Here is a 112,705-nt window from a genome sequence, read left to right as displayed (position 1 = left end):
TTCATACAGAGCCTAGGGCAGGCGAGACGATATGCGGGCATTGAACCTGAACCGTGGAACCAGGACTCTTTCCACAGGCTACTTTTTTTCCAAATGTGGTGAGTTCGCCTTCGAAACTGCCTTCGCTGTCTCGGTAGTCTCAATGGCCAAGGCAGACTTGCTGTTGATTGGAATGGTCTATTTCTTCCGTTTCTTGCCCAGCGCACTGTTCTCCCCCATGGGTGGATGGCTGGCCGACCACTGCGACAAGAAGCGCACTCTCGTAACAGTCGAGTTGGCCAAGAGCATTGTGGCCGTGGTGTTCTATTTCATGTTCGCCTGGTCTGCACCCACGCTGGTTGTAGTCATCGCTCTGGCAATGTCGATGACGGCCTTGGACTGTTTGTTCGTACCAACATTTCGCGCCTATTTTCCAGATATTGTCGAGAAGGACGACCTGTCTTTTGTCAACAGCGGCGTACAAGTGGTCGAAGATATTGCCTCGATTCTTGGACCGCTGGTGTTTTCGGTACTTGTCCTATCGCTTTCCAGCGATGCGACATTCGTGTTCTTTGCTTTTTGCCTATCGCTGTCGGCCGCCAGCATCGCCACACTGCCAGCTGGAAAGAAGGGGCCCGGCGTCACGTTCGATGCCCCCGGTTTGATCCGCGATGCGGCGCGTAGCGTGGGCCAGCTTAGGGGCAGCAATGCACCGCTGTTTGCGGTTATCTGCTGCACCACGCTCTGCGCCATGTTCGCCACTTCGGTGATTCGTTTCATCCTCCCGGCCTCGGTGCTCGAGCACTTTGGTTCGGAGGCTGCGGTCGGCTATGTATTTTCCTTGCTGGCAGTGGGCACTGTGCTGGGTGGGATGCTCTATACCCGCTTCAATAAACGAACTACCGCGCGTCTAGTGCTGCGCTATTGGTCCTTGTACGGAGCATTGTTCTTCGCCGCCGCGGTGGCGCTTCAGCTCAATAGCGCATTGTTTCTGCTGCTGTTGTTTTTCGTCGGGTTCATCGGCGCTTTCGTCGATATCGCCATCGTGACCAATATCCAGTGCCTGTCCAACGATCATGAGGTCGGTCGGAACTTCTCGTTGTACTACTTCACCGCTGTCATCGGCGATGCCGTATCAGGCCTGGTTGCCAGCCTGGTCTACGTACTGGCAGGGCCAGCTACCTTCATCTGGATGACGTTCATGCTGTTTGTCGCGCCCTTGCGCTGGAATATCAGGGGAAAACTGGATAAGCGCTAGCGCTGTGCGAGGAGCTGGCTTCGGTGCAGGATCAAGCCCACAGATAGCGCGCTAGCTCGAAACTTGCGCGCTATCTGTGGGAGCGGCCTTGCGTTGCGAAAGGGCCGCAAAGCGGCCCCCATTCAGCTACGAAACCGCGGCAACGGTCGTTCGATCGACAGCGATGTCAGGGTCTTGCGCAGCTGGGCTTCGTCGGCTTCCAGGGCCTTGAGGCTTGCGCGGATCTTGCCAGCGGCGGGCACGTCGCCCTGCCGGTCGATCCAGTCGGCGATCTCCTTGCAGGCGCTGCTCAGGCAGGCTTGGCGCTGGTTCATCAGCGTCAGGAGGGTGGTGAGCTCTCTTTCGGACATGGCAGGATCCTCCATTCAGCCTTGTCAGTGTAGCAGCGGCCGGGCAGCTTGCCTGGGGCCAACTGCCGCACGGTGCCAGCGCCGCTGGCGACTGCCGTCACGGCTGCAGGCAGGCTTGCCGATAGTCCCCCGGCGTCACCCCATAGGCTTGCTTGAACTGCCGGTTCAGGTGGCTCTGGTCGGCGAATCCCAGGGCGAAGGCCACCTCCGAGGCGGGCAGGCCGCTCTTGAGGAACTCCCGGGCGCGGGCCAGGCGTCGCTGCTTGAGCCAGGCATGCGGCGGCAGGCCGGTGGCCTGGCGGAATACCCGGGCGAAATGGAAGGGCGAGAGGTTCACGGCACTGGCCAGGGCTTCCAGCGAGGGCGGGTCGGCCAGTTGGCTTTCCAGCAATTCCCGAGCGCGGGCCACGGCCAAGGGCTCGTTGCCCGGCGCGGGCGCCTCGGCGCAATGGCCGTGGCGCTGCACCAACGCCAGTACGGCATGGCGCCAGGCCGTCTGCTGCTCCAGGGCGCTGGCGCCAGACTCGGAGAGCTGGTGCAAGTGGCTGAAGGCCGCGGCCAGGGCCGGGTCCTGGATCACGCTCTGCTTGAAGTGGGGCATGCCGTGGCGGCCCAGTTCCAGCTCCTTCAGCACGCCAGTGACCCGCTCATGCTCCGGATAGAAGCCGCGATAACGCCAGCCCGCCTCATGGGCGGTGGCCCCGGTGTGCAGTTCATCGGGGTTGATCAGCACCATGCTGCCGACCGGTGCCAGGTGCTCGCTGCCACGGTGCCAGAAGCGCTGGGCGCCGGACTCGATCACGGTGAACACATAGCCTTCATGCACGTGCGGGGCGAAACGCTGCTGGAAATACCGCGCATGCAGCATTTCCACGTCGCCCAGGGCCGGTGCCTGCCAGAGATGGGTCTGTTCGCGCAGGGACGTGCTCATGCCAGCCAACTGCGCAGGAGAAAGAAGATCAGCATGCTCGCCAGCATGCTCAGCAATACGCTGCGGGTCAACAGCACCAGGCCGATAGCGACCAGCGCGCCGAGCAGGTAGGGGTTGCCCGGGCTCAGGTCGAGTTGGTGGCCGGGCAGGAAGATGATCGGCCCGCAGATCGCAGTGAGCATGCCAGGCACGGCAAAGCCGAGGAACTGCCGGGCATTGGAGCTCAGGCGCAGCGGCAGGCGTGGCTCGAGGAAGGCGTAACGATTGAGGAACACCACAGCGCCCATGGCGAAGATCAGCAACCAGGTCATGGGCGGGCTCCCGAGAGTTTCTGGCAGACGAAGCCGGCCGCCATGCCCAGCAGGCCGGCGGCGACCAGGGCGGTTTCCCAGTGCCAGTAGCTGAACAGCACCGAACAGAACAGCGACACTGCCACGCAGACCAGCGTCGGCAGGTTGCGCACCAGCGGGGCGATCAGCGCGACGAAGGTGGCGACGATGGAAAAATCCAGGCCCAACCGATCCAGGTGCGGGATGTTCTGGCCGAGGACGATGCCGGCCAGGGTGAACAGGTTCCAGGCGACGTAGAACGTCAGGCCGACCCCCAGGGCGTACCAGCGGTTGAATTGCTGCTGGTCGTACTGGCTGGTCAGGGCGAAGAATTCGTCGGTGAGCAGGAAGCCCAGCCCCAGCCGCCAGCGCAGCGGCTGGCCGGACAGCACCGGGCGCATGGACAGGCCGTAGAGCAGGTGCTGGGAGGTCAGCAGCAAGGTAGTCAGCAGGATCGACAGCAGGTTGGCGCCGCCCTTGAGCATACCGATCGCCACCAGTTGTGCTGCACCGGCGAAGACGATGGCGGACAGCCCTTGGCCTTCCCAGGGGCTGAGTTTGGCTTCGATGGCCATGGAGCCGGCGAGCAGGCCCCAGGGCGCGACGGCCAGGGACAGGGGAAGGATGGCGACGGCGCCGTGGAGGAAGGCTTGGCGAGCGATGGGCGGACTGCTGGGCATGGTGGCGGCGATGAGTCGACAGGGAAGGGCAGCATGCCAGAGGCGCAAGGGGCGTGGCTTGAATGATCTTGCTCTGCTTGCGGGGGCTGTTCGCTTCGATGCTGTTCAACGCTATTGGGCCGCTTCGCGCCCCATCGCCGGCAAGCCGACTCCCACAGGGTTCGAGTCGGCCATACTTGATGCGGTTTGCAGGGGCTGGAGCCGGCTTGCCGGCGATGGGCTGCAAAGCAACCCCCAATGCAGCTCAACCGACTGACGTCGGGGGCAAGCGAAGCCCCTAGTGGCTGCTGGTCAGCCGCTGCTGGGCCGCGGCGCAGCCGTTGATCTCCACGGCTTTTTGCAGCAGTACCTGGCGATGCTGCGGATCGAGGTCGCCGAGCAGGCGGTAGACTTCGGCCTGGTAGTCGCGCTGGCGCCCCCATTGCATCTCCAGCCCCTGCGGTTGGCTGCGGTTACAGGCCAGGCGCACCGCCGGTTGCGGGTAGTAGGGCGCATACAGGGTGGCCATGCCGGGGATCGCCTCCAAGGCATCGCGATAGGCGGGGCTGGCGTTGTAGGGCGGGCACCAGGTGGCGATCGCCGGCGCCGGCGGCGCGAAGCCCTGCTTGAGACTGGCCTGCAGCAATGGGCAGGCTGCATCGGGAATCTGTGCGGCCGGCAGGTAGGTCATGTAGTACAGGGCCAGGCGGTACTGAGCCACCGGGTGGCCAAGCGCTACTGATTTCTTGAGCAGCGCCACGGCCGTAGGCAGGGTCCTGGCCATGGCCTGGCCTTGGCGGCTGAGCTCCGGATCGCTGTCGACGGCGGTACGCAGGGTGCTGGCGCTGTCGTCCTGGGCGTCGGCCTGTTCGAGCAGGGGCAAGGCCTGGCGATAGAGCAGGTCGGCATGTGGATCGATCTGCACCTCCAGCGCGTGGGCGCCGAGCGGTGCGAGGGCCATGAGCAAGGGCGGCAGGAGCGCGGCACGACTCACGGGCAGACCTCGGTGGCGGACCGTTTACGGCGTGCGGCCAGATGTGGCAGGGCGGCTTCGATGTTCACGGTTACACATGTGCCTCAGGCAAATCAGAACGACAAGCCCGTATTCTAGCCACCGACCGGTACATGCCGGAAGCCCATTTCCCGACCTGTCGGACGAGCCAGACGGGAGGCAGCTTGTAATTCGTACTTTTCCTGGGCCAGCCCCAGCTTGGCGGTGATCACCTTGGCCAGGGCATTGTTGCCCAGGTCGTTGAAGTGCAGGCGATCGACGAACAGGGGCTCGCCGAACACCGGCGAGCTGCTGAGCATGCTGTTCATGTCGTAGCACGGGACTGGCCCGGCCTGGTCCTTGATGCGCCGGAAAAATGCCGTGTGCAACTGGCTGTCGAAAACGTCGGCCAGGAGCCGGTCGAAATTCGTCGGTTGCTGTTGCAGCGCCGTGAGCATGGCCTGTTCGCCGGCCGGCAGGCTCTCCCGGCACCAGGGCAGCAGGGGCTGGAGAATGAAGGTGAGGGTGGCATGGCCGTTGGCCAGGAGCCGGTCCCACTGTTGCAGGGTGCGGCCGATGCAGTCTGCCGCCTGGTTCAGGCGTTTGCCCGGGGCCGGCAGCGTCCAGGCGACCGCTGCGGGCTGGTGGCGGGGCGCGAAGGCCTTGCCCAGGCGCTGCCAGAACGATTCGCGGCGCGGTGCGTCGCAGGCCTGTACCCCTTCGTTGAAACTGTTGAGCACATCCTGGTAGGCGGTGGCCTGCTCGCTCGCCAGGACCTCGCCCAGTGCCTCTTGCGCCAGGGTGTTCAGGCCGCTCAGCACCACGACGTGGCCGATCTGCGCGAAACGGTGCTGATGACTGAGGAAGGTCAGCAGTTCCTGGGTGGCGTTGAGCCCACAGCCGGCCAGGTTCAGCCAGACCTCGCCGGTGAGCCGCGACAGGTAGGACGCCACCGTGTGTTCATCGGAACTGGCGCCAATCCCCAGGGCGGTCGAGCCGCCCACCAGCAGATTGACCCGCTTCGCGCCCTTGTGTTCGGCCACCGAGTAGCGCTTGTCTCCCGCGTGGCTGTAGCGCATCCCGAGGGCGTCGGTATTGATGGTGCCGGATCGATAGCCACGCTCGTGCATGTACAGGGTATGCGGCGCCCGGCGGCTACCCAGCAGCAGGAAGCGCTGGTAGTCCTGGGGCAGAGGAAGGAGGCTGTCCTGGGCGTGCGTGGCGTGATCGATCGGCCTCATGGGCGCTCCTTGTCGAATCGACGGTCTGGTGCGTGCCGGCTTAGCCGGCCAGCGCCTTGATGTTGTAGGCAAGCCCGCCGACGGCGATCAGCAGCAGGGCGACGCCCGATGCCAGGGTGATCAGGCGATTGCTGCGCTGCGAGGTGATCCTGCCGATGGCGAAGATGTACAGGCTGAGCACGGCGAAATCGATGGCGATCCACAGCAGCGACAGCACCACCATGCTTTTTTCGAAGGATTCGGTGATCTGGATGAACTGCGGGAAGAAGGAAATGAAGAAGATGATGTCCTTGGGGTTGGAGATGCCCACCATGAACCCCTGCAACAGCCCGCCGCGCCCGGGCCCGGCGGTGTCGGGCCCGGCCTCGGCGATGGGGGCCTGCAGCGCTTCCCTGAGGGTGCCGATGGCGATGTAGCCGATGAACAGGCAACCCAGCAGGCTCATGCCGCTGAGCCAGGCCTTGTCGACGGCCGCGCTGGTCATGATGATCCAGGCCGCGGCGCCGATCAGTACCAGCGAGGCCCAGTTGGTGCCGACGGCGGTGAACAGGGCCTTGCGCGTGCCGCAGGCCGCGGCGGTGTTGACGATCAGTGCCACCACCGGGCCGGGCGTGGCGATCAGCAGCAGGACGGTGAGGGCGTAGGTGGCGGTCAGTGCGGTATTCACGTTCAGTTCTCGATCAGTGTGTCGGGTGTCGCAAGGGCCTGGAACGGGCAGCGCGGAGGATTCAGCGAGCCCGGTTCCTGGAGTTGGTACTGGCGCCATTCGAAGTTGTCGGCCTGGCCGAAGAAGCCCAGGGTATCGGGCATCACCCCGTCGTTGTAATGGCGCACCCGTTCGCGGATGCGTGCCCGGATGCGTTGGCCGCTTTCGCTGGTGGCGCTGGCCACTTCGTCGAAGCTTTCCCGGGGGTTGATGACGAAGACGATATGCTCGCCCAGGTTGCGGCTCTTCATCTGCTGGTGGGCCGGGAAGTTCATGTTGATGAACAGGGGCATGCCGGCGAAGCAGAACGACCAGCCGCTGTCGTGGGGATCCTTGGGGATGTCCTCCGGCCAGGGCAGCGGGTCGTGCTCATGCAGCTCTTGCAGCACCGACCAGGCCAGCGCCTGCTGCTGCGCCAGGCTGCTGCCGGCATGGGTCTCGAGGAACACCAGCAGTGGGTTGCCGATGCGCTGCTTGAGCGGCACGGGCTCGAGGGCGCGTACGTATTCGGCCAGGCCCCGGGCAATGTCCGCGGCCAGTTGCCCGGCACGGGCGAAGACGATGGAGCAGGTGCCGGCGGCCACCGCCTTGCGGCCGAACAGGCACGGAAAGTCGGGGTTGGCGAGGATGGCGCGAAAGCGTTCGATGGTTTCGTACGCCCAGTGTCGTTGGTTCTGGATATGTTCAGAGGCTAGCTCTAGCGCATCCAGGCGATAGCAGTTCCCATAACCCGTAAACATGATTACCCCAGCAGTTCTTTTGAACTTCCCGCCAGATACAAGCGGTTTCGCTATATATGTTTATTGTTTACCTGCATTTTCTGAGAACACCCCCAGGTTGTAAAACGCCTGGAACTATGACCTACTATTAGCTTCACTCATGCTTCGGACGCTGCGAATGTCGGAACGGATCCAGGCGCTGCATGCCCTGCGTGCCTTTGAAGTGGCATCACGCTACGGCTCTTTCACCCGGGCGGCGCAGGAGCTGGCCCTGACCCAGGGGGCGGTCAGCCACCACATCAAGACCCTCGAGACCCTGTTCGGCTGCGACCTGTTCGAGCGGCGCGGCCCCAAGTTGCGCCTGACCGAGCACGGCCGGCTGCTGGCGCAGGAGCTCAAGGTCGGCTTCAAGATCATCGAGAACGCCTGCGCGCTGTTGCGCCAGGACCGCTACGGCCTGCGCCTGAAGGCCCCCTCGACCCTCACCGTGCGCTGGCTGCTCAAGGCGCTGGATGCCTTCAAGAAGGTCGACAACAGCTGCAGCGTGCAACTCTCGAGCGTGTGGATGGACATCGACACGGTGGATTTCTATTCCGAACCCTACGACTGCGCCATCCTGCTGGGCAGCGGGCGTTTCCCGGCCGACGTCGAGAGCCTCAAGCTGTTCGACGAGTGGCTGATCCCGGTGTGCCATCCCGAGTACCTGGACCAGCCGAAGCCGGACCTGGCGGTGCTGGAGCGCTGCGAGCTTTTGCACCCCTCCGCGGACCGGCGCGACTGGCGGCGCTGGCTGGCGCGCATGGATGCGCTGGACATCAGCATCGACAGGGGGCAGGTGTTCGATACGCTCGACCAGGGCATCTCGGCAGCCCAGCAGGGCCTGGGCATTTCGGTGGTCGACCTGGTGCTGGCCAGCGCCGACCTGGCTGCAGGGCGGCTGGTCATGCCGTTCAAGCATGCGGTGGCCACCGGCGACGGCTACTACATGACCTGGCTCAAGGCCAGCCCCAAGGCGCGGCAGATGCACCGGCTGCGCGACTTCCTGCTCAGCCAGGTGCCGCCATTGGCGCACAAGGACATCGACTACCTGTACGGCTGAGGTTCCTGCTGGCTGCTGCGCAGCCCATCTCTGGCATTCAGCGGTAGAATGCTTCCTTCGCTTGAGCAAAACGATTCGAGGTCGACGCGGTGGAGTTGCAGCAGGGCTTTGTCCTCACCCGGCATTGGCATGACACGCCCGAGGGGACCTGCGTGGAGTTCTGGCTCGCCACCGACCAAGGCCCACGGCAACTGCGCCTGGCACCGCAGGAGTCGGTGGCGTTCGTGCCACTGGCGCATGCCGTGCGCGCCCGTGCCTTGCTGGCCAACGAGCGGGGCGTCGAGCTGCGGCCCCTGCGCCTGCGCGATTTCGAGCAGCGGCCGGTACTGGGCCTGTACTGCCGCCAGCACCGTCAGTTGATCCAGCTCGAACAGCGCCTGCGCAGTGCCGGCATCGACGTCTACGAAGCCGATATCCGTCCCCCGGAGCGCTACCTGATGGAGCGCTTCATCACCGCCCCGGTGCTGTTCAGCGGTCGCCCGGATGCCCAGGGCGTGCTCTGCGATGCCCAGCTCAAGCCCTTGCCGGATTACCGCCCGGCGTTGCGCCTGGTATCGCTGGACATCGAGACCAGCGAGCGCGGCGAGCTCTACAGCATCGCTCTGGAGGGCTGCGGCCAGCGCCAGGTCTACATGCTCGGGCCGGCCAACGGCCAGGCCGATGACCTGGATTTCGACCTGCAGTATTGCGACGACCGTACCCAGTTGCTCGGCTGCCTGAACCAGTGGCTGGCCCGCCATGACCCGGATGCGATCATCGGCTGGAACCTGGTGCAGTTCGACCTGCGCCTGCTGCACGAGCACGCCACGCGCCTGCAGGTACCGCTGGCCCTCGGCCGCAACGGCGCGCCCCTGGGCCTGCGTGCCCACAGCGGGCGCAACCATGTGTTCGCCGATGCGCCGGGGCGCCTGCTGATCGATGGCATCGAGGCACTGCGCGCGGCGACCTGGAGCTTTCCTTCGTTCAGCCTGGAAAGCGTCGCCCAGGCCCTGCTCGGCGAAGGCAAGGCCATCGACACCCCGTACCAGCGCATGGACGAGATCAACCGCATGTTCGCCGAGGACAAGCCGGCCCTGGCCCGCTACAACCTCAAGGACTGCGAGCTGGTCACGCGGATCTTCGCCCATACCCGGCTGCTCGAGTTCCTGCTCGAGCGTTCCACCGTCACCGGCTTGCCAGTGGACCGCAGTGGCGGCTCGGTGGCCGCGTTCTGCCACCTGTACATCCCGTCCATGCACCGCCTGGGCTTCGTCGCCCCCAACCTGGGCAGCCGCCCGGACGAAGCCAGCCCCGGCGGTTTCGTCATGGACTCGCGGCCTGGCCTGTACGACTCGGTGTTGGTGCTCGACTACAAGAGCCTGTACCCCTCGATCATCCGTACCTTCCTGATCGACCCGGTGGGCCTGGTCGAGGGCCTGCGCCAGCCGGATCACGCCGATTCCGTGGAGGGCTTTCGTGGGGCGCGTTTCGCCCGCCGCCAACATTGCCTGCCAGCCATCGTCGAGCGGGTCTGGCAGGGGCGCGAGGCGGCCAAGCGGGCCGGTAACGCGCCGCTGTCCCAGGCGCTGAAAATCATCATGAACGCCTTCTACGGCGTGCTCGGCTCCAGCGGTTGCCGCTTCTTCGACCCGCGCCTGGCCTCGTCCATCACCCTGCGCGGGCACCAGATCATGCGCCAGACCCGCGCCCTGATCGAAGCCCGTGGCTTCGACGTGATCTACGGCGACACCGACTCGACCTTCGTCTGGCTCAAAGAGGCCCATGACGAAGCGGCCGCCGCGCGCATCGGCCAGGCCCTGGTCGCCGAGGTCAACCAGTGGTGGCGGCAACACCTGCGCGAGACGATGGACCTGGACAGCGCCCTGGAGCTGCAGTTCGAGATCCACTACCGGCGCTTTCTCATGCCGACCATCCGTGGTGCCGACGAGGGCAGCAAGAAGCGCTACGCCGGCCTGGTACAGCGCGGCGAGGGGCGCGAGGAACTGGTGTTCAAGGGCTTGGAGTCGGTGCGCACCGACTGGTCGCCCCTGGCCCGGCAGTTCCAGCAGGAGCTCTACGGGCGGATCTTCCGTGGCCAGCCTTACCGCGACTATGTCCGTGACTATGTGCGCCGCACCCTGGCCGGTGAGCAGGACGAGTTGCTGGTGTACCGCAAGCGCCTGCGCAGGCCGCTGGCCGACTACCAGCGCAACGTGCCGCCCCACGTGCGCGCCGCACGGCTGGCCGATGCGTTCAACAGCCGCCTGGGCCGGCCCCGGCAGTACCAGAACGGTGGCTGGATCAGCTACGTCATCACCACCTCGGGCCCCGAACCCCTCGAGAACCTGCAGTCGCCGATCGACCACGAGCATTACCTGAGCCGCCAGTTGCAACCGGTGGCGGACGCCATACTGCCGTTCGTGGGCGATGATTTCGCGGCCCTGACCGATCGCCAGCTACTGCTCTTCTGACCCGCGGGTATTACCCCTCTAACGCCGTCCGCCGCCTCGCACGGCCTAGGGTGCTGCCTTTTCCGCCACCCAGGAGAGACAATCGATGGTCACCCACACTCCACCTTCGGCATACGCGGCAGCCCAGGACGCGCTCATCGGTGCGCGTCTGCCGTACTGGCTGCGCTCGGCGAGCGTCGAGCAACTGGCACCGTTGCAGGATGCCATGGGCCTGAGCCTGTACTTTCGCCAGCGGGTTCGGCAGTTACTTGCAGGCCTGCAGGGCATCGACTGCTTCGCCGAGCCCTTGCTGGTCCAGGCGTTGCGGGCGCGCTTCGGCGCAGCGCTGGACATTCATCGCCTGCGTTTTCGCCTGGGGCACCGGGAACCGGTGATCACCTCGCAGCCGATCGGCTATCCGGTGACGGTGCCGGTCTATACCGAGATCAGCCTGTTCGAGGCCGCGCTGCGCAATTTCACCGCGGCAGAAGCCGAGGCAGGGGGGCAGTTGCCCGGCAACGGCCTGGTGGACCCGCTGGATGCCCAGGCCAAGCTGCCGTGCGCGCAGCAGTTCGCCAGCCTGTGCCGTGAACTCGACCTGGGTGGGCGCTACCAGCGCCATTTGCAGGGTATCCTCGAACCGGCCGACGGCGAGGCGCGCCGCCAGGTGCTGTCGTTGCTGGCGCGGGCACGGCGCTACGGCATGCTGGCCGATGCCCATGTGGCCAGGATCAAGGGTGCGTTGAACGAGGCCGAGCTGCAGCTGTTGGTGCGGCTGTGTGGCCTGCATCGCGCGCCCACGCTCGAGGGCAGCCCGGTCATCGCCAAGCGCTTGAGCCTGCTCGGTTGCACGCTGGAGCAGATCGTCGTGCTCGATGTCCGCGATGAAAGCCTCAGCCCGCTGTACAGCACCAGCCGCCGGGTACTGGTGCATATCCCGGACGATCCGCAGGCACCCTGGCAGGCGTTTCCGGACTTGCGTCATTTCGCCAATGCCTTGGGCAAGCGCCTGCGCACCCCGCAGTACCAAGGCTTCTTCAGCCGCTTCGTGCGGCGGCGCGACAGCCAGCGCTTCTTTGCCAGCGTGGTCCAGGGTTACCAGGGGGTGTCCGAGCTGGCCAACATCGACCTGGAGGCGCGCATGCATGCCTACCCGGAGCCGCTGTTCGATAGCCTGGCTCGGGCGCGCATCGGCCAGATCAAGGACGATGCCGCCATGATCGCGGTGCCGAAGGCCGAGGTCGATCGCCAGGTCCAGCGCGAGCACGCCCAGCGCCTGGCAGCCGAAGGCTGGACCCTGCTCAACCTCGCCGGGTTGTTCGTCCCGGTGATCGGCGCGGCGCTGCTGGCGGTGAGCGCCTGGGCGCTGCTTGGCGAGGTCTACCACGGTATCGAGGCCTGGCACGAGGGGGAAACCAGCGAAGCGCTCGAGCACCTGTTCAATGTCGCCATCGACCTTGCCGTAGTCGCCGCTACCGCTGCGGGCATCACCCTGGTGCGCAACGCCTGGTCCCGCTCCAGCCTTGTCGACAGCCTGTTGCCGGCGCAGTTGGAGGACGGCAGCACACGCTTGTACAAGCTTGACCTGGCGGCCTTTCGCAGCGAGGCGCCACCGCCGCAAGCCGTGCCCGATGCGCAGGGTATCCACCGCCTGGGGGCACAGGCCTGGATCGAGATGGACGGGCATCATTACCCTATCGTCCAGCGCGCCGGTGATGGCCGCTGGCAATTGCGCCCACAGGGCGGCCATGGGCCGCTGCTATGCCACAACGGTGCCGGTGCCTGGCGCCTGTGGTCGGAGCAGCCGGCCCGCTGGGACGATCCTCATCGCCTGTTCCGCCGCCTGGGTGGCCCGTTCGCGCGCCTCGACGACGAACAGATCGACCAGCTCATGACGGCGCATGGCCTGGAGGCCAGTCACCTGCGTGCGCTGCATGTCCAGGGGCAGGCGCCCGAGGCGCAGTTGGTCGACAGCGTCGAGCGGGTATTGCTCGAGCAGCGTATCCGTGAGTTGGTCGGCCGCCTGCGCGGCGGCGAGCCGGTCAGCGACCGCTTCGTGCTGCAGCATGCCCAGGCCTTGCCCGGGGCGGCTGGGCTGCCAGACCAGGGGTTGGCAGAGCTGGCCTGGAACCTGCGCAGGCCATTGTTCCAGCGCCTGTACGAGAGCGCCCAGGGCCGCGACAAGCCCGGTGTCGCGACCCTGCGCCGAGCATTCCCCGGCCTGCATGGCCGGGCTGCCGAAGCGTTGTTGGAGGCGGCCCGGGTCGCGGACCGGCGCCGCTTGCTCGACACTGGTCGGGTTGCGCTGCGCCTGGCCGAGTCGGCGAGGACGAGCGTGGGACAGATACGTGTGGCCAGGGTATTCGAGGCGCTGTACCTGGACACCTTGCAGACGGGCGACCTGGCGCGTGTGGCCCTGGCCATGGCCAGGCAACTGCCGGGCGCGCCGGCGGGGCGCTGGCGCTTGTTCGAGGGTAGCGTGCAGGGGCCATTGCTGCTGGCCCTGGAGCAGGGCGAGGAGGGCGGCGGCTTCGACCTGCTCCACCGCGATGGCCGCTTCCAGTTGCTCGACGAGCAGGGCCAGGTGCTGGCCGGCTGGGGGGAGCTGTTCGAGGTCATCGCCGCCGCCTACGGCGACCGCCAGCGGGATGCCATGGGCATCGGCGAGCCCTTCGCCCATAACCTGCGGGTGCTGGTGGGGCGGCTGGCGGCGCGCCAGCGTGAGGCGGTCGCACGGCTACTGGGGCAGGGCGAGCCCATCGGCTGGTTCCGGCCTCCACGGCGCCTGGACGATGGCCGAGTCGGTTATCCGCTGAGTGGCCGGGGCGCATCGCGGGGTAGGCCGCAGGCGCTGTTCGCCCGGGTGCGGGCGGTGTATCCGACGTTCGACGATGCGCAGATCGATGCCTGGTTGCAGGAGGTGAGGCGCTCGGGCCGGCAGGTGGAGAGCGAACTCGCCCGGCTGGGGCATGAGTTCGAGGCACTGGATGACCACCTGCGGGCCTGGAGCGAGCAGCCCACCAGCGGCATGCAGCGCCGCGAGCGGCGGCATTTCGCCCAGGTCCTGCTCAGTTGCTGGCAGCGCCGGGGGCCGCAGTTGTTCGACCAGCGTGGGCAAGCGACGGGATATCGCCTGAGTATCTGGGCGCTCAGCCTGGAACGCTTGCCCGAGCTGCCCGAGGCTGTGAGTTTCCCCCACATCCATGAGTTATCGCTGATGGGCTTGGGGCTGCGGGAAATGCCACAGCGTTTCCTGGGCGCTTTCCCGAACCTGCAGGTTCTGGAGCTGGCCAGCAACCGCTTGACCCGCCTGCCGCCGGGCCTGGAGGCGCTGACATCGCTGCGTGAGCTGGACCTGTACGACAACCGTGTCGTGCTCGACACCGAGCAGGCCATGACCCTGGCCAACGGCGAAATGCTGGAGTTCATCAACCTGTCGCGCAACCCGCTGGGGCGAACCTTCCCGCTGTACCGGCTGGACCGCTTGCGGCGTCTGTACCTTCGCGCCACCGGGATCAACGAACTCCCGCCCGCCCTGATGGACCGCCTGGAACTGACCATCGCCGACCTGCGCGACAACCAGATCACGACGCTGCCGGAGCGTTTCTATCGTGCGCCGATCTGGGTGGGGCGTACCGTGATGCTGACGGGTAACCCGTTGGACGAACAGGCCGCGCAACGCCTGGAGGCCTTTTCCCAGGCCCATGGCATGCCGGCGCCGCAGGTGGCGGGCCCTTCCTCGATGTCGTTGCGCCGACGCTGGCTCGACGCCGCCGACAGTGTCCAACGGGCCGTGCAGTCCTCGACGTGGGACGAGCTGGAAGCCGAGGACGGTGCGGACGATTTCTTCGCCATGCTCGCGCGGCTGCTGGAAACCGTGGATTTTCGCGATCATCGCCAGGCCCTGGCCAACCGGGTGTTCACCCTGCTGCAGAGCATGTGCCGCTACGGAGGGCTGCGCAGCGAGCTGTTCAACCAAGCGCGCATGCCCCTGACCTGCCAGGACAGCGTGATCCTGAGCTTCAGCGCTCTGGAACTGCGCATGCTGGTCTGGCAGGCGCGGGTCGACGCGGCCGCCGGTGGCCAGGAGCAGGCCCTGGTACGGTTGGGCCGCCAGCTGTGGCGGCTGGACGAGGTCGAACGTATCGCCCTGGAGGACATCCAGGCGCGCCGGGCCGCTGGCAGCGATCCGGACGAGATCGAGGTAAGCCTGGCCTACCGCCTGGCATTGCGTGATGCGCTCGACCTGCCGGGGCAACCTGCCGACATGGCCTACGCCGACGTTGCCGGGCTGGACCGGTCGCGCATCGACCAGGCCCGGGAGCGCGTGCTGGCACTGCAGACGCCGGAACGCCTGGCGCAGTCGCTGGTAGAGCGGGACTTCTGGCAGGAACACCTGCTACGCGCCCACGCCGAGGTCTTCGAGGCCCTCGATGCGCCGTTCCATCGCCGCGTCGAGGCATTGATGGAGAGATCGTCGGCGTTGCCGGAGGGCCAATACCTGGCGCGGATGAATAGCATCGGCAGCGAGCGCCAGGCGGCTCGGCGCGAGCGGATGCTGGCCCTGACCCGCATCGCCCTGGCCGAGGCGCCGCCTGCCAGTGACGACACCCCGGGGGCCTCCTGAGGCGAGGGGTAGGGCGAGCACCTGCCGCGACCCCGGTGGCTTTCGGCTATGCTCAGGTTCGGGTGTCGGCATTTTCCGGAGATGCCGTAGGCCTGGTCTGGAAACCGGAAGTTACCTTTGACCTGACCACCTGCCCAGGCAGGTGGTTTAGGCTCGCAGGCCGGATCTTTCTCCCCGATCTGTAGTCATTTGGTTCATCGAGACAATAAGGAGATGCGCATGCTCGTCCGGTCACTGACCCTCGCCACCTTGCTCGCCGTCGCCGGCCCCTTGCTCGCTGCGGACAGCGATGCACCGTTGGCCAAGGAGCTGGGCAAGGCCAGGCCGCTGATCATCATCGCCCCCAGCACCGCCGACCCCACCTTGCGCGGCCTGAACGAGGCCCTCAAGGACCCGGCCACCCAGGCCGCGTTCAAGGAGCGCAGCCTGGTGCTCTACAGCGTCGCCAACATGATGGGCAAGCGCGAGGACAAGAACCTCGAGCAGCAGACCACCATGGCCTTGATCCGCGAGCTCAAGCTTGGTGCCAGCAAGGGCACCAAGGTGATCCTGGTGGGCAAGGATGGTGAGCGGCACATGCTCAAGGATGACGACAGCGGCGCGCAGCTCGACCCGCAGGTGATCTTCAAGGCGGTGGACGAGCTTCCCGCCAGCGAGAAGGCGGTGACCGCGCCCGAGCCGGTGGCCAGCAGCACCGAGAAGGCCAAGGACAGCAAGCCCGGCAAGCCGACCAAGCCGCTGGCACCGCCCAAGCCGCTGGAAGACTGAAGATGCGCCGCGCGGGGTGGGGCGCCGGCAACGCCTCGCCCCCGACCCTTCGCGGATAGCCGCGAGGCGATGTTCCAGTGGCCTGTATCTGACTGTATCCAGCCACCTGGTCGACCCACTTCCATACAGAAAGCCCACCTGCCTGATACACCGGCGATACACCACTGCGGCGAAATGGCTCCACCTCTCAACCACAGTGGAGCACCAGCATGAAACATTCGAAGAACACCCTTGGCCTGCTCAGCGTCGCACTGCTCGGCGGCATGGCCCTGGGCAACAGCGCGTTCGCTGTCGAGCCCCTGGCCCAGGGCTACCAACTGGCCGCAGCCAAGACCCCAGGCGAAGGCAAATGCGGTGAAGGCAAGTGTGGGGGCAGTGGCAAGGCCACCCAGGGCGAAGGCAAGTGTGGCGAAGGCAAATGCGGCGGTAGCGCCAAGGCCGGCCAGGCCGAGGGCAAGTGCGGGGAGGGCAAGTGTGGCGATGCCTCCTTCGCCCGTACCGACAGCAACCGTGACGGCAAGGTTTCGCGCGAGGAGTTCCTCGCCGTGGCCAAGGACCGCGCCGCCGACTTCGACAAGATCGACAGCAACCACGACGGCGTGATCTCCGAGCAGGAGGCCTACGACCACCTCAAGGCCCTCTACCAGGCCAACGGCAAGCCGATGCCCGAGGGACTGTTCAGCCACCTGGCTGGCGAGTCCTGATCGAGCGGGCTCCCACGGACTGCCTGCGGGCGGTGATGTGGGGGCCTTGTCGCAGCGCCTTGTGGAGAACCGAACATGAACGACCACCCCTTGCGCACCGGCCTCGGCTTGCGCCGTGGCCTGCTGCCCGAGCTGCTGACGATGGCGGACGGCGCGGTGGATTTTCTCGAATGCGCGCCGGAAAACTGGATCGGTGTCGGCGGAGCCTATGGCCAGGGCCTGGAACGCCTGGCCGAACGCTTCGCCATCGCCTGCCACGGCCTGTCACTGTCACTGGGCGGCAGTGCACCGCTGGACCAGGCCTTTCTCGCGCGTACCCGGCAGTTTCTCGAGCGCTACCAGGTACGCCTGTACAGCGAGCACTTGAGCTACTGCAGCGACGATGGTCACCTCTACGACCTGATGCCGATCCCGTTCACCGACGAGGCCGTGGTGCATGTCGCGGCGCGCATCCGCCAGGCCCAGGACCAGCTTGGCCGCCGCATCGCCGTGGAGAACATCAGCTACTACGCCGCGCCCTACCAAGCCATGAGCGAGCTGGCGTTCATTCGCGCCGTGCTCGAGGAGGCCGACTGCGACCTGCTGCTGGACGTCAACAACATCGTCGTCAACGCCTGCAACCACCGTTATGACGCGCTGGCGTTCCTCCAGGGCCTGCCGGTCGAGCGTGTGGTCGGCATGCACGTGGCCGGGCATTACGACGAAGCACCGGACCTGAAGGTCGACACCCATGGGGCGCCGGTGAAAGAAGATGTCTGGTCATTGTTCGCCAGTGCCTGCCAGCGCTTCGGCGTGCAACCGACGGTGCTGGAGCGCGACTTCAATTACCCGCCCCTGGACGCGCTGCTCGACGAGACGGCACGCATCCGCCAGTTGCAGCAGGCGGCAGGGAGTGTGCGCGATGAATGAAACCTTGCGTCAGCAGCAGTTCACCCTGGCCCGCCATCTGCGCGATCCCGCAGCCAATCCACCACCGCCGGGCATCGAGGCGCGGCGCCTGAAGGTCTATCGGGAGCTGTTCTACAACGCCATCGAGGGTTTGCTGGCCGGCAGCTTCCCAGTCATGCGCCAGACCCTCGGCGAGGCCCGCTGGCATGCCCGGGTGCGTGACTTCCATGCCCACTATCGCAGCCAGACGCCGCTGTTCACCGAGGTCGCCGAGGTGTTCATCGACTACCTGCACGGCATCGAGGCGGATGCACCCTGGCAGTTGGAACTGGCCCACTATGAATGGTTGGAGGCGCAGTTGTACCTGAGCGATGCCGAGGACCCAGAGCACCGGCCCGAGGGGGATCTGCTCGAAGGCGAGCCGTTGCTCTCCTGCGTGGCCCGGGTGCTCGCCTACCGCTGGCCGGTGGAGCGCATCGGCCCCGGCTACCAGCCTGCCGAGCCCCCCGATACACCCACCTTGCTGCTGGTGTATCGCGACGCCGACCTGCAGGTGCGCTTCGCCCGCCTGACGCCGCTGGCCTACCAGTTGCTGGCAGGGCTCCAGGGTAGCGGGCGCGAGCGGTTGCAGGCCTTGGGAGGCGAAGAGATCCAGCGTCAGGGGCTGGCTTTGCTCGAGGCTCTGCGCGGGCAGGGGATCATCGTCGGTACGCGATAGGTTGTCCCAAAGCGGCTGTGCGCGAGGCTCAACGCTTGGCCGGCTTCAACCGCGACACCCCGAACAGTACCAGCGCCAGCCCCGCGATCTGGTAGGCCGAGATCGACTCGCCGAGGATCGCCCACGACGCCAGCACCGTCAGCATCGGCCCCAGGTTGCCGACCGCCGCGGTCTGGGTCACGCCCATGCGCTGGATCGCCAGGGCTACCCAGTAGATCGGCAGCACGGTGGAGAACACCGCCATCATCGCCGCATGGGTCCATACCGCCGGCGGCAGTTGCCACAACTGGGCCGTGTCCGCCACCAGCAGGTAGTGCGCCAGCACCATCAGCGACGAGGCCGTGCCACACAGCCCGGCCAGGCGCATGGAGCCCATGCGCTTGAGCATCATGCCGGTGCCGGCGTAGTACAGGGCATAGGTCACCGCGCTGGCGAACACCCACAGCGCGCCGACGAGCACCTGCTGGCCGCCCCCCGACATGCCGAGGTCGTGGACGAAGGCGATGCCCAGGCCGAGGTAGCACAAGCCCATGGCCGACAGGGTGCGCAGGCTGGGCCGTTCACGCAGGGCGACGGCCTGGAACACCAGTACCAGGGTCGGGTAGGTGAACAGGATCAGCCGCTCCAGCCCGGCACTGATGTACTGCAGGCCATAGAAGTCGAACAGGCTGGCCAGGTAATAGCCGAACAGGCCGAGTAGCGCTACGCGCAGGCCATCCCCCAGCCCAAGGGCAGCGCTGGACGAGCCACGGCTGAACCACACCAGCCAGACGAACAAGGGCAGCGCGATGCCCATGCGCATGGCCAGCAGGCTGATAGCGTCCACGGGGCCTGCCGCGTAGGCGAGTTTGACGAAGATGGCCTTGAAGCTGAAACCCAAGGCCGCGAGCACGGCATACAAGGCACCGTTGTGCAGTTGGCGTTGCAAGTGGGCGCGGATGGCGAGCATGGCGTGTCCGAGAAAGGGGAGTGGCGAGGCTTATTCTGGGCAGAAGGCGCTGGCGCTAGAATCGCTTTTTATCGAACATGGTGTTCTGATTTGGAGAAGCCCCATGCATTTCGACCTGCCTGACCTGCGCCTGCTCGCCGCCATCGCCGCCACCGGTAGCCTGAGCAAGGCGGCGGCGACCTTCCCGGTGGCGGTGTCGGCCGCCAGTACCCGCTTGCGGCTGTTCGAGGAACGTTGCGGCCTTGCCCTGTTCGTACGTCGGGTCGACGGCATGCAACTGACCCCGGCCGGCCGCCTGGTGCTCGAAGCCGCCCGCAGTGTGCTGGGCGAGGCGCAGAGGCTGCAGGACACCTTGCAGGAGCTGGCCGGCCAGCGGCGCATCACCTTGCACCTGGCCGCGTCCACCGTGACCAACAGCACCCTGCTGCCGGCGGTGCTTGGGCCGTTTCTGGCCGACTATCCGGAGGTGGACCTGCAACTGGTCGAGCACAAGAGCCTGGACGTGCTGCGCGTGGTGCTGGCCGGTGAGTGCGAGATCGGCGTGTACGACGGCAACCTGGCCAACGAGGGGCTGGTGTCGCTGCCGTTTCGTACCGAGCGCCTGGTCCTGCTGACGCCCGCCGACCACCCGTTGGCGTCCCGCGGGCAACTGCGGCTGGTCGATGCCCTAGGGTTTCCCTTCGTCTGCCTGCCGGCCGAGCGTGCCATGCAGCGCTTCGTCGAGGAGCTGGCGATGAACCTGGCCATGCCCCTGAAGGTCCGGGTGCGTGCGCCGAGCTTCGAGGCCATCGCCCAACTGGTGGCCCAGCGCGCCGGCATCGCCATGTTGCCCGAGACGGCAGCCCTGCGTGCCGAGCAGGAGCTGCCGGTGCGCCGGCTGGCGCTGGAGGAGCGCTGGGCGACGCTGGAGTTGCGGGTGTGTTTTCGTGGTTGGGAGAGCCTCAGCTCCCATGGGCGTCAGTTGGTGGGGTTCCTGTCCGGGCAGTGAGCTGTCAGTGACTCCGCATCCGGGGCTGCAAAGCAGCCCCGCCTGCCTCAGGCGGCTCAGACCTTGAACTGCGCCACCATGCCATTCAACTCCACCGCCAGTCGCGACAGGTCCTGGGCCGCCGCGCTGGTCTGGTTGGCCCCGGCCGAGGTCTGCATGGCCAGGTCGCGGATGTTGACCAGGTTGCGGTCCACCTCGCGGGCCACCTGCGCCTGCTGCTCCGATGCGCTGGCGATCACCAGGTTGCGTTGATTGATCGAGGCGATGGCCTCGGCGATCACCTCCAGAGCCTGGCCGGCCGACTGGGCCACTTCCAGGGTGCCGGTGGCACGCCCCTGGCTGGTGTGCATGGCCGTGACCGCGCGCTCGGTGCCGGACTGGATCCCGACGATCATCTGCTCGATCTCGGCGGTGGACTGCTGGGTACGGTGGGCCAGGGCGCGTACTTCGTCGGCGACCACGGCGAAACCGCGTCCGGCCTCGCCGGCACGGGCCGCTTCGATGGCGGCATTGAGCGCCAGCAGGTTGGTCTGCCCGGCGATCGCGCCGATCACGTCGAGCACGCGGCTGATTTCGTTGGCGTTATTGGCCAGTTGCTCGATTTCCTCGGATGTGCCGGTGACATCGTTGACCAGGTGCTGGATCGAAGCCAGGGCCTGGTTGACCTGGTCGCGACCATCACGGGTGGTCTGATCGGCCCCTTTGGAGGCATCGGCGGTGTTCACCGCGTTGTTGGCCACTTCCTCGACGGCGGCGGTCATCTGGTTGACCGCCGTGGCCGCCTGGTCGATCTCCGCGCTTTGCTGGTGCAGACCGCGGCTGGTGTCTTCGGTGACTGTGTGCAGTTCTTCCGAGGCCGAGGCCAACTGGTCCGAGGAGGCGGCGATCTTGCGGATGGTCTCGCGCAGGCTCTGCTGCATGCGGGCCAGGGCACGCAGCAGCAGGGCCGGCTCGTCGCGGCCGTGGACCTGGATGTCGCGGGTCAGGTCGCCGGTGGCCACGCGCTCGGCCACGGCCACGGCGTCGGCCAGGGGGATGACGATGCTGCGGGTGAGCAGGGTGGCGAAGGCCGCCAAGGCCAGGATGATCACCACCAGGGAGGTGATGATCAGCGAGAAGGCCTGCTCGAACACACTGCTGCTGCGCCGGGAGGCCGTTTCAGCGCCGTCGGCGTTGTACTGGATCAGCGCATTGAGGGCCTGGAGCATGGTGTCGGCGTATTCGGCCAGGGGGCCGTTGATCAGGCGCCGGGCCTCGTCGAGACGGTCGGTGGCGACCGCGTCGCGGATCGACTTCTGCAACCGGTGGTAACGCTCGCTCAGCTTCATGAAGGTGTCGAACAGGGCGCGATCGTCATCGGCGATGATGGTGCGTTCGTAGGCGTTCAGGTCGCTTTCCAACTGCTGGTTGACCTGGACGATCGAGGCCAGTGTCGCCTGCCTGGCGCTGGGCTGTTCCTCCAGCACGCTGCGCAGGGTCAGCGCCCGCGCCCGGCCGAGGTTGTTGCTGACATCGCCCAGCGCGATGACCGCCGGCATCCAAGTCACGCGGATCTCGTCGGTGGCACGGTCCATCTGGCGGGTTTCGTAGAGTGCGAACAACCCCATGGCCAGGACCAACAGGCCCAGTAGGGTGAATACGGCGGCGGCCCGTATGCCGATCTTCATGTTCCGGAGTTGCATTGAATGCTCCTTGGCGTTGGCAGCCCCAAGAGCGCTAGACGGCACAGGAGGGTGATCAGGCTCTCGACGGGCTGCAAATGTGGGTTAAGTCCCTAGAGTTGATGGTGTTTTTGCTGAATGATGCCATATAGCCACTATCGATTGAACAGGTATCCAATAAAATTGTATACAGACAATAGACAGAAGGCCGCCTCCCGCCCCCTCGCGGCATCGAGCCGCAGGGGAGACGCGAAGCGGCCCCGGTGACGATCGGGTCTGTCTACACGATCGGAATCAGTGGATCGGCTGCCGCCAGGGCCTGGGCGCGATCGGCGGCCGGCGGGTAGATCCACACCGAGTTGATCTGGCGCTTGAGGGCCTTGCCCTCCTGGCCCTGCAGCTTGAGCTCACGCTCCCAGCCCTCGCTGAACGCCGCGCCCCAGTCGCCCAGGTCGAGGCAGGTCACGTACTTGGGCTGGCGATACACCACCGGTGCCACGCCCAGCAGGTCGGCCGCCACGTTGTTGCCGCTGTGACGGCCCATGGGAATGGCGTGCTGGCAGGTCATCAGGGCATGGTTGCCTCGCTCGTCCACCGCGGCCCAGGCCACGTCGCCGGTGGCATAGATGTGCGCCTGGCCGATCACTTTGAGGTGCTCGTCGACGCGCAGGCGGCCCAGGGCATCGCGTTCGCCCGGCACTTGGGCGGTCAGCGGGCTGGCCTTGACGCCCACGGTCCAGATCACGGTCTTGCTGGCGATGTAGTCGCCGTTGTCCAGCGTCACGCCGCCGGCGTCGATGCCCATCACCGAGGTACCTGCCAGCCACTCCACGCCGGCCTGCTCGCAGGCTGCGACGATCGCCGGGGTGATGCCCGCGCCCAGCGCTGCGCCGATGCTGACGCCCCGGTCGACGACGATCACCCGTGGTGCTGCGTCGTTACCGAGGATGGTGCGCAGGCGGGCGGGCAGCTCGGTGGCGGTCTCGATGCCAGTGAAGCCGCCGCCGCAGACCACCACGGTATTGCGGGCAGGGGAGGCGGGCAGCGCGGCCAGGTCGACCAGATGCCGCTCCAGGCGCATGGCCGACTCCATCTGGTCGACGTCGAAGGCATGCTCGGCCAGGCCCGGCACGGCCGGGCGTGCCACCTGGCTGCCGGCGGCCAGGACCAGGCGGTCGTAGCCGATCCGCTGACGCTGGCCGTGACTGTCGGTGTAGCCGACGCTGCGGCCGTCCACGTCGATGGTGTCGGCATGGCCCTGGATGAAGGTCACGCCCACCGCCTCGAACAGGGCGCCCAACGGTGCCTTCATGCCGTGTACGTCGCTTTCGTAGAAGCGCGGGCGGATGCGCAGCTCAGGCTGGGGCGCGAGCACGCTGACCGTGACGTCGCCGCGCTGGGCCTGGTCGAGCAGGCGTGCGGCGCTCAGGGCGCTCCAGACACCGGCGAAGCCGGCACCGATGATCAGGATGTGTGGGTTCATGAGGGTGCTCCGCTGGATTGCATGGGGGGTGAAAGGTGTACGGCGTGGATTCGTGTACCTGCCGAATAACTACGACTGTATTGATCGTAGTTTGTGACGGCAAGTCTTTTTTTCGCCGAAGGTCTTCCTGCATGCCCCGCTGGCCCCTTCGATAATGCTGTATTTCCGGGCTTACAGGGCTGTATCGTGAGCCGAGAAAGACGACGGATGGCGCCAAGGCACTTTGCTCGCCGGCAGGAGAAGGCGTAGTATTTACGACAAAATTAGTCGGAGATTGACATGTCGCTATACAGTGCCGGCGTCGAATACGGCCTCCATTGCCTGCTGTTCCTGGTGGACGAGCGTGGCGATACCCGCGAGTCCAGCGTGCGCGACCTGGCCGAGTTGCAGGGGGTGCCCCAGGAGTACCTGGCCAAGGTCTTCACCAAGCTGGCGCGCGCGGGGTTGGTGGCCGCCACCGAAGGCGTGCGCGGGGGCTTTCGTCTGGCGCGGCCGTCCGACGAGATCACCGTGCTCGACATCGTCACCGCCATCGATGGGCCGAAGAAGATCTTCGACTGCCGCGAAATCCGCGAGCGCTGCACGCTGTTCGAAGGCGCGGCGCCAGGTTGGGCGACCGAGGGTACCTGCGCCATCCATGCCGTGATGCTGGGGGCGCAGAAGCGGATGGAAGAGGCGCTCGCGCAGCAGACCATCCTCGACCTGGCCCGGCGTTTCGGGCGCAAGGCCCCGACGGAGTTCGGAGTGAAGGTCAATGAGTGGATGAGTGAGCGGCGGGAAGGCAAGGGGAGCGGGGGGGAGATCGCGGTTACCCAGGTGTAAGGGTAATGGCAGTACCGGCCCTGTGGGGTTGCCTCGAGGTCAGTCAGTCAAGCGGCCCCAGATGTCTTCAGCCCGCCCGGGCCTCATGCCGCTTGCGGTACGCTCCCGGCTGCACCCCCACCGCCTTGGCGAACGCCCGGGTAAACGCCGCCACCGACTGATACCCCACCTGCGCCCCCACCTGCTCCACGGTATTCCCCGCCTTGAGCAACTGGCAGGCATGGCGCATGCGCAAGGCCAGCAGCACCCGGCCGGGCGACTGCCCCGCCAGCTCGTTGAAGCGCTTGAAGAACGCTGAACGCGACAACCCCGTGCAGGCCGCCATGCTTTCCAGGTGCCAGGCCTGACCGGGCTGCGCGATCAACTGCTCCAGCAACGCCGCGAAGGCCGGTTGGCGGGCGAGGGCGACCAACCCACCCAAGGATCGCCCGGCGTGTACCTGCTGGCGCAATACATACAGGAACAACAGGTGGGTCAAGCGCTCCAGCAGCGCCTGCGACGGCGTGGGCGTGCGCCGGCACTCCTCGAGGATCAGCTCGAACAGCGAGCGTGCGGCATGCCCCGCAGGCTCTGCGGCGCGCAACAGGATCCAGTCGGCCAAGCCTTCGACGATCAGCGACGACAACCCCGAGCGAAAATGAAAAAAGCCGCAGACCAGGCCAACGCCGTCGCCGGCTTCGCTGTCCAGTGGCTGCATCGTCTGGCGTGGTTGGGCACAGGCGCTGGCCGGGTCTTCGTCGCCAGACAGCCGATAGGCCAGGTCGCGCAGCAGGAACACCGCATCGCCGCTTTCCAGCCGTATGGGCCCGGGTTGCCCGTCGATGTGCAGCCAGCAGTGCCTCTGCACCACCAGGTGGAAGCTCGCCCGACCCATGCCTTGGGTGCTGGCGTGCCAGCCGCCGCAGTAGCGGCCGACATGGAACAGGCTGGCATCGAGCTCCAGGCTCTCTAATAACCAATCGACAGGGTGGCAGGATGAAATCATCTAATGCAAAGACTCAGGAGCAAGGAAAGGCGACTGATGAATATGGAGGGTAATTCTTATAACCAACAGACTGTACGCACCCCCACCAAAGGAGACCACGCCATGTCCTCGCGCATTACTCTACACACTCTGCAGAGCGCCCCGGAAGCTGCGCGTCCGTTCCTCGAGAACGCCCTGAAGAACTCCGGCTTCATCCCCAACCTGTTGGGTATCCTGGCCAACGCCCCTGCGGCGCTGGAAACCTACGTCACCGTCTCGGCGCTCAACGGCAAGTCGCAGCTGTCCTTGGCCGAGCGCGAGGTGGTACAGCTGATCGCCGCCACCCACCACGGGTGCGACTTCTGCGTGGCCGGCCACACCGCCGTGGCCCTGAACAAGGCCAAGCTGCCTCAGGACGTGGTCGACGCCCTGCGTGCCCGTGGCGAGCTGCCCGATGCCAGGTACGAGGCCCTGGCCGAATTCGCCCGCGAAGTGATCGCCACCCGTGGCAATGTCGGCGAGGCCACCTACGCGGCGTTTCGCGGGGCCGGCTACAGCGAGGGCAACGCCCTGGAAGTGATTCTCGGGGTGAGCCTCGCAACCCTGTGCAACTTTGCTAATGTGTTCGCGCAGACGCCGCTCAACGACGAACTCGGCAAATACCGCTGGCAGCCGTCGGCGTGAGCCGCGCGCGGTGCCGTTCGGGCCGCGTTTCGTAAAGGAGAAGGGACATGCTTGATTCCGCATTTCGGCAATGGCTGGACGCCAATGCCGAGGCTATCGACCTGGGCCAGTGCGACCCGCACCTGGTCCTGGGGCATATCGCCGAGTCGCAGCTGCTGCGCGTGGGCATCGACCCCGCCTTGGGCGGTTCGGGCGGCCAGATCACCGACGCGGTGGAAGCCATCGCCGCCATCGCCAGCCGTTCGCTGGCGGCGGCCTTCGTCTGCTGGGGCCAGCGCGCGTTCATCGAATACCTGCTGCAAAGCCCTAACCTGGCCCTGCGCGAACGCCTGCTGGCGGACCTGCTCAAGGGCGAGCTGGCTGGCGCTACCGGGTTGTCCAATGCCATGAAGTACCTGTCTGGCATCGAGGCCCTGCAGGTGCGAGCCCGCCCCCAAGCCGCCGGCTGGACGCTGGAAGGCCGCCTGCACTGGGTGACCAACCTGCGCAAGAGCGGTTTCGTGGTTGCCGCGGCGGTCGAAGAGGATGCCGGTGCTGCGCCGTTCGTCCTGGCGATCCCGTCCACTCAGGTGGGCGTGGAGCGCTCCGAGGACCTGCGATTGATGGGACTGCAATCGAGCAACACCGCCGCGCTGGCCTTCCACCAGGTCGAGCTGGGCCGTGACTGGCTGCTGCACGAGAACGCCCGCGAGTTCCTGCCCAAGGTGCGGCCGGCCTTCCTGGCGTTGCAGTGCGGCATGGCCATCGGCCTGGCCCGACGTGCCCTGGAAGAGGTGAGTGGGCATCTGCAAGGGCGCGGTTCGTTCCTCGAAGAAGCCCGCCAGGTGCTGGCCAAGCGCCTGGAGAATACCGTGGATGCACTCAAGCAGGGCCTGTTCGATGGCCGCTTCGTCAGCCAGCCGGCGGCGCTGTTCAAGTTGCGCATCATCCTGGCTGAAAGCGCTGCCGATGCCGTGCAGCTGGAGCTGCAGGCCAGCGGCGGCAAGGCCTACCTGGACGCCTATGGCGCCGGCTTCGCCCGCCGCTGGCGCGAGTCGGCGTTCGTGCCGATCGTCACCCCGAGCCTGGTGCAACTGCGTGCCGAACTGCAACGCCAGGCGGCCGCGGCATGAGCCAGGCAGTGCTCGAAGCCCGTGACATCTGCCTGGGCTACCCGCGTGAAGGTGGCTGGCAAGCGGTGCTGGAACAGTTCGACCTGAGCCTGGCGCCGGGCGAGGTGGTGAGCATCCTCGGCCCTAGCGGGGTCGGCAAGTCCAGCCTGTTGCGCGTACTGGCAGGCCTGCAGCAGCCCCAGGGTGGCCGCGTGGCCCTGCACGGCGAGCCCTTGCTGGGCCCGCACCCGCGCCTGGCGGTGGCCTTCCAGGACCCGAGCCTGCTGCCCTGGTTGAGCCTGGAGAAGAACGTCGCCTTCGGCCTGGACTTCGCGCGCCAGCCAAAGCTGGCGGCGGCCGAGCAGCGCGCGCGCATCGACCATGCCATCGAGGCGGTAGGCCTGGCCCATGCGCGCAACCAGTACCCGGCGCAACTGTCTGGCGGCATGGCCCAGCGCACCGCCCTGGCACGCTGCCTGGCGCGCCAGCCGCAGGTGCTGCTGCTCGACGAACCCTTCGGTGCCCTCGACGAGGTGACCCGCGCCGACATGCAGCAATTGCTCCTGCAACTGATCGCCACCCACGGGACGGCGGCGGTGCTGATCACCCACGATATCGACGAAGCCCTACTGTTGTCCGACCGGGTCCTGCTACTGGGCAACCACCCGGCGCACACCCTTGGCCAATGGCACATCGACCTGCCGCAACCGCGTGGGCAGTGGGTCGAGGAACTGGGCGCGCTGCGTATCGAGATCCTCAAGACCCTTCGGCGGGCAAGCCGCATCAGCGAACCTTCTTCTTCCCCCTTGCCATTGCCGTCGGAGGCTGCCCATGTGCATGGATGACTGCTGTTCCTCTACTTCCCGCCGCGATTTCATCAAGCTCGGCGCCATGCTCAGTGCCGCCGGGGCGCTGCCATTGCTGACGAGCCTGCAGGCGCGCGCCGCCGCCGAGCCGGACGCGCCGGTGCGCATCGGCTACCTGCCGATCACCGACGCCACGCCGTTGCTGGTGGCGCACAACAATGGCCTGTTCGAGGCCGAGGGCATCAAGGCCGAGCGCCCGGTGCTGCTGCGTAGCTGGGCGCAGGTGATCGAGGCGTTCATCTCCGGCCAGGTCAACGTCATCCACCTGCTGTCGCCGATGACGGTCTGGGCGCGCTATGGCAGCAAGGTGCCGGCCAAGGTGGTGGCCTGGAACCACGTCGGTGGTTCGGGGCTGACCGTGGCGCCGGACATTACCGACGTGAAACAGCTGGGCGGCAAGACCGTGGCCATTCCGTTCTGGTACTCGATCCACAACGTGGTGCTGCAGCAGATGTTGCGCGACCACGGCCTCACGCCGGTGTCGAAGCCGGCCAGCGCGCAGTTGGCGGGCAGTGAAGTCAACCTGCTGGTGTTGCCGCCGTCGGACATGCCGCCGGCCCTGGCCAGCAAGCGCATCGCTGGCTATATCGTCGCCGAGCCGTTCAATGCGCTGGCCGAGGACCTCAAAGTCGGCCGTGTGCAGCGCTTCACCGGCGACGTCTGGCGCAACCATGCCTGCTGCGTGGTGTTCATGCACGAGCACGACCTGACCAATCGCCCCGAGTGGTCGCAGAAGGTGGTCAACGCCATCGTCAAGGCCCAGCTGTGGACCCGCGACCACCGCGCCGAGGCGGCCGCGTTGCTGTCCAAGGCCGGCCCCAACAAGTACACCCCGCACACCCCGCAGGTGCTCGGCAAGGTGCTGGCGCCTGCCGCCGAGGACCGTGCGGGCTATATCGCCAGCGGTGCGATCCGCCACCAGCAGTGGGATGAGAGGCGCATCGATTTCCAGCCCTATCCGTTCCCCAGCTACACCGAGGAACTGGTCAAGCGCCTGAAGCACACGCTGATCGAGGGCGACAGCAGCTTCCTGGCCGGCCTGGACCCGACCCTGACCGCCCGCGACCTGGTGGACGACCGCTTCGTGCGCAACGCCATCGCCGCGGCGGGCGGCCTGTCGGCCTTCGGCCAGCCCGAGGGGTTCGAGCGTAGCGAGGAGTTTTCGGTCTGATGCGCAAGCACGTCGTACAAGGTGCCCTGGGCCTGGCTGGCCTGGCGGCCCTGCTGTTGCTGTGGTGGGCGGGGGTCGGCGTGTTCGGCGAGGCCGATGGCCTGTCGGCGCGCTTCTCGCCCGAGGCGACCCTGGCCAGCCTGGTCGAGCTGCTCGGTCAGGGTGAGGTCTACGGGCATGTCTGGGTGAGCCTCAAGCGCATCCTGGTCGGCTTGCTGCTGGCGCTGCTGATCGGCGTGCCCCTGGGGCTGCTGGTGGGCAGCTACCGGCACCTGGAGGCGGCGACCACGCCAGCGTTCCAGTTCCTGCGGATGATCTCGCCGCTGTCGTGGATGCCCGTGGTGGTCATGCTGATGGGCGTGGGCGACCAGCCGATCTACTTCCTCCTGGCCTTCGCCGCGCTGTGGCCGATCCTGCTCAACACCGCCGCTGGCGTACGCCAGCTCGACCCGCGTTGGTTGCAGCTCTCGCGCAGCCTCAGCGCCACGCGCTGGGAAACCCTGTGCAAGGTGATAATCCCGGGGGTGATCGGTCATGTGCTGACCGGCGTGCGCCTGGCCATCGGCATTCTGTGGATCGTGCTGGTGCCGTGCGAGATGCTCGGGGTCAGTGCGGGGCTGGGCTACTTCATCCTCGATACCCGTGACCGGCTGGCCTATTCGGAGCTGATGGCCATGGTGCTGCTGATCGGTGTGCTGGGGTTCATGCTCGATGCCTTGGCCCGGAGCCTGCATCGTCGCTGGGTGCATGCCTGAATCTGGGCTGCAAAGCAGCCCCAGGATGAGAATCCTGGGCACCCGCAGGGCATGCGGGCGTAAAATACCCCTTTGCCCACCCCGAGCCCTTCATGCCTGCCCCCATCGAACTGCTCCAGACCCACCCCGACCAGGCCGAGCTGATCCGCAACCTCTACCAGTTCTATGCCTACGAGTCCTCCGACTGGGAACAGGAGGACGTCGAGGCCGATGGCCGCTTCTACATCCACGACGAACACCTGCAGCGCTACTGGCAGTCGCCCGGCTGGAGCGCCAGCCTGGTGCTGGTGGACGGCTTCATCGCTGGCTTCGTGCTGATCGAGCGCAGTGAGCTGCCAGGCCTGGAGGCCAGCGAACTGGCCGACCTGTTCATCCTGAAAAAATATCGCCGCCAGGGCATCGGCCAGACTGTGGCGCAGTCGCTGCTGGGCAGCGGGGAGGGCGACTGGTTGCTGCGCTGCTATCGCCAGGACCCGGTGGCCGTGGCGTTCTGCAAGGCCGTGCTGGCCGGCTTGCCACGCGCCTCGAGGGCGATCGCGCTGGAAGACGAGCCCGATCTGTTGAATTTCCTGGTGAGCGCCTCGCGTCATTGACGGCGCCGGTCAGGGTTCGGGTGGTGCCGCAGCGACGGATTTATGTGAGCTGCTTCACAAAAAAATCCGACAAGCGGCATAATGCCAGCACGTCATCATCCAGGCCCGGCCCTGTCGGGCTGGCGATCCGTTTCCGTGCGTGCCGCAGGTTCAGGTAAAGCCTATGTCGCTAGTCGCAAGTCCCGACATCATGTACCGGTTGTTGATCCAGAGCGTAGCGGACTACGCCATCTGCCTGTTGACCCCCGAGGGGGTGGTGGCCAACTGGAACCCGGGGGCGCAGCGGGCCAAGGGCTACGAGGCGCAGGAAATCATCGGGCGGCACTATTCGCTGTTCTACCCGCAGGCCGAGCGCGACGCCGGGGTGCCCGAGCAGAACCTCGACCAGGCGCGCCGTACCGGTCGCTTCGAGGCCACTGGCTGGCGCCTGCGCAAGGATGGTTCGGCCTTCCAGGCCCATGTGGTGATCGACGCGGTGCACGACGACGATGGGCGCCTGGTGGGGTTCGCCAAGACCACCCGTGACATCTCCGAGCGCCGCCGCTACGAGGAGGCGTTGGTCCAGGCCAAGGAACTGGCCGAGCGATGCAGCCAGGAGACCGGCACCCTGTCGCGCTTCCTCGATTCGGTGATCGCCAACATTCCCGCCAGCGTCATCGCCCAGGACCTCGACAGCCAGCGCATCCTGCTGGCCAACCAGCAGGCCGAGCGCCTGTTCGGCGGACAGCAGACGAGCATGGTCGGCCTTCGCCCCGACGAATGCCTGACACCGGCCATCGCTCAGTACCTGGAGCAGCAACTGGCCCGCGGTGCGCGCAGCACCAAGGGGTACGCCGCCGAGACCCGCGTCGACACCGCTTGCGGCCTGCGGATCCTGCGTAGCCGCGCGCTGCTCAGCCAGAACCGCGAAGGCCAGGCCGACTATGTGCTGTTCATCGCCGAGGACGCCACCGAAGAGCTGGCCGCCCATGCCCAGATCCACCACATGGCCCATCATGATGCCCTGACCGGGCTGCCCAACCGTGTCCTCTTCCACGAGCGGCTCAAGCAAGCCTTGGTGCGTGGCGACGACAGCGGCAAGCTGACCGCAGCGCTGTGCCTGGACCTGGACAACTTCAAGAACATCAACGACTCCCTCGGCCATGCCTTCGGCGACAAGCTGCTGCGTGCCCTGGGCAAGCGCCTGCGCCGTGAGCTGCGTGAGCACGACACCCTGGCACGGCTGGGGGGCGACGAATTCGCCGTGGTCCTGGTCGGGCTGGAGAGCCGCGAGTCCGCCTGCAGCACTGCCCAGCGCCTGATCGATGCGGTCTGCCCACCGTTCCACATCGAGGGCCACCAGTTCTCGGTCGGCGTGAGCATCGGCATCGCCATCGCCCCGGACGATCACGAACAGGCTGAACAGTTGCTCGGCTATGCCGACATGGCCTTGTACGAGGCCAAGCGCAATGGCCGCAACCGCTACGAATGCTTCCAGGTCGAGCTGGATGTCGCCGCGCGTCAGCGTCGCCTGGTGGAAACCGACCTGCGCACCGCCCTGCACATGGGGCAGTTGCAACTGCACTACCAACCCGTGGTGGACCAGCAGAGCCGTAGCGTCACCGGCTACGAGGCGCTGCTGCGCTGGGAGCACCCGACCCGGGGCATGGTCATGCCCATGGACTTCATCCCCATCGCCGAGGAAACCGGGCTGATCCACGAGATCGGTGCCCGCGCCCTGAACCTGGCGTGCCAGGAGGCGGCCACCTGGGACAGCGAGCAGACCGTGTCGGTGAACCTGTCGCCGGTGCAGTTCAAGAGCGCCAACCTGGTGCACAGCGTGGCCCTGGCCTTGGCTGACTCGGGCCTGGCGCCCCATCGGCTGGAGCTGGAGATCACCGAGTCGGTGCTGCTGGGCAACAGCGAGGAGAACGTGCGTACCTTGCGTGCGCTCAAGGACCTGGGGGTGTCGATTTCCTTGGACGATTTCGGCACGGGCTATTCGTCGCTCGGCTACCTGCGTTCGTTCCCCTTCGACCGGATCAAGATCGACAAGTCGTTCGTCCATGACATGTGCGAGAGCCGCGAGGCCATGTCGATCATCCGCGCCATCACCGAGCTGTCCAACAGCCTGATGATCAAGACCACCGCCGAGGGCGTGGAGTCGCGGGAGCAGATGGCGCGCCTGGCCGCCGAAGGCTGCTCGCATTTCCAAGGCTACCTGTATGGCCGACCGGCACCGGCGAGCCAGCGGTTGAAGAGTGTCGCGGCTATGTAGTCAGTCGCCGCCATTGGGGGCGCGAAGCGGCCCCAACATTTGCCAAGGCCCCCAGAATCTGGTCGATCAGCGAACGGAAACCGCTCCCGGACCAGGCCCCACGGCCTGGCGGGTTTCTCATCCCGCTCCATCTCTTCTAGAATCCGTCCCATGCCCCAGGCCCGCACAGGCCAGGGCGCCTCCCAGGCGCAGCATCGGGCCGCGCCGTCGTCGAGAACACCATGAGTTCCAGCACACCGTTGTCCGGGGTCAACCATCCGCTACGTGGCATCGCCCTGGTGGTGATGGCGACCTTCCTGTTCGCCAGCCATGATGCCCTGTCCAAGTTCCTGGGGGGCCTGTACCCGATCATCATGGTGGTCTGGGCGCGCTACCTGGTGCATACCTTGCTGATGGCCGGCATCTTCCTGCCCAAGGCCGGCCTGCGCGTGCTGCGTACCCGTCGGCCAATGCTGCAGACCCTGCGTGCCCTGAGCCTGCTGAGCACCAGCCTGCTGTTCACCGCTGGCCTGCAGTACCTGCCGCTGGCCGAGGCGACGGCGGTCAACTTCCTCGCCCCGGTGCTGGTCACGGCCCTGTCAGCGCCGCTGCTCAAGGAGCGGGTCAGCCTGGGGCAGTGGGTGGCGGTGGTGATGGGCTTCATCGGTGTGCTGGTGGTGGTGCACCCGGGCGGGGCGATGTTCACCCCGGCGATCCTGTTCCCCTTCGGCTCGGCCCTGGGTTTTTGCTTCTACCAGTTGCTCACGCGCAAGCTGGCCGCCCATGACAGCCCGACCACCAGCAACTTCTACGCCGGCCTGTGCAACACCCTGGTGATGACGGCGCTGGTGCCGTTCTTCTGGCAACTGCCGCAGTGGGAGCATGCGCTGCTGATGCTGGCCCTGGGCGGATGCGGCATGACCGCGCACTTGCTGCTCACCCAGGCCTTCCGTCATGCCGCGCCGGCGCTGCTGGCGCCGTTCAGCTATTGCCAGATCGTCTTCGCCGGGCTGCTGGGCCTGCTGATCTTCAGCCAGATGCCGGACAACACCAGCCTGGTGGGCATCGCCATCATCTGCCTCAGCGGCCTGGGCGCCGCCTGGATGCACCGCAAGTAGCGTCGCTCACGCCCTGGGGTGGCTGCGCAGTGCCGCTTCGGGGCGCTGACAGAGTGACGCTATCGCCACTGAATACTGGCTCTATTAGACCTCTGCGCAAGCTCGACTAGTCTTTCCCCTGGCCCCGCGAAAAACGCGCAGGCGGCGTGCCCGTACCTGCCGTCCAACGCCCGCCAGCGCTTCGCAAGCCCGTGTCGGCGCGAGACCGACCAGACCTGATGAGGGGTAGGCATGAGCCACCGTGCTCGGCTGATCGAATACCTGGCATAGACCGGAAATCTGGATAACCGACCCAAAGGTAAACGCAGATGGCGAACGAATCGAAATGCCCGTTCCATCAAACCGCAGGTGGCGGCCCCACCCTCCAAGACTGGTGGCCTGACTACCTGAATCTCAGGATCCTTCACCAGCATTCGTCCAAGTCCGACCCGATGGAGCCGGATTTCGACTATGCCAAGGCGTTCAAGAGCCTCGACTTCCAGGCTCTCAAGCAAGACCTGCACGCCTTGATGACCGACTCCCAGGACTGGTGGCCGGCCGACTTCGGCCACTATGGCCCACTGTTCATCCGTATGGCCTGGCACAGCGCCGGTACCTATCGCATCGGTGACGGCCGTGGCGGTGCGGGTTCTGGCCAGCAGCGCTTCGCCCCGCTCAACAGCTGGCCGGACAACGTCAGCCTCGACAAGGCTCGGCGTTTGCTCTGGCCGATCAAGCAAAAGTACGGCCGCAATATCTCTTGGGCCGACCTGATCGTCCTCACCGGCAACGTCGCCCTCGAGTCCATGGGCTTCAAGACCTTTGGCTTCTCCGGCGGGCGTGTCGATGCCTGGGAGCCGGACGAAGATGTCTACTGGGGCTCGGAAACGACCTGGCTCGGCGGTGACGTGCGCTACGCCAGCAGCGGCGAAGGCCCACTGGTAGCCCAGCCACAACTGCACGGCAGCGAGGAGAGCCGCAACGAGGCACCTGGGCGCAACCTGGAAAACCCCCTGGCCGCCGTGCAGATGGGCCTGATCTACGTCAACCCGGAAGGCCCGGACGGCACCCCCGACCCGGTGGCCTCGGGCAAGGACATCCGCGAGACCTTCGGCCGCATGGCCATGAACGACGAGGAAACCGTGGCGCTGATCGCCGGTGGGCACGCCTTCGGCAAGACCCATGGCGCCGCCTCGGCCGAGAACGTCGGCCCTGAGCCTGAGGCTGCGGGCCTGGAGATGCAGGGCCTGGGCTGGCACAACAAGTACGGTACCGGTAAAGGCGCCGATACCATCACCAGCGGCCTGGAGGTGATCTGGACGTCCACCCCGACCCGCTGGAGCAACGAGTACCTGGAGAACCTGTTCAAGTTCGACTGGGAACTGACCAAGAGCCCGGCCGGTGCCCACCAGTGGCGGCCGAAGAATGGCGAAGGGGCAGGGCAGATCCCCGATGCCCACGACCCGAGCAAGCGCCATGCCCCGGCCATGCTGACCTCCGACCTGGCCCTGCGTTTCGACCCGATCTACGAGCCGATCGCCCGCCGCTTCAAGGACAACCCGGACCAGCTGGCCGACGCCTTCGCCCGCGCCTGGTACAAGTTGATCCACCGTGACATGGGCCCGTTGTCGCGCTACCTGGGCCCGGAAATGCCCCAGGAGGAGCTGCTCTGGCAGGACCCGATCCCGGCGGTCGACCACCCGCTGGTGGGCGAGCAGGACATCGCCGAGCTCAAGACCAAGGTGCTGGCCTCGGGCCTGAGCGTGTCGGAACTGGTGGCCACGGCCTGGGCCGCGGCGTCCACCTTCCGCGGCTCGGACAAGCGCGGTGGCGTCAATGGCGCGCGCCTGCGCCTGGCGCCGCAACGCTTCTGGGCGGCCAACCAGCCCGAACAGTTGGACAAGGTGCTCAAAGTGCTAGAGAAGATCCAGGCTGACTTCAATGCCACGGGCAAGAAGGTCTCCCTGGCCGACCTGATCGTCCTGGCCGGCAACGCAGCGGTGGAAAAGGCCGCCAAGGATGCCGGGCACGATGTCCGCGTCCCGTTCAGGCCAGGGCGCATGGACGCCTCCCAGGAGCAGACCGACGTCGAGTCGTTCAGCGTGCTGGAGCCGTTGGCCGATGGGTTCCGCAACTTCTCCAAGGCCCGCTACAGTGTCAAGGCCGAGCGGCTGCTGGTGGACAAGGCCCAACTGCTGACCCTCACCGCGCCGCAGATGACCGTGCTGGTCGGTGGCCTGCGGGTGCTGGGGGCCAATACCGGCGGCAGCAAGCATGGCGTGTTCACCGACCGGCCGGGCGTGCTCAGCAACGACTTCTTCACCAACCTGCTGGACATGGGCGTGGAGTGGAAACCGACCTCCGAGGACAACGAGACCTTCGAAGGCCGCGACCGCAAGACCGGCCAGGTGAAGTGGACCGGTACCCGCGTCGACTTGGTGTTCGGCTCCCATGCCCAGCTGCGGGCCCTGTGCGAGGTGTATGGCAGCGGTGACGGCAAGGACAAGTTCGTCAAAGACTTCGTCGCGGCCTGGAACAAGGTCATGGAGCTGGATCGGTTCGACCTGGCGTAATCGTTGTCATGGGGGCGCTTCGCGCCCCCAAGCCGTTAGTCGCTGCCGACAGGCACATCAAGCCGGCAGATGGCCGGCCTGCACCTCGGGCAGGGGCGAGCGCTGCCAGCCGCGCCCGGAATCCACCCAGAAATTCACCGACAACGAGGTGGAGCGCGACTCCACCTGGTGGAACCACCCCTCCGGCAGGAACAGCAGGTCGCCAGCCTGCAGGATCACCTCGATGAAATGCACTGCTCTGCACCCTGGGAAGCGCGCGAAGTCCGGCGCTCTGGGGTCGACGTCGCAGCCTTCCAGGCCGCCGTTGGGCGAGGTCGCCCAGCAGCCCAGGGCATCGCGGTGATGGGGCGCGGCGAGGATGAAGGACTTCTCCCCCCACACCTGGGCGAACAGGTTGTCGCTGTCGTCCCGGTGCAGCGGGGTCAGGGTGCCTTTCGGACCGATCCAGATGCGCGGCGGGATGAACTGGTCGGGCTCGAAGTAGGCGGGGTAGCGGATATGTTCGAGCAACTGCGTGGGCAAGATGTTGTTGCCCATGTAGGCCGGCGGTTGGCCGTCGCGGGTCGCGGGTGCCGGCGCGTCCAGGCTGGCGATGAACTCGGCCATGGAGGTGGAGCGGAAGTCGCGCTCGGTGGAGAAGGTCTTCTTCACGTAGTCGCCATGGCGCGTGATGCCCTGCAGGTTGGCGAACAGCTCCAGCGAGGCCTGGCGGCCGATGCTGAACAACGGCCAGTCGTGCAGGGCGTCGCTGATCACCACAGGGATGCCATGGCGCATGTAGCGTTCGCGGAACTCCTCCACCGACAGGCCGCTGCGTGGCCGGCGTTGTATGGCGAGCAGGGGCGCCTGGCTTGCCGAGAGCCGGTCGCTGGCGCGTGGCCGCGCCGGGTAGCGTCGATTGGCCTCGACCGCAGGAGCACGGGTACCGCGTAGCGCCGTGTGAATCGCCTGGGGCAGCAGCGTGGCCAGCCCCAGGTTGCCCCCGATCTTCAGCCGGCCGTTGGCGAACAGCTCCTCGACATTGGCCTTGCCGGCCATGATGTTCATGAAGTCGCCGCTGGCCACCTCGATGGTCACATCCGCCGCCGGGTGTCGGCCCTGGCCGCTGCCCCCTTGGCCGCCGGCCTTGAACCAGAGCGCGGTATGGCCGTCGAAGACGAACTGGAAGAGGCCCTTGAGGCCGACGCTGTCGGCGCTGGCAAACAGTTTGCCCAGAATGGTCTGCAGGTCCACGGCACGCTCTCTCGTTGGTTGTTCTGAACAGAAGACGAGGCGTGCGTAGGGAAATTTATCCGTCAGCGCCGCTGGCCATTTCGCCAATTCCAGGTCGGATAGGTACAAAAGCTCCCTTGGGCGTTCTGCTGCAATGCATCTCAGGCGACCGGCCTGAAACAGCGTGCTCACAACGACAAGGAATACCCGACCATGCAAATGCCCAAGACCCTGAACATCCGCAATGGCCAGAAGGTCCAGCCGACCTTTTCCGAGCAGGAATATGCCGCCCGCCAGGCCAGGCTGCGTGCCTACATGGCCGAGCAGGACATCGAGGCGGCGATCTTCACCTCGTACCACAACGTCAACTACTACAGCGACTTCCTCTACTGTTCCTTCGGTCGGCCCTACGCGCTGGTGGTGACCCAGGACAAGGTGGTGTCGATCAGTGCCAACATCGACGGCGGCCAGCCCTGGCGGCGCACGGTCGGCACCGACAACATCGTCTACACCGACTGGCAGCGCGACAACTTCTTCGTCGCCATCCAGCAGGCCCTGCCGCTGGCCTCGCGCATCGGCGTGGAGTTCGACCATCTCAACCTGCAGAACCACGGCAAGCTCGCCGCCTGCTATCCCAAGGCCGAACTGGTGGACATCGCTGCACCCTGCATGCGCATGCGCATGATCAAGTCGCGCGAGGAGCAGGCGCTGATCCGTCATGGCGCACGCATCGCCGACATCGGTGGTGCGGCGGTGGTGGAGGCGCTGCGCGACCAGGTGCCCGAGTACGAAGTGGCGCTGCACGCCACCCAGGCGATGGTCCGCGAGATCGCCCGCAGCTTCCCCGAGGCCGAACTGATGGACACCTGGACCTGGTTCCAGTCCGGGATCAACACCGATGGCGCGCACAACCCGGTCACCAGCCGCCGGGTGAACAAGGGCGATATCCTCAGCCTCAACTGTTTCCCGATGATCGCTGGCTACTACACCGCCCTGGAGCGCACGCTGTTCCTCGACCACTGCCCGGATGAGCACCTGCGCCTGTGGCAGGCCAATGTCGAGGTTCACGAGGCGGGCCTGAAACTGGTCAAGCCCGGCATGCGTTGCTGCGACATCGCCCGTGAGCTGAACGAGATCTTCCTGCGCCACGACCTGCTGCAGTACCGCACCTTCGGCTACGGCCACTCCTTCGGCACCCTTAGCCACTACTACGGCCGCGAGGCAGGCCTGGAGCTGCGCGAGGACATCGATACGGTGCTGGAACCGGGCATGGTGGTGTCGATCGAGCCGATGATCATGCTGCCAGAGGGGCGGCCGGGCGCGGGTGGCTATCGTGAGCACGACATCCTGATCGTCAACGAGAGCGGCGCCGAGAACATCACCCAGTTCCCCTACGGCCCGGAGCACAACATCATCCGCAAGTGATCGCGTTGCCCCTTGGCGGGCCGGTCGGTTGCCGACCGGCCCGCCAAGGGCGCGGTACTGGCGCCAGCGGCGCTTGCGGCCAGGAGGTGGCCGCGTTCTTCCAAGAAAAAACACCTCCAGTGTGACCGTTAGACCCTGCCACCAACTACAAGAACAGAGGGTACCCGTCATGTCCCAGCGTCACGATTGCTGTGTCTCGAGCCGTATTTCGCACGCCGTCCGCGGAGGTGCGCGATGAGTCTCCCTGGCACTACCACCATGAGCACACCAGATCTCGGCGTCCAGGCCCGTGATGCCGAACGCCAGGCCTTGCGCAAGGCCGCGCGGGCCAGCTTCATGGGTAACTTCGTCGAGTGGTTCGACTACGCCGCCTACGGTTACCTGGCCACCATCATCGCCGTCACCTTCTTCCCCGAGGCGGACAAGACCACCGGCCTGCTGGCCACCTTCGCGGTATTCGCCCTGTCGTTCATCGTGCGCCCCCTGGGCGGTGTCGTATGGGGGCATTTCGGCGACCGGCATGGTCGGCGCAACGCATTGTCCTGGTCGATCCTGATCATGTCGGTGTCGACCTTCTGTATCGGTATCCTGCCGGGGCATGCGCAGATCGGCTTGTGGGCACCGTGCCTGCTGTTGCTGATCCGCCTGGTGCAGGGCTTCTCCGCCTCGGGCGAGTACGCCGGTGCCGCGGCCTTCCTCGCCGAGTACGCACCGCCCGGCCGGCGAGGTTTCTATACCAGCATCGTGCCCGCCAGCACGGCGGCCGGCCTGCTGTTCGGCGCGGCCTTCGTCGCCACCCTGCACGCGCTGCTCAGCACCGAGGACCTGCACAGCTGGGGCTGGCGCCTGCCATTCCTGCTGGCCGCGCCATTCGGCCTGGTGGGCCGCTACATCCGCATGAGCCTGCAGGACACGCCGAAGTTCCTGGAGATGGAGCAGCGTCTGGAAAGCAAGGCCTGCGCGACGCCATCACCGATCCGCGAACTGCTGACCCAGCACTGGCGTGCCGTGCTCATCGGCATCGGCGTGACCTGCCTGAACGCGGTGGCCTTCTACCTGCTGCTGAGCTACATGCCCACCTACCTGTCCAACGAGATGGGCATGAGCGAGCGGGATTCGTTCATCGCCTCGACGGTGTCGCTGGCCACCTACATCGGCCTGATCTTCCTCATGGGCCGGCTGTCCGACCACTTTGGCCGCAAGGCCATGCTGGTGGTCGCCTCGCTGCTGTTCCTGGGCCTGACCGTGCCGCTGTTCAGCCTGCTCGACCACCAGCCGCTGTTGGTGATCCTGGCGATCCAGATCCTCTTCGGCGCGATGCTGGCGATGAACGACGGCACCTTGCCGTGCCTGCTGGCCGAGATCTTCCCGACCCGGGTGCGCTTCAGTGGCTTCGCCCTGAGCTTCAACATCGCCAATGCGTTGTTCGGGGGGACCGCGCCGTTCATCGCTACCTGGCTGATCCAGCTGACGGGCAACAAGCTGGCGCCGGCCGGGTACCTGCTGGCGGCGGCCGCGGTGGCCCTGGTGGCGATGCTGACCTGTCGGGAGACGGCGCACCGGGCGTTGAAGGACTGAAACCTGGGGATGAAGGGCAAGCCTCATACCCTTCAATGCAACGAAGCCTGCCGCCGCTCACCCAGCGGCGACAGGCCGAAGAAGCGGCTGTAGCTCTTGGAGAAATGCGCAGGCGAGGTGAAGCCGCAGGCCAGGGCGATCTCGCGAACCTGCGCATCGCTGCGCAGCAGCAGCTCCCGGGCCCGTGACAGGCGCAGCTCCAGGTAGTACTGGCTGGGCGTGCGCTGCAGGTACTTGTGGAACAGCCGCTCCAACTGGCGCACGGTCACGTCGTTGAGGCTGGCCAGCTCCTCCAGGCCCAGCGGCTCCTCCAGGTTGGCCTCCATGATCGCCACCACCTGGCTGAGCTTGGGCTGGGCCGTACCCAGGAGGGTACGCAGGGGTACCCGCTGGCGCTCGCGCTCGCCACGTACACGATCGCACAGCAGCAGTTCGGCGGCCTTGGCGGCGATGGCCAGGCCGTCATCTTGGCGCGCCACCAGCTGCAGCATCATGTCCATGGCAGCCACGCCACCGGAGCAGGTGTAGCGGTCGCGGTCCAGCTCGAACAGCTGGTTGGAGATGATGATGCCGGGAAAGCGCTCCTTCAGCGCCTCGATGTCTTCCCAATGGATGGTGCAACGGTAGCCCTTGAGCAGGTCGGCCCGCGCCAGCAGATGGCTGCCGGTGCAGATGCCGCCCAGCGGCACGCGCTGGCGCGCCAGTTGGCGCAGCCAGTCGATCAGTGGCCGGGTGCTGCGGTCGTTGCTGATCGGGTTGGCGCCCACCACGAACAGGGCGTCGAGCGCCGGGGCATCGGCGATGCCGTGGTCGGGCAGGATGCGCATGCCGTTGCTGGCGGTGACCGGGTCGGGGGTGGCGGCGATGAGCACACTGCGAAACAGGGTGCGCCGGGCGGCCAGATTGGCCATGCGCAGGGTCTCCACCGCCGAGGCCAGGCCGATGGTGGTGAAGTTGGGTAGCACCAGGAAACCGTAGGTCCTGGGGGCGGTTGGGGAGGGCTGGAGCATGTCCGATCTTCCTGTGCAGGCTGAGGTATCGTTCGTCAGGGCAGAGAAAATCGAGCCTCGAGGTGTTTGTTGTCGTGGGTCGTGGCGGCCTGATAGTACACCTGTATGGCAGGCGCCGGAATGCACCGCTGAGCGGGTGCAGCCATGCCCGGGAAGAGCAGCGCTACAGCGCTGCGCCCCGGCGCCTGGCCCACAGCCAGTGGTCCAGGCTCAGGCGACCGGCACCCTTGAGCAGCAGCGGCAGCAAGGCCACCAGGTAGATCAGCGGCAGCTTGAAGTTGCCGTGGCCCTGGTCGGTGATCGCATAGCCTTGCGCCAGCTCTGCCAGGCTCGACCAGTGTGCCGGCCAGTGCACGGCGGCGATCGCCACCAGGGTCACCACCATCAGTACCGCCGAGGCCAGGCGGGTGCCCAGGCCGAGCAACAGCAGCAGCGGGCAGAGCAGCTCGGCCCACAACGACAGTTGCCAGTTCAGGTCTGGCGGCAACAGGTCGAAGGGGAAGGGAAAGCTCGCTTGCAGGTCGGCGAACCAGTTGCTGCCGTTGAATTTTTCCCAGCCGGATTCGAAGAACTCCCAGGCCAGGAACAGCCGTAGCGGCAGGTCGGCGCTCCATTGGCCGAAACGCTCGAGGGTGGCGAAGGTGCGGGTCAGGGTGGTCATGGTGGGCATCTCGCAATCAGCAGGAAGGGACGGCTACGGCGCGACGCTTGCGCTGGGCCAGCTTGGCGGTGAACTTGAGGGCGATGGCGGCGAACATCAGGGCGAAGGCCAGCGGGTACCAGCCGCCCATGGGGATGCGCTTGTAGAACGACAGGCAGAACACTGCCGCCAGGGCCCAGCTGCCGGTGCTGTGCAGGGCCTTCCACGGGCCGGCGCCGAGCAGGCGCATGGGGGCCTTGAACGAGGTCAGGGTCAGCAGCAGGAGGAACAGGTAGCCGACCGTGCCCGGCAGGCTGGAGGTGACCGTGCGACCTGCCCAGAACAGTTCGGGGTACTGCCGGGCATAGAGGTAGATGAGTACGGCGTGCACGCTGTGCGAGAAGGCGAAGGCCAGCCCCAGGTAGCGCCGCTCACGCAGCAGGCGTCGGCTGCTGGTCCCGGGCAGCAGGGTGACCAGCGACGAGGCGAGGAAGGCCAGCAGGAACAGCGCGAAGGAGCTGCGCGCCGTGGCGCGGATGGCGCTGCGCAGGCCGTCCGAGCCCAGTGGGTGGGCGGCCAGTACCACGGCGGTCATCAGCAGGGTGAGGCCGGCCAGGGCGGCGAACAGCCTCCAACCGGAGGGTAGGGCGGAAGGTTTCATGCGTGAGGCTCCCAGGGTGTCCGGCGACGGCGGGGGCTGTCGCCTTGATGTGTCCGGGAGTGTGCGGGGGCGGGGTATCTGCAGTGTGTCGGTGGGCTGGGGGTTGTGTATCGTTGTGTAGAGGTTGGTGCCTAGGTGGCCGTGCATTGGGGCTGCAAAGCAGCCCCAGGTGCTGTAGCGGTGGCTTTGCTCGCGAAGGGGAAGGTCGCTTTCACCTCAACTCGACCTGGGCACAGAGCCCGCCACCTGCCCGGTTGCTCAGGGTCAGTTGCCCGCCCATGGCCTGGGTCAGTTGCTGGGCGATGGCCAGCCCCAGGCCGGTACCGCCGGTACTGCGGTTGCGCGAACCCTCGACCCGGTAGAACGGCTTGAGCACCTCGTCCAGCTCGTCGGCGGGAATACCGGGTCCGTCGTCGAGTACGCATATCCGCGTGACACCATCTCGATGGCTGACCTCCAGCTGCGCCGCCCCGGCGAACTTCAGGGCATTGTCCACCAGGTTCACCAGCACCCTGCGCAAGGCATGGGGGCGGGTATGCAGGGTGACATCGGTACTGCCGAGGCGCTCGACCTGCGCGCCGCTGTCCTGGTAGTCGAACACCAGGCTGTCGAGCAAGGCATCGAGGTTGACCCGGCAGGGCGCCTCGGTACTGCTGTCCATGCTGCGGGCATAGGCCACGCCTTCGCGCACCAGATGCTCCATGGCCGTCAGGTCGCTCCACAGCTTGTCCTTCTCCAGGCCGTCGTCCATCACCTCGACCCGCAGCTTCATCCGCGTGATCGGCGTCTGCAGGTCGTGGGAGATGGCCGCCAGCAGTTGCATGCGCTCCTTGAGGTAGGCGCTGATACGCGCCTGCAGGGCATTGAAGGCCACGGCGGCGTAGCGCACCTCGCGAGGGCCGCTTTCGTCCAGCTGTGGGCCTGGCCGGTCCGGGTCGAGGTCGTCCACCGCCCTGGCCAGGCGGGTCAGCGGGCGGATCGCCAGGCGTACCGCTAGCCAGGTGCAGAGCAACAGCAGCACCAGTTGAACCAGCAGCACCACCGGCAACCACGACGCCAATGGCACGCCCGCCGGGGTGACGTCGATGGTCAGCGGCGCGCCGTCGGCCAGGCGCAGGTGTACCTGGAAATGCGCATGCGGGCCGGGAATCTCCTGGAAGGTCAGGGCATAGTCCTGGCCGATCGCCTTGACGATCGACTCGGCAGCCATGGGGGGCGCCTCGCTGGGCATGGCTTGGCCGGCTTCGCCCTGGTCCAGCCGGTAGCGATAGCTGTGGCGCGCCAGGCGCGGCAGCCAGGTGGCGCGCTCGGCAGCCGGCAAGCGGTCGAGGATGGCCACCGAGGTGGCCACGTCCAGTTCCAGGTTGCTCAGCATCATCGAGCGGCTGCTGATGTAGCGCTCGTAGAACTGCAGGCTGAACGACAGCCCGTAGGCCAGTACCAGCCCGGTGAGGAAGATCAGGGCCAGGCGCGAGGCCAGGGTACGTGGCCACCTCATGACGGCGACTCGAGCAACTGCACCGGCAGGGAGAACACGTAGCCCTCGCTGCGCACGGTCTTGATGCAGGTCGGCTCGCGGGCATCGTCGCCCAGGCGCTGGCGCAGGCGGCTGACCAGCAGGTCGATGGAGCGGTCGAAGATGTCCGCCTCGCGGCCCTGGGTCAGGTTGAGCAGTTGCTCGCGGCTGAGTACCCGCTGCGGATGGTCGAGAAACACCCGCAACAGGCGGTATTCGGCGCCGCTCAGGGCTACCAGCGTGCCTTGGGTGTCGAGCAGGTGGCGGGCGGTGGTGTCCAGGCGCCAGTGGCCGAAGCCGATCAGTCGGCTGCTTTCGCTGATGGTCAGGTTGGGCGGCAGCATCCGCGTGCGGCGCAGCACGGCGTTGATCCGCGCCAGCAGCTCGCGGGCGGAGAACGGCTTGGTCAGGTAGTCGTCGGCGCCCATCTCCAGGCCGATGATGCGGTCGGTTTCGTCGTTGCGGGCGGTGAGCATCAGCACCGGCGTATTGCGATGCTTGCCGGCGCGCAGTTCGCGGCACAGCAGTAGGCCGTCGTCGCCGGGCATCATGATGTCGAGGACGATCAGGTCGACGCTGTTGGCCTCGAGGAACGTACGCATCTGCCGGCCATCGGCGACGATGCTGGTGCGCAGGCCGTTCTTCTTCAGGTAGTTGCCGACCAACTCGCGGATTTCCCGGTCGTCGTCGACGATCAGGATGTGATCGACGTGTTCCATCGGAGGGTTCCTGTCTGGGTGGGATGGGCGCAGTGTACCGGGGGCGGGGGCGCTTGCCTGCGGGGTTTTGTATTGCAGTGTATCCCGCGCCGCCAGGGATACAGGAAGAAGCACGTCGCCCGCTGCTTGGACACATCCGCGATACCTGGCGAGCGTGAAATGGCTCTCGACCGGGGAGATTCCACTCCCCACCTGCAAACCTTGCACAGGAGAGATGCCATGAACTTCAAGACCTTCGCCAGCGCCAGCCTGTTCGCCGTGCTCGGCCTCGGTGCCATCGCCGCCCAGGCTGCGACCAGCCCGACGGAAGACAGCCGGGTGATGCAGTACCGCTATGGCGACCGGCTGGACGTACAAAAAGTCCTGTCGGTGATGGACGACCAGAGCAATGCCTGCGGGGTGGTCAACACCCGCATGGACTACCTGGACTCCCAGGGCCGGCACCAGAGCGTGGAATACCGCACCTACGCCACTGGCGGTTGCCATGAAAGCTGATCGACGCTTGTTGCTGAAGGCCGGCGGCGTGCTGCTGGCGCTGACGGGGCTGGGCCTGGCCGGCCAGTTGTTGGCCCGCGACAGCTACGGCGCCATGCCGTCGCTGTCTGGCGCCAGCGCCTGGCTCAACTCGCCGCCGCTGGACACCGAGGCGCTCAAGGGCAAGGTGGTGCTGGTGGACTTCTGGACCTGGGACTGCATCAACTGCCAGCGCAGCCTGCCGCATGTCGACGACTGGGCACGGCGCTATGCCGACCAGGGGCTGGTGGTGGTCGGTGTGCACACGCCGGAGTACGACTACGAGCACGACATCGGCCAGTTGCGCCGACAGGTGGCCAGGCTCGGCATCGGCTATCCGGTGGCGGTGGACAACGACTACCGGGTCTGGAACGCCTGGGGTAACCAGGCCTGGCCGGCCCATTACTTCGTCGATCGCCAGGGGCAGGTGCGCCATGTGCATTTCGGGGAGGGTGACTATGGCGGGCAGGAGAAGGTGATCCAGGCGTTGTTGGATGAGCGATTACCCAGCCCTTCGGACCGAGTCGGCCACGAATGATGCCCATTGCAAGGGCCGGGTTGAAGCTTGTTCTGATGCTGGGGCGCGAAGCGCCCCCGCTTTCACAGGAAACTGGCGAAGTGCGCCTGCATCCGACCGGCATCCGCCACCCGCCCGCTGAACAGCTCGAACGCCTTCACCGCCTGGAACACCGCCATGCTCCCGCCGTCCAGCGTGCGGCAGCCCAGGGCCCGGGCATGGCGCAGCAGTTCGGTCTCCAGGGGGAAGTAGATGATTTCCGCCACCCATAGCCGGGCGTGCAGCAGCTCTACTGGCACCGGTGTGCCAGGCAGCTTGGCCATGCCCACCGGCGTGGTGTTGACCAGGCCGTCGGCGGTCGCCAGTGCATCGGCCAGGTCCGTGCCCAGCACGGCGCGATCGTTGCCGAAGCGGGCTTGGAGATTGTCCACCAGCGCCTGGGCACGGGCGCTGTCCACATCGAACAGCACCAGCCGCCGAACCCCTTCGCCGAGCAAGGCATGGGCCACCGCCGAGCCCGCGCCACCGGCGCCCATCTGTACCACCTGGTGTCGCGCCACGTCCGCCAGGCCACGCCGGAAGCCTTCGGCGAAGCCCAGGCAATCGGTATTGTGGCCGACCCGCTTGCCATCCTTGAGCACCACGGTATTCACCGCACCGATGCCGCGGGCCTCCTCCGACAGTTCGTCGAGCAGCGGCAGGATCGCCTGCTTGAAGGGGTAGGTGATGTTCAGCCCGGTGAAGCCGGTGTGCTGGGCGGCCTCGAGCAGGCCGGGCAGGGCGCTGTCGTCCAGGCCCAGTTGGTCGGCATCGATCAGCCGGTAGAGGTAGCGCAGGGCCTGGGCATCGCCTTCGCGTTCGTGCAGCGCCGGGGTGCGTGAGGCCTGGATGCCGCGGCCGATCAGCCCGGCGAGGATGCTCGGGCGGTTCATGCGGCCTGCTCCCCGAGCAACCGGGCGAAGTGTGCCAGAGCCAGGCGGTAGCCGTGGCTACCCAGGCCGCAGATGACCCCGATGGCGATCGACGACACGAACGAGATGTGCCGGAACGGCTCGCGTTTGTGCACATTGGACAGATGCACCTCGATCACCGGCAGTTCGCTGGCCACCAGGGCGTCACGGATCGCCACCGAGGTGTGGGTCCAGGCACCGGGGTTGATCAGGATTCCGGCACAACGGCCGCGGGCAGCGTGGATCCAGTCGATCAGCTCGCCTTCGTGGTTGGTCTGGCGGAACTCGATCTGCAGGCCCAGCGCGTGCGCGCTGTCGGCGCAGCCGTGGGCCAGGTCGGCAAGGGTTTCATGGCCGTAGTTGGCCGGCTCGCGGGTGCCGAGCAGGTTCAGGTTGGGGCCGTTGAGCACGAGGATCAAGGGTGTCATGGCGGGCATCGCTTTGTTGTTGTTGGATGCCTGATAATTGTACTACCTGGTTAGTTTCGTCAATTGAAGGGCACCGTTGGCGAATGAAAGTGGGCGATTATCGAACGCGGCGGGGTTGCCTGAACCAACCCCGCCGCGAAGAGCACGCCGGGTACAGCGCCTAACCGAGCTCCTTGACCGCCTGGGGCTGCTGGCTGCCGCAGCTTTCGTCATGCAGCGAGATCCGCGAGGTTTCCGGCAGGGCCAGCCCTCCCACCAGCGCTACCAGGGCGATGACCACCAGGTAGAACGCCGGCGCCAGGCTGCTGCCGGTCTGGCTGATCAGCCAGGTGGCCACCAGCGGTGCGGTGCCGCCGAACAGGGTGTAGGCCACGTTGTAGGTGATTGCCGAGGCGGTGTAGCGGGTGCGGGTCGGGAAGCTCTCCGAGAGCAGCGCGGCGGTGACCACACCGCTGAGCAGGGCGCCGATCGCCAGCAGGATCACCCCCAGCAGCGCCCCGGACAGCGACCCGGAACTGGCCAGCCAGTAGGCCGGGAACACCGCCACCATCACCCACAGGCAGGTGAAGCCGATGGTCCGGCGCCGGCCGACCCGGTCGGAAAAGGCCCCGGCCAGCGGGCAGCCGACGGCAGCGAACAGCAGGGCCACGGTGGACACCAGCAGCGACTGGGCGCGGGTCAGGTTGCCGACCATCTGCAGGTAGGTGGAGAAGTAGGTGGTGAACATGTAGAACGACAGCGCCGTCAGCGAGATGAACGCTCCGAGGTTGCGGATCGCCCGGCCATGGTGGCGCAGGGTTTCCTTGAGCGGCGAATGGGCGTGCTCTTTACCCTGCTTGCCCTGCGCCATGGCTTCGCGGAACGCCGGCGTTTCCTCCATGCGCCAACGCAGGTAGAGGCCGACCAGCCCCAGGGGCGCGGCCACCAGGAAGGGAATGCGCCAACCCCAGGCGTTCATCGCCTCGGGCGACAGGCTGGCTTCCAGGGCGTAGGCGATCACGGCCGCGCAGGCGAAGGCGGAGAAGGTCGAGACAGGGACGAAGCTGCCATAGAAGGCGCGCTTGTCGTTGGGGGCATGTTCCATCAGGTAGGCACAGGCGCCGGCGTATTCGCCGCCGGCGGAAAAGCCTTGCAGGCAGCGGGCCAGGGTCAGCAGCGCCGGGGCGGCCAGGCCGATGCTGGCGTAGGTCGGCAGCAGGCCGATCAGGGTGGTGGAGCCAGCCATCAGCAGGATCGTCAGCGACAGGATGCGCTTGCGCCCCAGGCGGTCGCCCAGCGCGCCGAAGACGATGCCACCCAGCGGACGCAGGGCGAAGGCCACGGCGAACACGGCGAAGGTCTTGAGCAGGGCGACACTGGCATCGCCGCTGGCGAAGAATTGGCTGGCGATCAGGGTGGCGAGGAAACCATAGACGGCGAAGTCGAACCATTCGACGAAGTTGCCGATGGCCGAGGCGGCGATCACCCGGCGCAGGGTGGCGGGGGATACCTCATGGGGTGCGGGCATGCGGATGCTCTCCGGTCTGGGTAGGCAGCCTGGACGGAAGTGGCGCGGTCAGGCCGCGCCATCGTTGTTGTCTGGCCCAGTAGACCGGCAGCGGGGGGCGGGTGCTTCTTCATGGGCGACATCGGGATGCCTGTTTCGACCGCCGTACCGGTCTTCCGTGGCGCGAAGCGGCCCCAAGGCAGGGGCCTCAGCCAGCCCTCGCCTGGCCCCTCAGAAGCGCAGGTCCATGGCCACCTCGAACGTCCGCGGCGCGCCCATGTAGTACTGCCCGCCATAGGCCTGCTTGGCATACAGCTCATCGGTCAGGTTGCGCACCCGTGCGGTGAGCGCGGTGTGTTCGTCCAACCGGTAGCGGGCGAAGGCGCCCAGCAGGGTGTAGGCCGGTGCCTTGAGGGTGTTGGCATTATCGGCGTACACCGAGTCGACATAGCGCGCATCCATCCCCACCGCCCAGGCCGGGCCGAAGCTGTAGGTCAGCCACAGGTTGCCGACGTTGGCCGGCACGTTCACCGGGGCATTGCCCTTGCGCGACACCGACACGCCATTGACTGCCTCGTTGAATTCGTCGTACTGCGCGTCGACATAGGCATAGTTGGCCTCGGCCAGCAGTTGCGGCGTGACCTGCAGGCGCGCGGACAGCTCGATGCCGCGAGAGGTCTGCTGGCCGGCCTGGACGGTCAGGTTGGGATCGCGGGAATCGCGCACGGCGAAATCCTTGCGCACGATCTGGTACACCGCCACGGTCGCCGCGCCACGCCCGTCGAGGAAGTCGAACTTGCTGCCGGCCTCCCACTGCTCGCCCTTGGACAGGTCGAACAGGCCCACGTTGGAGTAGGTCGCCGAGGCCAGCGAGCCGGCAGGCAGGTCGGCGGAGGTGCTGTACTGCAGGTAGACGCTGGCCGAAGGTGTCAGCTCGTAGGTCAGCCCCACACGGCCGCTCAGCGGCTCCCAGCGCCGTTCGAAGAACGCCGGGCTGGTGGGCGTGACCGTGCCATAGTTGGTCACCTCCATGTCCAGGTAGTCGTAGCGCAGGCCGGTGAGCAGGGCCAGGCGTTCGGTCAGCTGCAAGCGGTTCTCGGCGAACAGGGCACGGTTGGTCACCTCGTGGCGGCGTTGCTTGGTGAGGCCCGCGTTCACCCCGGGGATGTCATCGAAGCTGCCCGGATCGAAATGCTCCGGGTCGACCACGTCGCTCCAGCTGCCGGAGGTCGGGTACAGGGTCTGGCGCATGCGCGAGTAGTCCAGGCCCAGCGACCACTGGCTGGCCAGGCCCAGCACCTGGTTGTCGTGGCGCAGCTCTACTCGGTCGCCCAGCACGTTCTGCTGGTGGCGCTGCAGGTAGGGGCTGGCGCGCACGACCTTGCCGTCGTTGTCGTAGCGGTAGCTTTCGAGGTTGCGATAGTCGCGCTCGGCGTTGTTGTGGTACAGGGTGTTCTGCACGCTGGTGCTGTCGCCGAGCTGGTAATCGAGGATCGAGCGCACCCAGCGCACCCGCTGTTCGTAGCGGCCGTCGCCGACGTTGTAGTTCTCGAAGCGGCGGCTCTTGTCGATCTTCATGGTGCTGCGGCCCGGCAGGATCGGCGAGCCCCAGTAGGGGCTGTCTTCCTTGTCCTCCTGGTACTCCAGTGCCAGGGTATGGGTGAGGTTGGGCGACAGGTCGCTGAGCACGGAGAAGGCCAGGCTGTCGGTCCAGCGTTCGTTGCGGTCGACATAGCCGTTGCCATGCCCGTGGCTGAAGTCCAGGCGGGCGAAATGCCGGGCATCGGCGGGGTTGTCGGCCAGGGCCTGGTTGATGCCGAAGGCGATCTCGGAATCATCGTAGCTGCCGTAGCGCAGCCGGCCGTCGAAGGTCTGTGCGTCGCGGCTGGCCAGCTTGCTGATGTAGTTGATCGAGCCGCCCACGGCGCCGGCGCCATGCAGGAACGACGACGGCCCGCCGATCAGCTCGACGCGGTCGATCACCCAGGCGTCCAGCGGGCGGGTGGCGCTGCTGTAGCCAAGGTTGATGCCGTTGAACAGCTGGGTGACCTGGTTCTGGGTGAAGCCCCGGTAGGACACGAAGCCGCCATAGCCTGGGTTGGCCGAGGCGTTCACTCCGGTCATGGCATTGATCACGTCCTGGGTGTCCTTGGCGCCGCGCGCCTCGATCACGTTGCGGTCCGAGACGCTCACCGAGGCGGGTGTCTGCCGTGCCGTCAGGCCAAGCCGCGAGCCGGTGCGGATCGGTTCGTCCAGTTGCACGCCCGAGGGGGCTTCGCGTTCGCCATCGACGGTGGTGGCGGTCAGTTCGATGGGCGCAGGGGCCGCCCAGGCAGAGGTGCAGGTGCCCAACAGGAGCACCAGGGAGGTGTTGCGAATCATGTTGTTGTGTCTTCCACGCAAAGGTCATGGCTGACCGGCCGCGCACGCCAGTGCGCCCGGCCAAGGTCAGGCGTAGGTTGCTGCTGTGGGAAGGACGGCGGGGGAGGCGCGAGGATTGAGGGCCGGGCGCAGGTCGCGCGGCGGCGGCTGCGCCCAACTGCGTACGACGATAGGTGAGGGGGCGTTGCCCTGGCGCGCGGCGAAGGACCAGCCGGCAGTGGACAGCGGGACAGCCAGGGCGAAGGACGAGCACACCGGGCAGTCGAGCTGGGCCATGTGCGCATCGCCGCCAGCACCGGCCAGGTCGATGGCCGGGCCATGGTCGCTGGACACCGAGCAGAAACCACCTTCCAGCCCGGCCAGGCGCAGGCCGTTCATCTGGCCGTGGTGCAGGCCGCACAGCAATAGGCTGAACAGGACGCTGGCGTAGAGCGTCCAGGCGGTCAGCGAGCGTGTCCGGCGGGAGGTTTTCATGGCGGCGAATCTATCATTCGGATGGATCGCCGGGATAGAGGGCCGGTGTGGTGGATTGTCGCAATGCCGGTTGGGGGCGGCCGTAAAGCCGGCCCTGCTTCAGGCCGAACGCCGCGCCGGCTCGGTTTGGGCCTCCGCGGTGGGCTGTTCGCGTGCGGCATCCTCGAGGATCAGGTCCGCCCCTTTCTCCGCCACCATCATCACCGCCGCATTGGTATTGCCCGAGGTCACGTTGGGGAACACCGAGGCGTCGACGATGCGCAGCCCTTGCAGCCCGTGTACCGCCAGGCGGCTGTCCACCACCGTGGTGGCCGTGTCGCTCCCCATGGCACAACTGCCGCACAGGTGGTAGATCGACCCGCAGTTCTCGCGAAAGTACTGGAGCATGGCTTGGTCGTCGTCCACCGTCGGGCCGGGCAGCACTTCCTCCAGGGTGATCGCCTCGAGCGCCGGTGCCTGCATGATGCGGCGTACCAGTCGGCTGCCTTGGATAGCTTCGTCGATGTCCTTCTGCGTGCTCAGGTAGTTCGGGTCGATCAGCGCCGGGGCGGCCGGGTCGCGCGAGGCGATGCGGATCTCGCCACGGCTGGTTGGGCGGCATGGGTTGAAGCACAGCAGGAAGCCGGAATAAGGCTCTGGCTCCAGGCTGGCCTTGTTGCTCTTGGGGATTCGGTACGACAGCGGGTTGAAATACAGCTGCAGGTTGGGGTACGGCTGGTGCTCGTCGCTGCGAAAGAAACCGCCGGCCTGGTTGACGCTGAGCGCCAGCGGGCCTTTGCGGGTCAGCAGGTACTGCAGGCCGAGCCTGAGCTTGCCGAGCAGCGAGCCGAATGCATCGTTGAGTGTCGGCACGCTGGCCTTGTAGTAATAGCTCACGCACAGGTGATCCTGCAGGTTCTTGCCCACCGCCGGCAGGTGATGCAGGGTCTCGATACCGTGCTGCGATAGCAGCGCACGGTCGCCGATGCCGGACAACTGGAGAATCTTCGGGGTATCCACCGCGCCAGCGGCGAGGATCACCTCATGCCTGGCGTGGAACGTGCGCTGTACCCCGCGCTGGGAAATGCGCACGCCGCTGGCGCGCGAACCCTCGAACAGCACGCATTCGACCAGCGCATGGTGCTCCACGCTGAGGTTGCGCCGGCCCAGGGCCGGGTGCAGGTAGGCGAAGCTGCTGGAGCAACGGCGGCCGTCGCGCACATTGACGTCGTAGATACCAGCACCTTCGAAGCGCTTGCCGTTGAAGTCCTCGCTGCGCGGGTAGCCGAGCTGGCCGCAGGCCTCGAGGAAGGCGTCGCAGATCGGGTGTGCCTGGCCCTTCATCGGCGTGATGCCGATCGGCCCGCTGGCGCCGTGGTACTCGCTGTCGCCGGCCGGGTGGGACTCGAGCTTGCGAAAATATGGCAGCACGTCCTTGAACGACCAGCCTTCGGCGCCGTTGGCCGCCCAGTCGTCGAAGTCATGGGCCTGGCCGCGCACGTAGATCATTGCGTTGATCGAGCCGGAGCCGCCCTGGACCTTGCCCCGTGGTGCATACAGGCTGCGCCCGGCCAACTGGGCCTGGGGCTGGCTGTAGTACATCCAGTTGAAGGTGGGGTTGTAGTAGAGCTTGGCAAAACCCACCGGCAGCTTGAACCACGGCGAGCTGTCCTTGCCGCCGGCCTCGAGCAGCAACACGTTGTAGCGGCCACACGCGCTCAAGCGTGCGGCGAGGATGCAGCCGGCCGATCCGGCGCCGACGATGATGTAGTCGAAATCTTTCATGTATAGCTAACCCTGTGAATGGAGGGCCGCTCCCTGGGAGCGGCACGGCGCTCAGCCCTTGGCTGGCGAGACGTCCTTGACGTCGACCGGGTCCGGCGCCATCTGCAGGTGCAGGCGCTCGCCCTCGTAGCCGCTGTGGCGACGCACCACCGCCATGTCCAGCTCGACCCCCAGGCCCGGTTCGCGGGAGGGGATGATGTAGCCGTCCTCCCACTGCAACGGTTTCTTCAGGATCTCGGCGTGGAAGCCGTCCCAGGTACCGATGCTTTCCTGGATCAGGAAGTTCGGCGTGCAGGCGGCCAGCTGGAAGCTCGCCGCTGCGCCGATCGGGCCGTTGTACAGGTGCGGGGCGATCTGCGCGTAGTAGGCCTCGGCCATGCTGGCGATCTTCTTGCCTTCGAGCAGGCCACCGCAGCGCCCGACGTTCATCTGCAGGATCGAGGCGCCGCCGGCCTGCATGAGCCTGAAGAACTCGTACTTGGTGGTCAGCCGCTCACCGGTGGCGATGGGGATGCTGGTCTTCGCCGCGACCTGGCCCATGGCCTCTTCCTGGCCCGGCGGGATCGGCTCTTCGAACCACAACGGGTCGTACTTCTCCAGGCGCCTGGCCAGGCGGATGGCCGAGGACGGCACCATCTGCCCATGGGTACCGAACAGCAGGTCGCAGTGGTTGCCGACCGCCTCGCGGATGCGTCGGCAGAAGGCCTCGCAACGCTCCAGCACCTCCAGCGATAGTTGGTGGCCGGAGAACGCTGTGTAGGGGCCGGCCGGGTCGAACTTCAGTGCGGTGAAGCCCAGTTGCATGTTCTGTACGGCGCACTCGGCGGCCAGGTCCGGGTCGCTGTAGTCGTATTCGCCGCGTGCGTTCAGCGGATACAGATAGGTGTAGGCGCGCAGGCGTTCGTGCACCTGGCCGCCGAGCAATTCGTACACCGGCTTGTTCGCCGCCTTGCCGATGATGTCCCAGCAGGCCATCTCCAGGCCGCTGACAACGCCCATCATGGTCAGGTCCGGGCGCTGGGTGAAACCGCTGGAATAGGCGCGGCGGAAGAAACGCTCGATATGGTGCGGGTCTTGGTCGAGCAGGTAGCGGGCGAACACGTCCTCGATCACCGGTACCATGGCACGGGGGTGAAAGGTCGCCGCGTAGATCTCGCCGACGCCTTCGATGCCGCAGTCGGTCTTGAGCGTCACGAACAGCCAGTACATGCCGCCGATGTGCGGTGGCGGTACCGCCACCACGTGGGTCTGGAGGGATACGATCTTCATGCTTTGCCTGCCTTTGCTTGAATGCGTCTGTTCAGGACCAGGGTGGCGACGACACCGAGCAGGCCCATCGCCACGACGTAGGAGAAATAGATCTGGTAGCCGAGAAAACCGGGGAAGCGGTCGATGATCCAGCCATTGAGCAGAGGCAGGAACACGTCCGGCGAGTAGCCGACCAGAGAGATGATGCCGATGGCCAGGCCGGTGACCCGCAGCGGTACCTGGCAGTCGTCGAGGATCGCCCAGTACAGGCCGCGGATGGCGTAGGTCATCAGGCCGATGAAGATCACCAGGAATACCAGTACGCCCAATGCGCGCAGGCTCGGCAGCACGATCAGGCCGATCATGCCCAGCGCCGCCAGGACCATCGCCCAGGCCAGCACGCCAACCTTCGAGTAGCGGTCACCCAGCCAGCCGCCACCGATGCCGCCCAGCGGCCGCATCCACAGCTTGAGGGTGGTGATCAGGCCGGCGGCGGTGGCGCTCAGGCCGAAACCGCCTTCCTGCAGGTAGGCCGAGAAGCTGTAGGTGGCCCAGAAGAAGTGATAGCCACAGAAGACGATGGCGGTGACCAACCACAGTTCGGGGATCGCCGCCAGGGTGCGCAGGTCGTGCAGCAGGTTGGCCTTCTCCCGGGGGGAGCCGTCGCGGGCCTTGCCCTGCGGGTCGCGCACCAGCACCAATAGCAGGCCGAGCACTACGCAGCAGGCAGCGTAGAAGTGGATCACCCGGGTCAAGCCGAGGGCGCTGCCGGCATTGTCGTCGGCAACCTGGGCGAACAGGGCGATGGCGACGGTCGCCAGCAGCGCCTCGACCAACCCGCGGCCACCGTCCAGTACGCCGAAGAAGCGGCCCTGCTCGGCCTCACCGGCGATCATCTTGACCCGCTTGATCAGCGATGCCCAGAAGGTCAGCCCGGTGGTGATGCCGAAACCGCAGAAGATCGCCAGCAGCGATTCGAAGCCCGGCAACTGGGCGTACCACACACCGAGCAGGCCGGTGGCGACCAGCGAGAAGCTGATCAGCAAGCGCGGCGACAGGCGATCGGCCAGCCAGCCGCTGGGCAGGTAGCTGACCAGGAAGGCGGTGCCGAGGATCGAGTACAGGTAGCCCAGCTCGCTGTTGCTGATGGCCAGGGCCTCGAGCATGGTGCTTTGGTACACCTGGCGCAGGTACAGCATCGGATAGATGCCCCCGGCGGCCAGCACCAGCAACGCCAACTGCAGGTAGCGGGACAGGTTGGCGGCAGCTGCGGGCACGGCAAGTGCCTCGGTATTTATTGTTTTTTTCATTGTGGTTCTCGCGGGCGGGGCTGTCGCCCCAAGGGTTGCGAAGGGCGCACGGGCCGCGCGCCGGTGTCGGTCAATGCTTGAGCACCACCAGGCGCGTCTGGGTGAACTCGAGCATGCCGTGCTTGCCGTCGTCACCGCCGAGCCCCGAGCGCTTCCAGCCGGCGTGGTAGCCCTGGTACGGGTCGGCAGGGGTGCGGTTGACGTACAGCTCGCCGGCCTCGATGGCACTGGCCACCTTCATGGCGCTGCGGTAGTGCTCGCTGTAGAGCACCGACGACAGGCCGAACTGGTGGTCGTTGGCCATGGCCAGGGCGTCGTCCAGAGTGTCGTAGGACAGCACCGGCAACACCGGGCCGAAGGTCTCTTCCTGGACGATCTCCATGTCCTGGCGGCAATGGCTGAGCAAGGTGGCGGGGTAGAAGTTGCCCGCGCCGGCCGGCCAGTAGCCACCGGCTTCCAGGTGGGCACCGGCGGCGATGGCGCGCTGGACCTTGGCGTGGATCTCCTCGCGGGCGGCGGCGCTGACCAGCGGGCCCATGCAGGCCGGGTCGATGGCCCGGTCGCCGCAGCGTACGGCGGCGAATCGCTCGCGCAGCAGGGCGAGGAAACGGTCATGCACGCTGGCCTGTACATAGACCCGTTCGATGGCGGTGCACAACTGGCCGCAGTGAGTGGTCTTGGACGCCACGATGGCCGTTGCCGCAGCCTCGAGGTCGGCATCGGCCTCGATGATCGCCGGGGTCTTGCCGCCCAGCTCCAGCGATGGCTTGGCAATGTTGGCCTTGCAGTACTCCAGCACTGTGCGCCCGGCACGCACGCTGCCGGTCAGGGTGATCATGCCCACGGTGGGCTGGGTGCACAGGGTGGCGGCCACTTCGTGTTGCATGGCCAGGATGTTCACCACGCCATTCGGCAGCTGTGCCCGGCGCACGGCGCGGGCGATGGCGAAGGCCGACAGCGGTGTGTTGTTGCTCGGCCGCACCACCACCGTGTTGCCGGCGATGAGGGCTGGGGCGACCTTGCGTAGCAAGGTGTAGACCGGGTAGTTGAACGGGATCAGGCAGGCGACCACGCCGATGGGCTCGCGCTTGAGCAGAATCGTCTCGTCGCGGCTGTCGCTGGGGATCACCTCGCCCTCGATGCGCCGTGCCCACTCGGCGTGGTAGCGGGTGATCTCGGCAGCGTACAGCGCTTCGTTGCGGGCTTCATCGGGGGCCTTGCCGGATTCGGCGGCCAGCGCTGCGCCGATGTCGTCGGCGCAGGCCTCCAGGGCATCGGCCAGGCGGCGCAGGTGCTGGCCGCGCTCGATTGCCGGCAGCGCCGCCCAGGCGCGCTGAGCGCGCGTGGCGGCCGCGACGGCGTGGATGGCTTGTTCATGGCTGGCGGCAGCCACGCTGCCGGCGACCTGGCCGGTGGCGGGGTTAAGCACGGTCAGCCGTTGATTGGCGATCGGCTCGACGAAGCGTCCGTCGATGAAGTTCTGCTCTGTACGCATGGAGGGTTCCGCTTGCGGGTTGAACGGGCCCACGAAGGCTGGCCAGCGGGCGCGGGGCCGGTGCGGGAGGCCGTCGTTTCTTGTGGGTTATGGCGGACAATTTGTCGCAGGTGGGGGCGGGGGACAAACGATTAATAGGTGGGGGTAACGTGCGCAAAACGCATGTTACCCAGTGGCTGCTGCGCAGCCCATCGCCGGCAGGCCTCACATGGCCCTGCAAGCCGCATCATTCGCGGTCGACTCGGCCCCTGGACTACCGGCTTGCCGGCGACGGGGCGCGAAGCGGCCCCAATACAACGGCGCACTCACTCGCAGCCCGCCACCTCCGACGGCCCGCCCAGGTTGCGTTCGGCCAGCCACACCTCCTGCATCAGCCAGTCGCGAAAGCGTTCCACATGGGGCGGCAACTCCTGCTCCGGGCGGGTCACCCACCAGTACGACTGGTGCCCGTCGACCTGTACGTCGAGCACCTGCACCAACTGCCCGGCAGCCAGCTCGCGGGCGACCATCTGGCGATCGGCGATAGTGATGCCCAGGCCATCGATGGCCGCGCGAATGGCCAGGTCCAGCAGGTCGAACTCATAGCCGCCACGCAGGTCGACGCCCTGGATCCGCGCCGCATCCAGCCAGTGGCGCCAGGTCAGGTAGCGCTGGTCCTCGCGGGCCAGCACATGCAGCAGGGTCATGTTGCGCACGTCAGCCCTGCGCTCTTCCTGCTGGGCCAGCAACGACGGCGAACATACCGCGATGTGCCGCTCGTGCATCAGCAGCGAACTGTCCAGGCCATCCCATTCGCCGTTGCCGAAGCGGATCGCGCAGTCCAGGGTGGCGATTTCCGCCAGGTTGTCCTGCAAGTGGGTGGTGAGGGTCACTTCCAGCTCCGGATGCGTTTCGCGCAGGCGCCCCAGGCGCGGCAGCAGCCAGCGGCTGGCGAAGGTCGGCGGGGCGTTGAGGCGAATGCGCGTGAGGTGTTGGCGCTGCTGGATGCCGCGCACCGTCAGTTCGATGCGGTCGAACGACTGCTGCAAGGCGTGCAGCAGCGTGCGCCCGGCATCGGTCAGTTGCAGGTGGTGGTGACGGCGCTGCAGCAAGGGCTCGCCCAGTTGCTCCTCCAACTGGCGGACCTGGCGGCTGACGGCGCTCTGGGTGACGTTGAGCAGTTCCGCCGCGCGGGTGAAGCTGCCGGTGCTACCGGCCACCTCGAAGGCCTTGAGGGCGTTGAGTGCCGGGATCTTGCGTTTCACTCGCCGGTTTCTCCTGCAGCGTACGGGTCAGAAGTAATAGCCGATGTTGGCGTACAGCTGGTTTTCCCAATGGTCGGTACCACCCCGGGCCAGGCTCTCGGTGTAGCTGCTGCCGCCGATGTAGGGGTCGTTGCGGCCGTTGAGCCATTCCACCGCGATGTAGAAGCTGCGCACCGAGAACGACGTGCCGAGGATGAAGCGCTCGGAGGTGTCGAAGCCCTGGGCCGACTTGTCGAAGCGGCTGTAGTTACCGTACACCTTGACTGCGCTGACCCAGTCGCCGAGGAAGGTGCCGGGGAAGCTGTAGGCCAGGTCGCCGACATACAGGTTACCGCGGCTGGCGACATTGTAGGTGCCGTCGTAGCCGCCGAAGGTCACCCGTTCGCCGTTGTCCGGGTTGCGTGGCGACATCTGTTGCCGCGCCGCCAGCAGCTGCACGCCCCAGGGGCCGTCGTTGCCCAGGTAGTGCAGGGCCACGGCATTGCGCCGGCCGGCGTCGTGGGTGTCACGGTTCTCCAGGCGCGAGGTCAGCCCCGAGACGCCTACCTCCGATTGCCAGTCGCCCAGGGCGAAGGTGCGCGCCAGGCGCGCCACGGCGATCTGCCGCTCCTGGTTGCGATTGCCGTCTGCAACGTAGTCGTCCGCGGCAGTGACCACGCTGGAGTAAGTACTGCCATTGCTGGTGCCGCGCCCGGGCCAGGCCGGGCGGCCATACAGGCCCAGTTGCAGGTTCCAGTCGCCTTGCTGGTGGATGTACTTGGCCCCTACTGCCTCGACGTCCTCGAGGCCGATGACGTTGCCCAGGGTTTCATAGAAGGTGCTGCCGAAGTAGGGCTGCAGGCCGAACGGGATCTGGTTGAGGCCGACCTGCACCTGGCGATCGGGGTCGAACCTGTAGCCGATCCAGGCGTACTCGGCGAAGGCGATGTCACCGACCTGGTCGGTGTACTGGTAGGGGTAGGCCTTGCCATAGAAGCGGTAGCGCACGGCACCGATCCAGCTGTCGGAGGTGTAGGTGGCACGCAACATGATGGTGTCCAGGCCGGCCTTGTCGAGCTTGCGGTCCGGGTCGTGGTCGAAGCGTGCACGGATGGCGCCGCCGACGTCGAGATGGTCGTTGATCGGCACGGCCTGGGCGAGAGGCGCCAGGGTCAGCAGGGCAGGGAACAGCAGGTGGCTGGGACGCAGGTGGAGTGGGGACACAGTGGGACCTCGGGTGGTTTCTTGTCGTTATCCGGGGTTGGGGGAGCAAGGGATCGCCGCGTGGCCCGTATCGCGGGCAGCGGCCCTATGCCACCTCCGGCTGTCAGCGACCCTATCCAAGGTCCTTGCCCCGGCACAAACGACCAATACGCAGCAGTAACCCGAGAAAAACGCATGTTTGCGGCGCGCGGCATACCTGTAGAATCGTCCTACAAAAACAACGACCAGCGACTCCGCCATGCGTACCCTGCCACCCCTGAACATGCTCAAGGTCTTCGAGGAAGTCGCGCGGCATCGCAGCTTCAACCGCGCCGCCGATGCGCTCAACGTCACCCAGGGCGCGGTCAGCCGGCAGATCAAGCACCTGGAGGACTACCTGGGCGTGATCCTCTTCGTGCGTGGCCCGCGCGGGCTGGCCCTGACCGAGGCGGGCAACGCCCTGGCGCCGCACCTGGGCGAGGCCTTCGACCGCATCGAGCGAGCCCTGGAGGCCGTACGGGTGCCCAACTTGCGGCAGCGCCTGCGAATCCTCGCTCCGCCGACCTGGGCCACTCGTTGGCTGTCGCCGCGTCTGCGCGGTTTCATGCAGCGCTATCCCGACATCAGCCTGAGCGTCACCAGTCAGCGTGATGACGAGCATCCCGGCGAGCTCGACTGCCGCATCCTGTTCAGCCGCGAGCAAGCGCTGGCCGGCAGTCGTCAGTTGCTGGTGATGGAGCGTCACATCGCCGTGGCTAGCCCGGAACTGTTCGAGGACGGCCGCGAGCCCTGCCTGAGCCATCACCCGTTGCTGCACATCCTCCACGAGGGGCGGCGCCTGAAGGTCTGGGAGAACTGGCTGGCGGCCACCGGTCGCGACGACATCGATGCGGGCAGCGGCATCGAGTTCAGTACCCTCGACCAGGTGATCCACACCGCCCTGGCTGGGGGTGGCCTGGCGGTGATCGACCGGCAGATGATCGAGCGCGAGCTGGCCAGCGGCAGCCTGCTGCCGATCACCCCGGTAGAGGTGATCGGGCCCTATGGCTACTGGCTGGAGGTGCCGGCGGACAAGCGCGGGCTGTCGAAGGTCGAGCGGTTCGCCGAGTGGCTGGCGACAGTGAGCAATCCCTGAGGCGATCGGGCCGGTTCTGCAGGTGCTGTTCACCTCAAGACGCTCAGGGCCGCTGCGCTCCTTGCTACACAACGGCCGCCTTGCGCACGTCCCCGTTACCTGCCGCATCCCCCCGACACGCCTCGTTCAGCGACAAGCTCTTGGTCTCCGGCGCCCAGGCCATCGACACCAGGGCGCCGAACAACAGGATCCCGCCGAGTATCGCCATGGTCGGGTTCAGTCCGATGCCGGCCACGCTCACCGGCAGCAGGAAGGTACTCACCGCCGACCCCAGTCGGCTGGCTGCAGTGGCCAGGCCGATGCCGCTGGCGCGCACCTCGGTGGGGAAGCTTTCGGCCGGGTACACGCCGACTAGGTTGCTCACCGCCGACAGCACCAGGGTGAACAGGCCGAACAGCGCGACCATCGCCCAGGCCATGCTGCCGGGCATCAGCACCAGCAGGAACAGCGCTGCCGCCAGGACCAGGAAGCTGTTGATGAGAAATCCGCGGCGGCTGAACTTCACCGTGCACCAGATTCCCAGCAGTGCGCCGACGATCAGCAGGGCGTTGAGCATCATCTCGGTGCCCAAACCCTCGGCCAACCCCATCTTGCGCAGGATCGACGGCAGGAAGGTATAGATGGCGAAGTAGGGCATGACGATGCAGATGAAGAACAGGCAGTTGAACGCCGTACGCTTGCGGTATTCGCGGCTGAACAGTGCGCCGAAGCCGGCCTGGCTCGGCCGGGCGATCTCGTCGTCGAGCACCACGTGCGGCCCCAGGTGCTTGTGCACGATGGCGCGGGCCTCCTCGGCCCGGCCCTGATGCACCAGCCAGCGTGGCGACTCGGGGGTGCCGATGCGGGCGATGAGGATCAACGCCGCCGGGATCGCCGAGGAGGCCAGCATCCAGCGCCAGGCGTCGTCGCCCATTGGCAGCAGAGCGGTACCGACGAAGGTTGCGGCGACGTAGCCGAAGGTCCAGATCACGCTGAACGAGCCGAGCAGCACGCCGCGGTGCTTGCGTGGCGAGAACTCGGCGAGCATGGCGTGGCCGACGCTGAAGTCGCCGCCCAGGCCGATGCCGATCAGCACCCGGCAAAGAAACAGTTGCATCGCGCTCTCGACGAAGAACTGCATCACCGAGGCCAGGGTGATCAGCACGAAGCTGATCAGGAAGATCTTCTGCCGCCCCAGGCGGTCGGAGATCCAGCCGAAGAACAGGCTGCCGAAGAACAGCCCGAACAGCGCCGAGGCACCGATCAGGCCTTGCCAGAACGGGTTGAGCTGCATCTGCGGGTTGATCAGGGTGAAGGCGATACCGATCAGGCCCAGGATGTAGCCGTCGGTGAAGTGGGCGCCGAAGGTCAGGCCGGCGATCTTGATATGGAAGCGACCGATCGGTAGGTCATCGATCTTGACTGTCTGTCCCGTCATGTTGACACCTCGTTGTTCTTGTTGGGTCAGGGCCTTGCGGGGGCACCGCGCCCCGAGCGGGGCACGGTACGTGGGGGGACGTGTCGGGTCAGGTGTGCAGGCCGCCCATCAGCACGTACTTGATTTGCAGGTAGTCGTCCAGGCCGTACTTCGAGCCTTCGCGGCCCATGCCCGATGCCTTGATGCCGCCGAAGGGCGCGACCTCGGTGGAGATGATCCCTTCGTTGACGCCGACGATGCCGGCTTCCAGGCCTTCGGCCATGCGCCAGACGCGGCCAATGTCGCGGCTGTAGAAGTATGCCGACAGGCCGTAGGGCGTATCGTTGGCCAGGCGCAGTACCTCGGCTTCGTCCTTGAAGCGGAAGCACGCGGCCACCGGGCCGAACGTCTCCTCGCCGGCGATCAGCATGCCTGGCTGTGCATCGGCCAGCACGGTCGGCTCGTAGAAAGTGCCGCCCAGGGCGTGCCGGCGGCCGCCGCAGAGCAACCGCGCACCTTGCTCCAGAGCATCGCCCACGTGCTGCTCGACCTTGGCCAGCGCCGCCTGGTTGATCAGCGGGCCCTGATCGCTCTCGCCCTGCAATGCGTCGCCCACGCGCAGGGCCTGCACGGCTTCGACGAGCTTGGCGGTGAAGGCCTCGTAGACACCATCCTGCACGTAGAAGCGGTTCACGCACACGCAGGTTTGCCCGGTGTTGCGGAATTTCGAGGCCATGGCCCCGCGTACCGCAGCGTCCAGGTCGGCATCGTCGAAGACGATGAACGGGGCGTTGCCGCCCAGCTCCAGCGAGACTTTCTTCAAGGTGTCGGCGGCCTGGCGCATCAGCAGCTTGCCGGTGGCAGTGGAACCGGTGAACGACAGCTTGCGCACCACGCTCGAGGCCTGCAGCGCACCACCGATGGCTGGGGCGTCGCCGGAGACGATGTTGAACACGCCCGCCGGTACGCCGGCCCGTTCGGCCAGAACCGCCAGGGCGAAGGCCGACAGTGGGGTTTCCTCGGAGGGCTTGAGGATCATCGTGCAGCCAGCGGCCAGGGCTGGGCCGACCTTGCGGGTGACCATGGCCAGGGGGAAGTTCCATGGGGTGATCGCTGCCACTACGCCGATCGGCTCCTTGGCCACCAGTACCCGGGCGTCGGCCTTGGGCGAGGGGATCATGTCGCCATAGACGCGCCGGGCTTCCTCGGCGAACCATTCGAGAAAGCTTGCCGCGTAGGCCACTTCGCCCTTGGCCTCGGCCAGCGGCTTGCCTTGCTCGCGGCTGAGCAGGGTAGCCAGCGCGTCGCGTTGCTCGAGCATCAGTTCGGACCAGCGCCGCAGGATCACCGCGCGCTCCTTGGCCAGCTTGCCACGCCAGGCCGGCAGGGCACGTTCGGCGGCAGCGATGGCGGCATTGGTCTGCTCGGCACCACCACGCGCTACCTCGACGATGACCTGGCCGCTGGCGGGGTTGAACACCGGGTAGGTGGGGCCGCTTTCCAGCCACTGGCCGTCGATGTAGTGGCCGCTTTTGAGCAGTGCATTCATGCCACCGCCTCCTGGATCGCGAAAGCGCCACGCGGCGGACGTGTCACGCGCAGGATGCGCTTGCCAGCGGTGTAGTCGTTGATCAGGTCGCAGGGGGTGTAGTTACGTTCCAGCTCGTACAGGTCCTCGTCGTCCAGGTGCATTTCCAGGGCCGCCAGGGCGCTGTCGAACTGTGCGGTGGAGTCGGCACCGACCAGCATGCTGTCGACGCCTGGGTGGCGCAGCACCCAGGCCTGGGCCACCTGGGCGTTGGACACGCCGTGGCGCTGGGCGACGCGCTGTACCGAACGGGCGATCTCGAACGACACCTCGTCGCTGTACATCTGCTGGGTGAAGAAGTCGGTCTGGTTGCGGGTGGACTGCGCGTCGCCGGTCAGCAGGCCGCGTGCCAGCGGGCTGAACACCGACACGCCCAGGCCCTGGTCGCGGCAGAACGGGATCATCTCGCGCTCTTCCTCGCGGTAGGCGCAGTTGAGCTGCAACTGCATGTTGATCGGTTTGGCCCAGCCGTGGCGCTCGCAGGCCAGAAGGATCTTCGCCAACTGCCCGGTGAGCATGGTCGAGACGCCGATGTAGCGGGCCTTGCCGGCGCGCACGATGTCATTGAGCGCTTCCATGGTCTCTTCGACCGGGGTGTTGATGTCGAAGAAGTGCAGCATGTACACGTCGAAGTAGTCCATGCCCGCGCGCTTGAGCGAGGCATCGATGCCGTCGAAGATGTGCTTGCGCGAATGGCCGCTGGCGTTGATGCCGCTGCGGGTGCCGTAGCCCACCTTGGTGGTGACCACGACGTCGTCGCGGCGCACCAGGCGCTTGAGGATGCGACCGACCACTTCCTCGCCGACGCCGGCGGAGTAGAAGTCGGCCAGGTCGATGAAATTGACCCCTTTGTCCAGGGCATGGCGGACGATCGGCTCGCTGGCCGCTTCATCGAAGATCCAGGGCTTCCACTGCGGGGTGCCCATGTTCATGGTGCCGAGGCACAGCTTGGAGACCTGCAGGCCCGAGTGGCCCAGACGGATGTATTGCATGGCGGGCACCTCAGGCTTTCGGGGTGTAGAAGGGGTTGGTGATCCGATCGACCACATCGGCCAGTTGCGCGCGCGCCGGCAGGCCCTGGAGGGCGGCGCGGATCGCGGTGCGGCAGGCGTTGTAGTTGTTCAGGTAGACGGCATCGAGGTCATCGCAGGCGGGGTTGACCCAGTTGGCGGTAACGATGGCCCACTCGTCCTCGGCCTCGGCCGGCAGGGTGCCGTCGAGCAGCGCCTCGGTCACGGCCTTGGCGATGCCGGCCTGGGATGCGCCCCAGGTGGCGTTGCCGTGCAGCTCGCCGTTGATCTCGGCCTTGTTCACGTACAGGGTCATCGGCTTGACCGGGATGTTCGGTTGGGCGATCACCATGAACGGGCAGTGACCCTGGCTGGGCGAGGCGAGGCTGTTGGCGAAGGCCTGGCCGGCCGGGCCGTTGCGCGGACCGAGCAGGATGTTGATGTGCGCGGCGTTGACGCCTGGGCCTTCGAAACCTTCACCGATATATAGGGCGAGTGGCTGCATGGGATACCTCGATCAATGGATGGAATGAACGAAACCTGGGGCAACGACGCAGCGTGCTGGCGCAAGGAGGGGCATGCGAGAACGTGGGGATGCAGGCATGGCGCGACGCTCGTTGTTGTTCTTGGGCGATGTCGCGGCCAGTTGTATCAGGCGGGGGAGAAGGAGCAGTAGGGAGAAGAAGTCAACGGGTTATGCGTGCAAGTCATAGGTCGGGAGGTCGCGTGCGCGCCATCGTCTGCAAAGCCTTGACTGATGCTCCGTTGACGTATCAGGCCGCCCGCTCCAGCACATCCAGCAAGTCGGCGAACGCCAGCGACAGCATGTGCCGCGGTGCCAGGTGCACCAACGGTATCGCGGCCTCGTGGGACTCTCGCATCTTGATCGAGCTGCCCAGGTACACCGGCAGCACCGGCAAGCCTTCGGCGCGCAACTGATCGACCAGGGTCTGGTGCAGGGCGGTGCGTCCGGCGAACTGGTTGACCACCACGCCCTCGACCTGGAGCGCCGTATTGTGGTCCTGGCGCAGCTCCTCCACCTCAGCCATGACGCTGCGCAGCGCCTGGTACGAAAAACGGTCGCAATCGAACGGGATCAACAGGCGTTCGGCCGCCACCAGGGCGCTGAAGGTGTAGAAATTCAACGCCGGCGGGGTATCGATGTAGATCCGTTCGTAGTCCTCGGCGAGCGCCACCAGCAGCTTGCGCAGCTTGTTGATCTTGAACTTGCTCTGCAGGCGTGTCTGCAGGTCGGTCAGGTCCGGGCTGGCGGTGATCAGGTGCAGGTTGTCGTAGCGGGTCTCGGTGATCGCCACGCGGTTCTTCTTGCCGGCCGCCGTGGCGCAGAGGGTCTGGCGGAAGAAGTCGGCGATGCCCGAGGGGATCGCGTCGCCGGCAAGCCCCGTGAGGTAGTAGGTGGCGTTGGCCTGGGGATCGAGGTCGACCAGCAGTGTCCGGTAACCTTCGGCGGCGCTGGCGGCGGCGAGGTTGCAGGCGATGCTGGACTTGCCGACGCCACCTTTCTGATTGAATACGACACGACGCATGGACAGTTCATCCCTGAATGGAAAATGTCAGAACAGGGACAATCCTATGAAGCAAAGATGACAGTATTAAGACAAGGCTTGTTACATCTACCGCGCGTCACACCGGCCTCTACGCCTCGCCAGGCGCGACCTTCACTCGGTTGCGTCCATCCTGCTTGGCCGCATACAGCGCCCGGTCCGCCCGGCTGAGCGTATCGGCCGGTGTATCCATGCCCGTCGCTTGCCAGTGGGCGATGCCCAGGGAAACGGTCACCGCACCTACCGGCTCGATGGGCGTGTCCTGCACGCACAGGCGCAGGCGCTGCGCCACGCTGGTGGCGACCTCCAGGCTGGCCCCCGGCAGCAGCATGAGGAACTCCTCGCCACCGGTGCGGCACAGGACGTCGCCCTCCCGGCAACAGCCGCGCATCAGCTCCGCCAAGCGGCGCAATACCTGGTCGCCGATATCGTGGCCGTGGCCATCGTTGATGCGCTTGAAATGATCGACATCCAGCACCACTGCGCAGAAGTCGCGTCCTTCGGCCTCCAACTGTGCCAGGCTGAGCTCCAGGCTGCGGCGGTTGCCCAGCCCTGTGAGCGGGTCGGTCTGGGCGTCCTGGCGCAGCCTGCCTATGCGCTCTTGCAGCAGGTTCAGGCCGAACAGCAAGGCGCGCTTGAGTTCGGCGGCCTCGAAATACCAGGCCCTGACCTGGTGCAGGTGCGCCGCGGTTCCGACCCTGTCCAGTGCCCGTGCGCCGGCGGCCAGTTGCCAGAGCGGGCGGGTGATGGCCAGGGCCAGCCACCACAGGGCCAGGCTGCCGGCCAGGGCGAGCGGCACGGAAATGTCGATGACATCGAGGATCAGCTGGCGCAGCGGGACCACGGTCTGTGCCAGGGGCTGTTGGGCCACCACGCCCCAACCGGTGCTTGGCACCGTGGCGAAGCCTGCGAGCATTTCCACGCCATCGCTGTTGACCACCTGCTGGGTGCCACTGTTTAGGGTGGCGAGCTGGTCGACCAGGATGTTGCCCTTGACCAGCGTACCGACGCGCTGGGCGTTTGGGTGATAGAGCAGGCGCCGGTTGCGATCGACCACATAGAGGTAGGAGCCGTCCTTGTAGAAGTGTTCGCCGAGCAGGCTGTTGAAGATGTTCTGTTCACGCAGGTACAGGCTGCCGCCCACATAGCCCAGGTACTTGCCGTGGCTGTCGAAGATCGGCTGCGACAAGGCCACCACCAGGTTGTCGGCCACCGAGAGGAAGGGCATGGACACCAGCGTCTGTCGCTCCCGCAGCGCCTCCAGTGCGCCGGGCGTCTGCAGGCGGGTGCCGAGCATCTTGCGCAGCGGTGCTGGCGAGATCGCCCGCAGCACACCCTGGGCATCGACCACGAATACCGAGTTGAAGACATTGCCCTGCTGCATCAGGCGTTCGGTTTCTGCCTGCAGCGCCATGGGTTCATCCAGTCGCTGCCCTTGCAGCTGGGCGCTGACGGCCAACTGCTGCAGCGTGCTGCCGAGGAAGGTCTCGGTGATCGACGCCAGTTTCGCCGCATAGACACGGTTGGCCTCCAGGGCGTGGTCGATCAGTAACTGGCGTTGTACCCGGTAGCTGGCGAAGTAGCTGGTCAGCAGCATCACCACGGCGGTGAGTGCGCAGAGAACGAGGATCAGCGTGCGCAGATCCAGGCGCAGGCCTTTCTTGGCGTGTGGCAATCCTGACCTCATCGATGGGGGAAGGGGATAACCTTACCTGTTATGAGGGATGGCGGCTATCGGTACAGCGCAGGGCTGCGCGCAGTGTCGTATCAGTCGCCGGTTGTCTCCAGCCCGGCCAGGTCTTCCTCTATCTGCTGCATGCGTTCCTGGGCCCGTGCCTGGGCCTTTTCATCGTTGGCGCTTTCACGCATCAGGCGGGTCAGTTTCTCGCTGAGCCGCTGGCCTTCCTCGGTTTCGTTCAGCGCCCTGGCCTTCACGGGGTCGCGGGTCGCTGCGACGATGGTGTCGAACTCGGCATCGTCGAAGTGCTTCTCGCTGTAGAGCTTGAACAGGTCCTGGCGCTGGTCCTGCACCGTCAGGTGCTTGCGCAGCACGCCCTCGATGGCCTCCTTGGAGAGTTGCGGGTGGGTCTTGGTCAGCAACGTGGCCATCCTGTCGATATTGTGATCGTAGGCCTCCTGCAAGGGCAGGTTGGCCAGGATCTGCTCTTCACGGGTGGGCTTCTGGTCGCAGGCGGCGAGAACGCCGAGCAAGAGCAAGGGCAGCAGTGTGCGAAGGCGTGGCATCGGGTGGCCTTGGGCGCGTGGTGGGAGGGGACCGCCTGGCACCATACCATCAATCGGGCGGCTCGTTCAGGCGATGGGCCTTGTGGCCTGCTGTCAGAATCCACCTGTCAGTGGATACTCGACGGCCAGGCGAATCTGGTCGGCATCCAACTCCGCCTGCGCGGTGTTGCCCCGGTGCACGTTGTGCCGCAACGAGAACGCCGTGCCCTTGGCCTTGCCGCCCTGTACCACGTATCGCGCCTCCAGGTCGCGCTCCCAGTGCTTGCCGCCCTTGCCGTAGCCCAGGTAGGCATAGCCTCCGTTGGGGTCGGCATGGCTGCCGTCGATGTCGAAGCCACGCACGTACAGGGCGCTCAGGTTCAGCCCTGGTATTCCGTAGGCGGCCATGTCCAGGTCGTACCGCGCCTGCCAGGACTTTTCATTGGGGGCGTTGAAATCGGACAGCTGCACGGCGTTGCCGATGAAGATCGCGCCACGGGTTACGTAGTCGAACGGGGTATCGCCATCCACCTGCTGCCAACCGAGGCTGAAGGTATGCGGCCCTTGGCGGTAGCGCGAGACCAGGCTCCAGGTGGTGTTGTCGATGCGCCCGGAGAGGGCCTTGCCGGTGTCGGTGGTGCGGTACAGGTTCAGGTCCAGGCTCAGGCTGCGTCGGTCATCCAGGGCATGGCTGAGGGTGCTGCCGAGGTAGTGCTGGTTCCAAGTGTCTGCGTAGCGCGAGGTGTAGAGGCTGGCACTGAATGCGGCGTCAGGGTTCCACACCGCGCCTGCGAGGTCGACGCTGTCGCCCTGGCGGGCATTGGAGTAGTTCACCACGAAGCCTTGGTCGTGGCTCGACGCATGGCGGTCGGTGCTTTCGTTGAAGTGTCCGGCCACCAGCTTGAGCGTGTCGATGTCGTTGCTGCTGAGGAAGAAACCGGTGGCGGTCTCGGGCAGCAGGCGGCTGTCGGAGGAACTGAACACCGGGGTCTTCACCCGTTGCTCGCCATAGGCCAGCACGGTGTTGGCTACGCGCAGCTTCACCGCTGCGCCACCGCGGCTGTATTCGTTCTTGGGGTGACCTTGGTTGTCCACGCCCAGCAGCCGGGCCTTGCCGGCGCGGCCGCCACCGCTGTCGAGTTGCACGCCGAAGTAGGCGTGGGCATCGACGCCGACTCCGACCAAGCCTTGGGTGAAGCCAGATTGAAAGGTGCCCATCAGGCCGTAGGCCCATTCCTCGGCCTTGCCGTTGCGTTCGGTGCGAGGTTTGTAGGCGTTGCGTGCGCTGCTGTTGCGTGCGCCATGGCGATAGTCGCGCTGGTCGAACACGCTGCGGTTGAGCAGGTGCCAGCTGCTGTCTTCGACAAAGCCTTTGGATTGGTATTGGGCGGAGTCGGCCAAGGCCAGCGGCGCACACAGGGCGCTGGCCAGAAGCGCAGGGACGGTGCGTCGCGGCATGGAGTGCTGCGAAAACAGGTGGATCGAGGCGTCGGGCATTCAGAAGTACTTGAGCCAGGCGATGTCGCGGCGACGGGATTTCAGGCGCGCGAACCCGCGCACTGGCAGGTACAGTGCCACGGCCAGCAGGATCGCGGTAAGCCATACCGCACCGATGCCGTCGAAGCCGAAGTAGTCGCCCTGGTTCAGGCCGAACAGGGCGACGCAGGCCAGGTACAGGAGCTTCAGCACATACAGGTGCAGCAGGTAGAAGAACATCGGCGCAGCACCGAACACCGCCAGCACACCGATCCAGCGCGCCTGGCCTGCGCGCTCGAAACCGCGCAGCAGGAGCAGCCCGAAGCCCAGGGTCAGGGCCAGGAACAGCAGCGACGGTGGGTACTTGGTGATGTTGAAGAAGCTCATCAGGGTCTGCACCAGGGTCGGGTAGACGCTCCAGGGCGCTTCGCCGTAGCCGTTGAGCAGGCGCAGCGCGATGAAACCGAGCAGGGCGAGGGCGCCGGCCAGCAGCAGGCGGTGCTGGCGCGTGCCGGCATCGCTGCCGCGGGCGAACCACGGGCCCAGGCCATAGCCCAGGGCGATCACGCCGATCCACGGCAGCACCGGGTAGGAAGTGCGCAGGCGAAGGGTTTCGGAGAACGCCAGCCAGCCACGGTCATGCAGGATGGCCCAGGGCACGTGCATCATCGACCCTTCGGCGACGTGCAGCCCATCGAGCAGGTTGTGCCCGGCGACGATGAGCGCGCCGATGGCGATCAACGCCGCGCGCGGCAGCCAGACCAGCAGCGACAGGGCGATCATGCTCAGGCCGATGGCCCAGATCACCTGCAGGTAGATCACGCTTGGCGGCAGTTGGAAGGTCCAGGCGAAGTTGACCAAGGTGAATTCCAGCGCCACGAGGAACAGGCCACGCTTGAACAGGAACGCCGAGACGTCGCCACGGCCCTGGTGCTTCTCGCCGTAGAGCCAGGCACTGAGGCCGGTCAACAGCACGAACACCGGCGCACACAGGTGGGCCAGGGTACGGCTGGCGAACAGGGCCGGCTCGGTGGCGTCGATGGCCATCGGATCGCTGACTTGGCGATGCAGGAAGAAGGTTTCGCGCACGTGGTCCAGCAGCATGAACAGGATGACCAGGCCGCGCAGGGCGTCGATGCTTTGCAGGCGCTGGGTGAGCAGGGTTGGGGTGGGGGAGGCGCTTGTCATGGGGGCAGGCAAGAGGGATTGTGAGATGAAATGTTATCTTATAACTATTTGTTGAGGTTCGATAGCGCTTTTTCAGGTGGGGGGCTGTGCGATGGGCTGCAAAGCAGCCCCAGTACCGCTCAATTGGAGAAAGCCGCTCAGGTCAGAAGCTGTAGTCGACCGTCGCGAAGTACGACCGTGGCGCGCCGAGCAGCCATTGCTCACCACTGTGGGCGGCCACCACATAGTCACGGTTGAACAGGTTGTTCAACTGCAGCCCCAGGCGCACGTCCGGCAGCACCTGCCAGCCGAGGTTGGCATCGACCACGGTGTAGCCGGGGACGCTCTGGCTGTTGGCGGTGTTGGCGTAGCGCTCGTCGACGTAGCGCAGGCCGATGCCGGCATCCACGGTCTGGCCGAAACCCTTGCTCAGCCACAGGTTGGCGGTACGGCGCGGCACGTTGGCCGGGCGGTTGCCGGCGCGGTCCTGGGGAACGCCGCCGACCCTTTCATCGAAGTCATCGTACTTGGCGCGTACCACGGCGGCGTTGGCCGATACCTGCCACTGGTTAGCCAGGGCCAGCTCCAGGGTCGCCTCCAGGCCGTCGGAGGTCTGTTGGCCGGCTTGCTGCTTCTCGTGGGTGACCGGGTCGTCCACCAGCAGCTTCTTCTTGACGATGTGGTAGGCCGCCAGAGTCCACTCGCCACGGCCGTCCCAGAAGCGTTGCTTGAGGCCCAGTTCGGTCTGCTTCGACTCGGTCAGGTCATAGTTCATCTGCGTCGGGTTGAGGCTGATGAGGTTGTTGACCCCGTCCTCGCTGGTGGAGTACTGGCCGTACAGCGACAGCTCGTCGGTCACCGCGAAGAGCAGGCCCGCGCGCCAGTTGCCGCCCTGCAGGCTGCGGTCGCTGCGGGTGTCGCTGACCAGGTTGTCCCGATCGATGTGGTTCTGGTCACGGCGTACACCGGTGACCAGCGACAGGCGATCGGTGAGCTGGGTGCGGTTCTCGGCGAACAGCGCGAAGGTGCGGGTGGTGGACAGGGTCTGTGGGCGCAGCGCCGATCGGCTGTGGAACCCGCCCGGTGCCGGCTGCCAGGGGTCGATGTAGTCGCCGCCCACGTCTTCGTACGGCGAGTTGTTGTCGACGTTGAAACGGATCCTGTTGTACTCGGCACCCACCACGGTCTTGCTGGCCAGGCCGAACAGACTGTGGTCGAAGGTGAAGCTCTGGCGGTCGCCGATCTGCTCCTGGTTGTGCTTGATCTCCAGGTAACTGCCGCGTTCGAGCTGGCCGCGGTCGGCATCCCAGGTGTAGTCCTCGGCGTTGCGCCAGTGCCGGCGGCTCTTGATGTAGTACAGCTGGTTGCTGGCGCTGAGGTGGTCGTTGATCGTCCAGTCGGTGTCGAGGCGGGTCCACTCGTCGTGATAGCGTTGGACGTCGTCGCGAATGTTGTAGTTCTTCTTGCGCAGGCTGTCGCGGTAGTGGCCGTCGATCAGCGGGGTGCCGAAGTAGTTCATCGGCTCGGCATCGCCGCGCTCGTGGGCGAGGGTGAAGCTCAGGTCGTCGCTGGCGTCGAAGCGCAGAGCGGCGCTGAGGGCCAGGTTGCGCGAGTCGCCGCGATCGACCCAGACGTTGCCTTGCTGCGTGTTCAGGGTGACCCGGTAGCTCAGGCGCTCGCTCAGGCTGCCACCGCTGTCCAGGCCGAGCTGTTGGCGGTCCCAGGAGCCGTAGCCCAGGCGCAGGTGGTTGCGGATTTCGCCGGCGAAGGGTTTTTTCGGGATGACGTTGATCACCGCGCCCGTGGCGCCTTCGCCATAGAGTACCGAGGCCGGGCCACGGATCACGTCGATGCGCTCGACCATCCACGGATCGACCGGGAAGCTCTGGGTACCGGCGCCGGTGTACAGGCGCGAGCCGTCGAACAGCGTCATCACCGAGCTGTGGCCGGTGAAGCCGCGGGCGGAGAGGGCGGTGCCGCCGTTGCCTGGGGTGCCGACCGAGGTGATGCCTGGCGAGCGGGTCACCGCGTCTTGCACGGTGAGGTTGTTACGCTGCTGGATCTGCCCGGCGCTGATGCTGCTGGTGCTGGCCGGGGTCTCCAGGGCGCTCAGGTTCAGGCGCGAACCGGCCCGGGTCGGCGTGGCCAGGTCGACGACCTGTTCGTCGCGGGTGTCGGTGATGGCCGTGGAGGGCAGGGCCAGTACTGGCCCGTCGTGTTCATCGGCCAGGGCCGGAAGGGAAACGGCCAGGCAGGCCGCCAGAGTATGAAGCTTGGAGATACGGGACATGTCGTTCCACTGTCGCAGGAATGAATGGATCCCGGTGGAAACAACGCATAGACGACCAAGCACGTACGCAGGCGCGCACGCGAAAACCGGCCTGCGCCCGCCCACCGCGGGTTGCCAACGAAAAGCTCCAGGCCGGTCTCCGGGCTTGCGAGGATCATGAACCGTTCACCTTCCCATGCATGCGCACAGTGGTATGTCGAAGGGTTCGCTCGCCTACCGTTGCGGGGGCAGCGCCGGACTTGTCGTGGCAACGACGCACCGGCTTCCCGTTTCACCCTGCGCGCGGCGGCGCAGGACACCTGAAACTGGCGCGCATCTGACCACCGAACGGGTGGGGAGTCAATCGTTCGGATGCAGCTTGCGCTGGTCCAGGAGGGCGATCAGCGTCCGCGCCGACGCGATACCCTGGCCTCGATGTTCTTGCGCCCGATCAGCAGGGCGGGCTTCTCCACCACCGGCTCGTCCGCCAGCCACTTGTACATCACCAGGCAGTCCACCAGCCCCAGGCGAGCGTGCCGGTAGGCCTTGGGCAGGCGGCCGACGGTCTCGAAGCCGAGCTTGTGCCACAGCGCCACGGCCACCTCGTTGGTCGCCACCACCGAGTTGAACTGCAGGGCCAGGAAGCCCTCCTGGCGTGCCAGCTTTTGCGAGTGCTCGCACATCAGCCGCGCCACGCCACGGCCGCGGGCGGCCGGCGCGACCATGTAGCCGCAATTGCCCACGTGGGCGCCGGGGCCGGCGGCGTTGGCCTTGAGGTAGTACGAGCCGAGCAACTCGCCATGCGCCTCGGCCACCAGGGTTCGCAGGGGCAGCTCCAGCCAGAGCTGGCGGGCCTGCTCGACGCTGAGCCCGGGGTCGAAGGCATAGGTTTCGCGGGCCTGGACGATGGCCTGGAAGGTGGGCCAGAAGCGTTCGAAGTCTTCCGGGGTCATGGGACGGATGTGGATCATGGCGGCTCCTGCACGGGCTTGGCCGCCAAGTCTGGGTGGCCCGGCGCCGCCGCGCAAGGGCTGCGGCGCCGGAGGCGTTCAGTCGCTCGCCTTGCCGACCGCATCCAGGGCGCGGGCCGAGTAGACCAGCGCGGCACCGGCGTTCATCGCCACCGCCACGCCCAGCGCCTCGGCGATTTCCTCACGGGTGGCGCCGTGCCTGACGGCCTGCTGGGAGTGCACGGCGATGCAGCCGTCGCAGCGGGTAGTCACCGCCACGGCCAGGGAGATCAGCTCGCGGGTCTTGGCATCCAGGTGGTTGGTCTTGGCCCCGGCACCGCTGGCAGTCATGTAGCCGGCCACGGTATCGGGGGACAATTGCTTGAGATCGCCGATGCCGGCCATCAACTGCCTACGGTAGGCGTCCCAGTCCATCATGCTCATGGTTTTCACCTTGTTCGGTGGTGACAGGAGCTTTCAGGCTAGTCGAAGAACGAGGCTCTGGAGGGGCTGTGATGGCCAGGGCAGCGTCTTCGCTTCAGATGTAGATGAACACCAGCACCAGCGCCGCGACCACCGCCCACTTTTCCAGGTAGTAGCGGGTGCGGTTGCGCTTCTTCAGGGCCTTGCCGCGCTCGCGGATGCGGTAGATGCGGGTGAACAGGCGATTGATGCCGCCGGTCTTGTCGTTGGCGTCGTTGGGGGCCGCCGCGGCGGCCATGACGTTGCGGCTGAACCAGCGGTTGAAGGCGGTCGCCCAGCGGTACTTGAGCGGGCGCTCGACGTCGCAGAACAGGATGATGCGGTTGTGCTCGGTGGTGTTGGCGGCGTAGTGGATGTAGGTCTCGTCGAACACCACTGCCTCGCCGTCGCGCCAGGCGTACTTCTGGCCATCGACATCGATGTAGCAGCCGTCGTCGTTGGGCGTGTCCAGGCCCAGGTGGTAGCGGTAGGAGCCGGCATAGGGGTCACGGTGGCGCACCAGCTTGGCGCCTGGCGGCAGGGTGGCGAACATGGCCGCCTTGACCGAGCCGATACCCTGCAGCAACTCGGTGGTGCGTGGGCACAGCTTCATCGCCGAGGGGTGGCTCTCGCCATACCACTTCAGGTAGAAACGCTTCCAGCCGGTCTTGAAGAACGAATTGAATCCGACGTCGTCGTAGTTGTCGGATTTCTTGATCTCGCCCACGTGCAGCAGTTGCTGGGCCTCCTCGCGGATTTCCCGCCAGTGGTCCTTGAGCGGCTGCAGTTCGGGGAAGGACTCGACCGGCAGGTAGGGCTTGGCCGGGTGCTGGGAGAACAGGTACAGGAAGCTGTTGACCGGAGCCAGGAAGCTGGAGTGATCGCCCAGTTGGCGGGTCAGCTTGTGGCGAACCCGACCGCGCAAGTGAACATAGGCGATCGAGAGTGCGAAGATCAGGACGAGTGCGATTTTCATGAACGGATACTTGTCGAAATGGCCATGCGCCATGGCTTGAGCCCGCCAGCATAAACAATCGTGCCAGGCCTGTGCACCCGTCTTAAGTGGAAGGCGCAAACGTTTCATCCTGGTTCATCTGCCAGGTATCGAGGTGAGCGTACACTCGGGGCTGGCGCCCCACAGATCGAGGAGCATGCATGGCCCAGGATTCACGCCCCAGCGGCGCACCCTTCAAGCGCCTGTTCTTCGCCTTGCCGGTCAGCGATGCCCAGCGCCGTGCCATCGCCCAGTGGCGGCGCAGCCTGGGGCTGCGCAGCGGCAGGCCCGTACCGGCCGAGAACTTCCACCTGACCCTGCTGTTTCTGGGCGATGTGGATGCCGCGCGGTTGCCGGCCCTATGCGCTGCGGTCGACAATCTCACGCGCCCGGACGCGCCTTTGCGCCTGCTGCTCGACCGCTTGCAGGTGTGGCAGCGCGCCGGTGTGCTGGTGCTCGAACCTGGGGAGACGCCACCGGCGCTGCGGCAACTGGTCTATGCCCTGCAACAGGCGGCGCTGCCGCTGGGCATTGCCGAGCAGGTCCGCGAGTACCGGCCACACCTGACGCTGTCGAGGGACTTCCGTGGCCAGCCGCCGGAAGCCGCGGCGGCACCGGCGTTCTTCCTCGCTGTCCGGCACTTCACCCTCTACGAGTCACGCAAGGGTCGCTACTGGCCGTTGGCCGAATGGTCGCTGACGGGCTAAGGCATGGGCAAGCAAGGTCGGGTTCCTATGCTGTTTGGTTGCGGGCCGGCTCGAACAACTGCTGGCCCAGTTGCCAGGCGGTGCGCAGGTGGCCCTTGGGATCCTGGCCCTCGCTGTCGGTGAGCACGTTCGAACTCAGTACCTGAGCACCGCAGTAGTCGAAGATGCCGTGTTCGATTTGCACGCGCATCGCCTCGCCGTAGCCATGCCGCTCGAAGGTACCGGCATCGGCACCTGCGACGCCGACCAGGTGCACGGTAAGGCCCTGGAGTTTCTTGATGGTCGGGCCGTTGACCTGGTAGTCGAAGGCCCAGCCATTGCTGAACACACGCTCGACCCAGCCCTTGAGCAGCGCTGGCAGCGACCACCAGTAGACCGGGTAAACCAGCACCAGCGCATCGGCGCGCTCGATGCGCGCCTGCTCGGCGAGCACATCCGCCGGTGGTGGGGCCAGGCGACGATGCACGGCATGGTCGGCCAGGCCGAAGCGGGGGTCGAAGCCTTCTCGGGCCAAGTCGGCGATTTCGGCCGTGTGGCCGGCGCTGACCAGGCCGTCGGCGATGCGTTGGGCGAGGGCATGGGTCAATGATTCTGGGTCGTGGTGGCCGATGACGATCAGGGCATGCATGGCGGTTCTCCAGATGAAAGGGTGCGTGAGTGGGGGCGGCGTTATATACTCGTAGTAAGTTACTGTTGGTAAGTTACTTTTGGTAGGTAATCGATGTCAAGCGATGACAAACCGCTGCCGCGCAAACGCCTGTCCCGTGAGGCGAGGCGCCGCCAATTGCTCGACGTGGCCTGGCAACTGATCCGCGACGAGGGCACCGACGCCTTGAGCCTGGGGCGCCTGGCAGAGCAGGCTGGGGTGACCAAGCCGGTGGTGTATGACCATTTCGAAACCCGCACGGGATTGCTGGTAGCGCTGTACGAGGAGTACGACGCGCGTCAGACGAGCATGCTCGAGGCGGCGTTGGCGGTCAGCGAAGCCAGCCTGCAGGTACGTGCCGGGGTGATCGCCGCGGCCTACGTGGAGTGCGTGATGACCCAGGGGCGCGAGATACCTGGTGTGTCCGCGGCGCTGGCCGGGTCGCCGGAGCTGGAGGCGCTCAAGCGGAGCTACGAGGGGCCGTTCCTGGAGAAGTGCCGGCAGGCCTTGGCGCCGTTCGCGCCGAGGGGGGATATCGGCGCTGCTGGGTTGCGGGTGCTGGTGGGGGCGGCAGAGGCGCTGTCGCAGGCTGCGGCGGCGGGGGAGTTGGAGGCCGGGCGGGCGAAGGATGAGTTACAGGCGACCATCGTGGCCATGGTGCTGCGCCAGTAGATAGGGGAAGTTGTGGTTGAGGCCGCTGTGCGGCCCATCCGGTAATCCGGCTTCCATGGACCCCTGATAAATCAATGGGTGACGATCTTTTCTATTAGAGCTGGCTTGCCCTCGAATAGGCTGCCCTGACAGTCCAGGGCACTGATGGTCGAGCCCAGGTAATGCTGCCAGTACTCGCGACGTTCCGCGGTGTGTCCAGGCTGAGCGGGCATGGTACTGCGCTTGCTGTCATGGTTGTGAGACCCTGGTTGGACGCGTACCATGCCGGGCATTCCTTCCAATAACAAACCGTGCGTCACCTGCCTTTTACCCGGGCAGGTGGCGAGCGTCCTGTCGCCTTGTCTGCGGAGAACAGATTTCCATCCATGAACGGACCCATTCCCACCACCCTGCCGCCGACCGCAGGTGGCGGCAGCTGGCTGAGCGTCATCGCCCTGGCCCTGGCGGCCTTCATCTTCAATACCACCGAGTTCGTCCCGGTGGCGCTGCTCAGCGACATCGGCCGTAGCTTCGACATGAGTACCGCCCAGGTCGGCCTGATGCTGACCATCTACGCCTGGGTGGTGGCCCTGGCGTCGCTGCCGATGATGCTGCTGACGCGCAACATCGAGCGGCGCCGCCTGCTGCTGTTCGTGTTCCTGGTGTTCATCCTCAGCCACCTGCTGTCGTGGCTGTCGCAGAGTTTCGCCATGTTGCTGGTCAGCCGTATCGGGATCGCCCTGGCCCATGCCGTGTTCTGGGCCATCACCGCCTCGCTGGCGGTGCGCGTGGCGCCGCCCGGCCAGCAGGCCAAGGCCCTGGGCCTGCTGGCCACCGGCACTACCTTGGCGATGGTCATGGGCATCCCCCTGGGGCGTGTGGTGGGCGAAGCCCTGGGCTGGCGTATCACCTTCCTCAGCATCGCTGGGGTGGCCCTGGCTACCATGCTCTGCCTGATGAAGTCGCTGCCCTTGCTGCCGAGCCAGAACTCCGGCTCGCTGCGCAGCCTGCCGATCCTGTTCAAGCGGCCGGCGCTGGTGATCACCTATGTCCTGGTGACGCTGGTGATCACTGCGCAGTTCACCGCCTACAGCTACATCGAGCCGTTCGCCCTGCATGTGGCGCAGATCGGCGGCGAGCGCACCACGCTGTTGCTGCTGCTGTTCGGTGGCGCCGGGGTGTTCGGCTCGGTGCTGTTCAGCCGCTACAGCGACCGTTTTCCGCAGGGCTTCCTGGTGGCGGCCATCGCGTCCCTGGCGGCCTGCCTGCTGTTGCTGCTGCCGTTGTCGGGCAATTTCTACCTGTTCGCCGCCCTGAGCATGGTCTGGGGCGTGGCGATCCTGAGTTTCAGCCTGTCGCTGCAGTCCAAGACCCTGAAACTCGCTTCGGACGCCACCGACGTGGCCATGGCGCTGTTCTCCGGGATCTACAACATCGGTATCGGCGGCGGCGCGTTGCTGGGCAGCATCGTCAGCAGCCAACTGGGCGTGGCCCATATCGGCTTGGTTGGCGGTGGCGTGGCGCTGGCTGGCCTGGTGCTGGCGGTGGCTAGCGTGCAGCGCTACCGTGCGGCGGCCGCAATGCCGTTTGACTGACTAATGGAACAGCGGCTTCAGGGCTCGAGCGCGGCGAAACGCTCACGCAGCCATAGATGCAACTGCGACACCGCCGGCGACAGTTGCTTGCGGTGTGGGCACACCAAGGTCACCGGCGTCAGTTCGCCGGGATGATCCGGCAGCAGGACCTCCAGTTCGCCAGCGGCGACGTTGGCGCTGACGTCCAGCCAGGACTTGTAGACGATGCCTTCCCCCTCCAGTGCCCAGCGCCGTACCACATCGGCATCGTCGCTGAACAGTGGGCCCCGCACCTGCACGGTAAGGCTGCCCAGGCGCCATTTGTCGTAGATCCGCCCCTGCTGCAGGTACAACAGGCAGGCATGCTGCTGCAGCTCCTCGGGCGTGCGCGGCCGCCCGTGACGGGCCAGGTATCCGGGCGAGGCCACCAGCACCCGACGGTTCCACGGGGCCAGGGGCAGGGCGATGTAGTTGGCTTCCTGGTTCAGGCCATAGCGAATGGCGACGTCCACCGGGTCGCGGTACAGGTCGGCCACCTGGTCGGAGAGAAAGAAACGCAGGCTCAGGTCCGGGTGCTCGCGGCGAAAGGCGCTGAGCCAGGGCAGCAGAATGTTGCGCCCCAGGTCCGAGGGGGCCGAGACCTGCAGTACGCCGCGTAGGGTGCTGTGGGCGCCGTGCAGGTTGTCGCGGCCCTGGCGCAGGGTGTCGAGCACGCCCTGGGCGGTGGGCAGGTACAGCTCGCCCTCGGCGGTCAGGCGCAGGCTGCGGGTGGTGCGGGCGAACAGCCGTACATCCAGTTCGCGCTCCAGGCGCTTGATCGCCGCCGCGACCTGGCCGGGGAGCAGGCCGGCCTCATGGGCGGCGGCGGTGAAGCTGCCCAGGGCGCTGCTGCGGACGAACAACGCCAGATCGGTGATACGCAGCATTTTCACTCCAGGGGTGAAAGTGTTGCTGCATTGTGCCAGTTTTTCTTTTTCAAAAGAAAGATAAGATGCCCGGCAACGTCATTCTCCCCAAGGAGCCGCTTCGATGGATACCGTTACGCTCGCCAAACGTCGCTACACCACCAAGGCCTACGATGCCAGCCGCAAGATCCCCCAGGCCACCGTCGACGCGCTGCTCGAGCAACTGCGCCACAGCCCGTCCTCGGTCAACTCGCAGCCCTGGCACTTCGTGGTGGCCGACAGCGCCGAAGGCAAGGCGCGCATCGCCAGGAGCACCGAAGCCTTCGCCTACAACACGCCGAAGATCCTCGACGCCTCCCATGTGATCGTCTTCGCCGCCCGTACCGAGATGCCCGAGTCGCACCTGCAGGCGGTACTGGAGCAGGAAGCCGCCGATGGCCGTTTCCGCACCGAGCAGGCTCGCGCCGGGCAGGCGCAGACACGTCTTGGCTATGTCGACCTGCACCGTTTCGACCAGAAGGACTTGCAGCACTGGATGGAGAAGCAGGTCTACCTGGCCCTGGGCACCGCGCTGCTCGGCGCCGCCGCCCATGGGCTGGACGCTACCCCCATCGAAGGCTTCGACAGCAAGGTGCTGGATGCCGAACTGGGTCTGCGCGAGCGTGGCTTCACCAGCGTGGTGCTGCTGAGCCTGGGTTACCGCAGCGAGGAGGACTTCAACGCCGGTCTGAACAAGTCGCGCCTGCCAGCGCCGGCCGTGTTCACCTTCCTTTGAAACCTGGCTGATCGGGGCCGCCCGCGCCCCAGAATCAGTCACCTGCGACCTATCGCCGGTCACGCACCTGCGATAGGGGCCTGGCCACCTGTTCCAGTGGCTGGCGTTCGGCCGCCGCGCCCCAGCGTGCCTGCACCCAGGCCGCGGCGATCATCAGCCCGGCGCCGACCAGGTAACCGTACAGCACGTTGCTGCGCTCGCCAGTCTCGATCAATGCACCGAACAGGGTCGGCCCGAGCAACCCGCCGAGGCCGGTGCCGAAGGCGTAGAACACGGCGATGGCCAGGGCGCGGATCTCCAGGGGAAAGGTCTCGGCCACGGTCAGGTAGGCGGAGCTGGCGGCGGCGGAGGCGAAAAAGAAGATCACCATCCAGGCGATGGTCTGTTGCGTGACATCGATCAGTTGCTGCTGGAACAGGTAGCCGCTGAGGGTCAGCAGCACGCCGGAAACCAGGTAGGTGCCGCTGATCATGATGCGTCGGCCGACCACATCGAACAGCCTGCCGAGTAGCAGCGGCCCGCAGAAATTACCCAGGGCGAAGGGCAGCACGTACCAGCCGACGTCTTCGGAGGGCACCGCGTAGAAATCGGTCAGTACCAGCGCATAGGTGAAGAAGATGGCGTTGTAGAAGAACGCCTGGGCGCTGAGCAGGGTCAGGCCCACCAGCGCACGGCGACGATGATCGACGAACAGGCTGTGGAACACTTCGCGCAGCGGCGTGTGGTCGCGGGCGTGCAGGTGTAGGGGAGGGCGGTCGATGGGCGGCAGTTCGATACCACGCTCACGGTAGCGACGCTCGATGTCGGCGACGATGCGCTCAGCCTTCTGCGGCTGGTTGTGGATCATCAGCCAGCGCGGGCTTTCCGGGATCCACAGGCGCATCAGCACGATGAACAGGCCCAGCAGCGCACCGATGCCGAAGCACAGGCGCCAGCCCAGTTCGCCGCCGACCAGCGCCGGGTCGAGCAGCACCACCGAGCCCAGTGCGCCCAGGGCGGCGCCTAGCCAGAAGGTGCCGTTGATGGTCAGGTCGACCCAGCCCCGAAAACGCGCCGGAGTGAACTCCTGGATGGTCGAGTTGATCGCGGTGTACTCGCCGCCGATACCGGCGCCGGTCAGGAAGCGGAACAGCAGGAAACTCTCCAGGTTCCACGAGAAGGCCGTCGCCGCCGTGGCACCGATATACAAGGCCAGTGTGACGAAGAACAGCCTGCGCCGGCCGAGGCGGTCGGTCAGCCAGCCGAACAACAGGGCGCCGAGCAGGGCACCCGCGATGTAGGCGCCGCCGGCCAGGCCGACCTCGGTGTTGCTCATCCGCAGCACCGGGCTGTCCTTGAGCGCGCCGGACACCGAGCCGGCCAGGGTCACCTCCAGGCCGTCGAGCAGCCAGGTGATGCCCAGGGCGAGCACCAGCAATGTGTGGAAGCGGGTCCAGGGCAGACGATCGAGGCGCGCGGGGATATCGGTGGCGTAAAGGTGCTGGTCCGTGGTGCTGGGCTCGCGCAGGGCTCGGGTGGTCATGGCAGGTCCTTCGCTGGCGAAGAGTGGTTACCCGATGGAGCCACCTGCCGTGCCGGAGTTCAAACATCGAGACGCTGCCGCCTGGGAGCCGGCGACAGCGCCTCCCTCCCTCACCACAACGACGCGCTGGCTGCCGTCAGCACCCGTGTGAAGACCTCGATCGCCTTGTCCACCTCGGCCTCGGTCGTATAGCGCCCGAGGCTCAGGCGCACGCTGTTGCGTGCCTGTCTTTCATCCAGCCCCAGGGCCAGCAGCACATGGGAGGCGGCGTTGCTGGCCGAGTTGCATGCCGAGGTCGAGGACAGCGCCAGCTCGCTGGCCAGGGCGGCACTGTTGAAACCCTGGGTATCGATGCACAGGTTCAGGGTATGCGCAATGCGCTGGGTAGGGCAGCCGTTGAGGCTCACCCCCGGCAGGGCCAGCAGGCCCTCGCGCAGGCGCTGGCTCAAGCGCTCGATGCGCTGGTGCTCGCTGTCGCCGGGCTGGCCGGCGAGGGCGAAGGCGCTGCCCATGCCGACGATCTGGTGGGTGGCCAGGGTGCCGGAGCGCAGGCCGCGCTCGTGCCCGCCGCCATGCATCTGCGCGCGCAGTGTTGCCCGTGCCCGAGGCCCGACATGGAGCGCGCCGATGCCCTTGGGGCCATAAACCTTGTGGGCCGAGAACGACATCAGGTCGACCGCTACCCGGGCCAGGTCGATGGCCACCTTGCCCACGGCCTGGGCCGCATCCACATGGAACAGGGCGCCATGGGCACGCACCAGGTCGCCGATGGCGGCGAAGTCGGTGACGGTGCCCAGCTCGTTGTTGACTGCCATCAGCGAGACCAGCCGGGTATCCTCGCGCAGCGCCGAGTGCACCGCCTGCGGTCGTATCAGGCCGGCCTGGTCAGGTGCCAGGCGGGTGACCGTCCAGCCCAGGCCTTCCAGCTCGGCCACGGTATCCAGCACGGCCTTGTGCTCCAGCTGGCTGGTGATCAGGTGGCCCGGTCGCTCGACGCCCTGGGCGATGCCCTTGAGCGCGAGGTTGTTGGACTCGGTGGCGCCGGAGGTCCAGACCAGGTCGGCTGGGTCGGCGCCGACCTGTTCGGCCACCTGGCGGCGTGCCTGCTCCACGGCCTCGCTGGCAGCCTGGCCATAGTGATGGCCGCGGGAGGCGGGGTTGCCGAAATTGGCCTCGCGGCCGAGGCAGGCGAGCATGGTTTCGATGACCCGGTCGTCGACCGGGGTCGTGGCGGCATAGTCGAAGTAGAGCGGGGCGCTAGGCATGATGGGCGAGTCCGTGCTTGTCGCCTTGGGATGGCGATCGATGGAGCCATCGTACGCGGCGCAGCGGGATGCATTTTGCCTTCTGTTCGCTCTTTTTCTGGAGGCTAATAAAATATTTCCATTTTTGGTCTTGTTTGTAGGAAATATTTCTCTTGTTTGAAGGTGCTCATCTCTAACCGTTCGCCAGGTCAGGTCGGTTCCGAGGTTTTTTCCTCTTGCGCCACCACACGTTCGCACAGCTCGATGATCTGCTCGCGCATCCAGCGGTTGGCCGGGTCCTGGTCGGTGCTCTCGTGCCAGTACAGGTGGGTTTCCAGCGGCGGCACTTCCACCGGCAAGGGCAGGTGGCGCAATTGGTGGCGGCGCGCGAAGCGCTCGGGGACGGTCATCACCATGTCGGTCTGCTGCAGCACCTGGGAGGCCATCAGGTAGTGCTGCGAGCGCAGGGCGATCTTGCGTTGCACACCCATCTTGCCCAGGGCCAGGTCGACGTAGCCCAGGCCATTGCGGCGGCTGGAGATATGGATGTGGGTCATGCCCAGGTAGCTGTCGAGGGTCAGCTTGCCGTCGGCCAGCGGGTGGCCCGGGCGCAGGGCGCAGACATAACGGTCGTGCATGAGCTTGACGTGGCGCACCTGCGGATCGATGTTCAGCGGCGCATCGACGGCGAAGTCCAGGCGCCCGGCGGCCAGCTCCTTGGTGGTCTCGCGGCGCTTGCACAGGAAGCTCTCGATCACCAGCGAAGGCGCCAGGCGGCGCAGGCGCTGGAACAGCGCTGGCAGGATCACCGCCTCGGTGAGGTCGGTCATGCTGATGCGGAAGGTCTTGTTGGCTTGCTGCGGGTTGAAGATGCGGCTTTCCTGCACCGAGGTGCGCAGCAGGGCGAGGGCGTTGCGCACCGGGCCGATGATGTTCTGCGCCATGGGCGTGGGCACCATGCCCTGGGCGGTGCGCACGAACAGCGGGTCGTTGAAGGTCTCGCGCAGACGCGACAGGGCATTGGACACTGCCGGCTGGGTGATGCCGACGATCTGCCCGGCACGGGTCAGGTTGGCTTCGGTGTAGATGGCATCGAAGACGATGAACAGGTTGAGGTCGACCTTGCTGAGGTTCATGGGCGCCGCTCTTTGTTGGAATTATTGGCCGATCATATATCGGTTATGAATGTTTATACACATAGAAAATAGACTAGGTGGATGGAGCGCCGGTGCTCTAGGCTCTGCTGCATGTTCTTCATCGACTGAAGGTAACCCCTCATGGATTTCGCCTATTCGCCCAAGGTCCAGGCGCTGCGCGAGCGCGTCACCGCGTTCATGGACACCTACGTCTATCCTGCCGAGCCGGTGTTCGAGCGCCAGGTCGCCGAGGGCGACCGCTGGCAGCCCACCGCGATCATGGAGGAGCTCAAGGCCAAGGCCCGTGCCGAAGGCCTGTGGAACCTGTTCCTGCCCGAGTCGGAGTACGGTGCGGGCCTGAGCAACCTTGAGTACGCGCCGTTGGCCGAGATCATGGGGCGTTCGCTGCTGGGGCCGGAGCCGTTCAATTGCTCGGCGCCGGACACCGGCAACATGGAGGTGCTGGTGCGCTACGGCAGCGAGGCGCAGAAGCGCCAGTGGCTCGAGCCATTGCTGCGTGGCGAGATCCGTTCGGCGTTCGCCATGACCGAGCCGGACGTGGCCTCCTCGGACGCCACCAACATGGCCGCCACCGCCGTGCGCGACGGCGATGCGTGGGTGATCAATGGCCGCAAGTGGTGGACCTCCGGCGCCTGTGACCCGCGCTGCAAGGTCATGATCTTCATGGGCCTGTCCAACCCGCAAGGGCCGCGCCACCAGCAGCATTCGATGATCCTGGTGCCGACCGATGCGCCCGGGGTGAAGATTGTACGGCCCTTGCCGGTGTTCGGTTATGACGACGCTCCCCATGGCCATGCCGAGGTGCTGTTCGAGAACGTGCGGGTGCCCTACGAGAACGTGCTGCTCGGCGAGGGACGTGGTTTCGAGATTGCCCAGGGGCGCCTGGGCCCGGGCCGCATCCACCACTGCATGCGCTCGATCGGCATGGCCGAGCGCGCCCTGGAGCTGATGTGCAAGCGCGCGGTGAGCCGCACCGCCTTCGGTCGCCCCCTGGCGCGGCTGGGCGGCAACGTCGACAAGATCGCCGACTCGCGCATGGAGATCGACATGGCGCGCCTGCTGACCCTGAAGGCTGCCTACATGATGGACACCGTCGGCAACAAGGTGGCACGCAGCGAGATCGCCCAGATCAAGGTGGTGGCGCCGAACGTGGCGTTGAAGGTGATCGACCGGGCGATCCAGATGCATGGCGGGGCAGGGGTCAGCGGCGACTTCCCGTTGGCCTACATGTATGCCATGCAGCGCACCCTGCGCCTGGCTGACGGTCCGGACGAAGTGCACCGAGCGGCCATTGGCAAGTACGAGATCGGCAAGTACGTGCCGCGGGAGATGTTGCGCGGCGGGCATTGATTGGAGCCTGTCTTTGGCATCTTGGGGCTGCCTTGCAGCCCATCGCCGAGGTCTGCGGTGCTCACAAATCGTGTGTCATGCAGAGCAACGTGGGCTTGCTGGCGATGGGGCGAGCGCTTGCCTGAGATAGACGAAGGGGCATCGATCGTCTATTGGCGTAAGTCGCTAGCGGAGTCCGCGTCGCCATTAAAGTGGTGCAGGTTGACCGTAAATTCTGTGTTGTCTGTAGGAAACGTCTATAACGCCGCAAGCAGGGAAAAAGCCCCTTCCTAAGCTGCTAGGTTCCTTGGCTTGACCAAGCACAAGGAGCTGGCACATGCGTGTGAGTCTGGATGGCAAAGGGCAGGCGGTCGATGGCGACCTCACCACCACGGGCGCAACCTGTATCGGTACGGGCGCGGGTTATTTCTCCGGCGGACGCATGGTCCTTCGAGAGGGCGACGCCACGACACCCTGTCCGTTGTGTGGCGAGGTTGGCCGGGTACCCCTTCTTCATTTCCGATGGCCGACCCGTGGTGATGGACGGGGCATTGGTGGCCTGCGGGTGCCCTAGCGGGAGCAACCGTGTGGTAGCGCCGCTCTTCAGCCCGCCGCCGTCTCCGCAGGCCTCGCAGCAGGCCACGGCGCGAGCCAGTACACCCTCTGCCCAGGCCTGGAACCCTGCGCTCGACGGCGCTTCGCGGCATTACGCCAGCGCGCTGCCCGGCACCCTCGAGCCCGGTTTCTACATCGTGCCGCGCAGCATGTCCTTTTCCCAGCTGCTGCTTGAGCTGGCCGAGCATGACAACACCTTGCCGATCTCTCGGCTGCAAATGCTCAACCCCACGTTCGAGGAGGGGTTCAAGGCGGGAGAGATCTTCGTCATCGGCGACCCAGACAAGGGTGATGTCTGCACCCGTGAGGAAGCCCAACTGATGGAGGCTGCGGAGCGTGCGCGGCGCGCCTTGGTTGCGCTTGATTTCGCTGAGGCAGATTTCATGATGCAGCACCAAGCCGAGATCGCGGGTTTGCTCAGCGGGGCGAGCCAGTCGATGGGCGTAGGCAAGGACATGCTGGACCAAGGGTTGAAGCAAGTTAGCAGGACGTTGACGCAGATCGAGCAACTGCATCAGCGTGAGTTCGTGCAGCATGGACATTTGAACAGCCCGCAGTTCTTCGCTTCGCGGCGTCAACTCTTGCAACAGCTGGACGGTCAGTTGAAAGCAGCATTTCTCAACAAGCAACTGAACCTTGGAAGCTATGAGCGGTTAAGAAAGGATTTGAATATTTCAACCAAGAGCCTTGTTCATCACTGGTCGAAAGCGGGTGGGCCGGGGCAGATTCCAGGGTATGCGACGCATCTGGAAAGGGTGGCCAAGGCTGGTAAATACCTTAAGTACGGTGGACATATTGCGGTTGGGTTGGGTGGTGCTTCGTCCTATTTGAAAGTGCAAGAGGTATGTCGTGCCGGCGAGACGGAGGCTTGCAAGAAAGTTCGTTTGACCGAAGCTGGAAGCTTTACCGGTGGCCTTGCAGGAGGCACAGCAGGTGGTCAACTCGCAGGGCTGGCGGCCCTTTCGGTCTGTGGTGTTTTTTCCGTAGGGACGGCAGGTATTGGGGCGCCGGTGTGCGGCATTGCACTCGTGGGGGCTGGCTCGGTTGTCGGTGGTCTTGCTGGCGAAGGCTTTGGCGAGCTTGTAGGGGAGAAGATTTATGAGGGGCAGCATGATTGATATAAACAGCTGGCCACTGAAAGTGCAGCTTGCCTTTACGGTTACACCACTCATTTTCATGATGATGGGAGTGGCCATCAGCGCATACGTTGCTTGGTCGCATGAGTTCGAGATCGTGAAGTCGTCGATACGCAGTAGTCCTTACTTGGAACAAATGAAGAATTTTTTGGGTGCCACCAGTTATCGGGCACGCTGGATAGTAGTTTGCCTAGCGGGTGGGCTTCTCTCTTTTCCTAGATATCATGCACGTAGAAGGCTTGTTAGTTTGGAGGAGTTAAAGGCGTTCCCTAAGGCCCTCAAGCGCAAGCTGGTGCTCTCAACTTGGCTGGTAATCGTTGGCTTTAGTTGGATGATGGTCGGGTATGCGTTGATACAGTTTGCAAAGACGAAGTGAGCGTTCAAGTTTGCACTACCTGGTCGCGTGCTCTGCCATCGCCAGTGATCCCCATTTAGAGCAGGTGAAACGTGCGTGGGGACTGGAAGTTTCAAATGTCGATGATTATTTGTGCAAAAATAATATTGCGAAAAAATTAAGTGATTTTATTTTTTGGCCGTATCTGTAGATCTTTTTCTTTTGTTGTTGCGTTCTCGCATGAGTCATGCTTCGCTTGACTGGCCTCCACAGGTTCCTGCCCAACGAATCACAGATCAAAAACGAGGGGAGACACCCAGGATGTGGGTCACCGTTAAATAAGATAGCGAAGGCGGCAAAATATTTAAAGTATGGTTATTGGGGCGGAGGGTCAGGCGAGCGGATGGCCGGGAAGGTTTATGAGGACGACAATGATTGATATAAATGGATGGCCAGTGAAACTACAGATAATTCTAATCATGATACCTTTTGTTATTGGAATGTCTGGAGTGGCAATCAGCGCGTGCATTGCGGGTTCTGCTAGTTTTTATATTGCTATCTCTGCTATTAAGAGTAATCCGTATCTTGAACAGATGAAAGGTTTCTGGGGGATGGGGAGTTTCAAGTCCCGCTGGTTGCTCATATGCTCGGTATGCGGACTGGTGACCTTTCCAGGGCCGCATTTGCGCAGGGGGCTACTAAGCCCAGAGGAGCTTGATAATTTTCCTGTAAAGCTGAGAAGGAGAATGGTCATATCAGTATGGCTAACGATCGTTGGGTTGGTATGGTTGGCGATTTTTGCAGGCTTGGTTGAATTGACGGAATATTTTTCCATGAGTTAGGACCTGGTTTTCGCTGCGAGTCATCACTTTGGGTAAATGCGCACGTGGAATTTGTTGCCTTGACGTTCGACGGAGCCAGCGGCCTTGAGTCGCATCGGTAATGGTCAAGCCCAGAGTCAGACCCGCATATGCGGGTCTTTCTTTTCTTCATTCCTTGATTCGTTGTCAACCGCTGACGACGGCGCTTCTGGCTTTGCATCTTCGACAGTGGCTGCTACCGGACTGGCATGCCCATCCCGCGTCCTGACCAACGACAACACCACCCCACCCAGCAGCAACCCGAACGTCACCCCCAGCGACAACAGCGCCGGCACCTTGCCCACCAGCCCATGGTAGAAGATCTTGCAGCCAATGAAGATCAGCACCAGGGCCAGTGCGTACTTGAGATAGACGAAACGGTGCATCAGCGCCGCGAGGGCGAAGTACAGCGAGCGCAGGCCGAGGATGGCGAAGATGTTCGAGGTATAGACGATGAACGGGTCCTGGGTGATGGCGAAGATCGCCGGCACGCTGTCGACGGCGAACACCAGGTCGGCCAGCTCGATCAGCACCAGGGCCAGGAACAGCGGGGTGGCATAGCGCAAGGCCTTGTGCGTTCCTGGTGGGGTGAGGCGGACGAAGAAGTGCGCGCCGTGGAGTTGGTCGGTCACCCGCATGTGTCGGCGCACGAAGCGCAGTACCGGGTTGTTGGCCAGGTCCGGATGGCTCTCCTGGCGCGAGAAGGCCATCTTCACCCCGGTGAACAGCAGGAAGGCGCCGAACAGGTACAGCACCCAGGCGAAGTTCTGCACCAGCGCCGCCCCCACGCCGATCATGATCGCCCGCAGGAACACCACCCCGAGGATGCCCCAGAACAGCACCCGGTGCTGGTAGCGGCGAGGGATGGCGAAGAAGCCGAAGATCATCGCCATGACGAACACATTGTCCATCGACAACGATTGTTCCACCAGGAACCCGGTATAGAACTCCAGGGCCGACTGGGCGCCCAGTTCGTACCAGACCCATGCGCCGAACAGCACGCCGACGCTGAAATAGCCTGAGTACAACAGCAGGCTTTCACGCATCTCGATCTCGCGGTTCTCACGGTGCAGCACGCCCAGGTCCAGGACCAGCAGGCCGACGACGATAGCGATGAACACCAGCCACAACCAGGTGCTGGTGCCGAGGAAAGAAGTCGTGAGGAATGTCTGTAGAGCCGCCATAGCCCCTCCTTGATTGTCGACGTTGCATGGCAACAGTGATTCCGACATGGCGGCTCGGCAGCCGTCAGAGGGGCCCGGCATCACATGGGCTTGAGCCTAGACCTGTTTTGCCAGGAATGCCGACCGATGTGCTGTTACATTTTTTTGCCTGGATCCAATATTTGAGATTAATTCCCAATTGTAAATAAATCGTGAAAAACATTAAGATTCGTTCCGGCCTGCCGCAGAGCGGGCATGCCGTTCGGCAATGCATTCAAAACCAAGAATAAATCCCGTGATGAGCCCCCAAACGTATCGAGCAAACAGATCAACTAGGGGTCAACAAGCGTGCAACAGCACCACTCTCTGAACGCGGTCCACCTGGCAGGGAATGCCGTCACCGTTCGCTTGCGGCGCCAGCCGCTGGCATTGGCCGTTCTTGCGGCAAGCCTGGCCGCACCGAGCAGCATGGCCTGGGCCGAGGACGCCAGCAGCAAGGGCCCTCTGGAGCTGGGCGCCACCGCCATCACCGACACTCGCCTGGGCGAGATTACCGAGGGCAGCCGCTCCTACACCACCGGCGCTACCCGTACCGCCACGCGCATGGCCCTGTCGCCGCGGGAAACGCCACAGTCAGTGAGCGTGATCACCCGCCAGCAAATGGACGACCAGAACCTCACCAGCATCAGTGACGTACTCGGCAAGACGCCCGGTGTGACCGTCACCAAGCTCGACAGCAACCGCACCAGCTTCCAGGCCCGTGGCTTCGAGATCGATAACTTCCAGATCGATGGCGTTCCGGCGGCGTTTCGCTTCGGCAACGGCATCGACCAGACCGACATGGTCATCTACGACCGCGTCGAGGTGCTGCGTGGCGCCACCGGCCTGCTCAGCGGCTTCGGCAGCCCTTCGGCCACCGTCAACCTGGTGCGCAAGCGGCCGACCCGCGAGCTCTCCGGCTATGCCTCCCTCGGTGCCGGCAGTTGGGACACCTACCGTGGCGAGTTCGACATCGGTGGCGCACTGACGCCGGGCGGCAACGTGCGCGGACGCTTCGTCACCGCCTATGAGGACAGCCAGTCGTTCATGGACAACCTGTCCGAGAAGAAGCAGGTGATGTACGGCATCGTCGAGGCCGACCTGTCGGAAGACACCCTGCTCAGCGTCGGGCTCAGCCGTCAGACCAATCGCCCGGAAGGTTCTTCGTGGGGGCCGTCGACGCCGCTGCTGGATAACAATGGTAACGACTTCGCCATGTCGCGCTCGTTCAACCCCGCCGCCAAGTGGAGCCAGTGGGACAACACCGCCGACAACCTGTTCGTCACCCTCGAGCAGCGCCTGGCCAACGACTGGACGATCAAGGCCTCGGCCAGCCGTACCGAAACCGATTCGCCGGCCACCCTGGGCTCGGCGGCCAGTGGCTTTCCCGATGCGGCCACCGGTGGTGGCATGGGCGTATGGCTGGGGCGCTACCGCTACAAGACCGACCAGAACGCCTACGACCTGTATGCCAGCGGCCCGTTCCAGTTGCTGGGCCGCGAGCACGAGTTGGTGGCCGGGATTTCCCACCGTGATATCCGCGCCCACGAGGACAATTGGCCGTTCTTTTTCGGCAGCGCCAATATCTACCAGTGGGCCGGCGATTTCCCTGAGCCGGACTGGGGGCGCCCGCTCACCAAGGTCGATACTCGACTGCGTGAAGAGGCTGCCTACCTGACCGCCCGTTTCAAGCCAACCGACAAGCTCTCGGTGATCGTCGGTAGCCGCCTGTCCAACTGGGAACTGGACAGCACGCGCCTGACCACCGCGACCGACCAGCGCGAGAAGGTCCAGGACCTGGAGGAGAATGGCGTGGTCGTGCCCTATGCCGGGGTGGTCTACGACCTGAACGACACCTGGTCGGTCTACGGCAGCTACACCAGCATCTTCAAGCCCCATGAAAGCGAACAGGACGCCAGCGGCAAGATGATCGAGCCGGAGGAGGGCGATGCCTACGAGTTGGGGATCAAGAGCGAGTTCTTCGACGGCCGCCTGAATGCCAGCCTGGCGCTGTTCGAGGTGCAGCAGGACAACCTCGCGGAGTTCGCGGCGACCGACCCTGTGACCAACCGTGGCATCTACCGCTCGATCCAGGGCGCCAAGACCCGTGGCTTCGAACTGGAAGTGGCCGGCGAGCTGACCCCGGACTGGCACGTGCAAGGGGGCTTCACCCATCGCATCACCCGGGATGGCGACGACCACAAGATCTCCACCATCGAGCCGGAGAACCTGCTGCGCCTGTCCACCACCTACCGCCTGCCGGGCGTATGGAACAAGCTGACCGTCGGCGGTTCGGCCAACTGGCAGAGCAAGGTGTGGAAGGACCTGGACAGCCCGGCAGGCAACGGCGAAACCGAACGCTACACCCAGTCGAGCTACCTGATCCTCGATGCCATGGCCAGGTACCAGGTGACCGACCAGCTGTCGGTGACCCTGAACGGCAACAACCTGACCGACAAGAAGTACTTCAACAACCTGGGCTTCTACAACGGTGGCTACTACGGTGACCCGCGCAATTTCATGTTGACCACGCGGTACGACTTCTAAAGGCCCAGCGCTTTTCGGGGCCGCTGTGCGGCCCCGTTCGCAACGTTCAGTACACCCACACCTCGACCCGACGGTTGCGCAGGCGTCCCTGCTCGACGTCGTTGTCGGCCACCGGCAGCTCATCCCCCATGCCGGTCACCTCCCTGGTTTCCACCCCATCCCGGGCCAGTTCCCGGCGTACCGCCATCGCCCGCAGGCGCGAGAGCAGGGCAGCGCGCCCCGGGGTGTCCTTGGGGTCGCCAAAGCCCACCAGCACCACCTTGCGCTGCAGCTTGCCGGCCTGGCGCAGGTAATCGGCGACCCGCTGTACATCGCGCTGGGCCTTGCTGTCGAGGCTGGCGCTGCCCTCCTGGAAGCGAAAGTTGACGCTCAGGCGTTGTGCCTCGCCGGCCAGGGCCTGGTAGCGGGGCGGCATGTTGGCCTGGATCGGCACGGGCAGGGCCTTGACCTGTTGGGAGACGAATCCCTGGTCGGCGACGATGGCCTGGCCGGCGGGGCCTTGGGTGAATTCGACCAGGGCTTGGGCCAGGGGGCGGGCATTGGTGGGCAGGTAGAAGTACAGCCGTCGTGTCAGCGGATAGTCTTCGCTGGCCACCAGGGCGCGTCTGGGCAGCATGGCCGGCGCGTCGCCTTCGGCGATGGCCAGGACCTTGGCCCCATGCACCGTGGCCAGGCTGCTGAAGCCGATGCCCTGGCGGTCGGCCCTGACCCGCTCGGCCAGCGTTTCGCTGGATTCGAAGCGTTGCACCTGGGCGGCCAGTTCGCTGTGGTGCGGGTCGAGCACCAGCGCCTTGAAGGTCTCGAAGGTGCCGGAGCGGTCGTCGCGCGCGTACAGGCGGATCGCTCCGCCGGGTACGCCCAGCTGTTCCCAGCGTTGTACCTGGCCGGAGAACACCTGTGCCAGTTGCGTGATGGTCAGTTGTGCCAGCGGGTTGTCGGGGTGGACGATCACCGCCACGCCGTCCAGGCCAATGACGTGCTCCGACCGGCTGCTGCGCAGGTTGCCCAGGCTCCGTAGGCGCTGCGCCTCGTCGTCGCTGATCGAGCGCGAGGCGGCAGCCAGGTCCGCCTCGCCACTCGCCAAGGCAGTGAAGCCGGTGCTGGAGCCGTGGGCGGCGATCGTGATGCGCACGGGGTGGCCTTGGCTGTCACGGGCGCGAATCTCGCTTTCATTGGCCACGGCCCCAGGCGTCTGCTCGATGGCCATGGCACCTTGGGCACGCAGCAAGCCTTGCACGAGCGCCGGTGCCAGGCCCGCGCCGATGGTGTTGGAGCCCTGGATGCGCAGCTGCGCCGGCTCGGCCAGGGCCAGCAGGGGGAACAGGTAGAGCAACAGGGCGAGGAAGCGGGGCATGCCGGAGGCCTTTGGCATGGAGTTGTCCCGCAGATTACGACAGTGGCGTGAACGTTGGGTGACAGTGGCAGCCATGAGGGCGGTGGTTCGATGACTCGACTTACCCCGCGAATAGGCCAGCACTTCCAGGTGATTGAAGCACTGTGCCAATTGGGGCAGCTTTGCAGCCCTTTCGCGGCACAAGGCCGCTCCCACAGACTGAGGGTTGTTCTGCAAATCACCGCCGTGACTAACATGGGAGCGGCCTTGCCAGGGCGCCGGAACAGTCGGAAAAGGGATGCGTAACGACCCCAGCTTTGTGCGCCCTGCACAAACCAGAAGGGGCGCCTTCATGGCGCCCCTTCGTCTTGCCGCTTAGGCTTCGGCGTCCCAGGGACGATCGCCTTTCTCATCCTTGACCCGGGTCGGCAGGCCCATCACGTCCAGCGCCTTGAGGAACGGCTCGGCCGACAGCTCCTCGACGTTGACCATGCGCTTGGCGTCCCAGTCGCCGCGGGCGACCAGCAGGGCGGCGGCCACCGGCGGTACGCCGGCGGTGTAGGAGATGCCCTGGCTGTCGGTCTCGGCGTAGGCTTGCTCGTGGTCGGCCACGTTGTAGATGAACACTTCGCGTGGCTGGCCGTCCTTGGTGCCCTTGACCAGGTCACCGATGCAGGTCTTGCCGGTGTAGCCCGGGGCCAGGGAGGCCGGGTCTGGCAGGACGGCCTTGACCACCTTCAGTGGCACCACTTCCAGGCCTTCGGCGGTCTTGACCGGCTGCTCGGAGAGCAGGCCCAGGTTCTTCAGCACGGTGAACACATTGATGTAGTGCTCGCCGAAGCTCATCCAGAAGCGGATGTTCGGCACATCGAGGTTCTTCGACAGCGAATGGACTTCGTCGTGGCCGGTCAGGTAGAGGTTCTGCGAGCCCACGACCGGCAGGTCGTCGGTGCGCTTGACCTCGAACATCTTGTTGCTGGTCCACTGGCTGTTCTGCCAGCTCCAGACTTGCCCGGTGAACTCGCGGAAGTTGATCTCCGGGTCGAAATTGGTGGCGAAATACTTGCCATGGGAGCCCGCATTGACATCCAGGATGTCGATCGAATCAATGCGGTCGAAATACTGTTGTTGCGCAAGGGCGGCGTAGCTGTTCACCACACCCGGGTCGAAACCGACGCCGAGAATGGCGGTGATGTTCTTTTGTTGGCACTCTTCGAGGTGTTTCCACTCGTAGTTGCCGTACCAGGGCGGCGTCTCGCAGATCTTGCCCGGTTCTTCGTGGATGGCGGTGTCCAGGTAGGCGGCACCGGTATCGATGCAGGCACGCAGCACCGACATGTTGAGGAAGGCGGAACCGACGTTGATCACGATCTGCGATTCGGTCTCGCGGATCAGCGCCTTGGTCGCCTCGACATCGAGGGCATTGAGCGCGAAGGCCTGGATGTCGGCGGGTACCTTGAGGCTACCCTTGGCCTTGACGCTGTCGATGATGGCCTGGCATTTGGAGATGTTCCGCGACGCAATCGCAATACGACCGAGTTCGTCGTTATGCTGCGCGCACTTGTGGGCCACCACCTTGGCGACACCTCCTGCACCAATGATAAGAACGTTCTTCTTCAATTTAACCCTTTCTCCTTACTGAAGGCCTGTCGTCAGGACAGGCTGGACACGTAGTCTTCGAAACCGAACTCGCGAACCACCTCGACGCTGCCGTCGAGCTGCTTGACCACGATGGCCGGCATCTTCAGACCGTTGAACCAGTTTTTCTTGACCATGGTGTAGCCCGCCGCGTCGATGAACGACAGGCGATCGCCGATGGCCAGCGGACGATCGAACTGGTACTCGCCGAAGATGTCACCGGCCAGGCACGACTTGCCGCAGACCATGTAAGTGTGCTCGCCGTCGTTGGGAGCCATCTTGGCGTTGAGGCGGTAGATCAGCAGGTCGAGCATGTGCGCTTCGATGGAGCTGTCGACCACGGCGAGGTGCTTGCCGTTGTACAGGGTGTCGAGCACGGTGACTTCCAGCGAGGCGCTCTGGGTGATGGCCGCTTCGCCCGGCTCCAGGTACACCTGCACGCCGTACGTCTCGGAGAACGCCTTCAGGCGCGCGCAGAAGGCGTCCAGGGCGTAGTCCTCGCCGGTGAAGTGGATACCACCGCCTAGGCTGACCCACTCGACCTTGTGCAGCAGGTGGCCGAAGCGTTCCTCGATGTGCGAGAGCATCTTGTCGAACAGGCCGAAATCACCGTTCTCGCAGTTGTTGTGGAACATGAAGCCGGAGATCTGCCCGATGACCTTCTCGATCTTGTCCGGGTCCCACTCGCCCAGGCGGCTGAACGGGCGCGCCGGGTCGGCCAGCAGGTAGTCGGAGCTGCTCACCTGTGGGTTGACCCGCAGGCCGCGGACCTTGCCTTCGGACTGCTCGGCGAAGCGCTGCAACTGGCCGATGGAGTTGAAGATGATCTTGTCGCAGTTGGCGAGCATTTCCTCGATCTCGTCGTCGGCCCAGGCCACGCTGTAGGCGTGGGTTTCGCCGGCGAACTTCTGGCGACCGAGCTTGAGCTCGTAGAGCGACGAAGAGGTGGTGCCATCCATGTACTGCTGCATCAGGTCGAACACCGACCAGGTGGCGAAGCACTTCAGTGCCAGCAGGGCCTTGGCCCCGGACTGCTCGCGCACGTAGGCAATCTTCTGCATGTTGCCCAGCAGCTTCTGTTTGTCGATGAGGTAATACGGCGTCTTGATCATTTAAAGGCCCCCGGCCAGGCCGGCCAAAAAAAGGACACGCATTGTGCCTTCACTTGCCGCATATCGAAAGGGCGCAAGGCGCATTTCGTCCGAGTTCTGTTGCAGGTTGCTACCACGGTGCCACCGCGTCTGTGCATGCGCCATCCCCAGGGCCCAGTTGAACAGGGCAATATGACACCGATATAACCGAGCCGAGGCGTTGCGAGGCCCATCGCAGGGTATGATTGCCGGGTCAATCCTCGATACCGGGAGCCTGTGCATGAAGGTCGGCGTCATCTCCGATACCCATGGCCTGCTGCGACCTGAAGCGCTCGCGGCGCTGCAAGGCTGCGAGCTGATCGTCCATGCCGGCGACATCGGCAAAGCGCAGATACTCGATGCCCTGGCGGCACTGGCCCCCCTGCAGGTGGTGCGGGGCAACAACGATCTCGGGTTGCCCTGGGCCGAGGCGCTGGAGGACGTGCGCCAGTTCGACATGGGGGGATGGACGACCCTGCTGGTGCACGACAAGGCCGACGTGCCCGACACGCTCGCCAGGGACGTGCGGGTGGTGATCACCGGGCATTCCCATAAGCCGTGCATCGACTGGCGCGAAGGGCGGCTTTATCTCAACCCGGGCAGTGCCGGGCCCAGGCGCTTCAAGTTGCCGGTGAGCGTTGCGTTGCTCGAGATGAGTGCACGCGAGGTGGCGCCGAGGATCGTCAATTTGCTGGAGTGAAAGGGCCGTGGCTCCAACACGGTGTGGGGATTACGCCGGCAACCGGGCAACCACCTTGATCTCGAAATCGAACCCATACAGCCAGGTGACCCCGATCGCCGTCACGGTCGGGTAGGGCGCAGGCCCCCAGAACTCCGCGCGCACCAGGTTCCAGATGGTGTCGAACTTGTCCTGTGGATCGACGATGAACAGTGTCACGTCCTGCACATCGTCGAAGCTGCAGCCGGCTTCGGCAAGGATCGCGTTGAGGTTGCCGAATGCCCTGCGCACCTGGTTTTCCAGGCCAGGCTCGGGCGAGCCATCCTCGCGGCTGCCGACCTGTCCGGAAACGAAGAGCAAGCCATTGGTGCGGATCGCCGGGGAGTAGTGGTTGATGTCATACAAGGCCTGACGGCCTGGCAGGAACACGACGTCACGCTGAGTCATGGCATATCTCCATCGGGTGGGTGATGACGCTACTCTACGAAGCCCGGCTCGCGCGATAAATGCGCAAGTCTGGTTATCATTGTTTGTTCATCCCAAATAATCGGGGCCGCTGATGGACCGTTTCGATGCAATGCGTGCGTTTGCCCGAGTGGTGGAGGCCGGCAGCTTCACCAAGGCCGCCGATACCTTGCACATGAGTCGCACCAGCGTCACCCAGCTGGTGCAGCAGTTGGAGACGCGACTGCGGGTGCGCCTGCTCAACCGCACCACACGCAAGGTGCGGCTGACCAATGATGGCGCGCTGTTCTACGAGCGGGTGGTGCGCCTGCTGGCGGACCTGGAGGATGCCGAGGCCAGCCTGAGCGGTGCGGCTAGCCAGCCCCGGGGCAAGCTGCGGGTGGATGTACCCAGCCCTTTGGCGAGCATGGTGCTGATACCGGCGCTGGCGCAATTCCACACGCGCTATCCGGACATCCAGATCGACATGGGGGTGAGCGACCGCATCGTCGACATCATCGGCGAGCACGTCGATTGCGTGGTGCGCGGCGGCGAACTGCTGGACCAGTCGCTGATGGCGCGCAAGGTCGCCGACCTGCAGTTGGGCGTCTATGCCTCACCGGCCTATCTGGAGCGGCTGGGGAGACCCCTGCATCCGCTGGAGCTGGAAGGGCCGGTGCAGCGTGTCGTCGGGTTTCTCTGGGCACGCACCGGCAAGCCGGTGCCCTATGCCCTGAGCCGGGGAGAGGAGCGCTTGCAGGTGCAAGGGCGGCCGGTGCTGGCGGTGGATGACGGCAGTGCCTATCTTGCCGCGGGGCTCGCCGGGTTGGGTGTGCTCTGGTTGCCGGACTACATGGCCCGGCCGCACCTGGCCACCGGCGCGCTGGTGCGGTTGTTCGAAGACTGGGCCCTGGAGCCTATGCCGCTGTATGTAGCCTACCCACCCAATCGCCATGTGGGCGCGAAGTTGCGGGTATTCATCGATTGGGTGGTCGAGGTGATGGCGAGGCCTTGATGCTCATCGGTCGCCCACCTGTTCCAGCCAGCTGCGAATCTGCTCCAGGGTCGCCGTGGCCCCGCCACAGACGATCACCAGCACATTGCGGTACTCCCCCAGGCGTCCAGGTGTGTAGGCCAGGGCCAGCGCCGCGCCGCAGGCCGGCTCGACCAGCACGCGGTGATCGAGCAAAAACCGCTCGCACGCCAGCAGGGCTTCGCGGTCGCTGACCAATTCGCTGTGAACGGGATGCTGGCGCACACAGTCCATCGCCCGGTCGGCCACACGCTTGGCCCCCAGGGAGGTGGCCACCGATGCGATACGTTCCAGCGCCACCGGGTGCCCGGCCTCGATGGCCGCATGCAGCGAGGCGGCGCCTTCGGTTTCCACTGCCAGCACCGGCACATCGTGCCAGTCGTTGCGTTGCAGGCCCTCGACCACACCGCTGAGCAGCCCGCCACCGCCGACCGACAGCACCACCGCGTCGGGCTTGTGGCCTTCCCGGGCCACTTCGTCGATCAGGCTGGCATGGCCGGTCCAGAGCAGCGGGTCGTCGAACGGGTGGATGAAGGCATCGCCCGGTCCCACCAGGCTCTGCGCCAGTTCGTTGGCCTCCTGCCAGGAGCTGCCGTGCACCACCACCTTGGCCTGCTCCAGGCGCAGCAGTTCCTGGGCCCGCTCGGTGGTCGTCTGCGGCACGACCACGGTCACTGGCACGCCGAGCCGGCGACCGGCATAGGCCACCGCCAGGCCGGCGTTGCCGCCGGAGGAGCAGACGAAGTGCCGGGCGCCACGGGCATGGTGGACCTCACAGGCATGGCCCACCCCGCGCAGCTTGAACGAGCCGCAGGGTTGCAGGGCTTCGAGCTTGAGCCAGACCGAGCGCTGGGTGGCCAGGGAGAGGGGGCGGGATTCGATCAGGGGTGTCTGGATGTGCAGGGGCATGGCAGTTTCCAACGAGTCGTTTTACGACCCAAGCATGCACCATTCGGGGCGGGGAGTGCACAAGCTCATTGGCGGGCGAGCCGCAATGTTGGCCAGCCGGCATTGGGGCTGCAAAGCAGCCCCGATGCTAGCTGAAAGCCTTACCTGCTCGGACTCAGCCCAGCGGTGGCGTACGCGGCGGGACCAGGCGGCGCGAGCCGGTGGACTCGAACGCCGCGCCAAAGCGCAGCAGCGCCGAGTCGTCGTAGGCGCGGCCAGCGAACGTCAGGCCGACCGGCATGCCGATGTCGGCCATCACGCCCATGGGCACGGTGACGGTGGGCACGCCCAGGTGACGGATCGCCAGGTTGCCATTGGCCACCCACACGCCGTTGCTCCAGGCGATATCCGCCGATGCCGGGTTGACGTCGGCGTCCGCCGGGCCGACGTCGGCCACGGTGGGGAACAGCACGGCGTCCAGGCCGAGGTCGTCCATCCAGTCCTCGAGGTCGAGCTTGCGCGTCTTCTCCAGGCCACGCAGGCCGTCCGGCACGGTCTCGATCTGGTCCCACGACTTGAGGCCGCGCTTGGCCATGTTCACGTACTCGTCCATGCCGGCAGCCAGGTCGTCCTCGCGGTTCGGCAGGGTGCCTGGGTCATGGGGGAAGATCTGCATGCCGTCGACATCGGCCAGACGATTGAGTTTCGGGTCGCCGTTGGCCCGCAGGAAGTCGTCGAAGGCCCAGCCGGACAGCTCCCAGAGCTCGTCGTGCAGGAACTCCTTGGAAACGATGCCGCGGTTGAACACGGTCGGCGCACCGGGGCGGTCGCCCTCGCAGTTGGAGACCAGCGGGAAATCCACCTCGATCACCTCGGCACCGGCCGCTTCCAGGGCCTGGCGGGCCTGGTTCCACAGATCGATGACGCTGGCGCGGGTATTGATGCGCTGGCCGGTCGGGCCGCCGATACCTGGCTTCTGCGAGGTGCCGGCCTCGGGGTCGGCATTGATGTACATGCGTGGCACGCCGAAACGCTTGCCCTTGAGCGCGCTGGCGTCGGCGGCCAGGTCCAGGTACGAGGCCGGGCGCACCTGCGAGGCGGCCGGGATCGGTACCCAGGGTTGCAGGCGCCACAGGTCGCCGCGGGTATCGGCGTCGTCGGCGACCACCACGTCGAGGATCTCCAGCAGGTCGGCCATGGTCCGGGCATAGGGCACCACCACGTCCATGGTCGGGGTCAGCGGCCAGTTGCCACGCACCGAGATCACCCCGCGCGAGGGGGTGTAGGCGCACAGGCCATTGTTGGACGCCGGGCCGCGACCGCTGGACCAGGTTTCCTCGGCCAGGCCGAAGGCCGAGAAGCTGGCGGCGGTGGCGGTACCGGCACCGTTGGAGGAGCCGGACGCGAACGGCGCGGTCAGGTAGGCGGCGTTGTACGGGCTTTCGGCACGGCCGTAGACGCCACGCTGCATGCCGCCGTTGGCCATGGGCGGCATGTTGGTCTTGCCCAGGCAGATGGCGCCAGCGGCACGCAGGCGCTCGATGGTGAAGGCGTCACGCTGGGCCACCAGGTCCTTGAACGCCGGGCTGCCGGAGGCGGCCGTGAGGCCCTTGACCAGGTAGCTGTCCTTGGCGGTGTAGGGGATGCCATCCAGCGGGCCGAGGGTTTCGCCCCGGGCCCGGCGGGCATCGGAGGCCTCGGCCTCCTTGAGTGCGTCAGGGTTGCGTACCACCACGGCATTCAGGGCAGTGGCGGTGTCGGCTCCGTCATAGGCGTCGATGCGGGCCAGGTAGGCCTTGACCAGCTCGACCGCCGTCGTGCGGCCGGTCTCGAGCGCGTCGCGCAGCTCGGCAATGGAAACCTCGGTTACCTCGATCATGCTGTCACCAGTTGTGCAGGTGGAAAATCATGGCCGCGAGTGTAGCAAGAAGCCCTTGCCGGGCGCAGGCATGCAGCGTGGCAATGGTTTGTTGCAGCGCGGCACGATGGAGGGAACGCAGGCGAAGTTGACGGGTCGCAGTCTAGTCTTAGGCTTTGCATGAAAAGCCGTCGAGCGCTGCTCAGGCGCTTTTCGTACCAAGCCCAGGCCCATGTCGCCCGCGTTGGGGCTGGCAAGATCAACGATCCGGAGCCACCGATACATGCCCAATACGCCAGAATCTGCCTCCACCTCCACCGTCAACCCGCCAGTCTTCTGGATTTCCGCTGCCTTGCTGCTGGTGCTGGTGCTCTATGCCAGCGTCTTCCAGTCCCATGCCCAGGCCTTGTTCGCGCACATCCAGGGCTGGATCATCGGCAACGTCAGCTGGTTCTATATCCTGGCGGTGGCGATCATCCTCGGCACCGTGGTGTTCCTCGGTGTCAGCCGCTATGGCGACATCAAGCTTGGCCCCGACCACAGCACGCCGGACTACAGCAGCACCACTTGGTTCGCCATGCTGTTCTCCGCCGGCATGGGCATCGGTTTGATGTTCTTCGGCGTCGCCGAGCCGGTGATGCACTTCGTCAAGCCGCCGGTGGGCGAGGGCGGCACGGTGATGGCGGCCTCCGACGCGATGCGCATCACCTTCTTCCACTGGGGCCTGCATGCCTGGGCGATCTACGCCATCGTCGCCCTGATCCTGGCCTACTTCAGCTTCCGCCACGGCCTGCCGCTGACCTTGCGCTCGGCGCTCTATCCGTTGATCGGCGAGCGTATCCATGGGCCGATCGGTCATGCGGTGGACATCTTCGCCATCATCGGCACGGTGTTCGGGGTGGCCACCTCGCTGGGCTTCGGTGTCGCGCAGATCAATACCGGCCTCAACGCGCTGTTCGGCGTGCCGGTGTCGATACCGGTGCAGATCGTGCTGATCATCGGCACCACCTTCCTCGCCACCCTGTCGGTGGTTTCCGGCCTGGACAAGGGCATCCGCCGCCTGTCGGAGCTGAACCTGGGCCTGGCGGTGCTGCTGTTGCTGATGGTGGTGCTGCTCGGGCCGACGGTGCTGATCCTGCAGACGTTCGTGCAGAACACCGGCGGCTACCTGGGCGAAATCGTCAGCCGTACCCTCAACCTCTATGCCTACCAACCCACCGACTGGATCGGCGGCTGGACGCTGTTCTACTGGGGCTGGTGGCTGGCTTGGTCGCCCTTCGTCGGGCTGTTCATCGCACGCATCTCCCGGGGCAGGACGATCCGCGAGTTCGTCACCGGCGTGCTGCTGGTGCCGACCGGCTTCACCTTGCTGTGGATGACCGTGTTCGGCAACACGGCGATCCACATGATCCTCGACGAGGGCTTGACCGACTTGGCCCGGGCGGTGGACCAGGACACTTCGCTGGCGTTGTTCGCCTTCCTCGAGCACTTCCCGTTCGCCGGCGCCATCAGCACCTTGGCGATCGTCATGGTGCTGGTGTTCTTCGTCACCTCGGCAGACTCCGGCGCCATGGTCGTGGACATGCTCGCCTCGGGTGGGCAGGAGCACACGCCGGTCCGCCAGCGTATCTTCTGGGCCGCGAGCATGGGCGTGGTGGCCATCGCCTTGTTGCTGGCCGACGGCCTCAAGGCCCTGCAGACGGCGACCATCGCCAGTGCGCTACCGTTCACCATCGCCTTGCTGTGCAGCATGCGCGGGCTGCTCAAGGCGCTCAAGCTCGACGCCACCAAGCGCGGCCTGCGCTACCAGGCCCTGGCGATCTCGCCGACCGCCTCCCGCGCCGCCGGCAACTGGCAGCGGCGTTTGCGCACCCTGGCCATGTTCCCGCGCCGGGCGCATGTGCTGCGGTTCATCGCCGAAGTGGGGTTGCCGGCCTGCCAGTCGGTGGCCGAGGAGTGGCGCCGGCAGGGCTATGAATGCAGCGTGGAGGAGGGTGAGGGCGGCAGTGTCACGCTCAAGGTGGGGCCGAGCGACCATCCCTTCGTCTACGAGATCAGGCCCCATGCCTACACCATGCCCAGCTTCGTCATGAGCGATACGCCGGGTGAGGAGCGCAAGTACTTCCGCGCCGAGGTGCACCTGCGTGAAGGCGGGCAGGACCATGATGTGATGGGGTGGTCGAAGGAGGAGGTGATCGGCGACATTCTCGATCACTTCGAGCGGCACATGCACTTCCTGCACCTGGTGGGCTGAGGTGGCAGCGGGGCCGCTCTTGCCGGAGCGGCCCGTGCGGTCAATCCAGGTCTGCCGCCGAGTGGCGTTCCGGCACTTGGCTTTGCTCGTCGCCCCAGGTCCGGTTGACCCGCGTGCCACGCTGCACTGCCGGCCGCTGGGCGATCTCCTCGGCCCAGCGGCGCACATGGGTGTACTCGTGCACGGCGAGGAACTCGGCCGCGTCGTAGAGGTTGCCGCGCACCAGTTGGCCGTACCAGGGCCAGACGGCGATGTCGGCGATGCTGTATTCGTCCCCGCCCAGGTAGCGGCTTTCGGCCAGGCGCCGATCGAGCACATCCAACTGGCGCTTGGCTTCCATGGTGAAGCGGTTGATGGCGTATTCGAACTTCTCTGGCGCATACACGTAGAAGTGGCCGAAGCCGCCGCCCAGGTAGGGTGCCGCGCCCATCTGCCAGAACAGCCAGTTCAGGCTCTCGGTACGCGCCGCCGGGGTGGTTGGCAGGAACGCGCCGAACTTCTCGGCCAGGTACAGCAGGATCGAGCCAGACTCGAACACCCGCACCGGCGGCTCGGCACTGCGATCGAGCAGGGCGGGGATCTTGGAGTTGGGGTTGACCTGGACGAAGCCGCTGGAGAACTGGTCGCCCTCGCCGATACGGATCAGCCAGGCGTCGTACTCGGCGCCGCGGTGGCCCAGGGCGAGGAGCTCCTCCAGCAGGATGGTCACCTTGACCCCGTTGGGCGTGGCCAGGGAGTAGAGCTGCAGCGGGTGCTTGCCGACGGGCAGATCCTGCTCATGGGTGGGGCCGGCGATGGGGCGGTTGATGCTGGCGAACTGGCCGCCGGAGGCTGTGTCGTTGGTCCAGACCTTGGGCGGGACGTAGGGGGACTTGCTCATGCACGGAATCTCCTGATGGCTCGAAGCGGTCACGTAAAGACGTGGACCTGCATCTATGCCACGGGTTCGGAGCAAAGGGCAAATACGGTGGGGCCTTTCCTGGGCGTTCAGCGCTAGTCAAGACGCTCTATTGGCATTCGGGGGCGCGGTGCGCCCCATCGCCGGCAAGGTACAGCGCAACTCTGGAGTCCGGCGCCACCCTGTGGGAGCCGGCTTGCCGGCGATGGGCTGCAAAGCAGCCCCAGGATCGCCAAGCGCTGCTCAACTGGGCGCCGAGGCGACGTGATCGGTCAGGCCACGGGGATCAGCGGGTCCGCTGCCGCCAGCGCCGCGGCGCGTTCCGCAGCCGGCGGGTAGATCCACACGGTATTGATCTGCGCCTTGAGCTTCTTGGCCTCGGCCCTGTCCTCGGGCGGCATGACCTTGCGCTCCCAGCCCTCGGTGTACACCGCGCCCCAGGCGCCGAGGTCGAGGCAGGTGACGTACTTGGGCTGGCTGTAGGTCATCGGGGCCACGCCGATCAGCTCGGCGGCGGCGTTGTTGCCCGCGTAGCGGCCCAGAGGAATGGCATGTTGGCAGGACATCACCGCATGGTTGCCAACCTCGTCGCAGGCGGCGTAGGCGACGTCGCCTGCGGCGTACACCGCATCGTTGCCCTTGACCTTGAGGTGGCCGTCCACGTGCAGGCGGCCCTGGCGGTCGCGCTCGCCGCTGATCTGCCCGGTGAGCGGGTTGGCCTTGAAACCGACGGTCCAGACCACGGTATTGGCGGCGATGCGCTGGCCGTTGTCGAGCAATACTCCATCGGCATCCACCGAGGCCACGGTGGCTGCGCAGATCCATTCGATGCCCAGTGCCGCGGATGCCTCCACGATGGCCGGGCTGATGCCGTCGCCCAGGGCGGCGCCAATCCTCGCGCCGCGGTCGACCACGACGATACGCGGCTTGACCTGCTCGCCCAGGATCGCCCGCAGGCGGCCGGGCAGCTCGGTGGCGGTCTCGATGCCGGTGAAACCGCCGCCGGCGATCACCACGGTGTTGCGTGCCGCGCTGTCCGGTTGCGAGGCCAGGGACTTGAGGTGCTCTTCCAGGCGCACCGCCGACTCGATCTTGTCGACGTCGAAGGCATGCTGGTCGAAACCAGCGAGGTCCGGGCGATTGAGCAGGCTGCCACAGGCCATGATCAGGCGGTCGTAGCCCACGCTCGCCTCCTGGCCGGAGGGATCACGATAGGCCACCGTACGGGCCGACTCGTCGATGCGTTGGGCCGTGCCCCTGACGAAACGTACGTTGACCGCGTCGAACAGCGCCTGCAGGGGCGCTGCCATGTTGTGCACGTCGGGTTCGTAGAAGCGCGGGCGGACATGCAGTTCGGCCTGGGGGGCGAGCACGGTCACCTCGACATCGTCCCGGCCATGCTGGTCCAGCAGGCGTACAGCGCTCAGGGCGCTCCACAGGCCAGCGAATCCTGCACCGATAATCAGAATCTGTCGTTTCATGTTGTGCTCCTGGAGAAAGTGACGGGCAGATGCATCCCCGAGGGCGTTCTCCAGAGGCCTGGAGAGGATACCGCTCAGTGGATGCGTGGCTGGCGGGCACGCGGTGTCAGCGTGTCGCCGGACACGGTCTGGCCTGTTGTCGTTCTTGGGGTCATGCGTTTGTTGGCGGATGGGCTGGAATCGATGCTAAGCGCAACGGCGTGCGCCACATAGGCCAAAAAACCCTGACTTTCGGCCAGCCCGGCCGAACGCCCTAGAGCGGGTTGGCGGGGAGGGCGTCGCCGGCAAGGTTGAACGGGCGGGTGAAGCGGCTGCGGTAGTCCCGTGGCGACACCGCCAGGTGACGCTGGAAGGCATGGCGCATGCGCTCCTCGGTGCCGAAGCCGCAGTGGCGGGCGATCTGGTCGATGTTGCTGGTGGAGTTCTCCAGCAAGCGGCGTGCGGCCTCCAGGCGGAACACCTCGATGGCCTTGGCCGGCGTGCGGCCGGTTTTGGCCTTGTAGACGCGCGAGAAGTTGCGCACGCTCATGCGCACCTGCTGGGCCATGCTTTCCACGCTCAGGCGTGGGTCGTCCAGGCGCTGGCTCAGCCACAGGTGCAGCGCCTCGAACTCGGCGCAGTCCTGGCCCTGGGACTTGAGCAGCTCGCTGAACTGCGCCTGCCCGCCGGGGCGCTTGAGGAACACCACCAGCTCCCGCGCCACCTGCATCGCCACCTCACGGCCACAGTCGGCCTCCACCAGTGCCAGGGCCATGTCGATGCCGGCGCTGACGCCGGCAGAAGTCCAGACCTTGTCCTGCTGGACGAAGATCGATTCGTTGTCCACCTCCACCGCCGGAAAGTCCCGGCGCAGGACATCGCACATGGCCCAGTGGGTGGCCGCGCGACGGCCGTCGAGCAGGCCGGCGCTGGCCAGCAGGAAGGTGCCGCTGCACACCGAGGCGGTGCGCCTCACGCCTTTGGCCGCCTCGCGCAACCAGGCCACCAGGGGGGCATGATCGGGGAGGGTACGGATGATGTCCGGTGCGCCGGGCACGATCAGCGTATCGACGGGCTGGTGCATCAGGGGCGCGAGGCGCTCGGTGGCTACTGCCAGGCCTTCGGCGGTCGGCTGCAGGCCGCCTTCGAGGCTGGCGGTATGCATCTGGTAGCCGGGCAGGCCACGTTCGCCCATGGCCTTGGTGGCGGCCCAGAACACCGTCTGGGCGCCGGTCAGGTCGAGCAGGCCCATCTGGGGGTAGGCGAGGAACACCAGCCGGCGCGGCTGGCCGACGGGTTGCAGGGCAGGGGACTGCGGGATGTGGGCGATATCGTTCATGGTGGCGCAATCGTTCGGCTGTCATGGGAGGCGCATGGACTGAGGTCGGCCCTGACCTTGGCCCATGGTAGTACATGCCGGGGGAGCGGGGTAAGGCGCCTTGCGTTCTATGAGTTCCCTGTGGGGTTGTTGTCGTGCAGAAAGCTCACAGGGGCCGCGAAAGCGGCCCCCAAGATTACACCCAGGCTGGCTCAGTGCGCGCCCGCCGCCTTGCTCAGGTCGCTTTCGGCCCAGGCGGTATACACACAGGCATCGGCCACCGCCCAGCGCACCTTGACGGTATCCCCGGGCAGCATCGGCATGCCCGCGGCGGACAGCGCCTTCACGGTCATCTCGGTCCCTCCGGCGGTGACTACATGGCAGGTCTGGCTCTCGCCCAGGAACAGCACCTCGCCCACGCGGGCACTGACCTCGTTCCACCCCGCCGGCAACGGCTCGCGCAGGGCCTGCTCGGCCGTCAGCGCCAGGGCCTTCTCCGGTCGCACCATGACCAGCGCATCCTGTTCGGCAGCCAGCCCCGGGGTCAGGCGGATCGCCAGCGACTGTCCCTCGAAACCCGCCGCGCCATTGCTGCTGGCCTTGACCCGGAGGAAATTGGAGTTGCCCAGGAACGAGGCGACGAAGGCGTTCGGTGGGTTCTGGTAGAGGTCGTAGCCGCTGCCCAGGCCGACGATCTTGCCGTGGCTGAAGATGGCGATACGTTGGGACAGGCGCATGGCCTCTTCCTGGTCATGGGTCACGTAGACGATGGTGATGCCCAGGCGCCGATGCAACTGGCGCAATTCGTCCTGCAGGTCCTCGCGCAGCTTCTTGTCCAGGGCGCCGAGGGGTTCGTCCATCAGCAGGATGCGCGGTTCGTACACCAGTGCCCGGGCGATCGCCACGCGCTGCTGCTGGCCGCCGGACAGCTGCGCCGGGCGGCGGTGGGCGAACTTCTCCAGTTGCACCAGCTTGAGCATGGCATCGACCTGCTTGGCTGTTTGTGCGGCGTTTTGCTTGCGAATCGCCAGGGGGAAGGCGATGTTGTCGCGCACCGACAGGTGCGGGAACAGCGAGTAGCGCTGGAACACCATGCCGATGTCGCGCTTGTGCGGCGGCACCTTCACCAGCGACTGGCCCTGGACCAGGATCTCGCCGCTGCTGGGCGTCTCGAAGCCGGCCAGCATCGACAGCGTGGTCGACTTGCCCGAGCCGCTGGAGCCGAGGAAGGTGAGGAACTCGCCGTCCTGGATGTCCAGGCTGATGTTGTCCACGGCGGCGAAGTCGCCGTAGTGCTTGTTCAGGTTGCGCAGGCTGACCAGGGTCTTGTCGTGCGCGGAATCGTTCATGACTGCACTCATTGTCGTTGTCTCCGGGCGCTCAGGCGCTGACTTCGTTGCGCCGGCGCAGGGCGGCGGCGATGACCATGACCAGTACCGACAGGCCGATCAGCAGCGTCGAGGCGACGGCGATCACCGGGGTCAGGTCCTGGCGCAGGGTGGTCCACATCTTCACGGGCAGGGTCTGCAGGGTCGGGCTGGCCATCATCACGCTGAGCACCACCTCGTCCCACGACACCAGGAAGGCGAACAGCCCGCCGGCGATCATCCCCGGGCGGATCGCCGGGAAGGTCACCTTGAAGATCGCCTGCAGGCGCGAGGCGCCGCAGATCACCGCGGCATCCTCGATCGACTGGTCGAACAGCTTGAGCGAGTTGATGATCGAGATGATGGTGAAGGGCAGGGCGACGATCACGTGGCTGACCACGAAGGAAAACAGCGTGCCGGTGTAGCCGAGCTTGAGGAACAGTGCGTACACCGCCACGGCGATGATCACCAGCGGCACGATCATCGGCAGGGTGAACAGGCCATAGAGGAACTCGCGGCCCGGGAAGCGCCCGCGCACCAGGGCGAAGGCCGTGGGCAGGCCCAGCAGCACCGCGCATAGGGTGGTCAGCACGGCGACCTTGAGGCTGGCCAGGGCCGCGTCCATCCATTCGGGGTTGGAGAAGAACTGGCCGTACCACTTGAAGGTCCAGCCCGGCGGCGGGAACACCAGCCACTGGGATGAGCCGAACGACAGCAGCACGATGAACAGGATCGGCAGCAGCAGGAAGGCCGCGATCACGCCGGTGGTCAGGTACAGGCCCACCCGCAGCGGGCGGCCCATGGCGTTGGGAGTCAGGAGCATGGCGGCTTACCTCGCGTTGCCGACCGGCGATTCCGGCTGCAGCTTCAGGTAGAAGTAGAAGAGCACCAGGGTGATCAGCACCAGCAACGCGGCGGCGGCGCTGGCCAGCCCCCAGTTGAGGAACGACTGCACCTGCTGGACGATGAACTCAGGCAGCATCATGTTCTGCGCGCCACCGAGCAGGGCCGGGGTGACGTAGTAGCCCAGGGACATGACGAACACCATCAGCGCGCCGGAGAACAGGCCCGAGCGGCACAGCGGCAGGAACACCCGCCAGAAGTTGGTCCAGGGGCTGGCGCCGCAGATCGAGCCGGCCTGCAGCACCATCGGGTCGATCGCCTGCATGGTCGCCTGCAGCGGCAGGACGATGAACGGGATCATGATGTAGCTCATGCCGATCACCACGCCGGTGAGGTTGTGCACCAGCTCCAGCGGCGCATCGATGATGCCGACGGCCATCAACACCTTGTTCACCACCCCGGAGGCTTGCAGCAATACCAGCCACGAGTAGGTGCGCGCCAGCAGGCTGGTCCACATCGACAGCAGCACGATGTTCAGCAGCCAGCGGCCCCAGCCGCGTGGCACCAGGGTGATCGCCCAAGCCAGGGGAAAGCCCAGCAGCACGCTGATCAGGGTGACCAGGCCAGCGACCGAGAAGGTGTTGAACAGCACCCGCGCATAGGCCGAGTTGGCGAACAACTGCTCGTAGTTGCCCAGCCCTGGCACCGGCTCCAGCACCCCGCGCAGCAACAGGCCGATCAGCGGGGCGAAGAAGAACAGGCCGAGAAACAGCAGGGCCGGCAACAGGTTGCGGCTGCCGCGCCAGCGTTGGCTCAGGGATGGGCGGCCCACGGCCGCCCCTGGTGCGCCGGTGCCGCTGGGGGCGCCTTGCGTGTCGTGCAGGGCGTTGATGGCGACTTTCATTTGACCAGCCACTCATTCCAGCGGGCCGCGATGGCCTGGCCGTTCTTCGCCCAGTAGGCGAAGTCCAGGGTCACCTGGTCCTGGGCGTAGGCGGTCGGCAGATTCGGCGCCAGGTCGGGCTTGAGTTGGGCGATGCTGTCCAGGTTGACCGGGGCGTAGGCGGTGAGGTTGGCGAAGTCGGCCTGGCCCTTGGCGCTGCTGGCGTTGGCCAGGAACTTCATGGCCGCGTCCTTGTTCTTGGCACCCTTGGGGATGACCAGGAAGTCGGCCATGACCAGGTTCTGCTTCCAGCTCACGCCGACCGGCGCGCCGTCCTGCTGCAGGGCATAGACCCGACCGTTCCAGAACTGCCCCAGCGAGGCCTCGCCGGAGGCCAGCAGTTGCTGGGACTGGGCGCCGCCGCCCCACCAGACGATGTTCTTCTTGATGGTGTCGAGCTTCTTGAAGGCGCGGTCCAGGTCCAGCGGGTAGAGCTTGTCGGCCGGCACGCCGTCGGCCAGTAGGGCCAGCTCCAGCACGCCGGGGCTTGGCCACTTGTACAGGGCGCGTTTGCCTGGGTAAGTCTGGGTGTCGAACAGGGCCGACCAGTCCACCGGCTTGTTGGCGCCGAGTTTGCCTTCGTTGTAGCCGAGCACGAAGGAGAAGAAGAACGAGCCGACACCGTGGTCGGAGACGAAGCGCGGGTCGATGCGGTCGCGCTGGATGGTGGAGAAGTCCAGGGGCTCGAGCAGGCCTTCGCTGGCGGCACGCAGGGCGAAATCGGCTTCGACGTCGACCACGTCCCACTGCACGTTGCCGCTCTCGACCATGGCCTTGAGCTTGCCGTAGTCGGTGGGGCCGTCCTGCACGACCTTGATCTTGCTGCTCTGGCTGAAGGGTTCGGCCCATGCCTGTTTCTGGGCGTCCTGGGTGGTACCGCCCCAGCTGACGAAGTTCAGGCTGTCTGCGGCCAGGGTGGCCTGGCAGGCCAGGGTCAGCAGGCTGGCGGACAGCACTGCGGTTACACGTTTGCTCAACAGCATGGTTAACGCCCTCGTTGCTTTTGTTATTTCAGCGGGCTTCCTGTCGCCCGCCATGTATTCGGGGAGCAGCTTTGCAAAGGATGTCGCGTGGCCGTGTTGTGCTTGTGAAGTCGG

98 protein-coding genes and 1 riboswitch are annotated in these 112,705 nt (G+C 65.8%); of the genes, 36 read left to right on the top strand and 62 right to left on the bottom strand.

Annotated features, from left to right (window positions below; all coding sequences use genetic code 11):
* Window positions 1-31 precede the first annotated feature (31 nt).
* Window positions 32-1,237 carry an MFS transporter gene (locus tag ACDI39_RS06870; protein WP_225789720.1) on the top strand — a complete coding sequence of 402 codons (1,206 nt, stop codon included), beginning with the start codon at window positions 32-34 and terminating at the stop codon, window positions 1,235-1,237.
* 122 nt (window positions 1,238-1,359) lie between these two features.
* On the opposite strand, the gene ACDI39_RS06865 is transcribed toward ACDI39_RS06870, so the two are convergent.
* The 8 genes from ACDI39_RS06865 to ACDI39_RS06830 form a co-directional block, all read right to left on the bottom strand.
* Entirely contained in the window at window positions 1,360-1,587 is a 228-nt protein-coding gene (locus tag ACDI39_RS06865) for a hypothetical protein (RefSeq protein WP_225789719.1), read from the bottom strand.
* Window positions 1,588-1,684: 97 nt separating this feature from the next.
* The gene (locus ACDI39_RS06860; protein ID WP_253080339.1) at window positions 1,685-2,518 is read right to left on the bottom strand and encodes an AraC family transcriptional regulator; all 834 of its coding nucleotides are present in this window, start codon (window positions 2,516-2,518) and stop codon (window positions 1,685-1,687) included.
* The gene (locus tag ACDI39_RS06855; RefSeq protein WP_225789717.1) at window positions 2,515-2,829 is read right to left on the bottom strand and encodes an AzlD domain-containing protein; all 315 of its coding nucleotides are present in this window, start codon (window positions 2,827-2,829) and stop codon (window positions 2,515-2,517) included. Before ACDI39_RS06855 ends, ACDI39_RS06860 begins: the two co-directional genes overlap by 4 nt.
* Entirely contained in the window at window positions 2,826-3,527 is a 702-nt protein-coding gene (locus ACDI39_RS06850) for an AzlC family ABC transporter permease (RefSeq protein WP_225789716.1), read from the bottom strand. The genes ACDI39_RS06855 and ACDI39_RS06850 overlap by 4 nt, the downstream gene beginning before the upstream one ends.
* Before the next feature lie 277 nt (window positions 3,528-3,804).
* Window positions 3,805-4,467 carry an SEL1-like repeat protein gene (locus ACDI39_RS06845; protein ID WP_368815320.1) on the bottom strand — a complete coding sequence of 221 codons (663 nt, stop codon included), beginning with the start codon at window positions 4,465-4,467 and terminating at the stop codon, window positions 3,805-3,807.
* A 146-nt stretch (window positions 4,468-4,613) separates the two neighbouring features.
* Window positions 4,614-5,738, bottom strand: coding sequence for a hypothetical protein (locus ACDI39_RS06840; RefSeq protein ID WP_225789715.1), 1,125 nt, complete (start codon window positions 5,736-5,738; stop codon window positions 4,614-4,616).
* A gap of 40 nt (window positions 5,739-5,778) precedes the next feature.
* Window positions 5,779-6,405 carry a LysE family translocator gene (locus ACDI39_RS06835; protein WP_253080338.1) on the bottom strand — a complete coding sequence of 209 codons (627 nt, stop codon included), beginning with the start codon at window positions 6,403-6,405 and terminating at the stop codon, window positions 5,779-5,781.
* A gap of 2 nt (window positions 6,406-6,407) precedes the next feature.
* A complete protein-coding gene (locus ACDI39_RS06830) occupies window positions 6,408-7,184 on the bottom strand; it encodes a YqcI/YcgG family protein (RefSeq protein WP_225789713.1) in 777 nt (258 codons plus the stop codon).
* Between the two features lie 157 nt (window positions 7,185-7,341).
* On the opposite strand from ACDI39_RS06830, the gene ACDI39_RS06825 reads away from it, so the two are divergent.
* From ACDI39_RS06825 to ACDI39_RS06795, 7 genes are all read left to right on the top strand, one after another.
* Window positions 7,342-8,262, top strand: a complete 921-nt coding sequence (locus ACDI39_RS06825) for a LysR substrate-binding domain-containing protein (RefSeq protein ID WP_225789712.1) — start codon at window positions 7,342-7,344, stop codon at window positions 8,260-8,262.
* Between the two features lie 89 nt (window positions 8,263-8,351).
* The gene (locus tag ACDI39_RS06820) at window positions 8,352-10,712 is read left to right on the top strand and encodes a DNA polymerase II (protein WP_253080337.1); all 2,361 of its coding nucleotides are present in this window, start codon (window positions 8,352-8,354) and stop codon (window positions 10,710-10,712) included.
* Window positions 10,713-10,797: 85 nt separating this feature from the next.
* Window positions 10,798-15,318 (top strand): NEL-type E3 ubiquitin ligase domain-containing protein, encoded by a 4,521-nt coding sequence (locus tag ACDI39_RS06815; RefSeq protein WP_486538112.1) that lies wholly within the window; start codon window positions 10,798-10,800, stop codon window positions 15,316-15,318.
* A gap of 219 nt (window positions 15,319-15,537) precedes the next feature.
* The gene (locus ACDI39_RS06810; RefSeq protein ID WP_253102793.1) at window positions 15,538-16,086 is read left to right on the top strand and encodes a DUF4174 domain-containing protein; all 549 of its coding nucleotides are present in this window, start codon (window positions 15,538-15,540) and stop codon (window positions 16,084-16,086) included.
* 209 nt (window positions 16,087-16,295) lie between these two features.
* Window positions 16,296-16,790 carry an HvfA family oxazolone/thioamide-modified RiPP metallophore gene (locus ACDI39_RS06805; RefSeq protein ID WP_486538110.1) on the top strand — a complete coding sequence of 165 codons (495 nt, stop codon included), beginning with the start codon at window positions 16,296-16,298 and terminating at the stop codon, window positions 16,788-16,790.
* Between the two features lie 75 nt (window positions 16,791-16,865).
* Complete coding sequence (locus ACDI39_RS06800; protein WP_225789707.1) at window positions 16,866-17,699, top strand: HvfB family MNIO-type RiPP peptide maturase; 834 nt, start codon at window positions 16,866-16,868, stop codon at window positions 17,697-17,699.
* Entirely contained in the window at window positions 17,692-18,396 is a 705-nt protein-coding gene (locus ACDI39_RS06795; protein ID WP_225789706.1) for an HvfC family RiPP maturation protein, read from the top strand. The genes ACDI39_RS06800 and ACDI39_RS06795 overlap by 8 nt, the downstream gene beginning before the upstream one ends.
* Before the next feature lie 28 nt (window positions 18,397-18,424).
* Here the strand turns inward: ACDI39_RS06795 and ACDI39_RS06790 are convergent, their stop codons facing one another.
* A complete protein-coding gene (locus tag ACDI39_RS06790) occupies window positions 18,425-19,345 on the bottom strand; it encodes a DMT family transporter (RefSeq protein WP_225789705.1) in 921 nt (306 codons plus the stop codon).
* A 103-nt stretch (window positions 19,346-19,448) separates the two neighbouring features.
* Between ACDI39_RS06790 and ACDI39_RS06785 the strand changes: the two genes are divergently transcribed.
* Window positions 19,449-20,333: a LysR substrate-binding domain-containing protein gene (locus tag ACDI39_RS06785; RefSeq protein WP_225789704.1), complete on the top strand. Its 885-nt coding sequence runs from the start codon at window positions 19,449-19,451 to the stop codon at window positions 20,331-20,333.
* Between the two features lie 56 nt (window positions 20,334-20,389).
* On the opposite strand, the gene ACDI39_RS06780 is transcribed toward ACDI39_RS06785, so the two are convergent.
* Together ACDI39_RS06780 and ACDI39_RS06775 are read right to left on the bottom strand one after the other, a co-directional pair.
* A complete protein-coding gene (locus ACDI39_RS06780; protein WP_410897083.1) occupies window positions 20,390-22,000 on the bottom strand; it encodes a methyl-accepting chemotaxis protein in 1,611 nt (536 codons plus the stop codon).
* Between the two features lie 274 nt (window positions 22,001-22,274).
* Entirely contained in the window at window positions 22,275-23,477 is a 1,203-nt protein-coding gene (locus ACDI39_RS06775; RefSeq protein ID WP_486538106.1) for an NAD(P)/FAD-dependent oxidoreductase, read from the bottom strand.
* A gap of 279 nt (window positions 23,478-23,756) precedes the next feature.
* Between ACDI39_RS06775 and ACDI39_RS06770 the strand changes: the two genes are divergently transcribed.
* Window positions 23,757-24,299, top strand: coding sequence for an RrF2 family transcriptional regulator (locus tag ACDI39_RS06770; RefSeq protein WP_225789701.1), 543 nt, complete (start codon window positions 23,757-23,759; stop codon window positions 24,297-24,299).
* Window positions 24,300-24,366: 67 nt separating this feature from the next.
* Here ACDI39_RS06770 and ACDI39_RS06765 read toward each other — a convergent pair whose 3' ends face one another.
* Window positions 24,367-25,284, bottom strand: a complete 918-nt coding sequence (locus ACDI39_RS06765; RefSeq protein WP_486538104.1) for a cupin domain-containing protein — start codon at window positions 25,282-25,284, stop codon at window positions 24,367-24,369.
* Window positions 25,285-25,386: 102 nt separating this feature from the next.
* On the opposite strand from ACDI39_RS06765, the gene ACDI39_RS06760 reads away from it, so the two are divergent.
* From ACDI39_RS06760 to katG, 9 genes are all read left to right on the top strand, one after another.
* Window positions 25,387-25,947 (top strand): carboxymuconolactone decarboxylase family protein, encoded by a 561-nt coding sequence (locus tag ACDI39_RS06760; RefSeq protein WP_225789699.1) that lies wholly within the window; start codon window positions 25,387-25,389, stop codon window positions 25,945-25,947.
* 47 nt (window positions 25,948-25,994) lie between these two features.
* On the top strand, window positions 25,995-27,059 hold the full coding sequence (locus ACDI39_RS06755) for an acyl-CoA dehydrogenase (protein WP_368815236.1): 1,065 nt from the start codon (window positions 25,995-25,997) through the stop codon (window positions 27,057-27,059).
* Entirely contained in the window at window positions 27,056-27,883 is an 828-nt protein-coding gene (locus ACDI39_RS06750) for an ABC transporter ATP-binding protein (RefSeq protein WP_225789697.1), read from the top strand. Before ACDI39_RS06755 ends, ACDI39_RS06750 begins: the two co-directional genes overlap by 4 nt.
* Complete coding sequence (locus tag ACDI39_RS06745) at window positions 27,870-29,075, top strand: ABC transporter substrate-binding protein (RefSeq protein ID WP_225789696.1); 1,206 nt, start codon at window positions 27,870-27,872, stop codon at window positions 29,073-29,075. The genes ACDI39_RS06750 and ACDI39_RS06745 overlap by 14 nt, the downstream gene beginning before the upstream one ends.
* The gene (locus ACDI39_RS06740; protein WP_253102797.1) at window positions 29,075-29,830 is read left to right on the top strand and encodes an ABC transporter permease; all 756 of its coding nucleotides are present in this window, start codon (window positions 29,075-29,077) and stop codon (window positions 29,828-29,830) included. Before ACDI39_RS06745 ends, ACDI39_RS06740 begins: the two co-directional genes overlap by 1 nt.
* Window positions 29,831-29,922: 92 nt before the next feature.
* The gene (locus tag ACDI39_RS06735; protein WP_253102798.1) at window positions 29,923-30,423 is read left to right on the top strand and encodes a GNAT family N-acetyltransferase; all 501 of its coding nucleotides are present in this window, start codon (window positions 29,923-29,925) and stop codon (window positions 30,421-30,423) included.
* A gap of 163 nt (window positions 30,424-30,586) precedes the next feature.
* Window positions 30,587-32,680, top strand: a complete 2,094-nt coding sequence (locus ACDI39_RS06730) for a sensor domain-containing protein (protein WP_225789693.1) — start codon at window positions 30,587-30,589, stop codon at window positions 32,678-32,680.
* 221 nt (window positions 32,681-32,901) lie between these two features.
* The gene (locus ACDI39_RS06725) at window positions 32,902-33,777 is read left to right on the top strand and encodes a DMT family transporter (protein ID WP_225789692.1); all 876 of its coding nucleotides are present in this window, start codon (window positions 32,902-32,904) and stop codon (window positions 33,775-33,777) included.
* 308 nt (window positions 33,778-34,085) lie between these two features.
* Window positions 34,086-36,329, top strand: coding sequence for a catalase/peroxidase HPI (gene katG / locus ACDI39_RS06720; protein ID WP_225789691.1), 2,244 nt, complete (start codon window positions 34,086-34,088; stop codon window positions 36,327-36,329).
* A gap of 57 nt (window positions 36,330-36,386) precedes the next feature.
* Here the strand turns inward: katG and ACDI39_RS06715 are convergent, their stop codons facing one another.
* On the bottom strand, window positions 36,387-37,562 hold the full coding sequence (locus ACDI39_RS06715; RefSeq protein ID WP_253080328.1) for a cupin-like domain-containing protein: 1,176 nt from the start codon (window positions 37,560-37,562) through the stop codon (window positions 36,387-36,389).
* A gap of 192 nt (window positions 37,563-37,754) precedes the next feature.
* Between ACDI39_RS06715 and ACDI39_RS06710 the strand changes: the two genes are divergently transcribed.
* Both ACDI39_RS06710 and ACDI39_RS06705 read left to right on the top strand, forming a co-directional pair.
* On the top strand, window positions 37,755-38,966 hold the full coding sequence (locus ACDI39_RS06710) for a M24 family metallopeptidase (protein WP_225789689.1): 1,212 nt from the start codon (window positions 37,755-37,757) through the stop codon (window positions 38,964-38,966).
* 258 nt (window positions 38,967-39,224) lie between these two features.
* Window positions 39,225-40,544, top strand: coding sequence for an MFS transporter (locus ACDI39_RS06705; RefSeq protein WP_486538098.1), 1,320 nt, complete (start codon window positions 39,225-39,227; stop codon window positions 40,542-40,544).
* Window positions 40,545-40,576: 32 nt separating this feature from the next.
* Here the strand turns inward: ACDI39_RS06705 and ACDI39_RS06700 are convergent, their stop codons facing one another.
* The 5 genes from ACDI39_RS06700 to ACDI39_RS06680 form a co-directional block, all read right to left on the bottom strand.
* The gene (locus ACDI39_RS06700) at window positions 40,577-41,554 is read right to left on the bottom strand and encodes a GlxA family transcriptional regulator (RefSeq protein WP_225789687.1); all 978 of its coding nucleotides are present in this window, start codon (window positions 41,552-41,554) and stop codon (window positions 40,577-40,579) included.
* A 163-nt stretch (window positions 41,555-41,717) separates the two neighbouring features.
* Complete coding sequence (locus ACDI39_RS06695; RefSeq protein WP_225789686.1) at window positions 41,718-42,215, bottom strand: HvfX family Cu-binding RiPP maturation protein; 498 nt, start codon at window positions 42,213-42,215, stop codon at window positions 41,718-41,720.
* A 16-nt stretch (window positions 42,216-42,231) separates the two neighbouring features.
* A complete protein-coding gene (locus ACDI39_RS06690; protein WP_225789685.1) occupies window positions 42,232-42,855 on the bottom strand; it encodes a ferric reductase-like transmembrane domain-containing protein in 624 nt (207 codons plus the stop codon).
* A gap of 211 nt (window positions 42,856-43,066) precedes the next feature.
* On the bottom strand, window positions 43,067-44,353 hold the full coding sequence (locus tag ACDI39_RS06685; protein WP_225789684.1) for a sensor histidine kinase: 1,287 nt from the start codon (window positions 44,351-44,353) through the stop codon (window positions 43,067-43,069).
* Window positions 44,350-45,090, bottom strand: a complete 741-nt coding sequence (locus ACDI39_RS06680; RefSeq protein ID WP_225789683.1) for a response regulator — start codon at window positions 45,088-45,090, stop codon at window positions 44,350-44,352. The genes ACDI39_RS06685 and ACDI39_RS06680 overlap by 4 nt, the downstream gene beginning before the upstream one ends.
* Window positions 45,091-45,309: 219 nt before the next feature.
* Between ACDI39_RS06680 and ACDI39_RS06675 the strand changes: the two genes are divergently transcribed.
* Complete coding sequence (locus tag ACDI39_RS06675) at window positions 45,310-45,585, top strand: DUF2790 domain-containing protein (RefSeq protein ID WP_253080327.1); 276 nt, start codon at window positions 45,310-45,312, stop codon at window positions 45,583-45,585.
* Window positions 45,575-46,141 carry a thioredoxin family protein gene (locus ACDI39_RS06670; RefSeq protein ID WP_225789681.1) on the top strand — a complete coding sequence of 189 codons (567 nt, stop codon included), beginning with the start codon at window positions 45,575-45,577 and terminating at the stop codon, window positions 46,139-46,141. Before ACDI39_RS06675 ends, ACDI39_RS06670 begins: the two co-directional genes overlap by 11 nt.
* Window positions 46,142-46,203: 62 nt before the next feature.
* On the opposite strand, the gene ACDI39_RS06665 is transcribed toward ACDI39_RS06670, so the two are convergent.
* From ACDI39_RS06665 to ACDI39_RS06615, 11 genes are all read right to left on the bottom strand, one after another.
* Window positions 46,204-47,052: a shikimate dehydrogenase gene (locus ACDI39_RS06665; protein WP_253080326.1), complete on the bottom strand. Its 849-nt coding sequence runs from the start codon at window positions 47,050-47,052 to the stop codon at window positions 46,204-46,206.
* Window positions 47,049-47,498, bottom strand: coding sequence for a type II 3-dehydroquinate dehydratase (aroQ, locus tag ACDI39_RS06660; protein ID WP_225789679.1), 450 nt, complete (start codon window positions 47,496-47,498; stop codon window positions 47,049-47,051). Before aroQ ends, ACDI39_RS06665 begins: the two co-directional genes overlap by 4 nt.
* Before the next feature lie 160 nt (window positions 47,499-47,658).
* Window positions 47,659-49,005, bottom strand: a complete 1,347-nt coding sequence (locus ACDI39_RS06655; RefSeq protein ID WP_253080325.1) for an MFS transporter — start codon at window positions 49,003-49,005, stop codon at window positions 47,659-47,661.
* Window positions 49,006-49,215: 210 nt separating this feature from the next.
* Window positions 49,216-51,366 carry a TonB-dependent receptor gene (locus ACDI39_RS06650; RefSeq protein WP_486538093.1) on the bottom strand — a complete coding sequence of 717 codons (2,151 nt, stop codon included), beginning with the start codon at window positions 51,364-51,366 and terminating at the stop codon, window positions 49,216-49,218.
* Between the two features lie 66 nt (window positions 51,367-51,432).
* Window positions 51,433-51,840, bottom strand: a complete 408-nt coding sequence (locus tag ACDI39_RS06645; RefSeq protein WP_486538091.1) for a DUF2946 family protein — start codon at window positions 51,838-51,840, stop codon at window positions 51,433-51,435.
* 99 nt (window positions 51,841-51,939) lie between these two features.
* Window positions 51,940-53,604, bottom strand: a complete 1,665-nt coding sequence (locus ACDI39_RS06640; protein ID WP_225789675.1) for a GMC family oxidoreductase — start codon at window positions 53,602-53,604, stop codon at window positions 51,940-51,942.
* Window positions 53,605-53,655: 51 nt separating this feature from the next.
* Window positions 53,656-54,873: a mandelate racemase/muconate lactonizing enzyme family protein gene (locus tag ACDI39_RS06635; protein ID WP_225789674.1), complete on the bottom strand. Its 1,218-nt coding sequence runs from the start codon at window positions 54,871-54,873 to the stop codon at window positions 53,656-53,658.
* Entirely contained in the window at window positions 54,870-56,162 is a 1,293-nt protein-coding gene (locus ACDI39_RS06630) for an MFS transporter (protein WP_225789673.1), read from the bottom strand. Before ACDI39_RS06630 ends, ACDI39_RS06635 begins: the two co-directional genes overlap by 4 nt.
* Before the next feature lie 70 nt (window positions 56,163-56,232).
* A complete protein-coding gene (gene aldA / locus ACDI39_RS06625) occupies window positions 56,233-57,657 on the bottom strand; it encodes an aldehyde dehydrogenase (RefSeq protein WP_225789672.1) in 1,425 nt (474 codons plus the stop codon).
* Window positions 57,658-57,962: 305 nt separating this feature from the next.
* Window positions 57,963-58,901, bottom strand: a complete 939-nt coding sequence (locus tag ACDI39_RS06620; protein WP_225789671.1) for a LysR substrate-binding domain-containing protein — start codon at window positions 58,899-58,901, stop codon at window positions 57,963-57,965.
* A gap of 27 nt (window positions 58,902-58,928) precedes the next feature.
* Window positions 58,929-60,104, bottom strand: coding sequence for a hypothetical protein (locus tag ACDI39_RS06615; RefSeq protein WP_410896939.1), 1,176 nt, complete (start codon window positions 60,102-60,104; stop codon window positions 58,929-58,931).
* Window positions 60,105-60,342: 238 nt separating this feature from the next.
* On the opposite strand from ACDI39_RS06615, the gene ACDI39_RS06610 reads away from it, so the two are divergent.
* A complete protein-coding gene (locus ACDI39_RS06610) occupies window positions 60,343-61,218 on the top strand; it encodes a LysR substrate-binding domain-containing protein (protein ID WP_225789670.1) in 876 nt (291 codons plus the stop codon).
* A gap of 64 nt (window positions 61,219-61,282) precedes the next feature.
* On the opposite strand, the gene ACDI39_RS06605 is transcribed toward ACDI39_RS06610, so the two are convergent.
* The 13 genes from ACDI39_RS06605 to lpxO form a co-directional block, all read right to left on the bottom strand.
* The gene (locus tag ACDI39_RS06605; protein WP_225789669.1) at window positions 61,283-62,635 is read right to left on the bottom strand and encodes an MFS transporter; all 1,353 of its coding nucleotides are present in this window, start codon (window positions 62,633-62,635) and stop codon (window positions 61,283-61,285) included.
* 88 nt (window positions 62,636-62,723) lie between these two features.
* Window positions 62,724-64,163, bottom strand: coding sequence for an NAD-dependent succinate-semialdehyde dehydrogenase (locus ACDI39_RS06600; RefSeq protein WP_225789668.1), 1,440 nt, complete (start codon window positions 64,161-64,163; stop codon window positions 62,724-62,726).
* Window positions 64,160-65,194, bottom strand: coding sequence for an aldo/keto reductase (locus ACDI39_RS06595; RefSeq protein ID WP_225789667.1), 1,035 nt, complete (start codon window positions 65,192-65,194; stop codon window positions 64,160-64,162). Before ACDI39_RS06595 ends, ACDI39_RS06600 begins: the two co-directional genes overlap by 4 nt.
* Window positions 65,195-65,204: 10 nt before the next feature.
* On the bottom strand, window positions 65,205-65,717 hold the full coding sequence (gene fae, locus ACDI39_RS06590; RefSeq protein WP_225789666.1) for a formaldehyde-activating enzyme: 513 nt from the start codon (window positions 65,715-65,717) through the stop codon (window positions 65,205-65,207).
* A 268-nt stretch (window positions 65,718-65,985) separates the two neighbouring features.
* The gene (locus ACDI39_RS06585; RefSeq protein WP_225789665.1) at window positions 65,986-66,759 is read right to left on the bottom strand and encodes a ParA family protein; all 774 of its coding nucleotides are present in this window, start codon (window positions 66,757-66,759) and stop codon (window positions 65,986-65,988) included.
* A gap of 109 nt (window positions 66,760-66,868) precedes the next feature.
* Complete coding sequence (locus ACDI39_RS06580; protein WP_225789664.1) at window positions 66,869-68,452, bottom strand: sensor domain-containing diguanylate cyclase; 1,584 nt, start codon at window positions 68,450-68,452, stop codon at window positions 66,869-66,871.
* Between the two features lie 92 nt (window positions 68,453-68,544).
* Window positions 68,545-69,021 carry a DUF2059 domain-containing protein gene (locus ACDI39_RS06575; protein ID WP_253080322.1) on the bottom strand — a complete coding sequence of 159 codons (477 nt, stop codon included), beginning with the start codon at window positions 69,019-69,021 and terminating at the stop codon, window positions 68,545-68,547.
* Window positions 69,022-69,114: 93 nt separating this feature from the next.
* On the bottom strand, window positions 69,115-70,458 hold the full coding sequence (locus ACDI39_RS06570; RefSeq protein WP_253091229.1) for an OprD family porin: 1,344 nt from the start codon (window positions 70,456-70,458) through the stop codon (window positions 69,115-69,117).
* A gap of 39 nt (window positions 70,459-70,497) precedes the next feature.
* Window positions 70,498-71,664, bottom strand: coding sequence for an acetyltransferase domain-containing protein (locus ACDI39_RS06565; protein WP_253080321.1), 1,167 nt, complete (start codon window positions 71,662-71,664; stop codon window positions 70,498-70,500).
* Between the two features lie 142 nt (window positions 71,665-71,806).
* On the bottom strand, window positions 71,807-73,933 hold the full coding sequence (locus tag ACDI39_RS06560) for a TonB-dependent receptor (RefSeq protein WP_253091219.1): 2,127 nt from the start codon (window positions 73,931-73,933) through the stop codon (window positions 71,807-71,809).
* Window positions 73,934-74,046: 113 nt separating this feature from the next.
* Window positions 74,047-74,251: riboswitch (cobalamin riboswitch) on the bottom strand.
* 62 nt (window positions 74,252-74,313) lie between these two features.
* The gene (locus ACDI39_RS06555; protein WP_225789660.1) at window positions 74,314-74,883 is read right to left on the bottom strand and encodes a GNAT family N-acetyltransferase; all 570 of its coding nucleotides are present in this window, start codon (window positions 74,881-74,883) and stop codon (window positions 74,314-74,316) included.
* A gap of 78 nt (window positions 74,884-74,961) precedes the next feature.
* The gene (locus tag ACDI39_RS06550) at window positions 74,962-75,306 is read right to left on the bottom strand and encodes a carboxymuconolactone decarboxylase family protein (RefSeq protein ID WP_225789659.1); all 345 of its coding nucleotides are present in this window, start codon (window positions 75,304-75,306) and stop codon (window positions 74,962-74,964) included.
* 94 nt (window positions 75,307-75,400) lie between these two features.
* Window positions 75,401-76,300: a lipid A hydroxylase LpxO gene (gene lpxO, locus ACDI39_RS06545; protein WP_225789658.1), complete on the bottom strand. Its 900-nt coding sequence runs from the start codon at window positions 76,298-76,300 to the stop codon at window positions 75,401-75,403.
* A gap of 179 nt (window positions 76,301-76,479) precedes the next feature.
* On the opposite strand from lpxO, the gene thpR reads away from it, so the two are divergent.
* On the top strand, window positions 76,480-77,025 hold the full coding sequence (gene thpR / locus ACDI39_RS06540; protein WP_225789657.1) for an RNA 2',3'-cyclic phosphodiesterase: 546 nt from the start codon (window positions 76,480-76,482) through the stop codon (window positions 77,023-77,025).
* Window positions 77,026-77,050: 25 nt separating this feature from the next.
* On the opposite strand, the gene ACDI39_RS06535 is transcribed toward thpR, so the two are convergent.
* Window positions 77,051-77,653, bottom strand: coding sequence for an NAD(P)H-dependent oxidoreductase (locus tag ACDI39_RS06535; protein ID WP_486538081.1), 603 nt, complete (start codon window positions 77,651-77,653; stop codon window positions 77,051-77,053).
* 93 nt (window positions 77,654-77,746) lie between these two features.
* On the opposite strand from ACDI39_RS06535, the gene ACDI39_RS06530 reads away from it, so the two are divergent.
* A complete protein-coding gene (locus tag ACDI39_RS06530; RefSeq protein WP_253102804.1) occupies window positions 77,747-78,343 on the top strand; it encodes a TetR/AcrR family transcriptional regulator in 597 nt (198 codons plus the stop codon).
* A gap of 71 nt (window positions 78,344-78,414) precedes the next feature.
* Here the strand turns inward: ACDI39_RS06530 and ACDI39_RS06525 are convergent, their stop codons facing one another.
* On the bottom strand, window positions 78,415-78,606 hold the full coding sequence (locus tag ACDI39_RS06525) for a hypothetical protein (protein WP_486538079.1): 192 nt from the start codon (window positions 78,604-78,606) through the stop codon (window positions 78,415-78,417).
* A gap of 102 nt (window positions 78,607-78,708) precedes the next feature.
* Between ACDI39_RS06525 and ACDI39_RS06520 the strand changes: the two genes are divergently transcribed.
* Window positions 78,709-79,917, top strand: coding sequence for a sugar transporter (locus ACDI39_RS06520; protein WP_225789653.1), 1,209 nt, complete (start codon window positions 78,709-78,711; stop codon window positions 79,915-79,917).
* Between the two features lie 17 nt (window positions 79,918-79,934).
* On the opposite strand, the gene ACDI39_RS06515 is transcribed toward ACDI39_RS06520, so the two are convergent.
* The gene (locus tag ACDI39_RS06515) at window positions 79,935-80,822 is read right to left on the bottom strand and encodes a LysR family transcriptional regulator (RefSeq protein ID WP_225789652.1); all 888 of its coding nucleotides are present in this window, start codon (window positions 80,820-80,822) and stop codon (window positions 79,935-79,937) included.
* A gap of 103 nt (window positions 80,823-80,925) precedes the next feature.
* On the opposite strand from ACDI39_RS06515, the gene nfsB reads away from it, so the two are divergent.
* Window positions 80,926-81,576, top strand: a complete 651-nt coding sequence (nfsB, locus tag ACDI39_RS06510) for an oxygen-insensitive NAD(P)H nitroreductase (protein WP_225789651.1) — start codon at window positions 80,926-80,928, stop codon at window positions 81,574-81,576.
* Window positions 81,577-81,625: 49 nt separating this feature from the next.
* Here nfsB and ACDI39_RS06505 read toward each other — a convergent pair whose 3' ends face one another.
* The 3 genes from ACDI39_RS06505 to ACDI39_RS06495 all read right to left on the bottom strand — a co-directional run bounded on the left by ACDI39_RS06505 (window position 81,626) and on the right by ACDI39_RS06495 (window position 85,478).
* Entirely contained in the window at window positions 81,626-83,098 is a 1,473-nt protein-coding gene (locus ACDI39_RS06505; protein ID WP_486538076.1) for an MFS transporter, read from the bottom strand.
* Window positions 83,099-83,208: 110 nt separating this feature from the next.
* Window positions 83,209-84,363: a cysteine desulfurase family protein gene (locus ACDI39_RS06500; protein ID WP_486538074.1), complete on the bottom strand. Its 1,155-nt coding sequence runs from the start codon at window positions 84,361-84,363 to the stop codon at window positions 83,209-83,211.
* A 188-nt stretch (window positions 84,364-84,551) separates the two neighbouring features.
* Entirely contained in the window at window positions 84,552-85,478 is a 927-nt protein-coding gene (locus ACDI39_RS06495; protein ID WP_225789648.1) for a LysR family transcriptional regulator, read from the bottom strand.
* A 141-nt stretch (window positions 85,479-85,619) separates the two neighbouring features.
* Here ACDI39_RS06495 and ACDI39_RS06490 point away from each other — a divergent pair, with 141 nt between their 5' ends.
* The 4 genes from ACDI39_RS06490 (at window position 85,620) to ACDI39_RS06475 (ending at window position 89,755) form a co-directional block, all read left to right on the top strand.
* Window positions 85,620-86,849: an acyl-CoA dehydrogenase gene (locus ACDI39_RS06490; protein ID WP_225789647.1), complete on the top strand. Its 1,230-nt coding sequence runs from the start codon at window positions 85,620-85,622 to the stop codon at window positions 86,847-86,849.
* 566 nt (window positions 86,850-87,415) lie between these two features.
* Window positions 87,416-88,561, top strand: a complete 1,146-nt coding sequence (locus tag ACDI39_RS06485) for a hypothetical protein (protein ID WP_486538071.1) — start codon at window positions 87,416-87,418, stop codon at window positions 88,559-88,561.
* On the top strand, window positions 88,554-88,955 hold the full coding sequence (locus ACDI39_RS06480; protein WP_368816566.1) for a hypothetical protein: 402 nt from the start codon (window positions 88,554-88,556) through the stop codon (window positions 88,953-88,955). Before ACDI39_RS06485 ends, ACDI39_RS06480 begins: the two co-directional genes overlap by 8 nt.
* Window positions 88,956-89,344: 389 nt before the next feature.
* Window positions 89,345-89,755, top strand: coding sequence for a hypothetical protein (locus ACDI39_RS06475; RefSeq protein WP_486538068.1), 411 nt, complete (start codon window positions 89,345-89,347; stop codon window positions 89,753-89,755).
* 116 nt (window positions 89,756-89,871) lie between these two features.
* Here ACDI39_RS06475 and ACDI39_RS06470 read toward each other — a convergent pair whose 3' ends face one another.
* Window positions 89,872-90,957, bottom strand: coding sequence for a TerC family protein (locus ACDI39_RS06470; protein ID WP_253104548.1), 1,086 nt, complete (start codon window positions 90,955-90,957; stop codon window positions 89,872-89,874).
* A 327-nt stretch (window positions 90,958-91,284) separates the two neighbouring features.
* Here ACDI39_RS06470 and ACDI39_RS06465 point away from each other — a divergent pair, with 327 nt between their 5' ends.
* Complete coding sequence (locus tag ACDI39_RS06465) at window positions 91,285-93,522, top strand: TonB-dependent siderophore receptor (protein WP_253091223.1); 2,238 nt, start codon at window positions 91,285-91,287, stop codon at window positions 93,520-93,522.
* A gap of 46 nt (window positions 93,523-93,568) precedes the next feature.
* Here ACDI39_RS06465 and ACDI39_RS06460 read toward each other — a convergent pair whose 3' ends face one another.
* The 3 genes from ACDI39_RS06460 to ACDI39_RS06450 form a co-directional block, all read right to left on the bottom strand.
* Window positions 93,569-94,876, bottom strand: coding sequence for a substrate-binding domain-containing protein (locus ACDI39_RS06460; RefSeq protein WP_253080342.1), 1,308 nt, complete (start codon window positions 94,874-94,876; stop codon window positions 93,569-93,571).
* A 354-nt stretch (window positions 94,877-95,230) separates the two neighbouring features.
* Window positions 95,231-96,475 (bottom strand): saccharopine dehydrogenase family protein, encoded by a 1,245-nt coding sequence (locus tag ACDI39_RS06455; RefSeq protein WP_253091224.1) that lies wholly within the window; start codon window positions 96,473-96,475, stop codon window positions 95,231-95,233.
* Window positions 96,476-96,507: 32 nt separating this feature from the next.
* The gene (locus ACDI39_RS06450; protein WP_225789642.1) at window positions 96,508-97,605 is read right to left on the bottom strand and encodes a carboxynorspermidine decarboxylase; all 1,098 of its coding nucleotides are present in this window, start codon (window positions 97,603-97,605) and stop codon (window positions 96,508-96,510) included.
* A 259-nt stretch (window positions 97,606-97,864) separates the two neighbouring features.
* On the opposite strand from ACDI39_RS06450, the gene ACDI39_RS06445 reads away from it, so the two are divergent.
* On the top strand, window positions 97,865-98,323 hold the full coding sequence (locus tag ACDI39_RS06445; RefSeq protein WP_253104554.1) for a metallophosphoesterase family protein: 459 nt from the start codon (window positions 97,865-97,867) through the stop codon (window positions 98,321-98,323).
* A 30-nt stretch (window positions 98,324-98,353) separates the two neighbouring features.
* On the opposite strand, the gene ACDI39_RS06440 is transcribed toward ACDI39_RS06445, so the two are convergent.
* Window positions 98,354-98,749, bottom strand: a complete 396-nt coding sequence (locus tag ACDI39_RS06440) for a RidA family protein (RefSeq protein ID WP_253104556.1) — start codon at window positions 98,747-98,749, stop codon at window positions 98,354-98,356.
* A gap of 112 nt (window positions 98,750-98,861) precedes the next feature.
* Here ACDI39_RS06440 and ACDI39_RS06435 point away from each other — a divergent pair, with 112 nt between their 5' ends.
* Window positions 98,862-99,761: a LysR family transcriptional regulator gene (locus tag ACDI39_RS06435; protein WP_225789639.1), complete on the top strand. Its 900-nt coding sequence runs from the start codon at window positions 98,862-98,864 to the stop codon at window positions 99,759-99,761.
* Window positions 99,762-99,764: 3 nt separating this feature from the next.
* Here the strand turns inward: ACDI39_RS06435 and ACDI39_RS06430 are convergent, their stop codons facing one another.
* Together ACDI39_RS06430 and ACDI39_RS06425 are read right to left on the bottom strand one after the other, a co-directional pair.
* On the bottom strand, window positions 99,765-100,688 hold the full coding sequence (locus ACDI39_RS06430) for a pyridoxal-phosphate dependent enzyme (RefSeq protein ID WP_253104559.1): 924 nt from the start codon (window positions 100,686-100,688) through the stop codon (window positions 99,765-99,767).
* A gap of 154 nt (window positions 100,689-100,842) precedes the next feature.
* Window positions 100,843-102,546 (bottom strand): amidase, encoded by a 1,704-nt coding sequence (locus tag ACDI39_RS06425; protein WP_253104562.1) that lies wholly within the window; start codon window positions 102,544-102,546, stop codon window positions 100,843-100,845.
* Between the two features lie 262 nt (window positions 102,547-102,808).
* On the opposite strand from ACDI39_RS06425, the gene ACDI39_RS06420 reads away from it, so the two are divergent.
* Complete coding sequence (locus ACDI39_RS06420; RefSeq protein WP_225789636.1) at window positions 102,809-104,779, top strand: BCCT family transporter; 1,971 nt, start codon at window positions 102,809-102,811, stop codon at window positions 104,777-104,779.
* Between the two features lie 40 nt (window positions 104,780-104,819).
* On the opposite strand, the gene yghU is transcribed toward ACDI39_RS06420, so the two are convergent.
* The 7 genes from yghU to ACDI39_RS06385 form a co-directional block, all read right to left on the bottom strand.
* Window positions 104,820-105,659: a glutathione-dependent disulfide-bond oxidoreductase gene (gene yghU, locus ACDI39_RS06415; protein WP_225789635.1), complete on the bottom strand. Its 840-nt coding sequence runs from the start codon at window positions 105,657-105,659 to the stop codon at window positions 104,820-104,822.
* A 290-nt stretch (window positions 105,660-105,949) separates the two neighbouring features.
* Window positions 105,950-107,158, bottom strand: a complete 1,209-nt coding sequence (locus tag ACDI39_RS06410) for an NAD(P)/FAD-dependent oxidoreductase (protein WP_253104565.1) — start codon at window positions 107,156-107,158, stop codon at window positions 105,950-105,952.
* Between the two features lie 253 nt (window positions 107,159-107,411).
* Window positions 107,412-108,476 (bottom strand): GlxA family transcriptional regulator, encoded by a 1,065-nt coding sequence (locus ACDI39_RS06405; protein WP_225789633.1) that lies wholly within the window; start codon window positions 108,474-108,476, stop codon window positions 107,412-107,414.
* Window positions 108,477-108,667: 191 nt separating this feature from the next.
* Window positions 108,668-109,816 (bottom strand): ABC transporter ATP-binding protein, encoded by a 1,149-nt coding sequence (locus tag ACDI39_RS06400; protein WP_253104567.1) that lies wholly within the window; start codon window positions 109,814-109,816, stop codon window positions 108,668-108,670.
* Window positions 109,817-109,835: 19 nt separating this feature from the next.
* Window positions 109,836-110,645: an ABC transporter permease gene (locus ACDI39_RS06395; protein ID WP_225789631.1), complete on the bottom strand. Its 810-nt coding sequence runs from the start codon at window positions 110,643-110,645 to the stop codon at window positions 109,836-109,838.
* Between the two features lie 6 nt (window positions 110,646-110,651).
* Entirely contained in the window at window positions 110,652-111,569 is a 918-nt protein-coding gene (locus ACDI39_RS06390) for an ABC transporter permease (RefSeq protein ID WP_225789630.1), read from the bottom strand.
* The gene (locus ACDI39_RS06385; RefSeq protein ID WP_225789629.1) at window positions 111,566-112,591 is read right to left on the bottom strand and encodes a polyamine ABC transporter substrate-binding protein; all 1,026 of its coding nucleotides are present in this window, start codon (window positions 112,589-112,591) and stop codon (window positions 111,566-111,568) included. Before ACDI39_RS06385 ends, ACDI39_RS06390 begins: the two co-directional genes overlap by 4 nt.
* Window positions 112,592-112,705 lie beyond the last annotated feature (114 nt).

This window comes from Pseudomonas sp. Tun-23181, assembly GCF_057415455.1.
The sequence above is the reverse complement of the archived record's forward strand: the minus strand, read 5'-3'. Positions and strand labels throughout refer to the sequence as shown.

What these genes read in the sequence shown, in the direction of transcription:
- ACDI39_RS06870 (WP_225789720.1), top strand. Translation starts at nt 32, where the DNA reads ATGCGGGCATTGAACCTGAACCGTGGAACCAGGACTCTTTCCACAGGC.
- ACDI39_RS06865 (WP_225789719.1), bottom strand. Translation starts at nt 1,587, where the DNA reads ATGTCCGAAAGAGAGCTCACCACCCTCCTGACGCTGATGAACCAGCGC.
- ACDI39_RS06860 (WP_253080339.1), bottom strand. Translation starts at nt 2,518, where the DNA reads ATGAGCACGTCCCTGCGCGAACAGACCCATCTCTGGCAGGCACCGGCC.
- ACDI39_RS06855 (WP_225789717.1), bottom strand. Translation starts at nt 2,829, where the DNA reads ATGACCTGGTTGCTGATCTTCGCCATGGGCGCTGTGGTGTTCCTCAAT.
- ACDI39_RS06850 (WP_225789716.1), bottom strand. Translation starts at nt 3,527, where the DNA reads ATGCCCAGCAGTCCGCCCATCGCTCGCCAAGCCTTCCTCCACGGCGCC.
- ACDI39_RS06845 (WP_368815320.1), bottom strand. Translation starts at nt 4,467, where the DNA reads ATGGCCCTCGCACCGCTCGGCGCCCACGCGCTGGAGGTGCAGATCGAT.
- ACDI39_RS06840 (WP_225789715.1), bottom strand. Translation starts at nt 5,738, where the DNA reads ATGAGGCCGATCGATCACGCCACGCACGCCCAGGACAGCCTCCTTCCT.
- ACDI39_RS06830 (WP_225789713.1), bottom strand. Translation starts at nt 7,184, where the DNA reads ATGTTTACGGGTTATGGGAACTGCTATCGCCTGGATGCGCTAGAGCTA.
- ACDI39_RS06825 (WP_225789712.1), top strand. Translation starts at nt 7,342, where the DNA reads ATGTCGGAACGGATCCAGGCGCTGCATGCCCTGCGTGCCTTTGAAGTG.
- ACDI39_RS06815 (WP_486538112.1), top strand. Translation starts at nt 10,798, where the DNA reads ATGGTCACCCACACTCCACCTTCGGCATACGCGGCAGCCCAGGACGCG.
- ACDI39_RS06810 (WP_253102793.1), top strand. Translation starts at nt 15,538, where the DNA reads ATGCTCGTCCGGTCACTGACCCTCGCCACCTTGCTCGCCGTCGCCGGC.
- ACDI39_RS06805 (WP_486538110.1), top strand. Translation starts at nt 16,296, where the DNA reads ATGAAACATTCGAAGAACACCCTTGGCCTGCTCAGCGTCGCACTGCTC.
- ACDI39_RS06800 (WP_225789707.1), top strand. Translation starts at nt 16,866, where the DNA reads ATGAACGACCACCCCTTGCGCACCGGCCTCGGCTTGCGCCGTGGCCTG.
- ACDI39_RS06795 (WP_225789706.1), top strand. Translation starts at nt 17,692, where the DNA reads ATGAATGAAACCTTGCGTCAGCAGCAGTTCACCCTGGCCCGCCATCTG.
- ACDI39_RS06790 (WP_225789705.1), bottom strand. Translation starts at nt 19,345, where the DNA reads ATGCTCGCCATCCGCGCCCACTTGCAACGCCAACTGCACAACGGTGCC.
- ACDI39_RS06785 (WP_225789704.1), top strand. Translation starts at nt 19,449, where the DNA reads ATGCATTTCGACCTGCCTGACCTGCGCCTGCTCGCCGCCATCGCCGCC.
- ACDI39_RS06780 (WP_410897083.1), bottom strand. Translation starts at nt 22,000, where the DNA reads ATGAAGATCGGCATACGGGCCGCCGCCGTATTCACCCTACTGGGCCTG.
- ACDI39_RS06775 (WP_486538106.1), bottom strand. Translation starts at nt 23,477, where the DNA reads ATGAACCCACACATCCTGATCATCGGTGCCGGCTTCGCCGGTGTCTGG.
- ACDI39_RS06770 (WP_225789701.1), top strand. Translation starts at nt 23,757, where the DNA reads ATGTCGCTATACAGTGCCGGCGTCGAATACGGCCTCCATTGCCTGCTG.
- ACDI39_RS06765 (WP_486538104.1), bottom strand. Translation starts at nt 25,284, where the DNA reads ATGATTTCATCCTGCCACCCTGTCGATTGGTTATTAGAGAGCCTGGAG.
- ACDI39_RS06760 (WP_225789699.1), top strand. Translation starts at nt 25,387, where the DNA reads ATGTCCTCGCGCATTACTCTACACACTCTGCAGAGCGCCCCGGAAGCT.
- ACDI39_RS06755 (WP_368815236.1), top strand. Translation starts at nt 25,995, where the DNA reads ATGCTTGATTCCGCATTTCGGCAATGGCTGGACGCCAATGCCGAGGCT.
- ACDI39_RS06750 (WP_225789697.1), top strand. Translation starts at nt 27,056, where the DNA reads ATGAGCCAGGCAGTGCTCGAAGCCCGTGACATCTGCCTGGGCTACCCG.
- ACDI39_RS06745 (WP_225789696.1), top strand. Translation starts at nt 27,870, where the DNA reads ATGTGCATGGATGACTGCTGTTCCTCTACTTCCCGCCGCGATTTCATC.
- ACDI39_RS06740 (WP_253102797.1), top strand. Translation starts at nt 29,075, where the DNA reads ATGCGCAAGCACGTCGTACAAGGTGCCCTGGGCCTGGCTGGCCTGGCG.
- ACDI39_RS06735 (WP_253102798.1), top strand. Translation starts at nt 29,923, where the DNA reads ATGCCTGCCCCCATCGAACTGCTCCAGACCCACCCCGACCAGGCCGAG.
- ACDI39_RS06730 (WP_225789693.1), top strand. Translation starts at nt 30,587, where the DNA reads ATGTCGCTAGTCGCAAGTCCCGACATCATGTACCGGTTGTTGATCCAG.
- ACDI39_RS06725 (WP_225789692.1), top strand. Translation starts at nt 32,902, where the DNA reads ATGAGTTCCAGCACACCGTTGTCCGGGGTCAACCATCCGCTACGTGGC.
- katG (WP_225789691.1), top strand. Translation starts at nt 34,086, where the DNA reads ATGGCGAACGAATCGAAATGCCCGTTCCATCAAACCGCAGGTGGCGGC.
- ACDI39_RS06710 (WP_225789689.1), top strand. Translation starts at nt 37,755, where the DNA reads ATGCAAATGCCCAAGACCCTGAACATCCGCAATGGCCAGAAGGTCCAG.
- ACDI39_RS06705 (WP_486538098.1), top strand. Translation starts at nt 39,225, where the DNA reads ATGAGCACACCAGATCTCGGCGTCCAGGCCCGTGATGCCGAACGCCAG.
- ACDI39_RS06700 (WP_225789687.1), bottom strand. Translation starts at nt 41,554, where the DNA reads ATGCTCCAGCCCTCCCCAACCGCCCCCAGGACCTACGGTTTCCTGGTG.
- ACDI39_RS06695 (WP_225789686.1), bottom strand. Translation starts at nt 42,215, where the DNA reads ATGACCACCCTGACCCGCACCTTCGCCACCCTCGAGCGTTTCGGCCAA.
- ACDI39_RS06690 (WP_225789685.1), bottom strand. Translation starts at nt 42,855, where the DNA reads ATGAAACCTTCCGCCCTACCCTCCGGTTGGAGGCTGTTCGCCGCCCTG.
- ACDI39_RS06685 (WP_225789684.1), bottom strand. Translation starts at nt 44,353, where the DNA reads ATGAGGTGGCCACGTACCCTGGCCTCGCGCCTGGCCCTGATCTTCCTC.
- ACDI39_RS06680 (WP_225789683.1), bottom strand. Translation starts at nt 45,090, where the DNA reads ATGGAACACGTCGATCACATCCTGATCGTCGACGACGACCGGGAAATC.
- ACDI39_RS06675 (WP_253080327.1), top strand. Translation starts at nt 45,310, where the DNA reads ATGAACTTCAAGACCTTCGCCAGCGCCAGCCTGTTCGCCGTGCTCGGC.
- ACDI39_RS06670 (WP_225789681.1), top strand. Translation starts at nt 45,575, where the DNA reads ATGAAAGCTGATCGACGCTTGTTGCTGAAGGCCGGCGGCGTGCTGCTG.
- ACDI39_RS06665 (WP_253080326.1), bottom strand. Translation starts at nt 47,052, where the DNA reads ATGAACCGCCCGAGCATCCTCGCCGGGCTGATCGGCCGCGGCATCCAG.
- aroQ (WP_225789679.1), bottom strand. Translation starts at nt 47,498, where the DNA reads ATGACACCCTTGATCCTCGTGCTCAACGGCCCCAACCTGAACCTGCTC.
- ACDI39_RS06655 (WP_253080325.1), bottom strand. Translation starts at nt 49,005, where the DNA reads ATGCCCGCACCCCATGAGGTATCCCCCGCCACCCTGCGCCGGGTGATC.
- ACDI39_RS06650 (WP_486538093.1), bottom strand. Translation starts at nt 51,366, where the DNA reads ATGATTCGCAACACCTCCCTGGTGCTCCTGTTGGGCACCTGCACCTCT.
- ACDI39_RS06645 (WP_486538091.1), bottom strand. Translation starts at nt 51,840, where the DNA reads ATGAAAACCTCCCGCCGGACACGCTCGCTGACCGCCTGGACGCTCTAC.
- ACDI39_RS06640 (WP_225789675.1), bottom strand. Translation starts at nt 53,604, where the DNA reads ATGAAAGATTTCGACTACATCATCGTCGGCGCCGGATCGGCCGGCTGC.
- ACDI39_RS06635 (WP_225789674.1), bottom strand. Translation starts at nt 54,873, where the DNA reads ATGAAGATCGTATCCCTCCAGACCCACGTGGTGGCGGTACCGCCACCG.
- ACDI39_RS06630 (WP_225789673.1), bottom strand. Translation starts at nt 56,162, where the DNA reads ATGAAAAAAACAATAAATACCGAGGCACTTGCCGTGCCCGCAGCTGCC.
- aldA (WP_225789672.1), bottom strand. Translation starts at nt 57,657, where the DNA reads ATGCGTACAGAGCAGAACTTCATCGACGGACGCTTCGTCGAGCCGATC.
- ACDI39_RS06610 (WP_225789670.1), top strand. Translation starts at nt 60,343, where the DNA reads ATGCGTACCCTGCCACCCCTGAACATGCTCAAGGTCTTCGAGGAAGTC.
- ACDI39_RS06605 (WP_225789669.1), bottom strand. Translation starts at nt 62,635, where the DNA reads ATGACGGGACAGACAGTCAAGATCGATGACCTACCGATCGGTCGCTTC.
- ACDI39_RS06600 (WP_225789668.1), bottom strand. Translation starts at nt 64,163, where the DNA reads ATGAATGCACTGCTCAAAAGCGGCCACTACATCGACGGCCAGTGGCTG.
- ACDI39_RS06595 (WP_225789667.1), bottom strand. Translation starts at nt 65,194, where the DNA reads ATGCAATACATCCGTCTGGGCCACTCGGGCCTGCAGGTCTCCAAGCTG.
- fae (WP_225789666.1), bottom strand. Translation starts at nt 65,717, where the DNA reads ATGCAGCCACTCGCCCTATATATCGGTGAAGGTTTCGAAGGCCCAGGC.
- ACDI39_RS06585 (WP_225789665.1), bottom strand. Translation starts at nt 66,759, where the DNA reads ATGCGTCGTGTCGTATTCAATCAGAAAGGTGGCGTCGGCAAGTCCAGC.
- ACDI39_RS06575 (WP_253080322.1), bottom strand. Translation starts at nt 69,021, where the DNA reads ATGCCACGCCTTCGCACACTGCTGCCCTTGCTCTTGCTCGGCGTTCTC.
- ACDI39_RS06570 (WP_253091229.1), bottom strand. Translation starts at nt 70,458, where the DNA reads ATGCCGCGACGCACCGTCCCTGCGCTTCTGGCCAGCGCCCTGTGTGCG.
- ACDI39_RS06565 (WP_253080321.1), bottom strand. Translation starts at nt 71,664, where the DNA reads ATGACAAGCGCCTCCCCCACCCCAACCCTGCTCACCCAGCGCCTGCAA.
- ACDI39_RS06560 (WP_253091219.1), bottom strand. Translation starts at nt 73,933, where the DNA reads ATGTCCCGTATCTCCAAGCTTCATACTCTGGCGGCCTGCCTGGCCGTT.
- ACDI39_RS06555 (WP_225789660.1), bottom strand. Translation starts at nt 74,883, where the DNA reads ATGATCCACATCCGTCCCATGACCCCGGAAGACTTCGAACGCTTCTGG.
- ACDI39_RS06550 (WP_225789659.1), bottom strand. Translation starts at nt 75,306, where the DNA reads ATGAGCATGATGGACTGGGACGCCTACCGTAGGCAGTTGATGGCCGGC.
- lpxO (WP_225789658.1), bottom strand. Translation starts at nt 76,300, where the DNA reads ATGAAAATCGCACTCGTCCTGATCTTCGCACTCTCGATCGCCTATGTT.
- thpR (WP_225789657.1), top strand. Translation starts at nt 76,480, where the DNA reads ATGGCCCAGGATTCACGCCCCAGCGGCGCACCCTTCAAGCGCCTGTTC.
- ACDI39_RS06535 (WP_486538081.1), bottom strand. Translation starts at nt 77,653, where the DNA reads ATGCATGCCCTGATCGTCATCGGCCACCACGACCCAGAATCATTGACC.
- ACDI39_RS06530 (WP_253102804.1), top strand. Translation starts at nt 77,747, where the DNA reads ATGTCAAGCGATGACAAACCGCTGCCGCGCAAACGCCTGTCCCGTGAG.
- ACDI39_RS06525 (WP_486538079.1), bottom strand. Translation starts at nt 78,606, where the DNA reads ATGGTACGCGTCCAACCAGGGTCTCACAACCATGACAGCAAGCGCAGT.
- ACDI39_RS06520 (WP_225789653.1), top strand. Translation starts at nt 78,709, where the DNA reads ATGAACGGACCCATTCCCACCACCCTGCCGCCGACCGCAGGTGGCGGC.
- ACDI39_RS06515 (WP_225789652.1), bottom strand. Translation starts at nt 80,822, where the DNA reads ATGCTGCGTATCACCGATCTGGCGTTGTTCGTCCGCAGCAGCGCCCTG.
- nfsB (WP_225789651.1), top strand. Translation starts at nt 80,926, where the DNA reads ATGGATACCGTTACGCTCGCCAAACGTCGCTACACCACCAAGGCCTAC.
- ACDI39_RS06505 (WP_486538076.1), bottom strand. Translation starts at nt 83,098, where the DNA reads ATGACCACCCGAGCCCTGCGCGAGCCCAGCACCACGGACCAGCACCTT.
- ACDI39_RS06500 (WP_486538074.1), bottom strand. Translation starts at nt 84,363, where the DNA reads ATGCCTAGCGCCCCGCTCTACTTCGACTATGCCGCCACGACCCCGGTC.
- ACDI39_RS06495 (WP_225789648.1), bottom strand. Translation starts at nt 85,478, where the DNA reads ATGAACCTCAGCAAGGTCGACCTCAACCTGTTCATCGTCTTCGATGCC.
- ACDI39_RS06490 (WP_225789647.1), top strand. Translation starts at nt 85,620, where the DNA reads ATGGATTTCGCCTATTCGCCCAAGGTCCAGGCGCTGCGCGAGCGCGTC.
- ACDI39_RS06480 (WP_368816566.1), top strand. Translation starts at nt 88,554, where the DNA reads ATGATTGATATAAACAGCTGGCCACTGAAAGTGCAGCTTGCCTTTACG.
- ACDI39_RS06475 (WP_486538068.1), top strand. Translation starts at nt 89,345, where the DNA reads ATGATTGATATAAATGGATGGCCAGTGAAACTACAGATAATTCTAATC.
- ACDI39_RS06470 (WP_253104548.1), bottom strand. Translation starts at nt 90,957, where the DNA reads ATGGCGGCTCTACAGACATTCCTCACGACTTCTTTCCTCGGCACCAGC.
- ACDI39_RS06460 (WP_253080342.1), bottom strand. Translation starts at nt 94,876, where the DNA reads ATGCCCCGCTTCCTCGCCCTGTTGCTCTACCTGTTCCCCCTGCTGGCC.
- ACDI39_RS06450 (WP_225789642.1), bottom strand. Translation starts at nt 97,605, where the DNA reads ATGATCAAGACGCCGTATTACCTCATCGACAAACAGAAGCTGCTGGGC.
- ACDI39_RS06445 (WP_253104554.1), top strand. Translation starts at nt 97,865, where the DNA reads ATGAAGGTCGGCGTCATCTCCGATACCCATGGCCTGCTGCGACCTGAA.
- ACDI39_RS06440 (WP_253104556.1), bottom strand. Translation starts at nt 98,749, where the DNA reads ATGACTCAGCGTGACGTCGTGTTCCTGCCAGGCCGTCAGGCCTTGTAT.
- ACDI39_RS06435 (WP_225789639.1), top strand. Translation starts at nt 98,862, where the DNA reads ATGGACCGTTTCGATGCAATGCGTGCGTTTGCCCGAGTGGTGGAGGCC.
- ACDI39_RS06430 (WP_253104559.1), bottom strand. Translation starts at nt 100,688, where the DNA reads ATGCCCCTGCACATCCAGACACCCCTGATCGAATCCCGCCCCCTCTCC.
- ACDI39_RS06425 (WP_253104562.1), bottom strand. Translation starts at nt 102,546, where the DNA reads ATGATCGAGGTAACCGAGGTTTCCATTGCCGAGCTGCGCGACGCGCTC.
- ACDI39_RS06420 (WP_225789636.1), top strand. Translation starts at nt 102,809, where the DNA reads ATGCCCAATACGCCAGAATCTGCCTCCACCTCCACCGTCAACCCGCCA.
- yghU (WP_225789635.1), bottom strand. Translation starts at nt 105,659, where the DNA reads ATGAGCAAGTCCCCCTACGTCCCGCCCAAGGTCTGGACCAACGACACA.
- ACDI39_RS06410 (WP_253104565.1), bottom strand. Translation starts at nt 107,158, where the DNA reads ATGAAACGACAGATTCTGATTATCGGTGCAGGATTCGCTGGCCTGTGG.
- ACDI39_RS06405 (WP_225789633.1), bottom strand. Translation starts at nt 108,476, where the DNA reads ATGAACGATATCGCCCACATCCCGCAGTCCCCTGCCCTGCAACCCGTC.
- ACDI39_RS06400 (WP_253104567.1), bottom strand. Translation starts at nt 109,816, where the DNA reads ATGAGTGCAGTCATGAACGATTCCGCGCACGACAAGACCCTGGTCAGC.
- ACDI39_RS06395 (WP_225789631.1), bottom strand. Translation starts at nt 110,645, where the DNA reads ATGCTCCTGACTCCCAACGCCATGGGCCGCCCGCTGCGGGTGGGCCTG.
- ACDI39_RS06390 (WP_225789630.1), bottom strand. Translation starts at nt 111,569, where the DNA reads ATGAAAGTCGCCATCAACGCCCTGCACGACACGCAAGGCGCCCCCAGC.
- ACDI39_RS06385 (WP_225789629.1), bottom strand. Translation starts at nt 112,591, where the DNA reads ATGCTGTTGAGCAAACGTGTAACCGCAGTGCTGTCCGCCAGCCTGCTG.